This window comes from Streptococcus oralis (genome assembly GCF_019929345.1).
Lineage (GTDB): Bacteria > Bacillota > Bacilli > Lactobacillales > Streptococcaceae > Streptococcus.
Genome location: NZ_JAHZPJ010000009.1, coordinates 1 through 88,053, shown reverse-complemented (window position 1 = coordinate 88,053; position 88,053 = coordinate 1). Strand labels below are relative to the sequence as shown.

Here is an 88,053-nt window from a genome sequence, read left to right as displayed (position 1 = left end):
CCGAACACAGTAGTTAAGCCCTAGAACGCCGGAAGTAGTTGGGGGTTGCCCCCTGTGAGATATGGAAGTCGCTTAGCAGAATAGGAAGTTTAGAGACTTCCTTATTGGGAGTTTAGCTCAGCTGGGAGAGCATCTGCCTTACAAGCAGAGGGTCAGCGGTTCGATCCCGTTAACTCCCATAGGTCCCGTAGTGTAGCGGTTATCACGTCGCCCTGTCACGGCGAAGATCGCGGGTTCGATTCCCGTCGGGACCGTTTAAGATAACGGCAGTTATTTTAGACTCGTTAGCTCAGTTGGTAGAGCAATTGACTTTTAATCAATGGGTCACTGGTTCGAGCCCAGTACGGGTCATATTAGCGGGTTTGGCGGAATTGGCAGACGCACCAGATTTAGGATCTGGCGCTTAACGGCGTGGGGGTTCAAGTCCCTTAACCCGCATAATAGAAATAGGCCGGCTTAGCTCAGTTGGTAGAGCATCTGATTTGTAATCAGAGGGTCGCGTGTTCAAGTCATGTAGCCGGCATTTTTTTATATAGAATAAGAGGTCGATGCGAACGTAGTTCAGTGGTAGAACACCACCTTGCCAAGGTGGGGGTCGCGGGTTCGAATCCCGTCGTTCGCTTAGAGAGGCCGGGGTGGCGGAACTGGCAGACGCACAGGACTTAAAATCCTGCGATTGGTAACGATCGTACCGGTTCGATTCCGGTCCTCGGCATATAGTAATGAGCACCCTTAGCTCAACTGGATAGAGTACCTGACTACGAATCAGGCGGTTAGAGGTTCGACTCCTCTAGGGTGCATTTTTTATTTAATGCGGGAAGTAGCTCAGCTTGGTAGAGTACTTGGTTTGGGACCAAGGTGTCGCAGGTTCGAATCCTGTCTTCCCGATTATATTTATATGAGCTTTTATTAACTGTTATTTGTAAATCAAAGCTCTTTGTCAACTGTAGTGGGTTGAAGTCAGCTAAGATCGAGAAAGGACGAAATTCGTCCTTTCTTTTTTGATGTTGAGAGCGATGAAAATCCTTTTTTTGAAGTTTTCAAAGTTTCGAAAACCAAAAGCATTGCGTTTGATGAGTTTAATGAGATTATTAGTTGCTTCCAATTTGGCGTTGGAATAAGGTAATTGAAGGGCGTTGACGATTTTCTCTTTATCCTTGAGATGTGAAAACGATCTAGAACAATTTTAGCACTGGGATAAAGCTGTTTAGCTAAGTCATAGTAAGGGCTAAACATATCCATCGTAATGATTTTCACCTGACAGCAAACGGTTCGATCGTAGCGAAGAAAGTGATTTCGGATAACAGCTTGTGTTCTTCTCTCAAGGACGGTGATGATATTAAGCTTGTCAAAATCTTGTGCAATGAAACTCATCTTTCCCTTGGTGAAGGCGCATTCGTCCCAGAACATAATTTCTGGAAGCCAGGTGAAGTCATGATTTAAGTGAAAGTCATTGAGCTTATGAATAACAATTGAAGTTGGAATGGACAGCTGATGAGCAATATCGATCATAGACGTCTTTTCAATCAACTTTTGAGCAATTTTTTGGTTGATAATACGAGGAATTTAGTGATTTTTCTTGACGAGAGAGGTTTCGGCGACCGCTATTTTCGAACACTGATAACACTTAAAACGTCGCTTTCTAAGGAGGATTCTAGTAGGCATACCAGTCATTTCAAGGTAAGGGATCTTAGACGGTTTCTGGAAGTCATATTTCCTCATTTGACTTCCGCAATCAGGACAAGATGAGCCGTCATAGTCCAGTTTAGCGACTATTTCCTTTTCTACAACAAAATAGGCTCCATAAGATCCATAGGAGATTTGCCTACTACAAATATTATGGGGTCTGATAAATCAAGAAAACTTAAGCATATTACTTGATTTATTTTTTAGCATATATTATACTTGATAAGTCAAGTATTGATGAATCATATATGTTGGGAGGGAATGATGGTAGCAATCCATGATTTACTGTATCAACTACGGTTGGCAGATCAGTCTATGACACAATTATTCGAACGCCAATTAGGAATTAGTCTGACTCGTTATCAAATCTTATGTTTCTTAATCGATCAGTCACCGTGTAATCAAATAGCAGTTCAGGAGCGTTTGAAGATTGATCAGGCTGCCTTGACACGGCACTTTAAAATTTTGGAAAAGGAAGGTTTGGTTGATCGACGTCGGAATCCTGAAAATCAGAGGGAGGTTTTAGTGGAAGTGACAGACTTTGCGAGAGGGCAACTAGTAACCAACTCTCCCCAACAACATATAAAGGTAAAGAGTCAGATGGAAAGCGTACTTACAAAAGGAGAGCGAGAAGAGTTCAGTCGCTTGTTAGAAAAGTTGCAATCGGGCTTAGAAGAGATAGAAATTTAAGGAGAAGAATATGTCTATTTTTACAATTGTTTTAGCAACTATCGTTGCTTTGGAGCATTTTTACATTTTTTATCTGGAAAGTGTGACTACTCAATCAGACACTACTAGTCGAGTGTTTAATGTGGATAAGGAAGAACTGGCTCGTCCTTCAGTGAGTTCATTATTTAAAAATCAAGGAATTTATAATGCTTTGATAGGTGTGTTTCTTTTGTATGGGATTTATTTCTCACAAAGTTTGGAAATTGTGACCATCTTTGTTTTATTTGTGTTTGGTGCAGCGACCTACGGTTCTCTGACAGCAGACAAGAAGATTATTCTGAAGCAAGGTGGGCCTGCTATTCTAACTCTATTCAGTATTTTGATTTTGAAATAAGAAAGTCGCGTTTTTTGTTAGCTCTAAAAGCTAGATTTTCCTGCCTAGCTTTTGAGTTTTATATATTAATATTTCTTTTCTCTAGTTTAATCTGTTAATACCAGCTTGTCAGCTATTAGATGAAATCTTAATGACCTGTTTTCTAGAAAAACTATACCAATTTTTATTCTTGACAAGTGATAAAAACAAGTATATACTGTTTTTGCTGATTCTGTAAAAGGGAAATCAGACTATACCAATTTAAGGGGAAAGCACAGCTGGTCTGTGTCGTATATACTATGTGTGGAATTGTCGGTGTTGTTGGAAACACAAACGCAACTGATATTTTGATTCAAGGGCTTGAAAAGCTTGAATACCGTGGCTATGATTCTGCGGGGATTTTTGTCCTAGGTGGTGCTGAAAATCATCTAGTCAAGGCTGTTGGCCGTATCGCTGAATTGTCTGCTAAGACAGCTGGTGTTGAGGGAACAACTGGTATCGGACATACGCGTTGGGCGACTCACGGGAAACCAACTGAGGACAATGCTCACCCACACCGCTCTGAGACTGGACGTTTTGTCTTGGTGCACAATGGGGTGATTGAAAACTACCTTGAGATCAAGGAAGAATACCTTTCAGGTCACCACTTCAAGGGGCAAACAGATACAGAAATCGCCGTTCACTTGATTGGTAAATTTGTTGAAGAAGATGGTTTCTCAGTGCTTGAAGCCTTCAAAAAAGCCCTTCACATCATTCGTGGTTCTTATGCCTTTGCCTTGATTGACTCTGAAAATCCAGATGTCATCTATGTGGCGAAAAATAAATCACCACTTTTGATTGGTCTTGGAAATGGCTACAACATGGTCTGCTCAGATGCTATGGCTATGATTCGTGAGACTAACCAATACATGGAAATTCATGACCAAGAGTTGGTAATCGTCAAAGCTGATAGTGTCGAAGTTCAAGATTATGACGGCAACAGTCGTGAGCGTGCTAGCTATACTGCTGAGCTCGACTTGTCAGATATCGGTAAGGGAACTTATCCTTACTACATGCTCAAGGAAATCGACGAGCAACCAACGGTGATGCGTAAACTCATCCAAGCCTACACAGATGAGGCGGGTCAAGTAGTGGTTGATCCAGCTATCATCAAGGCTGTTCAAGACGCTGACCGCATCTACATCCTTGCGGCTGGAACGTCTTACCACGCAGGATTTGCTTCTAAGAAGATGTTGGAAGAATTGACGGATACGCCAGTTGAACTTGGAATTTCATCTGAGTGGGGCTACGGTATGCCACTTCTCAGCAAAAAACCACTCTTCATCTTTATCAGCCAGTCTGGTGAAACAGCTGATAGCCGTCAAGTTTTGGTCAAGGCCAATGAAATGGGGATTCCGAGCTTAACGGTTACAAACGTGCCAGGTTCGACTCTTTCACGTGAAGCCAACCATACCATGCTCCTTCACGCGGGTCCTGAAATCGCCGTGGCATCAACTAAGGCTTATACAGCGCAAATTGCAGCCCTTGCCTTCCTTGCAAAAGCAGTCGGTGAAGCAAATGGCAATGCTAAAGCACAAGCCTTTGATCTGATTCGTGAGTTGTCTATCGTGGCTCAGTCTATCGAATCAACTCTTTCTGAGAAAGAAACTATTGATGCCAAGGTTCGTGAGCTTCTTGAAACAACTCGCAACGCCTTTTACATCGGACGTGGTCAAGACTACTACGTAGCCATGGAAGCTAGTCTCAAACTCAAAGAGATTTCTTACATCCAGTGTGAAGGCTTTGCGGCAGGAGAACTCAAGCATGGAACGATTGCCTTGATTGAAGAAGGAACGCCTGTCTTGGCCCTCCTGTCAGATCCAGTCCTTGCCAACCACACTCGTGGAAATATCCAAGAGGTCGCAGCTCGTGGTGCCAAGGTTCTCACTATCGCAGAAGAAAATGTTGCTAAAGAGACCGATGATATCGTCCTTACGACCGTCCACCCTTACCTCTCACCAATCTCAATGGTCGTACCAACGCAATTAGTCGCTTACTTTGCAACACTCCACCGTGGCCTTGATGTGGACAAACCACGTAACCTTGCTAAGTCAGTAACTGTGGAATAAGACTGAGTATAAATAATTCTTATCAAGCTTATAAAAATTTCATATCGTAGAGAACATCATTTGAAAACAATGAGTATAAACACCTTAGAAAATCTGATTTAAAGGGATTTCTAAGGTGTTTTTCTTTATAGATATAAAAATTCCCAATCAAGTCGATAGTCAATATATATTGGGAAAAGGAAAAAAGGAATGGTAAGATAGTTTCAATCCAAATGGAAGGAGAAAGGTATGGCAAGTAAAAGAGATCTAGTCTTTAGAGCGATTCGAGGCGATGAAGTGGAAAGAGTTCCTGTGGGATTTTGGTTTCATTTTGTAACACTCGAAGAAAAGGGGCAGGGATTAAACAATCCACGTATCTTTCAAAAAAGTGTTGATGGGCATCGCAACTATGTGGAAAGGATTCATCCTGATTTTGTCAAAATTATGAGCGACGGTTTTTTCCTTTATCCAAGTAATGTCCATAGTCCTAAGATCGCAAGCATTCAGGAGTTGGCTTCTATTGAGTCGATTGGTGAGGAACACCCATGGATTCAGCAACAGGTGGAAGTGGTACAAGCGATTCGAGAGACCTTTACCGAAGAGATTGCTTCTTTCTACAATATCTTTTCGCCTATCTCCTACCTCAGGCGCTGGTTCCGTACAGAAACTTCTCGAGGAGATAGGGAAGTGGCTGATCTATTGCTAGAAAACCCTGAGCAATTCAGAGCGATTCTAGATGTGATTGCAGGAGATATTGCTATCCTAACTCAGAAAATCATCCAGCAAGGTGGGGTCGATGGGATTTATCTCAGTACCCAGGAAATTCAAGATGAGCGCATCACACCAGCACTATATCAAATCTACATCGAACCGAGCAATATAGCGATTTTGGAGGCAGCCAATCAGGTTGGTGGGACCAATATCCTCCATATCTGTGGTTTTGAAGGTGCGAGCAATGATGTGACGATATTTAAGGACTATCCAGCTCAAGTGGTCAACTGGGCGACTCATCATGAGGATGTTAGTTTGACACAGGGGCAAGAGTTATTTCCAGGCAAGGCCGTTTTAGGTGGATTTGAAAATGGCAAGAAAAGCTTGCTTTATCACGGTTCCAAGGCGGAATTGCAAAATGAAACAAGACGGTTGCTGGCTGAAGCGGGTAGTAAAGGCGTTCTTCTGGGAGCTGACTGTACTGTTCCAGATGACTTTGACTTAGAGAGGTTGGACTGGATTCGGCAGGCAGCTGTTCTCTAAAAGGAGGAGCTATGAAAAGTAAAAGATGGGGCATATTCATTGCAGTTGTCGGTTTGCTGGCTTTGGTTGCCATAAGCGTCGTAAAAAATGGGCACTGCAAAAATGGAGAGAGATGTCGTGGAGTTCAGGATTTTTCCAAGTCCAGTCTCCCCTTTTTACGCTCGAATGATATCGCAAGCAGTTTATTAGTTGAAAAAGTAAGAAATGGAGAATAAGAATGTCAGAAAAAAAAGAATGGGTTTTAAAAGCATTTAGAGGTGAAAAGGTTGATCGTGTGCCAGTTGGTTTTTGGCATCATTTCACATCCGAAGACGAATGGCTACACGGATTCTCAAATCCAGCCATTATCGAGAAGAATATTGAGGGCCATAAGCGCTTTATCCGAGAAGTTCAGCCAGACTTTATCAAACTCATGAGCGATGGGTACTTTGCTTATCCAAATCCAGCGATTGCCAAAGGAAAATCACTTCAAGAATTGGCGGCCATTCAACCACTCGGACCAGATCACGCTTGGATAAAAGAGCAGGTGGACTTGGTTAAGAAAATCAAGCAAGAATTTACAGAAGATATCGTTGCGATTTACAATATTTTTGCTCCTGTGACCTATCTCAAGTGGTTGCTTGGGGAAGTGTCTGGCGGGGATGACCTTATTGCGGACTTTCTGGTAGAAGATCCTGAAGCTCTGAAGAAAGTGTTGGATGTGATTGCAGAGGATATTGCGAGTCTCAGTCGAGCTGTCATCGAAGAGGCTGGTGCTGATGGAATCTACCTCAGCGTGCAGAGTATCCAAGATCAACGAGTGTCGGCAGCAGAGTATCAAGCTGTCATTGCACCTAACGAGATAACTGTTCTGGGAGCAGCTAGTTCTGTTGGTGGTGTTACTGTTCTTCATATCTGTGGCTACGAGGGGGCGCGAAATGATATTCACCTTTTTGCAGACTATCCAGCCCAAGTCTTTAACTGGGCTGTAGGACCAGAGGGAATCACTCTCAAGGAAGGTCGTGAGATTTTCAAGGGACGTACGGTTCTTGGAGGATTCGAAAATGGCAAGACAGGCTTGCTGTATACTGGTAGCAAGGATGCCATTCAGGCTGAGGCAAAGAAACTAGTTGCAGAAGCTGGGGAACAGGGCTTGGTACTTGGGGCAGATTGCACCATTCCAAGTGATATCGCAGTTGAACGTATCCAGTGGGTGAGAGAAGCGCTTGAAAACTAAAGGAGAAAAAGATGAGTAAAAAAGCATGGATTATCGGTGGTGTAGCAGTTGTTGCAGTAATTGGGGCAACGATTATCGGGAGAAGTTTAGCTGGCGCTCCATTCAAGGAGGGAGAAGCGGCTTCGTCTGCTGAAGTCATAACCTTGAAGGTTGCCCATACACAAAACTACGTACCTTATGACTTTGTCAATGAAAAAGGGGAATCAGATGGTTATGAAGTAGCTGTTTTGAAGGCTGTTGATGAGAAGTTGGCAAACTATCAATTTGAATATACGGGTACCAGTGATGACGACCTCTTGATTGGTCTGGAATCAGGCAAGTATGACATCGGAACTAAGGGAGCCTGGTACACAGATGAACGAGCTAAAAAGTTTGTCATTCCATCTGAACCAGTGGGAGCGAGCATTATCGGATTTACTGTCAGAAAAGAAGATGAACAGAAATACAAAACCATTGATGACTTTGCTAAGAATAAAGGGAAATTGGTTCCCATCTCTCCACAGAATGCTCAATGGAATGTCATCACCAGCTACAATGAAAAACATCAGGACGCACCGATTGAGCTAACAGCAGCTGAATCCTTTAAAGTGGCAGATGCCTATGCCTGGGTCTTAGAAGGACGTTATGATGCCTTCTTTGATATCAAACTGTCCTTTGAAAAAGCAGTTACCGCAGAAGATGGCCCTTACCACCAATATGCGGATAAACTCAGCTGGTTCCCATATAAAGGTATTCCAACTTATCCCTTGATTCACCGTGATGAAAAGGGTGAGAAATTCGCTAAAGAATACGAAAAAGCAATCAAAGAGTTGAAAGAAGATGGCACGCTTGCTAAGCTATCTCAGCAATACTTTAAAGAAGATGTCTTTAGTTACGTAGACAAAGACTAGACAAGAAATTCCAAGACTAGAAAGGGTTTTGCATGGTTTCTTATGATTTTTCCAAGGTCTTTCAGTTTTTACCGACCTTATGGCAGGCACTTCCTATGACCTTGTCCATTCTCTTTTTTACCACTCTTCTTGGTTCCCTTTTTGGAGGTCTCTTGGCCTGGGCACAAGTAGGAGAAGACAAGAGTTTTGCAGCGATTTCCAAAGGCTATATCTTTACCCTTCGTTGTACACCGCCGATTGTCTTGCTTTTTCTAGTCTTTTATGGCTTGCCAGAATTTCTGAAATGGTGGCTTGGTTTGGATATCAACAACTGGTCTAAAACTATTTTTGTTCTCTTGACGATGATTCTCTTGTTTGCGGCTATTGTTGCCGAGGTTTTCAAGGCGGCCTATCAAGCTATTCCAAAGGGGCAGACAGAGGCCGGGCTTAGTATTGGTTTGACTCCAAGTCAGACTTTTTGGAGAATCATTTTCCCCCAAGCTTTTCAAGTTGCTCTTCCCAATATAACGACTGCTATTCTCAATCTCATGCGGGATGCTGCTTTGGCTTATACGATTGGTTTCGTTGATGTTATGGGGGCGGGGAATCTCTTGATCAGTCGCAATTTAGGGAACTACTCTCTGGAAACCTATACGGCAGTTGCACTTCTTTATTGGGGGATTGCCCTGGTTATTTCTAGCTTGAGTCGTTTGCTTGAGAAGTCTTTGGAAACAAAAGGGAGGTAAGAAATGGATATAGACTATATTGTAAAGACTTTTCTAGAGACCTTGAAGGGTGTGCCAATCACCTTGATTATCATGATTGTGGCTATGGTCTTAAGCTTTTTACCGGCTCTATTTTTAGCCTTGGGGCAGATTTACAAGGTTCAAGGGGTGAGGAGTTTTTCTCTAGTCTATCTGGCCTTTATCCGAGCGACTCCTCCGATTTTATTGATTCTCTTCTTTTATAGTTTGTTTCCAAGTTTGCTGAATCAATTTTTCAAAAGCATAGGAAGCGACTTTGATATTTTCAAGCTTGATCCTCTCTATTATGCCTTTATCATTTATAGTTTGATGACAGTCGGGAGTTTATCGGAGATTTTGCGTTCAGCTATCTTGACGGTGGACAAGGGACAACTAGAGGCAGCGCATGCGATTGGGCTGACTACGACCCAGGCCTATTTAAGGATTGTATTTCCTCAAGCCTTGCGCTCAGCCTTGCCTAACTTGGCCAATCTGGTGATCAATATCGTCAAAGGGACCTCCCTGGTCTTTGTCATGACCATCAAGGACATCACCGCTATTGCTCGTGTGGAAGCGTCCTACGGCTACCAGTATTTTGAGTCTTATTTTGTGATCTTTTTGCAGTATATTTTGATCTGTGGTTTGATTCAGTGGGGCTTCTCCCTACTGGAGAAAGGCTATGTGAAAAAAGAAAAGAGAGCAAAAGCATCTAGCGCGCGTTTTGTATAGGAGGACAGAATGTTACAAGTAGAACATATCGCAAAAACATTTGGTGAGAGGCAAGTACTGGAGGATGTCAATCTCCAGGTCAACCAAGGGGATGTCGTTGTTATTTTAGGGCCATCAGGTTCGGGGAAAACAACCTTTCTCCGTTGTCTCAACCACTTAGAAAAAGCTGACAGTGGCCATTTAACCTTGGCAGGAAAGACCTATGATTTAGCCAAATTAAGCAAGAAAGACATTCTAGAAATTCGCCAAAAAACAGCCTTTGTTTTCCAACACTACAATCTCTTTGCAAATAAAACTGCTTTGGAAAATATTCTGGAAGGCCTAATCGTGGCTCGTAAAGTTCCCAAGGAAGAAGCGCTCAAACGTGCAGAATCTGCCTTAGAAAAAGTTGGTTTACTTGCTTATAAGGACTACTACCCTTCACAACTATCTGGAGGGCAACAACAACGAATAGGAATTGCGCGTGCCATTGCCGTCAAGCCCGAGGTCATTTTGCTAGATGAACCAACATCTGCACTAGACCCTGAGTTGGTTGGAGATGTTTTGGATGTTCTGAAACAGTTGGCGGGAGAAGGTGTGACCATGGTGGTCGTCACGCATGAGATGGGATTTGCTAGGGATGTCGCTAACCACGTTATTTTCATGGACGGAGGCCGTATCGTAGAGGAGAACAATCCCCACGATTTCTTTAGTCGTCCACAAGAAGAACGAACCAAACAGTTTCTGGCTCGTATCTTATCAGATGCCACCTATAGTGTAGAATATATGATTTGATAGATAAGTGTATCATAAAAACAACACCCCATGACTAGAAGATTCTTCTAATCATGGGGTGTTTTCTCTATAGGAGGGCTAGGATATACTCTTCGAAAATCTCATTAAGCCAGGTCAGCTGTGCCTTATCTACAACCTCAAAGCTGTGCTTTGAGCAGCCTGCAGCTAGCTTTCTAGTTTACTCTTTGATTTTCATTGAGTATTAGTTCTTTTTCCTGTTTTTCATCAACCATCCAAGTCCGAGAAGGGCAAGGATGCTGAATCCAGCAAGGGCAAGGAGGGATTTGCTCTCGGTTCCTGTGTTTGGAAGGAGGTTCTGAGAGTGAGCCTCTGAAGTAGTTTCTTGAGTTTCAGGATTGGCGGCTAGGTTTTGAGCTTGACCTTGTTCTGGTTCAACTTCCAAGCTAGAAAGATCAAATTCTGGTTTTTCTTCCACAGCTGGAGCGACAATGGCACCACCTTGAGACAAGCGGAGAACAACGGCAGTGAGAGCGTTCAATTTTAAGCCATTTTCAGTCCATTCGAGACCTTGAGGTTTAGCGATTCCTACTGGTCCGGCTTGATTTTCATCTGCCAGGACTTCAGCCTTTCTCAAGTGAGCAAAGGCAGTTCCTAGAGTAAATTCACGAGCCTTATCATCCGCATTGACAAAGACTGCGTAGACATCGCCGTTTGGAGCTGTGATTTGGTAGCCGATGACTACGTCTTCTTTTTCAACACCATTTTGGCCTGGGACAGTGATGAGTCGGACGCGCTCTTTGATATCTTGTAAACTCTTGAGTCGGAAGGCGTCCGTAGACTGACGAAGAGCGATCAATCCTTTCATGTAGTCACGGCTCTTGACATTTTCTGGATATGCTTTGCTATCTGTAGCCTTGGTCCAATCAAACTTGTTGACAGCATCACTAGAGTCGTAAGAGTCATGGATAAAGTAAGGATAGACAAATGGCTTGCCGTCTTTGTCACGTAACAAGTGAGACTTGTTTGGAACCTTATCTTCAGGAACAGGAGTCTTATAGGCTGGATCAAGGAATTGTTTGGTGCGTCCGTATTCCTGACCAGAGTGGATAAACGGAGTCCCTTGAGCAGTCAAAATCATGAGGTTTCCAAGTCGCAAACGGCGATGGATTTCAGCATAGTTCTCAGCCTTGCTTGGGTCTTTTTTGATAGACTGGGCGATGATATCAAAGAGGGTCAAGTTATCATGGGCTGCGATATACTGGATAACATCTCCAGGGCTGTCTGCTTCAAAGTTGGTTGGTTGGGCAATGAGATTTTTAAAGATAGTGTTGATATCGCGTTTTCCACCTGTGATAAAGGCCGGTTGCCCTTCGTTTGGATAGCCAGACTTGAGGTTGTTGCGGATGTCGTCTGAAAAGACAGCGACAGTATCCGTTTTCTTCATCCAAGACTGGTCAGCAGGTTGTACAGGCGTATTTTCATCACCAGTATAGGTTCTCCAGCCTTCACCTAGCATGATAAGATTTGGATTGAGGGCGCGTGCAGCCTTGTATGCTTCTTCGATTGAAGTCGCATCGTGGTCACCCATCATATCGAAGCGGAAACCATCCACTTTGTAGGTTTCAACCAGATACTTGATAGAGTCTACCAAGACACGTTTAGACATGTAGTGGGTAGTTCCCAAACGACCGCCTCCAAAGCTAGTCCGTGGAGTTCCATCAGCATCCATAAAGTGATAGTAGTTTGGCTCAATATCTTCAAAAATATCAACATTTGCAGTATGGTTGTAGACCACGTCCAGGATAGCCCCCATGCCACGTTTGTGGATTTCGTTGATGAGATTTTTGAATTCGGCAATACGTTTTTCTGGATCCTTAGGATCGCTTGAGTACATACCAGTCAAGGAGAAGTAGTTTTGAGGGTCATATCCCCAGTTGTAGTTGCTGTTGCTTGAAGCGTAGGCAGACAAACGCTCATGGTTTTTCAATTCATTGACAAAGTAGTAAGACAGGACTGGAAGGAGCTGGATATGAGTCACACCCAAGTCTTTGAGATAGTCTAGTTTTTCGATAAAGGCTTCAAAGGTACCAAATGGTTTGGTCAAGTCTTTTGCGATGGCAGGATCCGAAGTGAAGTCACGCACATGAGCTTCATAGATAACGGCATCTTCACGCGATTTGAAGTTACGAATCTTCCCATAGGTCAAGTCTTGCGGACCTAACTTCGCTGGATCGACAAAGGCAGCCTTAGCGACCTTATGAGCGGCATCTGTTTTTGCTAGGTCACTGTTCCAAGCTGCTAGTGATTTGGCATAAGGATCAAGAACGAAAACAGTTTTACCTTGGCGCTCGATTTGGTAGTGGTAGTAGTAGCCAGTGTAGTTGCTGATACCGAGACCTGAGTTTGCATCCAGAGTTTGTTTCCAGGTTCCTTTTTCTCCTTTTTCAAGGGCGACAGTTCCGACTACTTTTTCAGGGTCTTTCTTGTCGTAGACGACAACGGAAACCTTATCAGCACTTGGAGACCAGAGGGTGAGGTCAACACGCTTGCCATCTTCTTTCAGAGTTGCGCCGAGTGGACCATCGTAACTGTAGGACTCATCCTTGAGGCGCCAGCTTGAACGTGTGGTAAAGCGGTCTGAATTGTAGTTGACAGTGTAAGGGTGTTGAGTGTCAGAGAAGTCGCCGATATAGGTCACTTTTTTACCAGCTTCATCTACTTCCACGTCTGTGATAGTTACTTTATTCCCTTGGTAATCAGTGATGCTAGAGTGTTTGAGGATATCGTCTTTCTTAGCTCCAACAAGGGTAGAAAAACTGCTTTCGATACGAGATTTAGCCACGTGTTGGGCTCCAGTCATGCGGATATCGTGCACATAGTAGGGGTTAGTGTAGATGGTTTCGTCATCATCTTTGAGGAAAATCTGACTGTGATTTTTTAGATCAGTGAATTTATAATCTTCTTTTCTGATTTTCACATCATCGCCTTTCTTGCTTTCGTCTAGTAATAAAAATCCAAATTCTCTAGCAGCTTCATTGAGTGGGATATCAATGTAACGGCCATATTTTCCAGTTGCGGTAAAGTCAGTACCGTCAGGCCATTCTCCACTGCTTGGGTTTTTGACATCGCCCCAATACCAAAGAGATTTTTTGTCATAGTTGCCATCGGTGCGGTAGTAGTTGACACGAATAGTTCCTACTGGTTGAGGGCGGTAGTTGTATACCTTGTAGTTTTCATCTAGCCAGGCCTCGTTCATTTTCGGAGAGAGGCGCTCTACCGAACGGTCCCCAGTCAAGTTATCCCCTTTGGTATTGTTGATAAGGAAGCTGACTTTCTTGGCTTGCTCATTTTTGAGTTTGACATCTAGGTAATAGCCGTAGTCATCTTGCTTGGCATCCTTGAAGGACTTGGCTCCATTGGGCCAGTTTTCAGACGGTTTTTCAACATCGTCCCAAGTCCAAAGACCTTGAGAATCTTTGTTTTCTTCTGGGAGTTTTTTTACGTGGATGCGGAAGTGGTTGTCTGCGATGGGTTCTTCAGAAGATGTGTCAGCTTGTGGTTTTTGATCTGAAGTTGGCGCCGAAGTGCTGGCATCTACTTTCTCTTCCTTGCTATTAGCCTGGCTTGTAGTAGCATCTTCTGTTTTAGGTGTTTCTGGTACCGTAGTAGTTTCCACAGCTGGAGCTTCTTTTTTAGAAACAAGGGAAGCGTTTGCATTATTTTGTTCAGAAATAGGCGTTTCCTTTTGAGTTTGACTAGTTTCAGTCTCAGTAGGAGCCTTGGTCACAGCGCTGGTATTTTCCTGGGTTTGAGGAAGGTTTTCGTTAGCCGAAATAGTTGGCATTGCAGCAGAAAGTAGGACAATACTGGCACCAATAAGGACAGAACCAGTTCCGTTCTTCAAGGAACGAATACCGTAAATCATTTTTTTCTCAGTTTGAGATGGGATCTTTTTCATCACAATTCTCCTTGTGTAGTTGTTCTCTATCAGTATAGCACGAGGTAAACATTAGTGCAAGCGTTTTCCTGATTTTTAAGAGACAATATAATGCTTCATTCTCTTGAAATTTTAAAATAATATATAGGAAAAGATTGTTTAAAAAATAGTAAAAAAACCTTGAAAAATTTAGCTAAATAAGATATAATATAAGCAATCATTTGTCGTAGGTTTTGTCTGAAATATTGTCCAGACAAGGCTCACAGCAGTTAAATCTTCTGAAAAAGTCAGATTTAGCTGCTCTTTTTGTGCTTTTTTTCAGGTTTTCGAGTGTTTGTAACAAAGATTTAAAGATTCTGAAAATTCATCAAAGGGACACGGTGATAGGGGTTTTAAAAACCATATGAAGATTAGAAAAGCCTGATTGACAAGGCTTGGAACTTATTTACAAAGGAGAATCATCTTGGCAGGACATGACGTTCAATACGGGAAACATCGTACCCGTCGTAGTTTTTCAAGAATCAAAGAAGTTCTTGACTTACCAAATTTGATTGAAATTCAAACAGATTCATTCAAAGCTTTCCTAGACCATGGTCTTAAGGAAGTGTTTGAAGATGTATTGCCAATTTCAAACTTCATAGACACAATGGAGTTGGAATTTGTTGGCTATGAAATCAAGGAACCAAAATACACGCTCGAAGAAGCACGTATCCACGATGCTAGCTACTCAGCACCAATTTTTGTAACCTTCCGCTTGATCAATAAAGAAACTGGTGAAATCAAGACCCAAGAAGTCTTCTTTGGTGATTTCCCAATCATGACCGAAATGGGTACTTTCATCATCAATGGTGGTGAACGTATTATCGTATCTCAGTTGGTCCGCTCACCAGGTGTTTACTTTAATGACAAAGTAGACAAGAACGGTAAAGTGGGCTACGGTTCTACTGTTATCCCTAACCGTGGAGCTTGGTTGGAACTTGAAAGCGACTCAAAAGACATCGCTTATACTCGTATCGACCGTACTCGTAAGATTCCATTTACGACCTTGGTTCGTGCACTTGGTTTCTCAGGTGATGATGAAATCTTTGATATCTTTGGTGATAGCGAATTGGTTCGCAATACTGTTGAAAAAGATATCCACAAGAATCCAATGGACTCTCGTACAGACGAAGCCTTGAAAGAAATTTATGAACGCCTTCGTCCAGGTGAACCTAAGACGGCTGAAAGCTCACGTAGCTTGCTTGTGGCCCGTTTCTTTGACCCACGCCGCTACGATTTGGCAGCAGTCGGTCGTTACAAGATCAATAAAAAACTCAATGTTAAAACACGCTTGCTCAACCAAACCATCGCGGAGCCATTGGTAGATCCTGAAACTGGTGAAATCTTGGTAGAAGCTGGTACCATTATGACTCGTAGCGTGATTGAAAGTATCGAGAATCACTTGGATGGCGACTTGAACAAGATCGTTTATATTCCAAATGATGCAGCGGTTCTGACAGAACCAGTTGTGCTTCAAAAATTCAAGGTTGTTGCCCCAACGGACCCAGACCGCGTCGTAACCATCATTGGAAATGCCAACCCTGATGACAAGGTTCGTGTTGTAACTCCTGCGGATATCCTTGCAGAGATGAGCTACTTCCTCAACTTGGCAGAAGGTATCGGACGTGTGGATGATATCGACCACCTTGGAAACCGTCGTATCCGTGCAGTTGGTGAATTGCTTGCTAACCAAGTACGTCTTGGACTTTCTCGTATGGAACGTAACGTCCGTGAACGTATGTCTGTTCAGGACAATGAAGTTTTAACACCACAACAAATCATCAATATCCGTCCTGTAACAGCTGCGGTTAAAGAGTTCTTTGGTTCATCACAGTTGTCACAGTTCATGGACCAACACAATCCACTTTCTGAGTTGTCTCACAAACGTCGTTTGTCAGCCTTAGGACCTGGTGGTTTGACACGTGACCGTGCTGGATATGAAGTACGTGACGTGCATTACACTCACTATGGTCGTATGTGTCCAATTGAAACACCTGAAGGACCTAACATCGGTTTGATCAATAACTTGTCATCATACGGACACTTGAACAAGTATGGATTTGTTCAAACACCATACCGTAAGGTTGACCGTGAAACTGGTGTAGTCACAAACGAAATCGTTTGGTTGACAGCCGATGAAGAAGATGAATTTACTGTAGCACAGGCTAATTCAAAATTGAACGAAGATGGTACTTTTGCTGAGAAAGTTGTCATGGGACGTCACCAAGGGGTCAACCAAGAGTATCCAGCAGAAGTGGTTGACTACATGGACGTTTCACCAAAACAGGTAGTTGCCGTTGCGACTGCATGTATTCCTTTCTTGGAAAACGATGACTCCAACCGTGCCCTCATGGGTGCCAACATGCAACGTCAGGCTGTGCCTTTGATTGATCCAAAAGCACCTTACGTTGGTACTGGTATGGAATACCAAGCAGCTCACGACTCTGGAGCTGCGGTTATTGCTCAGCATGACGGTAAAGTTACCTACGCAGATGCGGACAAGGTAGAAGTTCGCCGTGAAGATGGTTCGCTAGATGTTTACCACATCCAAAAATTCCGTCGTTCAAACTCAGGTACTGCCTACAACCAACGCACTCTCGTTAAAGTTGGCGATGTCGTTGAAAAAGGTGACTTTATTGCTGACGGACCTTCTATGGAAAAAGGGGAAATGGCGCTTGGACAAAACCCAATCGTTGCCTACATGACTTGGGAAGGTTACAACTTCGAGGATGCCGTTATCATGAGCGAACGCTTGGTGAAAGACGATGTCTACACATCTGTCCACCTCGAAGAATACGAATCAGAAACACGCGATACAAAGCTTGGGCCTGAAGAAATTACTCGTGAAATTCCAAACGTTGGTGAAGATGCCCTTAAAGACCTTGACGAGATGGGTATTATCCGTATCGGTGCTGAGGTTAAAGAAGGCGATATCCTTGTAGGTAAAGTCACACCTAAGGGTGAGAAAGACCTTTCAGCTGAAGAACGTCTCTTGCACGCTATCTTCGGAGACAAGTCTCGTGAAGTGCGTGACACTTCTCTTCGTGTACCTCACGGTGCCGATGGTGTCGTTCGTGATGTTAAGATCTTTACACGTGCAAATGGAGATGAGTTGCAATCAGGTGTTAACATGCTGGTTCGTGTCTACATCGCTCAAAAACGTAAGATCAAGGTCGGAGATAAGATGGCCGGACGTCACGGAAACAAAGGGGTTGTCTCTCGTATCGTCCCTGTAGAAGACATGCCTTACCTTCCAGACGGAACTCCAGTCGATATCATGTTGAACCCACTTGGGGTGCCATCACGTATGAATATCGGTCAGGTTATGGAACTCCACCTTGGTATGGCAGCCCGTACTCTTGGTATCCACATCGCAACACCAGTCTTTGACGGAGCAAGTTCTGAAGACCTTTGGGATACTGTTAAAGAAGCAGGTATGGATAGCGATGCCAAAACAATCCTTTACGACGGACGTACAGGTGAGCCGTTTGATAACCGTGTATCAGTTGGTGTCATGTACATGATCAAACTCCACCACATGGTTGATGATAAATTGCACGCGCGTTCAGTCGGACCATACTCAACTGTTACCCAACAACCACTCGGAGGTAAAGCTCAGTTTGGTGGACAACGTTTCGGTGAGATGGAAGTTTGGGCTCTTGAAGCCTACGGTGCGTCAAATGTTCTCCAAGAAATCTTGACTTACAAGTCTGACGATATCAACGGACGTTTGAAAGCTTATGAAGCTATTACAAAAGGAAAACCAATTCCAAAACCAGGTGTTCCAGAATCCTTCCGAGTTCTTGTCAAAGAATTGCAATCTCTTGGTCTTGACATGCGTGTCCTTGACGAAGATGACCAAGAAGTGGAACTTCGCGACTTGGATGAAGGAATGGACGAAGATGTCATCCACGTAGATGACCTTGAAAAAGCCCGCGAAAAAGCAGCCCAAGAGGCTAAAGCAGCCTTTGAAGCAGAAGAAGCTGAGAAAGCAACAAAAGCGGAAGCAACAGAAGAAGCTGCTGAACAAGAATAAGCAGTTCACTTAGAATAGAAAGGGAAGAAATAGTGGTTGATGTAAATCGTTTTAAAAGTATGCAAATCACCCTAGCTTCTCCAAGCAAAGTCCGTTCATGGTCTTATGGAGAAGTCAAAAAACCTGAAACAATCAATTACCGTACCTTGAAACCAGAACGTGAAGGACTCTTTGACGAAGTCATCTTTGGTCCTACAAAGGACTGGGAATGTGCTTGTGGTAAGTACAAACGCATTCGTTACAGAGGGATTGTTTGTGACCGCTGTGGGGTTGAAGTAACGCGTACGAAAGTTCGTCGTGAGCGTATGGGGCACATCGAGTTGAAGGCTCCTGTATCTCACATCTGGTACTTCAAGGGGATTCCAAGCCGTATGGGCTTGACCCTTGATATGAGTCCTCGTGCCCTCGAGGAAGTTATCTACTTTGCGGCTTATGTGGTGATTGATCCTAAGGATACACCACTTGAGCACAAGTCTATCATGACAGAGCGTGAATACCGTGAGCGCTTGCGTGAATATGGTTATGGATCATTCGTTGCCAAGATGGGTGCCGAAGCCATCCAAGACCTTTTGAAACAAGTAGATCTTGAAAAAGAAATTGCTGAACTCAAAGAAGAGTTGAAAACAGCTACTGGACAAAAACGTGTTAAAGCTATCCGTCGTTTGGATGTTTTGGATGCCTTTTACAAGTCTGGAAACAAACCTGAATGGATGATTCTCAACATCCTTCCAGTTATTCCACCAGATCTTCGTCCAATGTTGCAGTTGGATGGTGGCCGCTTTGCCTCATCTGACTTGAATGACCTTTATCGCCGTGTTATCAACCGTAACAACCGTTTGGCTCGCTTGCTTGAGTTGAACGCACCAGGTATCATCGTTCAAAATGAGAAGCGTATGCTTCAAGAAGCGGTTGACGCTTTGATTGACAATGGTCGTCGTGGTCGCCCAATCACAGGACCAGGTAGCCGTCCACTTAAATCATTGAGCCATATGCTCAAAGGTAAACAAGGACGCTTCCGTCAAAACTTGCTCGGTAAACGTGTTGACTTCTCAGGACGTTCCGTTATCGCCGTTGGTCCAACTCTTAAGATGTACCAATGTGGTGTGCCACGTGAAATGGCGATCGAGCTCTTTAAACCATTCGTCATGCGTGAAATCGTTGCCCGTGACATCGTGCAAAACGTTAAGGCAGCAAAACGCTTGGTAGAACGCGGAGACGAACGTATCTGGGATATTCTTGAAGAAGTAATCAAAGAACACCCAGTACTTTTGAACCGCGCACCGACCCTTCACCGTTTGGGTATCCAAGCCTTCGAGCCAGTCTTGATTGATGGTAAGGCCCTTCGCTTGCACCCACTTGTCTGTGAAGCCTACAATGCTGACTTTGACGGGGACCAAATGGCCATCCATGTACCGCTTTCAGAAGAAGCTCAAGCAGAAGCTCGTATCTTGATGCTCGCTGCTGAGCACATCTTGAACCCGAAAGATGGTAAACCAGTTGTTACTCCATCTCAGGACATGGTTTTGGGTAACTACTACTTGACCATGGAAGAAGCTGGTCGTGAAGGTGAAGGAATGGTCTTCAAAGACCGTGACGAAGCTGTTATGGCTTATCGCAATGGTTATGTTCACCTCCACTCACGTGTTGGTATCGCGACAGATAGCCTCAACAAACCTTGGACTGAAGAACAAAAACACAAGGTCTTGCTGACAACAGTTGGTAAAATCCTCTTCAACGATATCATGCCAGAGGGTCTGCCTTACTTGCAAGAACCAACAAATGCCAACTTAACAGAAGGTGTTCCAGCTAAATACTTCTTGCCACTAGGTGGAGATATCAAGGAAGCGATTCGCAATCTTGAACTCAACCCTCCATTCAAGAAGAAAAATCTTGGAAATATCATCGCTGAAATCTTCAAACGTTTCCGTACGACAGAAACTTCTGCCCTACTTGACCGTATGAAGGATCTTGGCTACCACCACTCAACTCTTGCGGGTTTGACGGTGGGTATCGCCGATATCCCAGTCGTTGAAGACAAGTCTGAAATTATCGAAGAATCACACAAACGTGTGGAACAAATCACCAAACAATTCCGTCGTGGTATGATTACAGACGACGAGCGCTACAACGCTGTTACAGCTGAATGGCGTGCAGCCCGTGAAAAATTGGAGAAACGTTTGGTTGCCAACCAAGATCCTAAGAACCCAATCGTTATGATGATGGACTCTGGAGCCCGTGGTAACATCTCAAACTTCTCACAGCTTGCCGGTATGCGTGGTCTGATGGCCGCTCCGAACGGACGTATCATGGAATTGCCAATCCTTTCAAACTTCCGCGAAGGTTTGTCAGTACTCGAAATGTTCTTCTCAACTCACGGTGCTCGTAAAGGTATGACCGATACGGCCCTTAAGACAGCCGACTCAGGTTACTTGACTCGTCGTTTGGTTGATGTTGCCCAAGACGTTATCATCCGTGAGGACGACTGTGGAACAGACCGTGGTCTCTTGATCCGTTCTATCGCAGAAGGAAAAGAGATGATCGAGTCTCTCGAAGAACGTCTCAATGGTCGTTACACTAAGAAAACTGTTAAACATCCAGAAACTGGTGCAGTGATCATCGGTCCAAATGAATTGATTACAGAAGACAAGGCGCGTGAAATTGTTAATGCTGGTGTGGAAGAAGTTACTATCCGTTCCGTATTTACATGTAACACTCGTCATGGTGTCTGCCGTCACTGTTACGGTATCAACTTGGCGACTGGTGATGCGGTTGAAGTTGGTGAAGCAGTCGGAACAATCGCTGCCCAATCTATCGGGGAACCTGGTACACAGCTTACAATGCGTACCTTCCACACGGGTGGGGTTGCCTCAAATACCGATATCACTCAGGGTCTTCCTCGTGTCCAAGAAATCTTTGAAGCCCGCAATCCTAAAGGGGAAGCGGTCATCACTGAAGTCAAGGGTGAGGTCACAGCTATCGAAGAAGATGCTTCAACTCGTACTAAGAAAGTCTTCGTTAAGGGTGAAACTGGCGAAGGTGAGTACGTGGTACCATTTACAGCACGTATGCGTGTCGAAGTTGGAGACCAAGTCTCTCGCGGTGCAGCTCTTACAGAAGGTTCTATCCAACCAAAACGTCTCCTTGCTGTTCGTGATGTCTTGTCAGTTGAAACCTACCTTCTCGGTGAAGTGCAAAAAGTTTACCGTAGCCAAGGGGTAGAAATCGGTGACAAACACATCGAGGTAATGGTTCGTCAAATGATCCGTAAAGTTCGTGTCATGGATCCAGGTGATACAGACCTTCTCATGGGTACTCTCATGGATATCAACGACTTTACAGATGCTAACAAGGATGTTCTTATCGCAGGTGGAGTGCCAGCGACAGGTCGACCAGTCCTTATGGGAATCACCAAAGCCTCACTTGAAACCAACAGTTTCTTGTCAGCGGCTTCCTTCCAGGAAACAACTCGTGTCCTTACAGATGCGGCTATCCGTGGTAAGAAAGACCATCTCCTTGGACTCAAGGAAAATGTTATCATCGGTAAGATCATCCCAGCGGGTACTGGTATGGCTCGCTACCGTAACCTTGAACCACAAGCCATTAATGAAGCAGAATATCTGGCTCCAGAACAAGAAGAGGCAGAACTTGCACCTGTAGAGGAAGTTGTGGAAATCCAAGTTGAAGAAACAGTAGAATAAAAACTTTTTGTCAACTGTAGTAGATTGAAAAAGTCACATTTTGGAGAGGACCAGTTAGGTCTTCTCCTTTTTGTTGTCAAAAGGATGGAGAGCAGTCTCTCTTTTTCTGTAACAATCCAAAATTCTGAATTGGAGCTCTTTTACTTTATAACTATTCTCAGTTTAGAATAGTTATAAACATTATGGAATTGACGGACTCGCTAGCCAATCTTCTTGTTGGGGAGCCATAATACTATCGATAAAATTGTCTTAATTATGGTAAAATAGTAAGAGAATAATGTGAGGAAATTGAATGTCAAGTAAGTTTGAAATTTTAATGAATCAACTAGGAATCTCTGATCGGCTGAGACAGGATCCTACTCTTGTTGATGCAAGTATTGAGCGTGTTGTGGTTCATAAAATTAGTAAGGTCTGGGAATTTCATTTTGTATTTTCTAATATTTTACCGATTGAAATCTTTTTAGAGTTAAAGAAAGGGCTTAGTGAGGAATTCTCTAAGACAGGGAATCGAGCTGTTTTCGAAATCAAGGTTCTCTCTCAGGAATTTTCAAATGAACTTTTGCAGGCCTACTATAAGGAGGCTTTTTCTGAAGGTCCGTGTGCAAGTCAAGGGTTTAAATCTCTTTATCAGAATTTGCAAGTTCGTGCGGAGGGAAATCAACTCTTTATTGAAGGTTCAGAGGCGATTGATAAGGAACACTTTAAGAAGAATCATCTTCCTAATCTAGCAAAGCAACTTGAGAAATTTGGCTTTCCTGTTTTTGTTTGTCAGATAGAAAAGAATGATGCTCTTACACAAGAGCAGGAGGAAGCCTTCCATATGGAGAATAAGCAGATCGTTCAAGCTGCCAACGAAGAAGCTTTGCGTGCTATGGAACAACTAGAACAAATGGCTCCTCCTCCAGTAGAAGAGAAACCGACCTTTGACTTTCAGGCTAAAAAAGCTGCAGCTAAGCCAAAACTAGATAAGGCAGAAGTTACCCAGATGATTGATGTGACGACTGAGGAAAATCGTTTGGTCTTTGAAGGGGTAGTCTTTGACGTCGAGCATAAAGTGACCAGAACAGGTCGTGTCTTGATTAACTTTAAGATGACGGACTATAGTTCAAGCTTCTCTATGCAAAAATGGGTTAAGAATGAAGAAGAAGCTCAGAAGTTTGACATCATTAAGAAAAATTCTTGGCTTCGTGTTCGTGGAAATGTGGAGATGAATAACTTTACACGCGATTTGACCATGAACGTGCAGGATGTGCAGGAAGTTGTTCACTATGAGCGGAAGGATTTGATGCCAGAAGGTGAGCGTCGGGTTGAGTTTCATGCTCATACTAATATGTCGACTATGGATGCTCTGCCAGAAGTAGAGGAGATCGTTGCGACAGCTGCTAAGTGGGGACACAAGGCGGTTGCCATCACGGACCATGGGAATGTCCAGTCCTTCCCGCATGGCTACAAGGCAGCTAAGAAAGCTGGAATCCAGCTGATCTATGGAATGGAAGCCAATATTGTGGAAGACCGTGTCCCTATCGTCTATAACGAAGTGGAGATGGACTTGTCAGAAGCGACCTATGTGGTCTTTGACGTGGAAACGACAGGTCTTTCAGCTATCTATAATGACTTGATTCAGGTTGCGGCCTCTAAGATGTACAAGGGGAATGTTATTGCTGAATTTGATGAATTTATCAATCCAGGACATCCTTTGTCAGCCTTTACTACCGAGCTGACTGGTATTACAGATGATCATGTTAAAAATGCCAAACCACTGGAACAAGTTTTACAAGAATTCCAAGAATTTTGCAAGGATGCAGTTTTAGTTGCCCACAATGCAACCTTTGACGTTGGCTTTATGAATGCCAACTATGAGCGTCATGGTCTACCTAAGATTAGCCAGCCAGTCATCGATACGCTCGAGTTTGCTAGAAATCTCTATCCTGAGTATAAACGCCATGGTTTGGGACCTTTGACTAAGCGTTTTGGTGTAGCACTTGAACACCACCACATGGCTAATTACGATGCGGAAGCTACTGGTCGTCTGCTCTTCATCTTTATCAAAGAGGTAGCAGAAAAACATGGTGTGACCGATCTAGCTAGACTCAATATTGATCTAATCAGTCCAGATTCTTATAAAAAAGCTCGGATTAAACATGCGACCATTTATGTCAAGAATCAAGTTGGTTTAAAAAATATTTTTAAGTTGGTTTCTTTGTCTAACACCAAGTATTTTGAAGGGGTGCCACGGATTCCGAGAACGGTTCTAGACGCCCATCGGGAGGGCTTGATTTTGGGGTCGGCTTGCTCGGAAGGCGAAGTTTTTGACGCAGTCGTTTCCCAAGGTGTGGATGCGGCGGTTGAGGTGGCCAAGTATTATGACTTTATCGAGGTCATGCCACCAGCTATCTACGCTCCCTTGATTGCTAAGGAGCAGGTCAAGAATATGGAGGAGCTCCAGACTATTATCAAGAGTTTGATAGAGGTGGGAGACCGTCTTGGCAAACCTGTTCTGGCTACGGGTAATGTTCATTATATCGAACCAGAAGAAGAGATTTACCGTGAAATTATCGTCCGTAGTTTGGGACAAGGGGCTATGATTAACCGAACCATCGGTCATGGCGAACATGCCCAACCGGCTCCGCTACCTAAGGCTCATTTTCGAACAACTAATGAGATGTTGGATGAATTTGCTTTCTTAGGAGAGGAACTGGCTCGTAAACTGGTTATTGAGAACACCAATGCCTTGGCAGATATTTTTGAGCCTGTTGAGGTCGTTAAGGGTGACTTGTACACACCTTTTATCGATAAGGCTGAAGAAACGGTCGCTGAGCTGACCTATAAGAAGGCTTTTGAGATTTATGGAAATCCGCTGCCAGATATTGTTGATTTGCGAATTGAAAAAGAATTAACTTCTATTCTGGGGAATGGATTCGCTGTGATTTACCTGGCTTCCCAGATGCTGGTGCAACGTTCCAATGAACGGGGCTACTTGGTTGGTTCTCGTGGGTCTGTCGGTTCCAGTTTCGTTGCGACTATGATTGGGATTACAGAGGTTAATCCTCTCTCTCCTCACTATGTCTGTGGTCAGTGTCAGTACAGCGAGTTTATCACCGATGGTTCTTATGGTTCAGGATTTGATATGCCCAATAAGGATTGTCCAAAGTGTGGTCATAAACTCAGTAAAAATGGGCAGGATATTCCGTTTGAAACCTTTCTCGGTTTTGATGGGGACAAGGTTCCCGATATTGACTTGAACTTTTCGGGAGAAGACCAGCCTAGCGCTCACTTGGATGTTCGTGATATCTTTGGTGAGGAATATGCCTTCCGTGCAGGAACGGTTGGTACGGTAGCTGCTAAGACCGCTTATGGATTTGTAAAGGGATATGAGCGTGACTATGGCAAGTTTTATCGTGATGCAGAGGTGGAACGCCTTGCTCAAGGTGCTGCTGGTGTCAAGCGAACAACGGGACAACACCCAGGGGGAATCGTTGTTATTCCTAACTACATGGATGTCTATGATTTTACGCCTGTTCAGTATCCAGCAGATGACGTGACGGCTGAATGGCAGACGACTCACTTTAACTTCCACGATATCGATGAGAACGTCCTCAAACTCGATGTGCTGGGTCATGATGATCCGACCATGATTCGGAAATTGCAGGACTTGTCTGGTATTGACCCTAATGAAATTCCTATGGATGATGAAGGCGTGATGGCTCTCTTTTCTGGAACGGAAGTTTTAGGGGTGACGCCTGAGCAAATAGGAACGCCGACGGGTATGCTGGGGATTCCAGAATTTGGAACCAACTTTGTACGTGGGATGGTAGATGAGACGCATCCGACGACTTTTGCGGAATTGCTTCAGCTCTCAGGACTGTCCCACGGTACTGATGTCTGGTTGGGAAATGCCCAGGATTTGATCAAGCAAGGGATTGCGGACCTATCAACCGTTATCGGTTGTCGGGACGACATCATGGTTTACCTCATGCATGCGGGTCTCGAACCTAAGATGGCCTTTACCATCATGGAACGGGTGCGTAAAGGTTTGTGGCTGAAGATTTCCGAAGAGGAGCGAAATGGCTACATCGAGGCTATGAAGGCTAATAAGGTACCAGAGTGGTATATCGAATCCTGTGGAAAAATCAAGTATATGTTCCCTAAGGCCCATGCGGCAGCCTACGTTATGATGGCCTTGCGTGTAGCCTACTTCAAGGTTCACCATCCGATTTATTATTACTGTGCTTACTTCTCTATCCGTGCCAAGGCCTTTGATATCAAAATCATGGGTGCCGGCTTGGATGCCATCAAGCGTAGAATGGAAGAAATCGCTGAAAAACGGAAGAATAATGAAGCCTCTAATGTGGAAATTGACCTCTATACCACTCTTGAGATTGTTAATGAGATGTGGGAGCGTGGCTTTAAGTTTGGCAAGTTAGATCTCTATCGTAGTGATGCGACTGAATTCATCATTGACGGAGACACTCTTATCCCACCATTTGTAGCAATGGATGGTCTGGGAGAGAACGTTGCCAAGCAGTTGGTGCGTGCTCGACAAGAGGGAGAATTCCTCTCCAAAACAGAACTACGCAAACGCGGTGGACTCTCATCAACCTTGGTTGAGAAGATGGATGAAATGGGGATTCTCGGCAATATGCCAGAGGATAACCAGTTGAGTCTGTTTGATGAGTTGTTTTAAATAAAACTAGAAAAATAGCAATGCTTTTAAAAAGTTAAAGCTGGTAAGATTAACTATCTTGATTGAAGGGGCTTGAAAATGATAGGAATTGAGGACTTTGGAGTGTGTGATAGAATCAGAATTTGTTAACTAGCTTGATGACTTTAGGAATATTGATATATTTGTAGTGGTTGTTTTCTAGAGGCTATTATTTTAAAAGTGGAGTAAGATACAAGAGAAATTAATAGAGTTGAAGGATAAAGTAATGAATTATGATAGGCGAAATGCCACTTCAAGTTGGAGTGGGTATAACCATCAAGGAAAAGTTGGGATATTTTTGGCACTAACTGAACTTAGAAAACTTGTAGAAAAAGAGGAAGACTATAGCTCATATGAATTAATCCTTGAAAAAAATGGCGGTGAAGATGTTGAGATTTTTCAAGCTCAAACAGTAGTATCAAGACATCAAGTAAAAGCCAAAAAAGCTGGAAAGTATCCGAATGATTATGCTAATGTTAGAACAATAAATTCTAGACTTCATCCTACAGGATATCAAACCTCGGGTACGAACAGAAATAATAGATTTTTACATGTAATTTGTGAAGTTCGAGGCTGGGATATGGATAAGCAAACATTTCAGCAAACATATAAAAGAGCAGCTTATGTCCCTAATCAGAGTCAAGTTCAACTATATACCTATCCTGATGGTAAAAAATATTGTGATTTAGTAGTAGAGAATCAATCGCCTATTGATAATTTTTGCAAAAATGAAATTAAGGAGATTTTGAAATTTTCTAAAAGTTCTTTAGTAGATGATATTGAACATATAGAGGAGACACTGTCTGAGATTAAAGATTTAATTTCTAGACAGATTGTGCAAGCACATAGTAATGGGAATGGTGCCTATTCGGTAATATCTTTTCAAGAGATTTTCAACATTATTACTTCGCAAGCGAAGCGCCAGAGACAATCTATTAGGAGAGCAAAGTTAAGTCTTGAAATGTATTGGAATAACATTGTTGAAGATGATGTTGATACGACTGTTATAAATCAGATATTAAATTTACCTGATGACAAATTTGAACAATTGCTGATTGACTTGCATCCAGATGGCGATATTTCTGGTTCAAAAAGGCTGAACGATATTGGTAGATTAATTGATGAAATTAGCATTGAATATATTTTATATAATTTCCTTAAAACTTGTAAACAAGAAAGGCTTTCGTTAGACAGTTTACGGTATAATTTAAATCATGAGTCGCTCAGACTTAGCATGATTCATGCTCCTAAGGGCGCAGAGAGTAGAGTTCGAGATAAAATTATGACTAATGAAAGCTTTATAAGAGCTAGCTTTGATACTGACTATTTGATTAATCTGTGTATCAATGGACAAAAGTTTTTTGAAGAGAAGCCAATTCATGAAGATGGAAAAGAAAAGTTGCTTGCAGAAGCCCTTGGAGAGGAAAAAAATAGAATATTTTCAAATAATTTAGAATATATTGATTATGTGAATACTGTTGAAAAATTGAAAGAGGATTGAAATGAATAGTTTTTTGCAACAAATCTTAGGACAACATAATTTTCATAAATGTGATGAACATTTAGAATTGTGGGGAGGGGACGGAAATGAATTTTTCCTTATTCAAGAATATAATAGGGAGGATTTTAAATCTAGCAGCGAAGGAGGGGCAGTTTTTTTTACTTGTGAGCAAACAAATAAGTTGATATCTTGCTTTGAAGAACTTAATGATGAAAAAATTAAGAAAAATACCTCTTTATTTGTAACTATTAAAGTTGATGAACTGAAGCAATCATATGAAAGTCTTAGAAATATGATTATGAAAGTTGAGGAAGATGAATATTATTTTAGAAAATATGTCATCTTATATACCGAGGAAGGATTGAGTAGACTGAACTCGAATATTGAAGATTTACTAAATTATATTCAGTCTACATCTCCTGAGGGTGAGTCTTTATTTGATAAATTTGAGAGTGATATGTTTTTTGATACTTCTTACTTCATTGCTATACAACTAATTATTAAATTACCATTTGCTTCTCATCCTCATTCTGATAATCATTTTGAAATAGTTGAAAATAAAATCCAATCACGAATTGAAATGGAAGGTTTAAATGATCATAAAAAGCAGGTAGATGATATTTTAGAAATTTTTAATGGAGTTGATATTAGGAAACAACTTGAAAATGAAGCTAGTTTTTTGCTGGATAGTTTAAATCAAATTTTAGGAGACTGAACTTGTGAAGATTAGGAAAATTTTACTTTATAATTTCAAAAACTTTAGAAATGAAACAGTTATTGACTTTAGTGATGGGATAACATTTTTAGTGGGACCAAATGGTTATGGTAAAACAACGATTTTTGATGCAATTGAGTTAGGATTGACTGGTAATCTTTCTCGCATTAATAAAGTTACTGCTGAAAATATTGTATATAATAAGCCCTTCTTTCAGAATGAGATTGGTCAGCCGGTAATTATAAAATTGTGGCTAGAAAAAATGAATGGTGACCAACTTGTAATTGTAAGAAAATTAGTAAATAGTTGTACTGAAAGTAAAAACATATTTGCACCTTTAAAGTCTGCTAGTCAGTTTAAGTTATTTAGACAAGTGGAAGTGAGCGAGTCAAATTTTAGATATACAGATAATATTAAGCTTGAAGACATTACTCAAAGTTCTATTGATACATTTTTAGGTATTAATGGGAAATATGAGATAGAAAAAATTTTCAATCTATTTAATTATATTCAACAGGAAGAAACAACTTTCTTTCTAAAGCAAACGGAATATGAAAGAGGCGATAGTTTATCTTTTTTAGTAAAAACGGATAAAATAGAGAAGAAAATAGAAAAGATTAATACAGTAACAAACGTTATTAGAAAAAAGATTAGTGATTTCAAGGGGCAATTACAAAACTTAAAACAGCAAGAACTATCAGATGTCTCTTATCATAGATTATTTAATCATAGGGAATTTGTATTTGATCGTGAAACTCCTTTTTCTATTGCTAATCTTGACAAATTATTAACTTATCAAAATACTTTACAAAATATTATTGATTTTAAGAAGAATTTCTCAATAGGGGAGTATAATAGAAAGACGGAAAGAGATAAAAGAAAAAAAGATATTGCTGGTGATAGGGCTATTAAACAAGCATTATATTTTTCAATGTTATCTCCAAATATTCTTAAATCAAATTCTCAATGGCTGTGGGAAAAGTATTCATTAGACAATCCAAAATTATTTGAATATGTGCTTTTAGAGAATTACCTACAATCATATGAGAGAGTTGTTCATGATTGCAATCGAAGAAAGCAACTAAATATCTACTTGACTAATTTATCATCGGATATTACTGAGATGACAGAACAGTCCATTACTTATACTCAAAATGATAGATTGTCAGGTGATTTTGAATTGCTTAAAATACAAGTGGTTAAATTCCAAAGTCTGAGGAATAATGCTAGCCAGGTAGACAAAAATTTAAGTGAACTACGACAATTAAGGAGTAACTTAGGCAATAAGTTTGACGAGTTGAGACATCGACATATTGATGAAAACAAATGTCCATTCTGTAATTCACAGTTCCAAACATTTGAAGAATTGAAGCAAGCTTATGATAGTTATAAAAATTATCTAACTGAAATTTCGTCTCAAAGTAGTCTGCAATTGCAAGAAGCTCAATTATTGTTGAATGAACGGATCCAGCAACTGAAGCAGAAAATCATTGATGAAATAAATAGCCTTTCAATAGATGTAGATAAAAATTTATTAGATAGATTACAAAAATTAAAAAATTCGTATCAAAGTTATTCTCAAAATGTCGAAGGTTTTAAAACTTTTATTCAGTCGTACACAATTATGGTGCCATATGAGTTGGGAAGGTTAGAATTTAAAGACTATAACCAGCAGCACCAGTTAAACTGGCAAGAATTTCAATCTAAATTAGTAGTTGATGATGATGTTTACAGTTTGCTAGATAATAATAGTTTGGGAAATATAAAGGAAGAACTGGAGGTCTTAAGAGAAGAATTTCCTGAATTGCAGTTTGAAACATACCAATTAGAATCAAGTTCATATTCGAAGATAAATATTGCGATGATTGATAGTCGATTGCTTGAATTAAAAAATGCTATTCACTCGGCAGTTGATAATAAATATGCTATTAATGAGAATCTGATAGCAGACACTGAGAACATATTTCCTACATATTTTCAAAGTAAAGTGGAAGTATTAGAGGATATTCGTATTGGAGATTTAGAGAATAAGAAACTTTATCTTGATAGACAGCATAAACTAGTTCAAAATCAGCAACTTCAAGATTTATCAAGTCAGATAGAAACATTGAGAATAACTGTGGAACGATTAGAAGAAATTAATACTATATATAAAGAAGAGGTAAAACAGTTCAAAATAGATATTGTTAAAAAGCTACGTATCCCATTCTTTATATACTCAGCAAAAATGTTACAAAATTATCAACAAGGTTTGGGAATTTTTCTAACGTATAACAAAACAACAATTGATAAAGAAGAAACGACGACTGATGAGGCAACAGGTAATCAAGTAAAAACGATTAAAAAGATAACAAAGACAATTATTAGGTTCAAGTCGGATCCTAATAATGATCATGATGCGATTAATCAACTAAGCACTGGTCAGTTAGCGGTTGTTTCACTAGCATTTACTCTTTCACTGAATACGATGTTCAAGCTATCTGATAATTTGAATTTCTTAATGATAGATGATCCAGTTCAAGACATGGATGCTATGAATGTACTATCTTTTATTGAAATTTTACGTCATGGAATTATAGATAAGTATCAGATCATTTTATCAACTTATAGCGATTTAAATGCTTTGTTTATGGGTTATAAATTTGCAAATTCAAATTCGGAAGTAAATATAAAATATGAAAAGGTTAGTGACTTGCAAGTATAAAAGGAGTTCAAGATGAAACTTAGAGTCTTTGCGGAAGACAAACCAGCTGAAAAGGTTTTTGACTATCAGCTAGAGCTGGCAGATGAAACAATTATTCTATCGACAGCGCTCTTGTCTGGTGCCATTGCTTTAGCAGGATTATTTTCTGCTTTGAAAGAAAAATAGAAAAGGAAAAATAAAATGGTTTTACCAAATTTTAAAGAAAATCTAGAAAAATATGCGAAATTGTTGGTTGCGAACGGAATTAACGTGCAACCTGGTCACACTTTGGCTCTCTCTATCGATGTAGAGCAACGTGAGTTGGCGCATTTGATCGTGAAAGAAGCCTATGCACTTGGAGCACACGAAGTTATCGTTCAGTGGACAGATGATGTCATCAATCGTGAGAAATTCCTCCACGCCCCGATGGAGCGTCTGGACAATGTGCCAGAATACAAGATTGCTGAGATGAACTACCTCTTGGAAAACAAGGCTAGCCGTCTCGGTGTCCGTTCTTCTGACCCAGGTGCCTTGAACGGAGTGGACGCTGACAAGCTTTCAGCTTCTGCTAAAGCGATGGGACTCGCTATGAAGCCAATGCGCATCGCAACTCAATCCAACAAGGTTAGCTGGACAGTAGCGGCCGCTGCTGGACTTGAGTGGGCTAAGAAAGTCTTTCCAAATGCTGCGAGCGATGAAGAAGCAGTCGATCTCCTTTGGGACCAAATCTTTAAAACTTGTCGTGTCTATGAAGAAGATCCCGTTAAGGCTTGGGAAGAACATGCAGCCGTCCTCAAGAGCAAGGCAGAAATGCTCAATAAAGAACAATTCTCAGCCCTTCACTACACAGCACCAGGAACTGATTTGACACTTGGCTTGCCTAAGAACCACGTCTGGGAATCAGCTGGAGCCATCAATGCACAGGGCGAAGGATTTTTGCCAAATATGCCGACAGAGGAAGTCTTCACAGCGCCTGACTTCCGTCGTGCAGATGGCTATGTCACTTCTACAAAACCACTTAGCTATAACGGAAATATCATCGAAGGCATTAAAGTAACCTTTAAAGCCGGACAAATCGTTGACATTACTGCTGAAAAGGGTGATCAGGTCATGAAAGACCTTGTCTTTGAAAATGCGGGTGCGCGTGCCTTGGGCGAATGTGCCTTGGTACCAGATCCGAGTCCAATTTCTCAATCAGGCATTACCTTCTTCAACACCCTTTTCGATGAGAATGCTTCAAACCACTTGGCTATCGGTGCAGCCTATGCGACCAGCGTTGTTGGTGGTGCAGAGATGAGCGAAGAAGAGCTTGAAGCTGCAGGGCTGAACCGTTCAGATGTTCACGTGGATTTTATGATTGGTTCGAGTCAAATGGATATCGATGGTATCCGTGAGGATGGAACACGCGTACCCCTCTTCCGTAATGGAGACTGGGCTATTTAAGGAGTTACAATGCTTGGAAGTATGTTTGTTGGTCTCCTAGTGGGGCTCTTAGCAGGTGCTTTGACCAATCGTGGAGAGAGCATGGGATGCTTTGGAAAAATGTTTCTCGGCTGGATTGGTGCTTCTTTGGGTCACCTACTTTTTGGAACTTGGGGTCCAAACCTAGCGGGGATAGCTATTGTTCCAGCTGTTTTAGGTGCTATGGTTGTCTTAGCTATTTTCTGGAGACGAGGAAGTTAATTTCTTAAATCTGATACTCAATGAAAATCAAAGAGCAAACTAGGAAACTAGCCGCAGGCTGTACTTGAGTACGGCAAGGCGACGTTGACGTGGTTTGAATTTGATTTTTGAAGAGTATGAAAAGAAAAGGAGGTTGGTCATTGAACCAGCCTCCTTTTGAGTATGATATAATGGTTCTATGAGATTAGATAAATTTTTAGTTGCCTGTGCTGTGGGGAGTCGGACAGAAGTCAAAAACTTGCTCAAGGCTGGGCGCGTGACGGTAAATGGTAAAAAAGAAAAGTCGGCTAAATTGCAGATTAATGAAGAAAGAGATGAGATTCGCTTTGATGGCCAAGTGCTAGAGTATGAAGAGTTTGTCTACTACATGATGAACAAGCCCCAAGGAGTCATTTCAGCGACTGAGGATTCTAAACACAGAACAGTGTTGGACTTGTTGGATGATATTGCTCGGACCAAGGAAGTTTTTCCAGTAGGGCGCTTGGATATTGACACGCATGGCCTCCTGCTTTTGACCAATGACGGCCAGCTTGCCCATGCTCTTCTTTCACCAAAACGTCATGTGGATAAGACCTATCTGGCACACGTCGAGGGAATTATGACCCAAGAAGATGTGGAGACATTTGTCAAGGGCATTCCGCTCAAGGATTTTACCTGCCAGCCAGCTAAGCTGGAGATTGTGTCGGTAGATCCAGAAAAAAATCAAAGTTTGGTTCGTGTAACCATTGCAGAAGGGAAGTTCCACCAGGTCAAACGAATGGTGGCCTACTGTGGCAAAGAAGTGGTGGACCTACAACGTTTGACGATGGGAACTCTAGCCTTGGATGAGAACTTAGAACGAGGAGAATGGCGTCGCCTGACTAGGGAGGAGTTAGAGGAGCTCCTTGCTAGTATTGCTTAGTTTGGATTATGTTAGAAAAGGTGAGGAGAATGTCCTTGCCTTTTTAAGTTTTTCGGTTGCTTCATTTGTGAAAAGAGTTATAATAGACAGTAGAATAAAAGGAGGAATCTATGAACGCGATTCAAGAATCATTTACAGATAAACTATTTGCTAACTATGAAGCAAATGTCAAATACCAAGCGATTGAAAATGCTGCCAGCCATAATGGAATTTTTGCAGCTCTAGAACGTCGTCAAAGCCATGTAGACAACACGCCTGTTTTCTCATTGGATTTGACCAAGGACAAGGTTACTAACCAGAAAGCGTCTGGTCGTTGCTGGATGTTTGCAGCTCTCAACACCTTCCGCCACAAACTCATCTCTCAATACAAATTGGAAAACTTTGAATTATCACAAGCCCACACCTTCTTCTGGGACAAGTATGAAAAATCTAACTGGTTCTTGGAGCAAGTGATTGCTACTGCAGACCAAGAATTGACGAGTCGCAAGGTTAGCTTTCTACTCCAAACACCTCAACAAGACGGTGGACAATGGGATATGGTTGTGGCTCTCTTTGAGAAATACGGTGTCGTTCCTAAGTCTGTTTATCCTGAGTCAGTTTCATCTAGCAATAGCCGTGAGCTCAATGCAATCCTTAACAAATTGCTTCGTCAAGATGCCCAAATCTTGCGTGACTTGCTTGCTTCTGGTGCAGACCAAGCGACTGTTCAAGCTAAGAAAGAAGACCTCTTGCAAGAAATCTTTAACTTCCTTGCTATGTCTTTAGGACTTCCACCACGTAAGTTTAACTTTGCTTATCGTGACAAGGATGATAACTACCAAAGCGAAAAGGGTATCACACCACAAGAGTTTTACAAGAAATATGTCAATCTTCCTCTAGAAGACTATGTTTCTGTTATCAATGCCCCAACTGCTGACAAGCCTTACGGCAAATCTTACACAGTTGAGATGTTAGGAAATGTGGTTGGTAGCCGTGCAGTTCGCTACATCAACGTCCCAATGGAACGCTTGAAGGAATTGGCGATTGCCCAAATGCAAGCAGGTGAGACTGTTTGGTTTGGTTCAGATGTCGGCCAGCTCAGCAACCGCAAAGCTGGAATCCTTGCGACAGATGTTTATGATTTCGAATCAAGCATGGATATTCAACTCACTCAAGACAAGGCTGGACGTTTGGATTACAGCGAAAGCTTGATGACCCACGCCATGGTCTTGACAGGTGTTGATTTGGACGAAAATGGCAAGTCAACCAAGTGGAAGGTTGAAAACTCTTGGGGAGACAAGGTCGGTACAGATGGCTACTTTGTTGCCTCAGACGCTTGGATGGATGAATACACCTATCAAATAGTTGTCCGTAAGGAATTGCTGACAGCAGAAGAACAAGCTGCCTATGAAGCAGAACCAATCGTACTCGCACCATGGGATCCAATGGGTGCCTTGGCAGAATAAGCATGGAGAAAAGAGGTTAGGGGAATCCTATCCTCCTTTTTTTCAAGTAGCTTCTTAAAGTGGCGACAGATGATGCTTGTCAAGTAAGTCCTTCTTAGTTTGAGTCTTTAAGTGACAGAGAAAAGGATATGTGTTACTATAGTAGTACAAAAGGATATCGGAGTAGAAATGAAGTATTTAAGTAGCCAAGACATCAAGGATCGTCAACGAAACATCAGCGACATTAAACCTTACAAAACAACCAAGGAAATTGTCGTTTCAAATATCTTTACCTTCTTTAATGCCATGAACTTGGCTCTGGCAGTTCTGGTAGCCACAACCATGCGATTTGAGAATATGCTCTTTTTAGGTGTGATTGCTATCAATACCGCCATCGGTATCTTCCAAGAAGTGCGTTCAAAAAATGCCTTAGAAAAGCTAAGTTTACTTGGTAAAAGTAAGTACAAGGTCAATCGAGATGGTCAAACGATTGAGATTGATCCAGAAGACATCGTACTGGGGGAATATTTGCATCTCAATCTGGGAGATCAGGTACCTGTCGATGCAGAAGTGCTTGAAGGGAATATTGAAGTTGATGAGTCCTTGCTGACGGGTGAGAGTGATTCGGTCTTTAAAATGGTTGGTGACCAGCTGATGAGCGGAAGCAATGTTGTCAGCGGTACTTGTCTGGTTACGGCGACGGCTGTGGGTCCAGATAGTTATATCAATAAACTCGCAAAATCCAGCAAGGAATTCAAAAAATATCCTTCTCAACTGCGCGATTACATGGATAAGATTTTAAAAATTGTCTCTATCCTGCTGGTGCCAGTTGCCATTCTGCTCTATATCAGAGGTTTTAGTCTAGGACGGACTTATGTTGAGATTGTCTTGGGAAGTTCAGGTGCCTTGGTCGGCATGATACCAGAGGGATTGATTCTCCTGGTTAGCGTATCCCTAGCGGTAGCAGCCATGAAACTGGCTAAAAAGAAAGTCTTGGTGCAGGAACTATACTGTGTGGAGACCTTGGCGCGTGTAGATGTTCTTTGTTTTGATAAGACAGGAACCATCACAACTGGTAATATGAAGGTCCAAGAAATAGATGATAAGCTAGCAGAGAAACTGTCTTCTTATCTGTCTTATTTTGAGGATGAAAATGCGACGTCGCGGGCTCTGAAGACTTACTTAACCTGTGAGAAAAAGTGGGACGTTCAAGAGGTAGGTGCCTTTTCAAGTAAAAATAAGTATTCCTTTGTCCAAGTAAAAGAGGGTGGAACATATTTCTTCGGTGCTTATGAGTTTCTCGGCTTTACCAAAGCGATGGATCCTTACTATGAACATCTCAAACAGCAAGGTTATCGAATCTTATCGCTTGCTCATAGCAAGGACCAGATTACAAGCCCAGTCAATATGGAACTATTAGGGCATGTCGTTCTGTCAGATGAGATCAAGGATAATACCAAGGAAACCTTTGATTATTTCGAGTCACAAGGTGTTGAAGTGAAGATTATCAGTGGGGATAATCATGTGGCTGTATATGGGGTGGCTCGTAAAGCAGGATTTAAAGAATCAGCGCGAGCAATTGATATGACCAAGGTGAGTGATGAGGACTTTGAAAGAGTGGTCTTGGAACACGATATCTTTGGACGCGTGACTCCTGAGCAGAAAGAAAAGATGGTGACCGTTTTGCAAAATGCTGGTAAAACAGTTGCTATGAGTGGTGACGGGGTCAACGATGTTCTGGCTCTCAAGAAAGCAGATATTAGTTTTGCTATGAATGGTGCTACTAGTGCAGCCAAAAGCGTCTCCAACATTGTTTTTCTCACAGATGACTTTGTAGTATTCTATGATATCTTGATGGAAGGCCGCCGGGTCATCAATAACATCCAAAAGGTCGCCTCTCTCTTTCTAACAAAGACTTTCTTCTCCATTGTATTTGCGATTTTAAGTGTGATATTTGGTTTGGAATTTGCCTTTATCCCCATTCAGTTTACAATCATTTCAGCCATTACGATTGGGATTCCATCCTTCTTCCTAACCTTTGAGTCCAATAATGAAAAGGTCAGCACACATTTTATGAGAGATATCCTGACTAATGCTGCGATTGGTGGTGGAATTCTGGTTGTTAGTGTTCTCCTGACTAACTTCTTTATCACTGTCCCAGGTCAGGTCAAATTTATTTGCTTCCTCCTTGCCCTGATCAATGGTCTGTGTCTAGTTGCAAAGGTCAGCCTACCTTTTAATCGATACAAGATGCTCTTACTCACGTTTTTGAGCCTTGCAGCCCTTGTTGGCGTACTTGCCAATACTTTTATCCTGCAAGGAGCTTTTGTGCCTTTAGAAGCCCAACAGCTTCTCTATGTTGCCATCCTAGCAGTGGTGATTGGGTGCTTTCATTATCTTACTAGGAGAAAAAATTGAGGTACAAAAAGAGTTGGAACAAATCTCTCTTATTCTACACTTTTGGATAGACATTTTCGAGTTTTGGGAGTACTTAGAATTTAGAGTAAGCACTTGATTTTAAAGCGAGAAACTAGTCAATCTAAAGAATTTGTTTTAAAAATACTATTTTGATGAAATTGTTTTGACAGATAGTCTACAAGCCTTTATAATAGTATTATCATTAAAATTAGGGAGAAAATATTTATGTCAAACAATGAAAACGCTAAAGGTACGTTTCGTAAATTTTTAGATGGTTTTAAACGTCTCATAAAAAGAGGAAATCAAGAGGAAGAGTTGTCTGCTGCAAGAGAAAATGAGGGTGAGGATACAGAAGTAGTAGGAGAAAGTATATCTCCTGAAGAAAGTGAAACTTTTCTTATTGATAAGGCTTTAGAGTCTATTCAGTACTACGATCGTTTGGATGTGATGAATATAGGTGAGGAAAGCAGTTCCGAAGAATCTCTATTGCCAGAAAGTGACTCTAATCTTTCTCAAGAAAAAGAACCAGCTAAGAGTCAAACAGTTAGTGCATCACATTCTTTGGAAACTAGCCTCTCTAAAACTATAGATTCTCGAAAAACAAAAGGCTTGAAGAGTACAGCAGACTCCATTTCACTATCATTAAGCCTCGAAAACAAAAAAACATCAAGTAGTTTATCTGTTCTTGAGTCAGCCTCAGCCAGCCGTTCAACGGAGCAATCACTGAGCGCTAAGACTGCAACATCGCTAAGTGTTTCTATCTCAGAATCCGACTCGGCTAGTCTTTCTCGAGTAGAGTCACAGACTTTATCCCACGAGTCAGCCTTAGCCAGCCGTTTAGCAGAGCAATCACTGAGCGCTAAGACTGCAGCATCGTTAAGTGTTTCTATCTCAGAATCCGACTCGGCTAGTCTTTCTCGAGTAGAGTCACAGACTTTATCCCACGAGTCAGCCTTAGCCAGCCGTTTAGCAGAGCAATCACTGAGCGCTAAGACTGCAGCATCGTTAAGTGTTTCTATCTCAGAATCCGACTCAACCCGTCTCTCTCAAGTAGAGTCGCAGACTTTATCTCGCGAAACATCTCTTAGTTTTTCAGAGTCAGCCTCAGCTAGCCGTTCAGCGGGACAATCACTGAGCGCCGAGGCTGCAATCTCTCTAAGTGCATCCGTTTCAGAAACTGAATTAATCAGCCTTTCTCAAGTGGAACTACAGACTTCATCAGTTGAAGAATCTCTTAGTTTTGCTATTTCAGAGTTCGAATCACAAAGTGCCTTTCTTGAACAATCTCTAAGTCAGTATGGTTCTCACTTGCTTAGCCTTTCTGTTTCAGCCTCAGCCTCAGCTTCGCACAGTATTTATGTAGAGGAATCTCTAAGCCAAGAGGCTTCAGAGTCTCACAGTCTGTCCGTTTCGGAATCAGCCTCCTATAGTGCATCTGTTTCAGCCTCAGCTTCGCACAGTGTTTATGTAGAGGAATCTCTAAGCCAAGAGGCTTCAGAGTCTCACAGTCTGTCCGTTTCGGAATCAGAATCCTATAGAGCATCTGTTTCAGCCTCAGCTTCGTACAGTGTTTATGTAGAGGAATCTCTAAGTCAAGTAGCTTCAGAGTCTCACAGTCTGTCCGTTTCGGAATCAGAATCCTATAGTGCATCTGTTTCAGCCTCTACATCGTACAGTGTTTATGTAGAAGAGTCTCTGAGCCAAGCAGCTTCAGAGTCTCACAGTCTGTCCGTTTCAGCCTCAGCTTCGCACAGTGTTTATGTAGAGGAATCTCTAAGTCAAGCAGCTTCAGAGTCTCATAGTCTGTCCGTTTCGGAATCAGAATCCTATAGTGCATCTGTTTCAGCCTCAGCTTCGCACAGTATTTATGTAGAAGAGTCTCTGAGCCAAGCAGCTTCAGAGTCTCACAGTCTATCCGTTTTAGAGTCGGCATCCACTAGCTTGTCTGTTTCAGCTTCTACTTCGTACAGTGTTTATGTAGAGGAATCTCTAAGCCAAGCAGCTTCAGAGTCCCACAGTCTGTCTGTTTCGAAATCAGCCTCCTATAGTGCATCTGTTTCAGCCTCAGCTTCGCACAGTATTTATGTAGAGGAATCTCTAAGCCAAGAGGCTTCAGAGTCTCACAGTCTGTCCGTTTCGGAATCAGAATCCTATAGTGCATCTGTTTCAGCCTCAGCTTCGCACAGTGTTTATGTAGAGGAATCTCTAAGCCAAGCAGCTTCAGAGTCCCACAGTCTGTCCGTTTCGGAATCAGAATCCTATAGAGCATCCGTTTCAGCCTCAGCTTCGCACAGTGTTTATGTAGAGGAATCTCTAAGCCAAGCAGCTTCAGAGTCTCACAGTCTGTCCGTTTCGGAATCAGAATCCTATAGAGCATCTGTTTCAGCCTCAACTTCGCACAGTATTTATGTAGAAGAGTCTCTGAGCCAAGCGGCATCCTTATCGCATAGTTTCTCTGTATTGGAGTCGGTGTCCCAAAGTTTGTCGCTTGAGCACTCCCTTAGTCTATCTGCTTCTGAATCGTCTTCTCAAAGTTTGGTGATAGCAGAATCTCTCAGCGTTAGCCAAGAAGTTTCAACTGATTTAGTCGCTTCAGAGTCAGCAACTGATAAAACGACTTTTGACTTTAGTAGCACTACACAAGACTTATCAAAATTGACATTGATAAACAAAAGAAACAAGTAGGCGCTGAAGAGATAGATTTCGGTCCGTATCTGAATGAGGAGATTGTATATAATTCCTTGTCATTTATCCTTTCTTTTTATTTGAAAGGGAATGTTCGTATTTTCTATTAAAACCTTAGGGAAGACCAGTCTGATCTTCCCTTTTTGATGGTTTAGGAAAAGTAGGTTTACGAATCATAAACTTGTTAAAGTTACGAAAATGAGAGCGAATTTTAGAAAAATGAGAACATATAGCCTCTGAAAAGAGTTGATTGAACGGTTGCATCTTTATCGTAATTATTAACTAGAAAACCTAGTTTAATGACTTGCTTTTTCATATTTTTGTCAGTTGAGCGTCAAAATTGGACATTTGAGAAGAGAGGGGAATTTTTATCTTTCTCGCAGAGTATAATCATGTATACGAAGGGAGAACTGAAAATGATAAAATCAATTCGCATCTTATTGTTACTAGCTTTGATCCAGATTAGTTTGAGTAGCTGCTTGCTGTGGAAGGGAGCCATCTTAACCTTAAAGCAGTCAAGCGCCTATTTTCTAGTGTTTATCGTATTGGCATCAGGTCTGTGCGTGGGGATGAATTTCTTTTATACCCAAGATCAGGATGTCCATAGCATCTTAAACAGTCAGAAAAAAGTGAAACTATTTTATAGTATCTTGTTGGTCTTAAACCTAGCTGGTGTCTGTCTGGTATTGTCGGAGACTATTTTTACAAAGACAGCTTTTCAGCAAGAGTTAGTAGATCTTTTCTTGCCCTCCTTCTTTTTCTTGTTTGGGATTGATTTACTTGTCTTTTTACCATTTGAAAAGTACAGCCGAGATTTGGGAACTTCTCTCGATAAGAAAAAAACAGTTATCCTGACAGTTCTGGCAACCTTGCTATTCTTGAGAAATCCAATAACAGTCTTATCCATTGTTTTTTATGTCGGTTTGGGATTCATTTTTGCTCGTTTTCTGTTTCCAAAATCTATGAGAAGGGAATTTTCTTTTTACGGGCACGTAATCCGAGATATTTTACTTGTTAGCGCCATGTGTATATTCTTCTAAAAACGCTTTTCTATCAATAAAAATTCCCTATTTTCCCAAATTTATTATAGTAAGTTTGTAAAGAAAATTCACACAAAAGAAAACTTTTTGGTATAATAGTAGCATGTACACAAAAAATGAAGAAGAGCTGATCAATCTGGGAGAACGCCTAGGGACCTTACTCCAAAAAAACGATGTTTTGATCTTGTCTGGAGAACTGGGTGCTGGTAAAACAACCTTTACAAAGGGTCTTGCCAAGGGCTTGGGTATTCATCAGATGATCAAAAGTCCAACTTACACCATCGTGAGAGAGTATGAAGGTCGTTTGCCACTTTACCACTTGGATGTCTATCGGATTGAAGGGGATGCTGATTCTATTGACTTGGATGAGTTTCTCTTCGGTGGTGGTGTGACCGTTATTGAGTGGGGCCATCTTTTAGGTAAGGATTTACCAGATTCCTATTTGGAGTTGGAACTCTTGAAAGAAGCTGAGGGTCGTCGCCTCTATTTTACCGCTCAGGGTTCTCGTGCTGAACAACTGATTAAGGAGCTTCAAGATGGAGTATGAACTTTGTATTCGTGAGGCTGAATCTCATGATGCCGCTGCTTTGGTTGCATTCTTGGATCTAGTTGGTCAGGAGACAGATTTCACCAGTTTGGATGAAAATGGTATCCTGATGACAGAATCTGAAATGGCTCTTTTTATTGAAAAGCAAGCGACTTCAGATAACCAAATCACTCTCCTAGCCTTCCTGAATGATGAAATTGCAGGTGTTTTGAACATCACGGCAGAGCAGCGTATACGGATTCGCCACATCGGGGATATCTTTTTGGTCATCCAAAGGAAGTTTTGGAATCATGGCTTAGGAAGCATGCTCCTTGAAGAAGGTATTGAGTGGGCTAAAACTAGTGGAGTTTTGCATCGTTTGCAGCTCAGTGTACAAAAGCGCAACGAGGCAGCTATCCACCTCTATTCAAAATTTGGATTTGTTACAGAAGGCTTACAAGAAAGAGGAGCCTATTTAGAAGAAGGGATATTTTTAGACGTTTACCTGATGGGTAGACTGATAGATAAGTGATAAGATGGTAAAAAAAATAATCGGAATGCTATTAGCTTTTCTAGCAGTAACAGCTTTAGGTGTGGGTGCTTATGCCTATACTATTTATTATCAAGGAACTGAAACCTTAAGTAAAAAAACTTATAAGAAAATTGGTGAAGAAACCAACGTTATTGAAGCGACAGAACCTCTAACTATTCTCTTGATGGGGGTGGACACGGGAAATGAGGAACGTCTTGATCCTTGGGTAGGGAACAGCGATTCCATGATTCTCTTGACAGTCAATCCAAAAACCAAGAAAACCACTATGATGAGTTTGGAACGGGATATTTTGACTAAGATTGATCTTGGGAAAGGACAAGTTCAGGAAGCAAAACTCAATGCTGCCTATGCCAATGGTGGTGCAGAGTTGGCTATTTCAACTATTCAAAAAATGATGAATATCCATATCGATCGTTATGTCATGGTTAACATGAAGGGATTGCAACAGCTAGTTGATGCAGTTGGGGGAATCACAGTAAATAACACACTTGGTTTCCCAATTTCCATTACTGACCAAGAGGAGTTTAATAAAATCTCAATCGGAGTCGGTGAGCAGACTTTGAATGGTGAGGAAGCTTTGGTATACTCACGGATGCGTTATCAGGATCCTGAAGGGGATTATGGTCGTCAAAAACGTCAACGTGAAGTCATTCAAAAAATTGTGGAAAAAGTCTTGAGTTTGAATAGCATTAGTCATTATCAGGCAGTCCTAAAAGCGCTCAGTGAAAATATGCAGACCAACATAGACCTTTCAGCGAAAAGCGTACCTCAATTACTTGGTTATCAAGATTCTTTTAAAAATATTGAGACACTTCAACTTCGTGGTGAAGGCGAAGAATTACAGGGAATCTCTTACCAAATCGTAACGAGAGAGCATATGCTAGAAATGCAAAATCTCTTGCGCCGTTCCCTAGGGAGAGAAGATGTGACGGAGCTGGAGACCAACGCTGTTCTGTATGAAAATCTTTATGGTCGAACAGCACCTTCCACAAATGCTTCAAACGAAGAGATAGAATAAAACTAAGAATCAAATCGTGGGAAATTTCCTGCGATTTTTTCAAAAAAATTCGAATAGATAAGTAGGAGGAAACATGAAAGCAGAAATTATTGCTGTTGGAACAGAAATTTTAACAGGGCAGATCGTCAATACCAATGCTCAGTTTTTATCAGAGAAACTAGCCGAAATCGGGGTAGACGTCTACTTCCAAACAGCAGTGGGAGATAATGAAGCTCGTCTTTTGTCCTTGCTTGAGATTGCGAGTCAACGTAGTAATCTTGTGATTTTGACAGGGGGCTTGGGACCAACTGAGGATGATTTGACCAAACAAACTCTGGCAAAATTTTTAGGAAAAGATCTAGTGTTTGACCCTCAAGCACAAGAGAAATTGGATATCTTCTTTGCTCATAGACCTGACTATGCTCGGACACCGAATAATGAGCGCCAAGCCCAAATTGTAGAAGGGGCAACTCCACTGCCAAATGAGACAGGTTTAGCAGTAGGAGGGGTGTTGGAAGTGGATGGTGTGACCTACGTGGTTCTCCCAGGACCGCCAAGCGAGTTGAAACCCATGGTATTAAATCACCTCTTACCTAAGCTGATGACAGGTGCCAAGCTGTATTCACGAGTGCTCCGTTTCTTTGGGATTGGTGAAAGTCAGTTGGTGACCATTTTAGCGGATTTGATTGATAATCAAACCGACCCGACCTTGGCTCCGTATGCCAAAACGGGAGAGGTGACCTTGCGTTTGTCTACAAAAGCAGTCAGTCAAGAAAAGGCTGATCAAGCACTGGATATCCTAGAAAATCAAATATTGGATCGCCAAACTTTCGAGGGGATTTCTCTACGAGAGATCTGTTATGGATATGGGGAAGAAACCAGCCTCGCAAGTGTCGTAGTAGAAGGGCTAAAGAAGAGACAGAAAAGCATTACTGCGGCAGAAAGTTTGACGGCAGGTCTCTTTCAAGCGACATTAGCAGACTTTTCAGGCGTTTCTGCCATCTTTAATGGCGGTTTTGTCACTTACAGTTTAGAAGAAAAGTCTAAGATGCTGGAAATTGCTGAGCAAGAGCTGAAAGAACATGGGGTCGTTTCTGAGTTTACGGCTCGAAAAATGGCAGAGCAGGTACGGCTTAAGACTCAGTCTGACTATGGAGTCAGTTTGACGGGTGTGGCTGGGCCAGATAGCCTAGAGGGGCATCCAGCTGGCACAGTTTTTATTGGACTGGCACATGTAAAAGGGACAGAGGTTATCAAGGTTAATATCGCAGGACGTAGTCGAGCAGATGTTCGACATATCGCGGTCATGCATGCCTTTAACCTAGTTCGCAAGGCTTTATTAAGTGACTAACTTTTGATATAATAGTAGATAGGTCTTAGGACTATTAGAATACAGGAGAATAGAATGGCGAAAAAACCAACAAAAAAATTAGATGAAATTGGGAAAAAATTTGGGGCTGACCGTGAAAAAGCATTGAACGATGCCCTGAAATTGATTGAGAAAGACTTTGGTAAAGGATCAATCATGCGCTTGGGTGAGCGCGCGGAGCAAAAAGTTCAAGTGATGAGTTCAGGCTCATTGGCTCTGGACATTGCTCTTGGTTCAGGTGGTTATCCTAAAGGACGTATCATCGAAATCTATGGACCGGAGTCATCTGGTAAGACAACGGTTGCCCTTCATGCGGTGGCGCAGGCGCAAAAAGAAGGCGGTATTGCTGCCTTTATCGATGCGGAACATGCTCTTGACCCAGCCTATGCTGCGGCCCTTGGTGTGAATATTGATGAGCTGCTCTTGTCACAACCAGACTCAGGTGAGCAAGGTCTTGAAATTGCAGGAAAATTGATTGACTCAGGTGCAGTTGACCTCGTCGTTATTGACTCAGTTGCGGCCCTTGTACCTCGTGCAGAAATTGATGGGGATATTGGAGATAGCCACGTTGGTTTGCAGGCTCGTATGATGAGCCAGGCCATGCGTAAACTCGGAGCTTCTATCAATAAAACCAAAACAATTGCCATCTTTATCAACCAATTGCGTGAAAAAGTTGGAGTTATGTTTGGAAACCCAGAAACAACTCCTGGTGGACGTGCTCTGAAATTCTACGCTTCAGTCCGTTTGGATGTTCGTGGAAGCACACAAATCAAGGGAACTGGTGACCAAAAAGATACCAATGTCGGTAAGGAAACCAAGATCAAGGTCGTGAAAAACAAGGTGGCTCCACCGTTTAAGGAGGCCTTTGTTGAAATCATGTACGGAGAAGGAATTTCTAAGACTGGTGAGCTCTTGAAGATTGCAAGTGATCTCGATATCATCCAAAAAGCAGGAGCTTGGTACTCTTATAAGGGTGAAAAAATCGGGCAAGGATCTGAAAATGCTAAGAAATACTTGGCGGATCATCCAGAAATCTTTGATGCCATTGACCATCAAGTTCGTGTTCAATATGGTTTGATTGAAGATGAAGAAGGGACAACCCCTACTTCTGTAGTTGAAGATTTAGCACCTAACCAAGAAGTAACACTTGACCTAGGCGATGGACTTGAAATCGAAATTGAAGAATAACATAAAAAGTAGCAGATAGGAACTGCTACTTTTTATATTTGCTTCAGATGAAAGAGCTAATGATCGCTAAAACGACGATACTCGATATGAAAGTCAAAATAATGCTCATCCTGTAACTTTTGGAAGATGTCGCGATAGGCTTCTTCGTCAAAATGATCGCCACGATAGAGGATTTCAAAACTCAAACCTTCATACTCTAGAAAAGCATTGGCTGTTTTAAAGCCATTTTGGCGATAGAAGTCCATGCGGGCCTTTCTCTGCTCCAAGTTATCGCATTTTTCATCCAATCGCTCGACTTCTAGTAACATGGTTCGCTGGTAAAAATCAGTCAGCTTTTCGATGATTTCTTTTCCATATCCGTGGCTTCTCAAGTGGGGCATGATGGCAAAAAAACTGATATAGAAGGCCTTTGGATTGGAGATGGCAAAAGCAAAGCCGACAAACTCTTCTTGATTATAAAAGGCAAAAAAGTGAGCATCTTCTCGGTCCTGATAGCGTAAAAACTCTGACAGAGGAACTCGTTCTTCCTCTGGGAATGCTTCCTTGTTTAGCTTTTCAACCTTATCCAGATCGGGAAATACATCGGTAATTAATTGACTGGTCAAACTCATAAATGACCTCCTTTTCTTGATTATAGCAAATTGTTTCTCTGTAAGCAATTGATTGCAAACTTAGTTATAGAGCCTTGTCGCTCCTCTAGAAAGCTGATATAATAGCTTTATGAATAAGAAACGATCCGTGGACTTGATACATGGTCCTATTCTTCCTGCGCTGTTAAGCTTTGCCTTTCCAATCTTGCTGTCAAATATTTTCCAACAGCTTTATAATACAGCTGATGTCTTGATTGTTGGGCGTTTTCTTGGTCAAGATTCCTTGGCTGCAGTAGGGGCGACAACTGCCATTTTTGACTTGATTATAGGCTTTACGCTTGGTGTTGGAAATGGCATGGGGATTGTCATTGCCCGCTATTATGGGGCTCGTAATTTCACTAAAATCAAAGAAGCAGTTGCTGCAACCTGGATTTTAGGAGGACTTCTCAGTATTTTGGTTATGCTGATGGGCTTTGTCGGTCTGTATCCACTCTTGCAATATTTAGATACCCCTGCTGAAATCCTTCCTCAATCCTATCAATATATTTCTATGATTGTGACTTGTGTAGGTGTTAGCTTTGCTTATAACCTCTTTGCGGGATTGTTGCGGTCTATTGGTGATAGTCTAGCGGCTCTTGGATTTCTGATTTTTTCTGCCTTGGTCAATGTGGTTCTGGATTTGTATTTCATTACGCAACTGCATCTGGGAGTTCAATCTGCGGGGCTTGCTACCATTATCTCGCAAGGCTTATCAGCGGTTCTCTGCTTTTATTATATCCGCAAGAGTGTTCCAGAACTTCTCCCTAAACTCAAGCATTTCAAATGGGATAAGGCCTTGTACGCTGATCTCTTGGAGCAAGGTTTGGCTATGGGTTTGATGAGTTCTATTGTGTCTATCGGTAGTGTGATTTTACAATCTTCGGTCAATACCTTTGGAGCAGTGATTATTAGTGCCCAAACAGCAGCGCGCCGCATTATGGCCTTTGCTCTCCTTCCGATGACGGCTATTTCTTCTGCTATGACGACCTTTGCCTCTCAGAATCTCGGGGCCAAGCGACCAGACCGCATAGTTCAAGGTCTTGGTATTGGGAGTCGTTTGAGCATGTCCTGGGCAGGCTTTGTTTGTGTCATCCTCTTTTTTGCCAGTCCTACCTTAGTTTCCTTCTTGGTCAGTTCAACAGATACTTACTTGGTAGAAAATGGTAGCCTCTACCTGCAAATCAGTTCAGTCTTTTATCCGATTTTGAGCCTTTTGCTGATTTATCGGAATTGCTTGCAGGGCTTGGGGCAGAAAGTCCTTCCTCTAGTTTCCAGCTTTATAGAACTAATCGGGAAAATCATTTTTGTGGTTTTGATTATCCCTTGGGCAGGGTATAGGGGAGTCATCCTTTGCGAACCCCTTATCTGGGTTGCCATGACTACCCAACTGTACTTTTCACTTTTCCGCCATCCCCTGATAAAAGAAGGCAAGGCAATCTTGGCAACAAAAGTGTCATCATAGCTCGATTTGCTGAATAAAATCCATTTCCTCTAGTGAAAATCGAAAAAACTTGTGTTATAATAAGAAAGATTAAAATGTGAAAAAAGGAGATTCCTAATGGGACGTAAATGGGCCAATATCGTAGCCAAGAAAACGGCTAAAGATGGAGCTAACTCTAAAGTATATGCAAAATTTGGTGTAGAAATCTATGTAGCAGCTAAAAAAGGTGATCCAGACCCAGAATCAAACACTGCTTTGAAATTCGTTATCGATCGTGCTAAACAAGCCCAAGTGCCAAAACACGTTATCGATAAAGCGATTGATAAAGCAAAAGGAAACACAGACGAAACCTTTACAGAAGGACGTTACGAAGGATTTGGACCAAATGGTTCTATGCTGATTGTGGATACCTTGACTTCAAACGTCAACCGTACAGCTGCGAACGTTCGTGCTGCTTTTGGTAAAAATGGCGGAAATATGGGCACTTCAGGTTCGGTTTCATACCTCTTTGACAACAAGGGTGTTATCGTATTTGCAGGTGATGATGCGGATGCCATCTTTGAACTTTTGCTTGAAGCAGATATTGATGTGGATGATGTAGAAGCAGAAGATGGAACAATCACTGTTTACACAGCTCCAACAGACCTTCACAAGGCTATCGTTGCCCTTCGTGAGTCAGGTATCCAAGAATTTCAAGTTACTGAATTGGAAATGATTCCTCAGTCAGAAGTTGAGTTGTCAGGTGAAGATTTGGAAACATTTGAGAAACTTTACAGCGTTCTTGAGGACGACGAAGACGTGCAAAAGATCTACACAAACGTAGATGGATTCTAATTTGAAGAAATGAAAATCATCCTAAGCGAGAAAAGCTGGCTTAGGATATTTTTTATCAAGAGAATAGTTCTCTTGGAAACTTTTTTCTTGACATTTCTTCTGGAAGTGATAGAATAGTTCTCATAGAAACTTAATTAGTTCTCCAGAGAACTATATTTATCGTGAGAAAGGAGCAATCATGAACAAGCCGATGTTGATGTTTAAACGTTTTGGATACCAGGCTCATCTGATGATACAGAAAGAAGCCAAGCGATGTGGCCTTGAATTTATGGGTGGACCGCAGGGGCAGGTTCTGCGTTTTTTAGATTGCCAAGAACAGTCTGAAAATCTGGTCTTAATTAAGGATATCGAGCAGGAACTCAATATTACTAAATCTGTTGCGAGTAATCTAGTCAAGCGCATGGTACAAAATGGTTTGGTTGAACTAGAGGCCAGCCCGAGTGATAAGCGGGCAAAGTTTGTTCGCTTGACGGATAAATCGCGTTCGCAGATGCAAGAAGTTAAGGCCTTTTTTGATCGGATCGATCAGAGTCTGCTAGAGGGTGTTTCAAAGTCAGACTTGGCAATCTTTGAAAAGGTCCTCGGTCAGTTGCAAGAAAATGTTGAGAAGATAGGAGGAGAGAATGAAGAAACTCGCTAAACGTATTACAGGAAAAGAGTGGGGGATGATTGTCCTTACGATTCTTTTCACTTGTTTCTCGGTCTATCTCGAGTTAGAGGTACCGACCTACATTTCGCAAATTACAGAATTACTCGGAACGTCAGGGACACAGATGGACGCACTCTGGTCACCAGCTGCGAAGATGATTGGTTTGTCTTTATTGGCTTTCTTTTCATCTGTTATGGTTGGTTTCTTTGCTGCTCGCGTTGCAGCGTCTTACACAACTCATTTACGAAGCGATATTTTTAATCGTGTTCTAGATTTCTCGCAGACAGAGATCAAACGTTTTTCAATCCCAAGTCTCTTGACTCGGACGACTAATGATATCACACAGGTTCAGATGCTCTTTACCATGGGACTCCAGGTGGTTACTCGTGGGCCAATCATGGCAATCTGGGCTATTGGAAAAATCCTTGGGAAATCGGAATACTGGCTCTGGGCGGTCGTTGTGGCTGTTATTGTCAATGTCTTGATGACAACCGTTCTTATGACTCTGGCCTTTCCTAAACAATCGGTCATCCAAAAATTGACAGATAAACTCAATAGCATCACTCGTGAAAGTTTGACTGGGATTCGAGTTGTTCGCGCATACAATGCCGAGGATTACCAAGATAAGAAATTTGAAGCAGCCAACGATGAGGTAACACGTCTCAATCTCTTTGTCAATCGATTGATGGCCATTATGAATCCCATTATGATGGCGATTTCCAGTGGACTAAGTTTAGCTATTTACTGGATTGGTGCCTATATCATCAACGATGCAAGTTTGGCAGAACGTCTGCCACTCTTTAGTGATATGGTGGTCTTCATGTCCTATGCTATGCAGGTCGTGATGGGCTTCCTTCTCATGGGAGCACTCTTTATCGTTCTTCCTCGTACCTTGGTTTCGGCAGGACGTATCAATCAAGTATTGGATTTGCATTCTTCTATTGAAAATCCTAGTCATGCACAGACAGCGGATCCTTCAGTTCAAGGACAAGTGGAATTCCGTGATGTGACTTTCCGCTACTCTAAAAACTCAGAAGCAGTCGTGGAACATGTCACTTTCAAAGCAGAAGCGGGTCAAACCGTAGCCTTCATCGGATCGACTGGATCAGGAAAGTCCACCCTAGTCAACCTTTTGCCACGTTTTTACGACGTTTCAGATGGACAAATCCTAGTGGATGGTGTCAATGTACAAGATTACAATTTGGAAGATTTGCGCAATAAGGTCGGCTATATTCCACAAAAAGCTGTACTCTTTTCTGGAAATGTCAAGGGGAACTTGGACTTTGGTAAGAGCAAAGAAACTCCTCTAAGCGAGGCTGCTATGTGGCAAGCCCTTGAATTGGCCCAGTCTAAAAGCTTCATAGAGGATAAGGAAGCAGGACTTGCATCAGAAGTAGCCCAAGGTGGAACCAACTTCTCAGGAGGTCAAAGACAGCGTTTGGCCATTGCGCGTGCCTTGGCTCGTAAACCAGAGATTATCATCTTTGATGATTCCTTCTCAGCCTTGGACTACAAGACAGATCGTGTCCTACGCCAAGAACTAGCTGAGAAAACAAAATCCATGACCAAGCTCATCGTAGCGCAGCGGATTTCTACCATTATGGATGCAAACTTGATCTTAGTGTTGGATCAAGGAAAAGTTGTGGGACAAGGCACCCACAAGGAACTTCTAGCTACCAACGAAGTCTACCAAGAAATTGCCTACTCACAACTATCGAAGGAGGAATTGGAACATGGAAAATAAAAAAGTGTCGTTCTGGAAACAGTGCAAACCTTATATGACAGGCCTCCAACTCCCTCTCCTAATAGCAGTTGTGGCTGCAGTCATTTCAAGCATCATAACCGTATATGGTCCAACTAAGATTAAAGAAATTACTAACTTGATTTCAGATGGCTTGATGACAGAAATTGATTTAGAGGCTGTTTCAAGTATTGCTGGATTTTTGGTTGTCCTATATGTGTTTGGAGTCATCCTTAATTATACTCAGGCCTATATCTTTTCAACGAGTATCCAACATTTTTCAAAACGCTTGCGGACAGCAATCGCTGAAAAAATCAATCGTTTGCCACTTGGCTATTTTGACCGCCATTCACAAGGAGACACCCTTTCGCGCGTGACCAATGATGTGGATACGGCAGCGCAATCTCTCAACCAAAGTTTAGGGACAGTTCTTTCAGCTAGTTTCTTGTTGATTGCTGTCTTGGTGACCATGTTTGGAATGAACTGGATTTTGGCATTGGTAACAGTTGTATCAACCCTTGTTGGTTTTGCGGCGGTTTCCGTAATCATGGCCAAGTCACAGGGTTATTTTAAAGCCCAACAAAATAATCTAGCGGCCGTCAATGGTTATGTGGAAGAAATGTACTCTGGCCACAATGTGGTGACCAGCTATAACGCAGTGGACACCTCCAAAGCGAGATTTGCTGATTTAAACCAAGACTTGCATGATAGTATCTGGAAATCTCAGTTTATCTCTGGTATCATGATGCCAGCCATGTTCTTTGTTGGGAACTTTAGTTATGTCTTAGTCATCATCGTTGGGGCCGCGCTGGCGTTAGAAGGGCATATCACGATAGGGATTATTGTAGCCTTTATGGTTTACGTACGGACCTTCTCCCAACCTCTGTCACAGATTGCCCAAGGGATTACGAGCCTGCAACAAGCGAGTGCAGCCATGACTCGTGTATTAGAATTTTTGGCTGAAGCAGAGATGCAAGATGAATCTCATAAGGAAAGACAATTGACTGGCATGAGAGGTGAAGTAGTCTTTGATCAGGTTTCCTTTGGCTATACACCAGAGCGCACCATCATCCATGACTTCTCAGCTACAGCTCGAGCAGGGCAAAAGGTCGCTATTGTTGGACCGACTGGTGCTGGTAAGACAACCATTGTCAATCTTTTGATGAAGTTCTATGAGATAGATAAGGGAAGTATCCGAATCGATGGTGTGGATACCAAGGGTATGAAGCGTTCGGAAGTACACGATGCCTTTTCAATGGTCTTGCAGGATACTTGGCTCTTTGAAGGAACGATTCAAGAGAACCTGATATATAATCAGATAGACATCAGTGATGAACGAATGATGGAAGCCAGCAAGGCTGTGGGAATCCACCACTTTATCATGACTTTGCCAGACGGTTACGATACTATCTTGGACGATACAGTGACCCTGTCTGTCGGGCAAAAACAACTCTTAACCATTGCTCGTGCTTTGCTGAAGGATGCACCACTCTTGATTTTGGATGAGGCGACCTCTTCTGTTGACACACGGACAGAGGAATTGATCCAAAAAGCCATGGACCGTTTGATGGAAGGAAGAACTTCCTTTGTCATTGCCCACCGCTTGTCAACCATCCGTAATGCAGAGTTGATTCTTGTCATGAAAGATGGCAATATCATCGAACAAGGAAACCATGAGGAGCTGATGGCGCAAGGTGGCTTCTACGCTGACTTGTACAATAGTCAATTTACAGAAGACCAAGCAGAAGAATAAATCAAAAGAAGGCTTGACGGCCTTCTTTTTCTGCACTATACTAGAAGACAAACGTCTCACCTGTAGACGAAAACAAGGTAATGAATGAGAAATTTAATGAAAAATTATCAAGAATGGTATCGAAATATCAGCTCCAGGCTCACCAGCCATCCCACCCTTCTATTTCTGTTACGCAGTTTTAATCGTTTGATGACAGTAGCTATGCCCCTGGTCTATCTAACCTTGCTAGTTACCACTTACCTGCAGCTAGGATTGGGTCAGCAAGTTGGGGTTTATGTGCTTATTCCTGCATCAGGTTTTGTGATTTTGTCTCTTTTTCGTAAGAAAATCAACCACCCGCGGCCTTATGAAACTTGGGATATCTGTCCCCTGCTTGAAAAGGATAGTTCGGGACAGTCGATGCCCAGTCGCCATGTTTTTTCGGCAACCATCATCTCCATGGCCTGTCTGCATGCTAGTCTACCTGTTGGCTTAGCATGCTTGCTCTTCTCAGCTTTGCTGGGCTTGGTGAGGGTTTTAGGGGGTGTACATTATCCCAAGGATGTCATCGCTGGCTATGCTTGTGGTCTGGTGTGGGGATTCCTTTTCTTCCTATTCTGATATGTAAGTTAAGCTAGTCCTACAACCACTTACTGCTTCAAAATGACCACTTGCTTTTTTGCCCTTGTATTCCTAACTTAGCTTTGATATAGTAGAGTCAGAAAGGAGATGTGATGAAGTTACGAATTGAGATTGACGGCAATTTAGAGGAAACTGAAATTGTCATCAAGACACCTGCTTTGACAGATGAAATTGCAGATTTGCAACGACTTTTGCAAGAGTCAAAGGCTCCGAGGTTGACTTTTTACAAGGGGACAGGTGAATATTATCTAGACCTGTCAGAAATTCTCTTCTTTGAAACAGAAGGGAGCAAGATCTACGCTCATAACCAGAAGGAAGCCTATGAAGTTCGCCTCAAACTCTATGAGTTGGAGTCCATCTTACCTCGCTATTTTAGTCGAGTTTCCAAGTCAACGATCGCAAACATCCGTCAGATTTACTCAGTGGACAAGTCCTTTTCAGGAACGGGCACCATTTCCTTTTATCAGACCCACAAGGAGGTTCATGTCTCACGGCATTACCAATCCCTCCTAAAAGAAAATCTAAGAAACATGAGGTAAAAAACATGAAAAAGAAAGCATTTGGTATTGTTTTATTGGTTTTAGCAGCCTGGATCTTGCTGCAAGGAAATTTTGGAATTCCTTCTTTGGGTAATCGCATTTGGCCCTTGATCGGTATCGTCTTTTTTGCCTACCAATCAGTTGAGGCCTTGCTTCGTCGTCATCTAACATCGGCAGTTTTTACCGCTCTAGTAGCCTTAATGATTGCGAATCATTTTTATGCTATTCTACCTATTCCCAATCAGTCTTTGTTTTGGGCTAGTATCTTAGCAGTGCTAGGTGTCGGCTATCTCACTCACTCAAGTAAGTTTTGGTACGGAAAAAAATGGTGGTACAAGGGTGAACGAACAGTCATCACGGATAAGGAAGTCGCTTTTGGTAGCGGAACCTTCTATAAACAAGATCAAGATTTTGTAGATGACCAAGTGGAAGTCGCTTTTGGAGACGCAAAAATCTACTATGATAACGCAGAGATGTTAGGTGATTTTGCCACTCTGAATATCGAAGTGGCTTTCGGGAATGCAACCGTCTATGTTCCACAACACTGGCGTGTCGATTTGAAAGTGGAAACATCCTTTGGTGCAGCTAAGGCAGATGCTCCTGTAGCCCCAACCAGCAAAACCTTGATTATCCGTGGGGAAGTCGCCTTTGGTAAACTTGGCGTTGTCTACGTCAAATAAAAAAATCTTTTAATTCTCTTGATAAATTCAAGAAAGTGTGATAACATAGTACGGTATGTGGTGCTAGCACATCCGCTATATTAGATCTAATAGGAGGAAAACACAATGGCTAAAGTATGTTACTTTACAGGTCGTAAGACTGTATCTGGAAACAACCGTTCACACGCGATGAACCAAACAAAACGTGCCGTAAAACCAAACCTTCAAAAAGTTACTGTTCTTATCGATGGTAAACCTAAAAAAGTTTGGGCTTCAGCTCGTGCTTTGAAATCAGGTAAAGTTGAACGCGTTTAATAAAAATGAAAAGACCTAACTGGTCTTTTTCTTTTGCTCTAGAGATGAAATTATTTGAAAAATAGAGTAAATATCCGCCGATACAGCATTCTGCTTTTACACTTGAGCTGAAATATGATAAAATAGAGTATCAACAAGTTGAGGTAAAAAAAATGACTGTAAAAATGAATACAAAAGATGGTCAAATCGAACTGACAGATGAAGTGATTGCAACCGTTGTAGGTGGTGCAGCAACTGAGATTTTTGGTGTGGTCGGTATGGCTAGTAAAAATACCCTCAAAGATAATTTTCAAGCCCTTCTTGGTAAGGAAAATTATGCAAAAGGTGTTGTCGTAAAAGCATCCGAAGATGGCAGCATTGCAGTTGATGTTTACACTGTGTTGAGCTACGGAACAAAGATTAGTGAAGTCTCAAAAAACATCCAAGAGAGCGTTCGTTTTAGTTTGGAAAACCAACTTGGGATTACTGCTCAGACTGTAAATGTCTACATTCAAAATATCAAAGTTGTAGGAGAATAATCGTGTCAAAAATTACTACCAGCTTATTTCAAGAGATGGTGCAGGCTGCATCAACTCGTTTGAATAAGCAAGCAGAATATGTCAATTCATTGAACGTCTTTCCAGTTCCAGATGGAGATACTGGGACAAACATGGGAATGACCATCGAAAATGGTGCCAAAGAAGTAGCAGATAAGCCGGCTTCTACAGTAGGAGAAGTGGCGAGCATTCTTGCTAAGGGGCTCTTGATGGGTGCGCGTGGAAACTCAGGAGTTATCACGTCTCAACTTTTCCGTGGCTTCTCTCAAGCTATCAAAGATAAAGACGAGTTAACAGGAAAAGACCTAGCTCTTGCCTTCCAATCTGGTGTCGAGGTAGCCTACAAGGCTGTTATGAAACCTGTTGAAGGAACAATCCTTACTGTATCACGTGGAGCTGCGATCGGAGCTAAGAAAAAAGCGGAACAGACAGATGATGCTGTTGAGGTCATGCGTGCAGCCTTGGAAGGAGCTAAAACAGCTCTTGCCAAAACGCCAGACATGCTCCCAGTCTTGAAAGAGGTTGGTGTTGTGGACTCAGGTGGTCAAGGTTTGGTCTTCATCTACGAAGGCTTCCTATCAGCCCTTACTGGAGAATACAGTGCGTCTGAGGACTTTGTCGCAACTCCGGCTAATATGGGTGAAATGATCAATGCTGAACACCACAAGTCTGTAGCTGGACATGTCGCAACAGAAGACATTACATTTGGTTACTGTACGGAGATTATGGTTGCCCTTAAACAAGGTCCAACTTATGCCAAAGATTTTGACTATGATGAATTCCGCAGTTACTTAAATGACCTAGGCGATTCTCTACTTGTTGTCAATGATGATGAAATCGTCAAAGTCCACGTCCATACAGAAGATCCAGGTCTTGTTATGCAAGAAGGCCTTAAATATGGTAGCTTGGTCAAGGTTAAAGTAGATAACATGCGCAACCAACACGAAGCACAAGTAGAAAAAGAAGCTCAAGTCAGCAAGCCAGCTGAAGAAAAGGAATATGCCCTTATCGCAGTCGTAGCAGGTCAAGGCTTGGCAGATATCTTCCGTGCCCAAGGTGTGGACTATGTCATCGAAGGTGGACAAACCATGAACCCTTCGACAGAGGACTTTATCAAGGCTGTTGAGCAAGTCAACGCTCGTAACATCATCTTCTTGCCAAACAACAAAAATATCTTCATGGCAGCTCAATCTGCAGCAGAGGTATTGGATCAACCAGCTGTTGTGGTAGAAGCTCGTACCCTTCCTCAAGGATTGACTAGTCTTCTTGCCTTTGATCCAAGCAAGTCTATCGAAGAAAACAAAGAACGTATGACTGTAGCTCTTGGTGATGTAGTCAGCGGTAGTGTAACAACAGCCGTTCGTGACACGACAATCGATGGTTTAGAAATTCATGAAAATGACAATCTTGGTATGGTAGATGGCAAAATCCTCGTATCAAATCCTGATATGCATCAAACATTGACTGAAACTTTGAAACACATGTTGGACGAAGATAGTGAAATCGTGACTTTCTATGTCGGTGAAGATGGAAGTGAAGAATTGGCCAACCAAATCGCCCAAGAAATCGCAGAAGAATTCGAAGACGTTGAAGTCGAAATCCACCAAGGTCAACAACCTGTATATCCATATCTTTTCAGTGTGGAATAGGAGACTTTGAATGAAGAAAGTTTTAGGATTAGTTTTTGCAGCGTTACTTGTTCTTTCTGGCTGTGGTCAAACCAACACCGCAACAACAGAATCAAGTAGTACAGCAAGTTCGGTTGATTCATCCACAAAGTCAAGTCAGGTGAAAGAAGAAATCAAGGAAACAACCAAAGTTCTAAAAGGAAGAATTGATAACTCCGATGTTACTCTGACTTTAGTTTACACAGATGTTGTCAAACGATACAAGATGGATATGTTGGGAGAATATGGAGAGGAGATTCCTGCAGAAACTACTCTGGAGGAATTTCAAGCAGCCTTTCGCGAAGTTATGGAAAGCTCTCCAGAGTATCTTGAAATCAAGGACGAACCAGGTGTTAAGGTTGAATATTTTATCGCCGATAATAAAAAGATGAGAATAGTTATCGATCTTGACCTTGAAAAAGCAGATATGGATAGAGTTAAAAAGACTTATTTCTTTGAACCACTTGAGGATAGTATAGAAGACTTTAAGAAGCCGAATGCTCTGATTGCTGGTTTAAAATTACACGGATTTAAAGAAGAATAAACAAAAGAGGCTGGGATTGTAAATCCTGCCCTCTTTTTATTTGTAAGAATCCTTTGTGCGGGTAACAGATAGATTAAGTCTCTCTTAGACTTTAAACGATTTCTAATCATATTCACGTGACTAGAATTAGGAAATTGATACTTGGTATAGGGAAATCTATCCCACCGCCTCTTTGTATGACATTTGTCATATTTCCTAGTGACAGAAGCATCTAGCTCCGCTAACTTCAAAAGACTATAATTGAAGTATGAAATGGAGGAAGAAGAAATGAAAAATAAAATGATTGTCGCAGTGAGTTTAGTAGCAGCAGGAGTGATGACCTATCTCATGTTTTCAGGATTGGACGAGGGTTTCTATCATTTTCCTTGGGAGCTATTTGCTGGTTTTGGGATGATGTCTTGGCTTGTCAGAGAAGGTTTGAAATTAGTTAGAGATGTGAAAAAGGAGTTTGAGAAATGAAAAAAGCAATCATCTATCTCTTTATCGGTCTGTCACTCTTGGTATGGTTGGTGGAAATGTTTACTGGTTGGTTTGACCAAACCTTGCTGGGCCAATTCATTCGTGGTGCTTGGGGGGTGGATTTATGATTTTCGTCTTATTTCCTATGGGAATGGAGTGGTTGAAAGGAGAATCTCATGACTGTGATTAAAGTTGAGAAATTAAGTAAGAAAATAAAAGACAAGGAGATCTTGCGGAACATCTCTTTTGAAATCCATCATGGTGAATGTGTCGCCTTGATTGGTCCAAATGGAGCAGGTAAGACGACCTTGATTGATTGCCTCTTGGGCGATAAGTTCATGAGCTCAGGTCAGGTCGCCATTCAAGGCTTTGCGCCAACAGATCCTCGTTTAAAGCACCTTATTTCTATTTTGCCTCAAGAAAATACGGTGGTTCAAGACTTGAAAGTGAAAGAACTTTTATCCTTCTTTCAATCAATCTATTCAAACAGTCTCTCAGACAAAGAAATTGATGACTTGCTAAGATTTTCGGACAAACAGAAAAATCAGCTAGCGGGCAAGCTATCTGGTGGGCAAAAACGTTTGTTCTCTTTCGTGTTGGCTTTAATAGGTCGTCCGAAAATTCTATTCTTAGATGAACCAACTGCAGCAATGGATACCTCGACACGTCAGCATTTTTGGGAGATTGTCGATCAGTTGAAGAAAAATGGTGTGACCATTGTCTATTCTTCTCACTATATCGAAGAGGTGGAGCATACGGCTGATCGCATCTTGGTCCTCCACAAGGGTGAATTGATCCGTGATACGACACCTTATGCCATGCGTGGTGAAGAACAAGAAAAACACTTTACGGTACCTCTAACTTATCAGGATCTTGTCAGTACCCTGACTATGGTTCAAGAGCTTGAAATCAAGCAAAATGCTCTTTCCTTCACCACCAAAGAAGCCAGCCAGGTGTGGAAAGTCTTGCAAGAGCAGGGCTGCACGATCGAAGAAATTGAAGTTCGCAATCGAACTCTCTTAGATAGTATTTTCGAAACGACTCAAGACTAAAGGAGATTGACGATGAAAAATATGACAAGTCTCATGAAAGTGGAAATCATTTTGATGAAACGGCAAGCCGTCTACTACTTGCTATCCATCGGACTCCCAAGTGTGTTTTACCTTATTTTTTCTGGTATGATGTCAGGATCAGACATTCCAGAAATCGCTCTGCAAGCCTATCTCTTTGCCATGACGCTCTTTAGTATCATGTCAAGCGCCTTTTTCAGTATCCCTAGCACACTCGAATCCGACAAGACAAACAACTGGCAAAAATTGATTCAACATTCTCCTGTATCTATGGTAGAATATTATGTATCAAAACTGTTCAGCACTCTGCTAACTTTCTTGTTATCAATTATAGTTGTCTTTTCAGTTGGTCATTTTGTCCGCGGAGTGACTCTACCTTGGCTTGACTGGTTGGTAATCGGTGCTATTTTGCTGGTCGGAAGCGTGGTCTTTATCAGCATGGGTGTCTTGGTGAGCTTGCTTCCTAGTGCTCAACTGATGACGGTTGTTGGAAATATTGCCTATATTGCTTTGGCTGTCCTAGGTGGACTGTGGTTTCCTTTGAATTCCTTCCCAGAATGGCTCCAATCTATTGGAAAACTGACCCCAACCTATCAACTGATGCAGGTCGTTTCTGCTTATTTAGAGCGCCATGAGTTTAATATTCTTTCCGCCTTGGTTGTACTAGGCTATACAGTTTTCTTTGGTGTCCTAGTAATCCAGCTGAAAAAACGGATCGAGGTAAAATAAATCTATGTTGGAAAAATTTAAAAACACTCATTATATGTTTCATATTTCATTAGTGTTTACCATCTTTCCTATAGCGGGTGTCATCAGTGGAGAGTACCCGTCTTTGACCTTGTTCTGGACATTATTATTTGTCCTAGCCTTTTATTCGATTTTAATCAATCAGAATCGCACCGTGCAGTGGCTAGCATGGTGGTTCATGCTTGTCTACATTTTTTACACATCTGTTTGGCTAAATTCGGGTTTCAGCTGGTTTATCTTTTATTTATCCAACCTCCTTATTTATGAGCTGGATGAGATTTCTTTTCACTCTTGGCGTTTTGTCAGTTTTATTGTCCTGCAACCATTGATTCTGACCGGAATCTATATGGTCAATCATGTTAGTCCCTGGCAGCTACTCTTTTTCTTGGTGACCTTTGTCTTTTCGGATGCTTTTACCTTTGGCCTCTATCGGATTCGACTGTCGGAGGAAATAAAAGAAGAAAAGAGAAAGCAAAATGCCAAGCTTAATCTTTTCTTGGCTGAAAATGAACGCAATCGTATCGGTCAGGATCTCCATGACAGTCTAGGCCATACCTTTGCCATGCTGAGTGTCAAGACAGATTTAGCATTACAGTTATTACAGATGCAGGCTTATCCACAGGTGGAAAAGGAATTAAAAGAAATTCATCAGATTAGTAAAGAATCCATGAATGAAGTTCGTACAATTATCGAAAATCTTAAAACCAGAACACTTGCCTCCGAGTTTGTGACTGTTAAAAAAATGCTAGAAATTGCAGGAATTGAAACGGAAATCAACCACCAACTAGATACTGCTAGCCTAACTCAGGAATTGGAGTCAACGGCTTCCATGATTTTACTTGAGTTAGTGACCAATATCATCAAACATGCCAAAGCGTCGAAGGCTTACTTGAAATTAGAACGAACTGAGAAAGAACTCATTCTAACCGTGAGAGACGATGGCTGTGGCTTTGCTTCTCTAAAAGGAGATGACCTCCATACCGTTCGAGACCGTGTCCTTCCTTTTTCAGGAGAAGTAAAAGTGATTAGTCAGAAACATCCGACTGAAGTGCAGGTTCAGCTACCTTATAAGGAGAGAAACTAAGATGAAACTACTTGTTGCAGAAGATCAAAGTATGTTGCGAGATGCCATGTGCCAGTTGCTTACCTTTCAACCAGATGTAGAGATTGTCCTACAAGCCAAGGATGGCCAAGAAGCAATCCAACTCCTAGAAAAAGAGTCAGTAGATATCGCCATTCTTGACGTAGAAATGCCTGTTAAGACAGGCCTCGAAGTCTTGGAGTGGATTCGAGCAGAAAAGCCAGAAACAAAGGTGGTTGTGGTGACGACCTTCAAGCGCCCCGGCTATTTTGAACGTGCAATCAAGGCTGGAGTAGATGCTTATGTCTTAAAAGAAAGAAGCATTGCAGATCTCATGCAAACCTTGCACACTGTCCTTGAAGGGCGTAAAGAATATTCGCCTGAATTGATGGAAGTGGTGATGTCGCATCCCAATCCGTTAACAGAGCAAGAAATCGCTGTCTTAAAGGGAATCGCTCAGGGCTTATCCAACCAAGAAATCGCAGATCAGCTTTATCTATCAAATGGAACCGTCCGAAACTATGTCACCAATATTCTTTCGAAACTAGCTGCTGGTAATCGAACAGAGGCAGCCAACATCGCAAAAGAATCTGGTTGGCTTTGATAAGAAAGATAAAAAACAACTCAAATGATTGCTAAATCGAAGGAAATCCATACTAGAAAGGAGGAGGCAAATTGCCTCCTTTTCTGGTTTAGAAAAGCGGTGAAAGCTAGTGTCAAAGAGTTAAAAGATCAGAATAAAAATGAAAAATATCTTGACAATGAAGGAAAAATTGTGTTACAATAATAGACGGTACTTTTTACTTTTGGTCTCTCAAAAGTGTACAGGGACGTGCTGACAAATGTTGCAAAAGTACACACAGATGGTAGCTGTCACCAAGTGTATCATCACCAAAAATAAAAAAACACAGGAGAATGTAGATGCCTACAATTAACCAATTGGTTCGCAAACCGCGTAAATCAAAAGTAGAAAAATCTAAATCACCAGCTTTGAACGTTGGTTACAACAGTCATAAAAAAGTTCAAACAAACGTTTCTTCACCACAAAAACGTGGTGTTGCAACTCGTGTTGGAACAATGACACCTAAAAAACCTAACTCTGCCCTTCGTAAATTCGCTCGTGTACGTTTGAGCAACCTTATCGAAGTTACTGCCTACATCCCAGGTATCGGACACAACTTGCAAGAGCACAGCGTGGTGCTTCTTCGCGGTGGACGTGTAAAAGACCTTCCGGGGGTACGTTACCATATCGTCCGTGGTGCACTTGATACTGCAGGTGTTAACGATCGTAAACAAGGCCGTTCTAAATACGGTACTAAACGTCCAAAAGCATAAGGAAAGGGGATAAAGAGAAATGAGTCGTAAAAATAGAGCTCCAAAACGTGACGTATTGCCAGATCCGCTTTACAATTCACAACTAGTTACTCGTCTTATCAACCGCGTTATGCTTGATGGTAAACGTGGTACAGCTGCTTCAATCGTTTACGGTGCTTTTGAGCAAATCAAAGAAGCTACTGGTAACGATGCACTTGAAGTATTTGAAACAGCTATGGAAAACATCATGCCTGTACTTGAAGTACGTGCACGTCGTGTTGGTGGATCTAACTACCAAGTCCCAGTTGAAGTTCGTCCAGAACGTCGTACAACACTTGGACTTCGTTGGTTGGTAACCATCGCTCGCCTTCGTGGTGAACACACAATGCAAGACCGTCTTGCAAAAGAAATCTTGGACGCTGCGAACAACACTGGTGCAGCAGTTAAGAAACGTGAAGACACTCACCGTATGGCTGAAGCTAACCGTGCCTTCGCACACTTCCGTTGGTAATAAAATGATACCAAGAGCGGCAAAGGCCCAAGGCAAAAATAGGAAACTGATGCAGTGTTCCGTGAACACAAAGCAGTTTATCTTTTTTGCACCGGGCCTCGCTCGGGTTCAAATCAGTTAACTTAAGCTTCTAGCCCGAGTTCAATTCAACTTGTATACAAGTTGAAACCAACAAAAACAAGATAAACATTGAGAACGGGTAGGTCCTGCCTATCCGTTTTTTCTAAATAATGTTATAATAGATTGTAAAATAAAAAATAGGAGAAACTAACCTCATGGCACGCGAATTTTCACTTGAAAAAACTCGTAATATTGGTATCATGGCTCACGTCGATGCCGGTAAAACAACAACTACTGAGCGTATTCTTTACTACACTGGTAAAATCCACAAAATCGGTGAAACTCACGAAGGTGCGTCACAAATGGACTGGATGGAGCAAGAGCAAGAACGTGGTATCACTATCACATCTGCTGCGACAACAGCTCAATGGAACAACCACCGCGTAAACATCATCGACACACCAGGACACGTGGACTTCACAATCGAAGTACAACGTTCTCTTCGTGTATTGGACGGTGCGGTTACTGTTCTTGACTCACAATCTGGTGTTGAGCCTCAAACTGAAACAGTTTGGCGCCAAGCAACTGAGTACGGAGTTCCACGTATCGTATTTGCCAACAAAATGGACAAAATCGGTGCGGACTTCCTTTACTCAGTAAGCACACTTCACGACCGTCTTCAAGCAAACGCACACCCAATCCAATTGCCAATCGGTGCTGAAGATGACTTCCGTGGTATCATCGACTTGATCAAGATGAAAGCTGAAATCTATACTAACGACCTTGGTACAGATATCCTTGAAGAAGATATTCCAGCTGAATACCTTGACCAAGCTCAAGAATACCGTGAAAAATTGGTTGAAGCAGTTGCTGAAACTGATGAAGACTTGATGATGAAATACCTTGAAGGTGAAGAAATCACTAACGAAGAATTGAAAGCTGCTATCCGTAAAGCAACTATCAACGTTGAATTCTTCCCAGTATTGTGTGGATCTGCCTTCAAGAACAAAGGTGTTCAATTGATGCTTGATGCAGTTATCGACTACCTTCCAAGCCCACTTGATATCCCAGCGATCAAAGGTATCAACCCAGATACAGATGAAGAAGAAACTCGTCCAGCATCTGACGAAGAACCATTCGCAGCTCTTGCCTTCAAGATTGCAACAGACCCATTTGTAGGTCGTTTGACATTCTTCCGTGTATACTCAGGTGTTCTTCAATCAGGTTCTTACGTAATGAACACTTCTAAAGGTAAACGTGAACGTATCGGACGTCTTGTGCAATTGCATGCCAATAGTCGTCAAGAAATCGAAACCGTTTATGCTGGTGATATTGCAGCTGCTATTGGTTTGAAGGATACAACTACTGGTGATTCATTGACAGATGAAAAAGCTAAAATCATCCTTGAGTCAATCCACGTTCCAGAACCAGTTATCCAATTGATGGTTGAGCCAAAATCTAAAGCGGACCAAGACAAGATGGGTATTGCCCTTCAAAAATTGGCTGAAGAAGATCCAACATTCCGCGTTGAAACAAACGTTGAGACTGGTGAAACAGTTATCTCAGGTATGGGTGAACTTCACCTTGACGTCCTTGTTGACCGTATGCGTCGTGAGTTCAAAGTTGAAGCGAACGTAGGTGCTCCTCAAGTATCTTACCGTGAAACATTCCGCGCTTCTACTCAAGCACGTGGATTCTTCAAACGTCAGTCTGGTGGTAAAGGTCAATTCGGTGATGTATGGATTGAGTTTAGTCCAAACGAAGAAGGTAAAGGATTCGAATTCGAAAACGCAATCGTCGGTGGTGTGGTTCCTCGTGAATTTATCCCAGCGGTTGAAAAAGGTTTGGTAGAATCTATGGCTAACGGTGTTCTTGCAGGTTACCCAATGGTTGACGTTAAAGCTAAGCTTTACGATGGTTCATACCACGATGTCGACTCATCTGAAACTGCCTTCAAGATCGCGGCTTCACTTGCTCTTAAAGAAGCTGCTAAGACTGCACAACCAGCTATCCTTGAGCCAATGATGCTTGTAACCATCACTGTTCCTGAAGAGAACCTTGGTGATGTTATGGGTCACGTAACTGCTCGTCGTGGACGTGTAGATGGTATGGAAGCACACGGTAACAGCCAAATCGTTCGTGCTTACGTTCCACTTGCTGAAATGTTCGGTTACGCAACAGTTCTTCGTTCTGCATCGCAAGGACGTGGTACATTCATGATGGTATTTGACCACTACGAAGATGTACCTAAGTCAGTACAAGAAGAAATCATTAAGAAAAACAAAGGTGAAGACTAATCAGTCCTCACTCTAGAAGGAAGTCACTTAGTGGCTTCCTTTTTTCTATATTTGCCTTATACACGTAAGGTGTTGTTAGTATGTAGGTTCTGAAAATACTAATTCTATTCACAAAGAAAACACATTCATTTGATAAATTAAAGTAGTTAAAGATTCCTAAATTCGATAATGTATAAATAAAAATGAGGAAAATATTCATAAAAACACTTTTAGATAGAAAATTCAGAAAATTGATTCTTTTGTCTTGAAAATTTTTGAAAAAATGGTATGATAGTAACAAGCTATTTTTAAGAGAAGAGAAAGGGGAACAATGGAGAAAATCAGTTTAGACTCTCCTAAGACAGGGTCGGATCTAGTTTTGGAAACACTTCGTGATTTAGGAATTGATACCATATTTGGTTATCCTGGTGGTGCGGTCTTGCCTTTATATGATGCTATCTATAATTTCAAAGGCATACGCCACATCTTAGGCCGTCATGAACAGGGGTGTTTGCATGAAGCTGAAGGTTATGCCAAATCAACTGGAAAGTTGGGTGTTGCCGTCGTTACGAGTGGACCGGGAGCAACGAATGCCATTACAGGGATTGCGGATGCCATGAGCGATAGCGTTCCCCTTTTGGTCTTTACAGGTCAGGTTGCGCGAGCTGGGATTGGGAAAGATGCCTTTCAGGAGGCGGATATTGTCGGTATTACCATGCCTATTACCAAGTACAATTACCAAGTCCGTGAGACAGCGGACATTCCACGTATCATCACCGAAGCTGTCCATATCGCAACCACCGGTCGTCCAGGGCCAGTTGTGATCGACTTGCCAAAGGATGTATCAGCTCTAGAGACAGATTTCATCTATTCACCAGAGGTGAATTTACCAAGTTATCAACCGACGCTTGATCCGAATGACATGCAAATCAAGAAAATCTTGAAGCAATTGTCAAAAGCCAAGAAACCTGTTTTGTTGGCAGGTGGTGGGATTAGTTATGCAGAAGCAGCTGCCGAGCTCAATGAATTTGCTGAACGTTACCAAATTCCAGTGGTGACCAGTCTTTTAGGGCAAGGTACGATTGCGACTAGCCATCCGCTCTTCCTAGGAATGGGAGGTATGCACGGTTCTTTCGCGGCCAACATTGCAATGACCGAAGCGGACTTTATGATTAGTATTGGTTGCCGTTTCGATGACCGCCTGACTGGCAATCCTAAGACCTTTGCTAAGAATGCTAAGGTTGCTCATATTGACATTGACCCAGCTGAGATTGGTAAGATTATCAGTGCAGATATTCCAGTGGTTGGGGACGCTAAGAAAGCCTTGCAGATGCTTTTAGCAGAACCAACTGTTCATAACAATACTGAAAAGTGGATTGACAAAGTCACCAAGGACAAGAATCGCGTTCGTTCTTATGATAAGAAAGAACGTGTGGTTCAACCGCAGGCTGTTATTGAACGTATCGGTGAGTTGACGAATGGGGATGCCATTGTTGTCACAGACGTTGGCCAACACCAAATGTGGACGGCTCAGTATTATCCTTACCAAAATGAGCGTCAGTTAGTCACTTCAGGTGGTTTGGGTACCATGGGGTTCGGAGTTCCTGCGGCTATCGGAGCCAAGATTGCCAATCCAGAAAAAGAAGTTATCCTTTTTGTCGGTGATGGTGGCTTCCAAATGACCAACCAAGAGCTGGCTATCCTAAACATCTACAAGGTGCCGATTAAGGTTGTCATGTTGAATAACCACTCACTAGGAATGGTTCGTCAGTGGCAGGAATCCTTCTATGAGGGTAGAACTTCAGAGTCAGTCTTTGACACTCTCCCTGACTTCCAGCTGATGGCACAGGCCTACGGTATCAAAAACTATAAATTTGATAATCCAGAGACGATAGAGAAGGATTTAGAAGTCATTCTGGAGGATGTGCCGATGTTTATCGAGGTGGATATTTCTCGTAAGGAACAGGTTTTACCAATGGTACCAGCCGGTAAGAGTAATCATGAGATGTTGGGGGTGAAGTTCCATGCGTAGAATGTTAACAGCAAAACTACAAAATCGCTCAGGAGTTCTGAACCGTTTTACGGGTGTCCTTTCACGTCGTCAAGTCAATATTGAGAGTATCTCAGTTGGTGCGACGGAGAACCCCAATGTATCTCGCATTACCATCATTATCGATGTAGCTTCACACGATGAAGTAGAGCAAATTATCAAGCAACTCAATCGTCAGATTGATGTGATTCGCATTCGAGATATCACGGATAAGCCACACTTGGAAAGAGAAGTTATCTTGGTGAAGATTGCAGCACCAGCTGAAAAGCGTGCAGAAATCTTGGCTATTATCCAACCTTTCCGTGCAACGGTAGTAGATGTGGCTCCAAGCTCAATCACCATCCAGATGACGGGAAATGCTGAAAAGAGTGAAGCTTTATTACGAGTGATTCGACCATACGGTATTAAAAATATCGCTCGTACGGGTGCGACCGGATTTACCCGTGATTAAAAATCCAGCTTAAATTTGTTAAACCAGCCTCTAAGGCAATAAAAAATAGAAAAGAGAGAAAAACTATGGCAGTTCAAATGGAATACGAAAAAGATGTTAAAGTAGCAGCGCTTGACGGTAAAAAAATCGCCGTAATCGGTTATGGTTCACAAGGACATGCGCATGCGCAAAACTTGCGCGATTCAGGTCGTGATGTCATTATCGGTGTGCGTCCAGGTAAATCTTTTGACAAAGCAAAAGAAGACGGATTTGATACTTACACAGTAGCAGAAGCAACTAAATTGGCTGACGTTATCATGATCTTGGCACCAGACGAAATTCAACAAGAATTGTACGAAGCAGAAATCGCTCCAAACTTGGAAGCTGGAAATGCAGTTGGATTTGCTCATGGTTTCAACATTCACTTTGAATTTATCAAAGTTCCTGCAGATGTCGATGTCTTCATGTGTGCTCCTAAAGGACCAGGCCACTTGGTACGCCGTACTTACGAAGAAGGATTTGGTGTTCCGGCTCTTTATGCAGTATATCAAGACGCTACAGGAAATGCGAAAAATATTGCTATGGACTGGTGTAAAGGTGTTGGGGCAGCTCGTGTTGGTTTGCTTGAAACAACTTACAAAGAAGAAACTGAAGAAGATTTGTTTGGTGAACAAGCCGTACTTTGTGGTGGTTTGACTGCCCTTATCGAAGCAGGTTTTGAAGTCTTGACAGAAGCAGGCTATGCCCCAGAATTGGCTTACTTTGAAGTTCTTCATGAAATGAAACTCATCGTTGACTTGATCTATGAAGGTGGATTCAAGAAAATGCGTCAATCTATTTCAAACACTGCTGAATACGGTGACTATGTGTCAGGTCCACGTGTGATTACTGAGCAAGTCAAAGAAAACATGAAAGCAGTTCTTGCAGACATCCAAAATGGTAAATTTGCAAATGACTTTGTAAATGACTACAAGGCTGGACGTCCAAAACTCACTGCTTACCGTGAACAAGCAGCTAACCTTGAAATTGAAAAAGTTGGTGCAGAATTGCGTAAAGCAATGCCTTTCGTTGGTAAAAACGACGACGACGCATTCAAAATCTATAACTAATTCTTGATAATAAGAACAGAAGGCGAGTTGGGGGTACCTGACTCGCCTTTTATCTTGAAAAGTATTTGAGGAGGAGACAATGCTAAGTGCAAAAGACGTGGTGAAAGCCCACAAAGTTTTAAGTGGTGTAGTAGTTAATACACCGCTAGAATATGATCATTATTTATCAGAGAAATATGGAGCTAAAATCTATTTAAAAAAGGAGAATGCGCAACGAGTTCGCTCTTTTAAGATTCGCGGAGCTTATTATGCCATTTCTCAACTAACAAGAGAAGAACGTGAGCGTGGTGTAGTCTGTGCGTCTGCGGGGAATCACGCTCAAGGTGTTGCCTATACTTGTAATGAGATGAAGATTCCTGCAACAATCTTTATGCCTATCACTACACCACAACAAAAAATTGGGCAGGTTCGCTTTTTTGGTGGAGATTTCGTGACCATCAAGTTGGTTGGAGATACTTTTGACGCTTCGGCTAAGGCGGCTCAAGAATTCACCGTTTCAGAAAATAGAACCTTTATCGATCCTTTTGATGATGCGCATGTACAGGCCGGTCAAGGAACTGTAGCTTATGAAATTCTTGAAGAAGCCCGTAAAGAGTCTATCGATTTTGATACAGTACTCGTGCCAGTAGGAGGTGGCGGATTAATTGCAGGGGTTTCAACTTATATTAAGGAAACCAATCCCGCTATCGAAGTAATTGGTGTAGAAGCCAATGGTGCTCGCTCTATGAAAGCTGCCTTTGAAGCTGGGGGACCAGTTAAACTCAAAGAAATTGATAAGTTTGCTGATGGGATAGCTGTACAAAAAGTTGGACAATTAACTTATGAAGCGACTCGTAAGAATGTTGAAACGCTTATCGGAGTGGATGAGGGATTGATTTCTGAAACCTTGATTGATCTTTATTCCAAACAAGGTATTGTAGCAGAACCAGCCGGAGCTGCTAGCGTTGCAGCCTTGGAAGTTCTATCAGACTACATCAAAGGAAAGACGATTTGTTGTATCATTTCTGGAGGAAATAACGATATCAACCGTATGCCAGAGATGGAAGAACGTGCCTTGATTTACGATGGAATCAAGCATTACTTTGTAGTGAATTTCCCACAACGTCCAGGAGCTCTACGAGAGTTTGTAAATGACATTTTGGGGCCAAATGATGACATCACTCGTTTTGAATATATCAAACGAGCAAGCAAGGGGACAGGTCCTGTATTGATTGGGGTAGCTCTTGCCAATAAGCATGATTATGCTGGATTGATTCATCGAATGGAGAAGTTTGACCCGTCTTATATTAATTTAAATGGGAATGAGACTTTATATAATATGCTAGTCTAAAATAAATTTGCTAACATATTATTTGCATAATAAATATGATGATGCTATAATGAGGATGACGAAAGGGGGAGATTCCCATGGTTTTACATGTTTTATTTATTCTATTAATTCTAGTGCTGATTGCATCAGTGATTATTATCAGCTCTGTGTATGTTGTAAGGCAGCAGTCTGTCGCCATTATTGAGCGCTTTGGTAAATACCAAAAGTTGAGTAACAGTGGGATTCATGTGCGAGCTCCTTTTGGGATTGATAGAATTGCGGCCAGGGTGCAGTTGCGCCTATTGCAAAGTGAGATTGTCGTGGAAACAAAAACGCAGGATAACGTCTTTGTGACCATGAATGTGGCAACTCAGTATCGAGTGAATGAGAATAATGTCACAGATGCTTACTATAAACTAATGAGACCAGAAGCTCAAATCAAATCCTATATTGAGGATGCCTTGCGTTCGTCTGTACCTAAATTGACCTTGGATGAACTATTTGAGAAAAAAGATGAAATTGCATTAGAAGTTCAAAAGCAAGTAGCAGAAGAAATGTCTACATATGGTTACATCATTGTAAAAACATTGATTACGAAGGTTGAGCCTGACGCTGAAGTTAAACAATCAATGAATGAAATCAATGCTGCCCAACGTAAGAGAGTCGCTGCGCAAGAACTTGCAGAAGCAGATAAGATTAAGATTGTGACAGCGGCGGAAGCAGAGGCAGAAAAAGATCGTCTACACGGGGTAGGGATTGCAGAACAGCGTAAGGCTATTGTTGACGGACTTGCTGATTCTATTCAAGAATTAAAAGGAGCCAATGTTGAACTCACGGAAGCCCAGATTATGTCTATTCTATTAACAAATCAGTATTTGGATACTTTGAATAATTTCGCAGACAATAAGGGCAATAATACCATCTTCCTACCAGCAAATCCTGATGGAGTTGAAGATATACGAACAAGCATATTATCAGCTTTAAAAGCTAAGTAATAACAATTCATTATTTGTTTTCAATAAGTAGATGTTTTTTTAATGGATAGTCCTCAAAATGGCTATATTTCAACATCGTAAAGAATGAAATAGGAGAAGAACATGGCTAAGTCAAACTTTGAAAAAGTAGAATCAGTTGTTGGCTGGGTTCGTGATAAGAAAATCACAGGTTACCGTATCTCTAAGGAAACAAATGCACGTGAAATGTCAATTATTGCTTTGGCACAAGGTCGTGCAAAAGTGAAAAATATTTCATTTGAAACAGCCCTAGGCTTGATTGATTTTTATGACAAGAATCATGAAAAATTTGAAGATTAAACTAGGCTTACAGGCAGATTCTTAAAATGGATCTGCCTTTTGTTTTGCAAACAGTTATCAAACATGTCTCTTTATCAACTGAAATAGGTATTGGAAAGCTTAGAGTAAGGGGGTGAGATAAACTTATCTCTCCTCAAATTTGAGAAAATAGTTTTAAAAAGCGAATAATATAGGTTTATGAGTGTCAGATGAGTGAATATTAATCGGAAATACGCCTGAATCCCATTCTATCAAGCTTTAAAGGCTAGTCCAACTTGACAATTACCGAATTTTGGAGTAAACTAGTAATTAAATGTAGTCTCCTCTTGCTCTCATAAATGCCAAAAATGGTGGCCTTGAAAATCTGTATAAGGGAAATGTGAGCAGATTAACTAGTCACTCAAAGAATTTGAGAATATAAAAGTTGCAATCAATGCGAGGAGATGTAGGAGAAGGGGAGGAATGACTTAGCTTTATTTAGTATCAGATGTTCTACCGTGTAATGTTTTTTTAGCCCACCTTGGCTAGATTGCTCATCGTAAAAAAATGAAAAGTAAAAGTGAGGTTTATGTAAAATGATTAAATATAAAGGACATGGCTCTATTCGTAAAATGAAAAAAGGTGCTACGGGAGTCTTATTTGTAAGTGCAGCCCTTCTTTTTGGTGCAGTGAATGCGGTAACAGCTAGTGCAGATGAGGTTTCAACTCCTGCTCCAGCAACAGTAGCTACTGAATCAACTGCTCCTAAGGCAGAAGAGCCGAAAGTTGATGTAGAAAGTCCAAAAACAGATGTAGAAGCAGCTCCAAAAGCTGAAACTCCAGCCCCTAAGGTAGAGGCAGAGAGTCCTAAAACAGAGGAATCAAAATCTAAAGAAGCGGCACCTAAAGAAGAAGCTCCTAAGACAGAGGCAGATCTTTCTAAGTCTTATCAAGATTTGAAATCACTTCTTAATGAGAATAATCTAAGATATAAGGAAGAAAAAGCAGAGTACGATACGATTCAGGAAGCAACTGAAGCGATGGATAAGCAAGTTAAAACGGCTAAAGACTTGATTGCAAAACGTGACCAACTTGAAAAATCTATAGCTGATAAAGTAAAAGAAGCTGAAGCGCTCAGAATGATAGCTTATCGTGAGGATGAGGTGGTTTACAAGACAGTAGAAGAAGCTAAAAAAGCTACTGAAAAACAATTAGCAGATCTTCAAAATGATATTCAGTTAGTTGCAAAAACAAAGAAAATCGTAGAAAAATTGAGATTTGATTTAACGAATGCAGGTGTTACAATCGAACCACAAACGGAGTTTTGGAAGAATAGTGGAAAGTCTAAGGCAGAATTTAACTCTGAGGTAAAAGATTTTATTAAATATACCAATAGTGCCTTGAAGGCTCAACGTGAGGCCAAGCAAGCCTTTGAACAGGTCATAGCAGACTACCGTGCAAAAGGTCTGGATATCACAGTAGATGGTATAGAAGGTTATCGTTATAGCGCAGTCGAGGACGAGGTGCTAGACATCAAGATTAAGCTGGATAAAATTTATAATAAAAAGCTCATCAATGATCGCTACAATATGCCAACTGATCCAAGTTTTCTCAAAGTAACAGTAAAAAGACCTAATGTTGATTTATATGAACCCTATTTACCAAGATTGTTTGCAGTAGTTCCTAAAATCAACTTAGAGGCAAGCATTCAAGAGGTTTCGGTTAAGCATGCTGTGTCTGATATTACTAGTGATGTGAAAGATGTGAAGGGAGACGAACCAGTAGCTCCTCAAGCTCAAGAGTTAGCTTATTCAGCACCAGCCAAAACACTTCCGAATACAGGAGAAAAAGGTTCGGTTGCTTTAGCAAGCGCAGGTGTAGTGATGGCAGTAGCAGGTTTGCTAGGTCTATCTCAAAAGCGTAGACAAGAGGATTAATATATAAATTCTTTGTCAACTGTAGTGGGTTGGTATCGACTATAATCTGGAGAGGACAATCGCTACCCTCTCCATTTTTGCTGAGCTTATTAGTGGATTCAAGGTTTAGTTTGAATAAGATCACTCTAAAGCATGAATAATGTACTTCTTACTGACGCTAATGTTTCTCATACTAGTGAATATTTTCTTACTATTTTCCTTAAAGTCAATATTTGACGGGGTATGTTGAAAGCCGTATTTGATTATTTTGTTGACGAGGAAACAGGATAATCGAATTTTGCACAGCTCTGTATTGATTCCAAAATGCTAGATAAATAATGATTGAAAGGATTTAGTTCTGTATTGCACAGGGCTAAGTCCTTTTAGTTTGATTTTGATTCGTTTGTTGTTGTGGTAACCAATGTAGTTGACAATAGCTTGTTCAAGGCCTTCTAAAGACTTAAAGTTCTTCTCCTATCCGTAAAACATCTCATACTTAAGAATGCCAAAGAAAGATTCCATCATGCCATTGTCTGGATTGTTGCCCTTGCGTGATATGAATGACTGAATTCCCTTCTTGTCTAAGAAATATGTTGATATTGCTAGCCCGATTGCTGTGGGGATATAAATTGAATCATAAACTACGAAAATGTCTTAATAGGGAAACTCCTTATGAAGTATTTTATGATAAAATTGTGCTACTTAATTTGATTATTCAAAATAGAAAAAGAGAAGACCAAATGGTCTTCTCAACGGGGGAACTGAAATAATGGAAAAGAATCAATCAAAGATATTTGTTAGTCTTCGAAATTCTTTTGGAAGATGAGGAGAGACAAGACTGAAGTAATTGCCGCCAAGAAGAGGAAGGTGTTTCCTTCTTGTTCCCCAGTTTCTGGGAGTTGTTTTTCCTTTTCTTGTTTGACTGTAGTTGCAGAAGGAACTTTTTCATCTTTTGCTGGTAAATTGTCTGTTACGACCGGCGCTGGTTTCTCAGGCTCAGCTGGTTTCTCAGGTTCAGCTGGTTTCTCCGGTTCAGCTGGTTTTTCTGGTTCAGCTGGTTTTTCTGGTTCAGCTGGTTTTTCTGGTTCAGCTGGTTTTTCTGGTTCAGCTGGTTTCTCCGGTTCAGCTGGTTTCTCCGGTTGAGCTGGTTTCTCAGGCTCAGCTGGTTTCTCAGGTTCAGCCGGTTTCTCTGGTTCAGCCGGTTTCTCTGGTTCAGCCGGTTTCTCTGGTTCAGCCGGTTTCTCAGGCTCAGCTGGTTTCTCAGGCTCAGCTGGTTTCTCAGGCTCAGCTGGTTTCTCAGGCTCAGCTGGTTTCTCTGGTTCAGCTGGTTTCTCTGGTTCAGCCGGTTTCTCTGGTTCAGCTGGTTTCTCTGGTTCAGCTGGTTTCTCTGGTTCAGCTGGTTTCTCTGGTTCAGCCGATTTCTCAGGCTTAGCTGCTTCAAGCTTGTTAATTTGTTCAAGAGCGGATTCTAGCGCTTTATTAACTTCTTCTTGAGTCTTGGCCTCTTGAATTGCAGCGATTGCTTGGTTTGCAAGTTCAATTAATTTCTTCTTAGCTTCATTGTTAGTTCCAAGCTCACCGACTTTTTTCTCGATGGCTTCTGTCAAGCTAGCCATGGCCTTATTGTATTCGATTTCCGGCTGTTTCGGTTCAGCAGGCTGTTCTGGACTAGGTTCTTCGCCAGGTTTTTGGTAGTTTTCGTCCTTGCTGAGAATATCTTGCAAAGTACTTACTGTCAACATAACATCCTGAGCATCTACAGTTTCAGCGCTGAGTTGGTTTCTCAATTTGTCTAGATTTGCTTGGAAAGCTTGGCGTGCAGCAGGTGTATTTTTCAATCCTGTTGGGTCAAAGTTAGCCAAATCGTCCTTCCATTTAGTGATGGATTGGAGAAGCTCTTCTTTGCTGTAGAGTTCGCTTCCTTCACCACGAGTGATGAATTGATCCACCTGAATACCGATGTTTCGAGACAAATCGTTTCGATCAGGATCTAGTTGAAGGGTGACTGCGTGCAAGTTTTCATCAAGACCTTTTAGGCTAACCAGAGTTTGATTGCCTTGGCGTTGGGCAGCGTGACCGCTAAAGTATTTCTTGCCATCAATAGTCGAAGAATTTCCCATGCCATCTTGGTAAGGAACTTCTTTACCATCTAAGAAGACCTTGTAGATACCGTGACCTGGATCTACAAATCCCTTGATGTCAAGTCCAGTACCGTAGAAGTAAGCTGTTACAGTTGTCTTTTTCTTTTGCTCGTCAGTTAAGCGACCAAAGGAAGCCCAAGACTCCGTCTTTTGGTATTTGTCTGCGGAATTGGTTTCGTGGTTCCAGCCAGGACTGTAATCCAACTGACTAGCTTGGTCATCATAACTTGTTTGATCCTTAATTAGCAATTCAGCCTTCATCACCTGAATCGTTGCATCGGTAGCAAAACCGAGCAAGGCACCATCAGAAACAGAAGTGAGCTTGGCTTTGAAGTCAAAGACAGAGTCGGCTTGTTCTGTAAAGTCAATCGTTGGGATGGTAACAGTCTTTTCTGTTTCTCCATCTTCAAAAGTCACATCTTGAGTTGTATCTTGGTAAACCTTACCGTGAACTCCAGTTCCAGGTTCCGTGATAAAGCGAACAGTAGCAGTTCCCTTGCTTCCACCAACACGTTTAATTTTAACAGTGACTGGTTTTCCTTTTTCGACTTCATAGTTAGTAGACTCGAGTTCAAACATTCCCTTGCTATCATTGTTTAGGGTGTAGATTCCTTCTGTAGCAATTGGTTCACCTGTTTTATTAACGAGGGTAATAGTATGTTGGCCAGGTGCTAAATCGCCTGTTTCAAAGACTTTTTGACTACGTTTACGGCTAGCATTCTTGGTTTGCACATCCGCAACTTTTTGGCCATCAACGTAGACGGACATTTCTCCATGACCTGGGTCAACTGTAGAGACGACATAGGCCTTGGTTCCTGTGAAGGTATAGCTTACTTTGGCATCTTTTTGATTGGTCCACATAGAAGTGCCACGAACACCTTCAGATTCATTGTACCAAGTTGTACCGGCTGTATCTGCTGTTGTATTTGAGTGGTATTCAAGTCCAAGAGGGTAGCCGTCTGTCTTTTCGATACTACTTGGTGTTTTGTAGACAGAGAAGTTGTTCAAGATTGGTGTAGCTTGTGCTCCTGTGATGGTCACACGGATTTTTTGTGCCTCTACAGGCTTACCTTGAATCAAGCGACGGTAACCAACAGTTGAACCTTCTCCGTAAGTCACCCAGCGTCCGTTGATTTCAACTTCAATCTTGAAACCAGAGATACGTTGACCTTTGGCGATGTCTTCTTTGAGTTCAACAACATCAAAACGTCTCTTTTGCCCTAAATCGACTGTGAAACTACCAGTTGTGGCATCATTTGAGAGCGCCCAGCTCGTATCATCTTTACCGTCAGTCAGGTGACTTTCTTTGTAGAGGTGGTTCTGACGAGTAGAACTTGCTGTTACAGTGGCACCTTTGGCAAAGTCAGTCGCATACATTTGGTCTAGGGTTGCCTTGAATTCCTTCAAGCGAGCCACATCCGCATCTGCAAATTTTCCTTCTTTATTTGGTGGAATATTGAGAAGGAGTGGGGTTCCACGACCAACAGACTTGAAGTAGATGTCCATCAACTCTTTGAGTGATTTCGGCTGTTGATTGTCATGGTAGAACCAACCAGAACGGATCGAAACGTCAGCTTCCCCTACAGAGTACATATCACCATCTGGGTCACCGTGGTTGAGGTATTCGTTTTTCACATCGTCTGTGATATTGGCCTTTTTGACTTTATGCCATACAGGGTCACCTGCGATACCACGTTCATTTCCAATCCAGCGAACACTTGTCGGTTGAGCAGAGAAGATGGCGATATCTCCTTCAGCTTCTTTGATGTATTTGAACCATTCATCAAAGGTATAGGTTACTTTTTGGGCACCGCTACCACGCGCACCATCCATCCAAACTTCGATGAATTTGCCTTTATTTCCGTATTTCGGATTGCCAAGGATTTCTTTCAGTTGGTTGAGATAGTATTGGTTGTATTCTTTTTCGGTTGCAACATGGTATTTTGGATGGTTGGCATCCCATGGTGACAAGTAAACACCCATATTCATATCGTACTTACTAGCAGATTTGGAAACTTCTTCGAGAAGGTCACCCTTTCCATCTTTCCATGGACTAGCAGCTACGGTATGGTTGGTGTACTTAGATGGGTAAGCAACGAAACCGTCGTGGTGTTTAACCACCATAATGGTTCGTTTGAAGCCCGTTTCCTTCAGGGTACGGATCCACTGATCTGTATCCAAGTTGGTTGGATTGAAGTATCGAGGGTCTTCTTTTCCATTTCCCCACTCGGAATTAGTATAAGTGTTCATTCCGTAGTGAATGAAGGCCGCCAATTCTTCCTTGTGGTAATCGAGTTGGGCCTTGCTTGGAAGAGGTCCATGATTGCCAATCTCAGTTTCTTTATCTTCTGGATGAGCAACTGGAGGAGTCGCAGTCGTTGGATTGGATGTATCAGCGATTGGTTCGTATTCAAAGACGACTTCATTCACACCTTTATGCTGGATGGTTGCTTCCAAACTAGCCTTGACTGGACGGTATCCAGAAATGTCTTTTGCATGGAAAGTGTTGACAAAGGAAACGTCATACTCTTGACCTTCATTGTTATCAACTGTCGCTTCCGCTAGTTCAGTAGTGGTTCCTTTTTGACGGTAGTAAACCTTGAAGGAGCCTTTGTTAACTTTATAGACCACCTTGATGACACGGGTTCCAGGAGCTGTTTTACTAACGACATTGTGGTTCCACTCGTCTTTTAGTTGCTTCTGAATCTCGACCCCATCGATGGAAACAATCTGGTATTTCTCTAGGTTTTGCTTGTAGAATTCGGTTGGAGTGATTGCTTTCTTGAAATCATAGTCAAAGCCAGTTCCCACTTCTGTTTTGTCTAAGAAAGTATCGTTTTCTTTGACTGTATTGCCTGCTTCGTCCACGTGTTGGATAACCACACGTCCGTAATCAATTCCCTTGACTAGAGTAGCGATACCGCTCTCATCAAAGGAGTACTGATTTTCTCCGATGACAGCTGTCTTATTTCTAAGCATTTCACCTTCGGGTGTAAAGTAGTAGCGTTTGCCATTATCACCTTGATACCAGCCCTTGACACCATATTTGTCAATGATATCTTTGACCCATTTGAGTTGCTCAGGAGAGAGGACAAGTCCGCCACCGAAGCGGTCTTTCTCAGGCACACCGTTGTCAACCGTTCCGTGTTGGTGTACGCCGATGACTTTTCCATCACCATTGATAATTCCGCCACCAGACAAACCAGATACAGAAGTTGTTTGGTAAGTGATGCCAGTAGCTCCCTTGTCATCATAAGGATCAACAGATTTTACCTTGCCGTTAGCCTTATAGAGTTGTCCAGCTACGATAGGCTGTTTGAGTTCTTTTGAGCTTGAGTCAGTTGGGTAACCAATCGTGCTGACAGGATCCCCTGCTTTGTAAGTCTTATGCTCAGCGAGTGGTGCAAAAGTTGCTGCTTTATTTGGGCTTGCAATTTGTATAGGGACAGGTGATACAACTGCTGCCAAGTCATTTTGATATCCCTTGCTAAACTCTTCTTTGTTCCAGAAGTGGATATCTTTCTCTTGAAAGAGTGTGGTATTTCCTGAATTTGGCTGAGAATTTTTAACGGGAGTGTTGGAGCCTAGATTGTAATAGAAGCGCGCAGAATCTCCGCCACGAACATGGCCCTCTTTGTCTAAAAAGTTGTGCGCAACTGTCAAGAAGACGTTAGGAGATACGAAAATACCAGAGCCAGAAACGATGTATCGTTGAGCCCCACCATTATAAATGCTGTAGACCATAGTTGCAGCAGTTGCGGGTTGTCCCTCGTAGTTGATGTGCTTGAGGTCTTGTCCACCGTTAATAATAGCACGGTTTCCGTTCTCAGCTTCCTTTGTAGCTTTTTCCTTATCTTTTAGAATGCTCTCAGTTTCTACTTTAGGACTAGCTTTCTGGTCAACGATAGTCTTTGTGTCGAGTTCTTTGACAGGTGTGTCTGGATAGGCACGGTCCTGAATGTCTTCAGGGAGCAAATCAGCACTGCTGGTATCGGCAGCAGGCGTTTCTTGTTTTTCAGCTTCTACACGGCCTTCTTCTTTGACTGGTTCAGCCTTGGTCTCTTCTATATCTGCTACTTGTTTCATTTGCTGATCTAAATTGGATGTCGTGGCAGGAGATGTTTCGTCCGCACGCACGGTTCCAGAAGCAAAAAATGTCAGTCCAACGATGACAGAGGCTACACCTACAGTCAACTTTCGAATGCTAAACGTTTGCCCTTTTTCAAAAAGGTATCGATTCATAATATACTCCTAGTTTTTAGAAAGGCAGTCAGCTACTGCCCGAGCCCAAGTCTGACTTGGTTACAACTTGATTTAAAGATAAAAACTCTCTGATAATTTGTAAGCCACCTTACCTCCTGTTTATAAAGCGCTTTCATTTTAAGATAAAAAAATTTAAAAGGTCATTTCTCCCTTAAAATGACTGAAAACTTTTAATATAACAAATATACTAAATTAATGAAAGAATTGCAATAGCAAAAAGCAAAAAAATAAGCATAAATTAAAGAAAATCCGTTACTTTTTAAAGAAAAAACGCATCCTTTCATGTCTCAAACTAAATGAAAGAATACGTTTTAAAAAGAAATTAGAGTATTTTGGGGAGGAACTCTTGGATGGTTTGGGGGTCTGTTTTGGAAGAGAAGCGCTCAAGGACTTGTCCATCTCGGTCAATGAGAAACTTAGTAAAATTCCATTCTATTCGTTTTCCTAGCGGACCAGATTTCTGGTCTTTTATCCAAACATAAAGAGGAGCTGCTTCCTTGCCGTTGACCTTGATCTTGGCAAAGCGAGGGAAAGTTGTTTGATAGTGTAGGCTGCAGAAGCTATTGATTTCCTCTGCGCTACCGGGTGCTTGTCCCATAAATTGATTGCAAGGGAAATCTAAGATTTCAAAACCCTGATCTTGATAGCGTTCATAGAGTTCTTGAAGTCCTTGGTACTGGGGCGTTAAATCACATCCAGTAGCAGTGTTGACAATCAAGAGAACCTTGCCACGATAGCTCTCTAGGGAAGTTGATTGGTTGTTTTGGTTCAAAACGGAAAAATCATATATACTGGTCATTTTTCTATATTCTCCTTATGCATTCCTGATTCAGAGTGTTTCATCTCGTGTTCCGATAAAAAGACGTAGGTTATGGTTCCAAAGATGGCACCAATTCCCAATCCCAAGACTAGTAAAGGGAGCGTTTTATTGAACTGGGAGAGATTGTCCCAAAAGGTATCGAGGGGAAGATGCTGAACAAAGAGTTTGTGAAAGATTAGTAAGAGGAAGAGACCAAGCTGAATGCTGAGGAATACACCCCAACTACGAACTTTGATTTGACTTTTGCTGTAGCTTTTGTGATGGATTTCGGACGGGTCATCCTTGTCTAAACGTAAGTCGCGAACTGCTAGTCTCGCCCTAGATGAGAGGACGAAGATAAGTCCAAAATAGAGGTAGAGCATGGCATCTCGAACTAACTCTATGAAGCGTCCAAATAGGAGATAGAACAAGAAGAGTAGGAGGGAGGAGTAAACGATTTGGATCAAGGCACGGGCACAAGCCTTGTAAATCATCTCTTGACGGCATTCATCAAAAGGCCCTTGTATGTGAAAGAATAGTTTGAGTAAGCGAGTGGTGAAATCTTCTTTTTCATGGGAGTAACCTCCTAAATGAGCGATTTTTGATTGACTTCTTTAAAGAGTTGATAGAGAGTATAGAAGTAAACCAAACTAAAAATGATACAGATTATTAAAAATACCAGGTATCTCCAATCCATAGGATTTGTTAAAAGTTGTGGAAAGGATACGAGGATAAAACAGAGAGATGCGTTTAGAAGACGTATTTTTTTTGATTGGATTTTCTGGAATCTCTGTCCCTTGTTCAATACAGGAAGGAATAAAAGAAAGATAATCAAGAAAGGATGCTCAATATGTCCAGAAAGTAGGAAAAAGGTAATAAAGATACTGATAAAAACATGACTGATCAGTAGTCTAGCTAGTGATTTCATAAGGCACCTCCTAGTCGTCTTCTTGGTCTTTCTTTGCTTTTCGAATGCGAAGAGAGACGCTCATTTGCATTATTAATCCGAAGAAGAAGGCTGCTAGGATAGTTGACACAAAATGCCCTGTATTTAAAAGAGAGCTAAGATAATCCTTGCTATCATCGGTTAGGACATTCAGAAGCGGTATTCCAAAGAACATGCCCATGCCATAGATTAGGCCGGCTTTTAGACCAGGGAAATGTAGCTGTTTGCTTTCTTTTTGACTCAGCATTTCGGGATCAATAGCTGTGATGCCTGTTTTCTTGGTTTGAGAGATCACATAGAGAGCAACTATCATCGAAATGCCGAATACCACAAGAGGATAGCCGATAGCGACAATTTGCGGGTATTTATAGGCAAGAACGAGCGGGATAAGGTTGCCAAATGTCATCAGATAAAAGAGGACAATAAAGACCTGATTTCCGATACGATCGGCCTCGCGCCGTTTGTGTTCGTCAAGGGGACCAGAAATACCGTATATGCGTTTGATGAGTTTTTCAGTGAGAGTTTCTTTTTTCATGAGTTTGCTCCTTTTTTAAAAATCGTCTTCCCAAAAGAGACTGTTGAGGTCAGTTTGGAGGCTACGGGCAAGGTTGAGACAGAGTTCTAGGGTTGGATTGTACTTGTCGTTTTCAATCATGTTGATGGTCTGTCTCGAGACACCGATATCTTTGGCGAGCTCGAGTTGGGAAATGCCCAGTTCCTTGCGGAATTCTTTCACACGATTCATAGGGTCTCCTTTCCGATATGTCGTATATATTTGACTATATTATATTCTTTTAGGAGGAGGGTGTCAAGTATATGCGACATTTTTTTGAGAATTTTTTTCGAAGAAACTTAGCCTTGTCTGACAAGTGCAAGCTGGTCAGATTTGTGGTAAAATAGATAGGATATGACAAAAGAATTTCATCATGTAACGGTCTTGCTTCATGAAACGATTGATATGCTTGACGTAAAACCTGACGGTATCTACGTTGATGCGACTTTGGGCGGAGCAGGCCATAGCGAATATTTATTAAGTAAATTGAGCGAAAAAGGGCATCTCTATGCCTTTGACCAGGACCAGAATGCCATTGACAATGCGCAAAAACGGTTGGCACCCTATATCGAAAAGGGGATGGTAACCTTTATCAAGGATAACTTCCGTCATTTGCAGGCACGTTTGCAGGAGGCTGGTGTCCAGGAAATTGATGGAATTTGTTATGACTTGGGAGTGTCCAGTCCTCAGCTAGATCAGCGTGAGCGTGGCTTTTCTTATAAAAAGGATGCGCCACTGGATATGCGGATGAATCAGGAAGCTAGTCTGACGGCCTATGAGGTGGTCAATCATTATGACTATCATGACTTGGTTCGGATCTTTTTCAAGTATGGTGAGGATAAATTCTCTAAACAGATTGCCCGTAAGATTGAGCAAGCGCGTGAGGTGAAACCCATTGAGACGACGACGGAGTTGGCAGAGATTATCAAGTCAGCCAAGCCTGCCAAGGAACTCAAGAAAAAGGGGCACCCTGCCAAGCAGATTTTTCAGGCTATCCGAATCGAAGTCAATGATGAGCTGGGTGCAGCAGATGAATCCATCCAGCAGGCCATGAACATGCTGGCTCTGGATGGTAGAATCTCGGTCATTACCTTCCATTCGCTGGAAGACCGCTTGACCAAGCAATTATTCAAGGAAGCTTCAACAGTGGAAGTTCCCAAAGGCTTGCCCTTCATTCCAGATGACCTTAAGCCCAAGATGGAATTGGTATCCCGCAAGCCAATCTTGCCAAGTGCTGAAGAGCTAGCAGCCAACAATCGTTCGCATTCAGCCAAGTTGCGCGTGGCTAGAAAAATTCACAAGTAAGAGGAAAAACATGGCAGAAAGAATCGAAAAAACAAGCCAGTTATTGCAAACGAAGTTTAAAGGTTTTTCACGTGTAGAAAAGGCCTTCTATGTTTCGATTGCTGCAACAATGATTATCCTGGCAATTAGCGTTGTGTTTATGCAGACCAAGCTATTACAAGTTCAGAATGAATTGACCAAGGTCAATGCTCAAATCGAAGAAAAGAAAACCGAGCTAGACGATGCCAAGCAAGAGGTCAATGAATTGATTCGTTCAGAACGTTTGAAAGAAATTGCAAACTCTAAGGATTTGCAGCTGAATAACGAAAATATCCGAGCAGCGGAGTAAGAAATGAAACAGTGGAAAGAAAAAATCATCCGTTATGCCGTTCGTAACCGTAAATCTCCAGAAGAAAACCGCCGAAGAGTAGGGAAAAGCCTGAGTTTATTGGCTGTCATACTCTTCGCTGTCTTTTTGGTTAACTTTGCGGTCATTATCGGAACGGGTAGCAAATTTGGCAAGGACTTAGTCAAAGAGGCCAAAAAGGTTCACCAAACAACCAAGACGATTCCTGCAAAACGGGGAACCATCTATGATCGAAATGGTGTTCCTATCGCTGAAGATGCGACATCGTATAATATCTATGCCGTTATTGACAAGACCTACAAGTCAGCAACAGGAAAAATTCTCTATGTAGAAGACTCACAATATAGTACAGTAGCAGAGATTTTTCATAAGTACCTAGAGATGGATGAGTCCTATGTAAAAGAACAACTCTCTCAGCCAGACCTGAAACAAGTATCTTTTGGGACCAAGGGAAATGGGATTACCTATGCCAATATGATGGCCATTAAAAATGACCTCAAAACAGCTGGGGTTGAGGGGGTTGACTTTACAACTAGTCCAAACCGCAGTTATCCCAATGGACAGTTTGCTTCTTCCTTTATCGGACTCGCACAACTCCATGAAAATGAGGATGGCACCAAACGCTTAATTGGAACATCAGGGATGGAAAGCTCCTTGAATAATATCCTTGCAGGGACTGATGGAATCATTACTTATGAAAAGGATCCCTTGGGAAATATTGTTCCAGGAACAGAACAAGCCTCGCAACAAACGGTAGATGGAAAGGATGTCTACACAACTCTTTCCAGTCCTTTGCAATCCTTTATGGAAACCCAGATGGATCTCTTCCAAGAAAAGGTAAAAGGCAAGTACATGACGGCTACCTTGGTTAGCGCTAAGACAGGGGAAATCCTCGCTACGACTCAACGGCCGACCTTCAATGCAGATACCAAGGATGGCATTACAAAAGACTTTGTCTGGCGTGATATCCTTTATCAAAGCAACTATGAGCCAGGATCGACCATGAAGGTGATGATGTTGGCCTCAGCTATTGATAACAACACCTTCCCCGGTGGTGAATACTTTAACAGTAGTGAATTGAAAATAGCTGATGCGACCATTCGTGACTGGGACGTCAATGAAGGATTGACTAGTGGTGGAACCATGACCTTCTCCCAAGGTTTTGCCCACTCAAGTAATATCGGGATGACCTTGCTCGAGCAAAAGATGGGCGATGCAACCTGGCTGGACTATCTTAACCGCTTTAAGTTTGGGGTGCCGACCCGTTTTGGTCTGGCAGATGAGTACACAGGTCAATTACCTGCGGATAACATTGTCAATATCGCCATGAGTTCATTTGGACAAGGGATTTCTGTTACCCAGACCCAGATGCTTCGTGCTTTTACAGCCATTGCCAACGATGGGGTTATGTTGGAGCCGAAATTTATCAGTGCCCTCTATGACCCAAATGACCAGTCTGTCCGTAAGTCTCAAAAGGAAATCGTCGGAAATCCTGTATCAAAAGCGGCAGCGTCCTCTACTCGGGATCACATGGTCATGGTCGGAACAGATCCTGTCTATGGTACCATGTACAACCATAACACAGGAAAAGCAACTGTCAATGTTCCAGGTCAGAATGTCGCCCTGAAATCAGGGACTGCTCAGATTGCCGATGAGAAAAATGGGGGCTACCTGACAGGTGAAACCAACTATATCTTCTCTGTTGTGTCGATGCATCCTGCAGAAAATCCTGACTTTATCCTCTATGTAACGGTGCAACAGCCAGAGCATTATTCAGGTATTCAGCTTGGGGAGTTTGCCAATCCAATCCTTGAGCGAGCTTCTGCCATGAAAGAATCCCTCAATCTTCAGTCAACTGCCAAGAGCTTGGATCAGGTCAGCAAGACAACAAGCTATGCGATGCCAGCTACCAAGGACTTTACCCCAGGTGATCTAGCAGAGGAATTGCGTCGTAACCTTGTCCAACCAATCGTTATCGGAACAGGAACCAAGATCAAGGAACTCTCGGTTTCTGAAGGAGATAATTTGGAAGCCAATCAGCAGATCTTGATTCTGTCAGATAAGGTCGAAGAAATGCCTGATATGTACGGCTGGACAGATGAAAATGTGCAAACATTCGCCAAATGGCTGAATATAGAAGTCGAGTGGGAAGGTAGTGGCAAAACGGTTAAAAAACAAAGTGTCCGTGCCAATACGGCCCTCAAAGACATTAAAAAAATGAAAATAACTTTAGGAGATTAAGATGATTAGTTCCATTAGTGCTGGAATTCTGGCCTTTCTATTGACCTTGATAGGTATTCCAGCCTTTATCCGATTTTATCGAAAAGCACAGATTACGGGTCAGCAGATGCACGAGGATGTCAAACAACACCAAGCTAAAGCTGGGACTCCAACCATGGGAGGTATTGTCTTCCTTATTGTTGCAGTTGTTGTGAGCTTCCTTGTCGCTCTCTTTACCCAACAATTGACAAACAATGTAGGCATGATTTTGTTTATCTTGGTTTTATATGGTTTGGTAGGCTTTTTGGATGATTTTCTCAAGGTCTTTCGCAAGATCAACGAAGGCTTAAATCCCAAGCAAAAACTTGCTCTCCAGCTGCTTGGAGGAGTGATTTTCTACCTCTTTTATGAGCGTGGTGGCGACATGCTCTCAGTTTTTGGCTACCAAGTGCACCTGGGTATTTTCTATATTTTCTTTGCCCTTTTCTGGCTAGTTGGCTTTTCAAATGCGGTGAATCTGACTGATGGGATCGACGGCTTAGCAAGTATTTCAGTGGTGATTAGCTTATCGGCCTACGGTGTGATTGCTTATATGCAAAATCAACTGGATATCCTTCTTGTGATTATTGCCATGATTGGTGGTTTGCTAGGTTTCTTCGTCTTTAACCACAAGCCTGCTAAGGTCTTTATGGGTGATGTTGGAAGTTTGGCTCTAGGTGGGATGCTGGCAGCTATTTCTATGGCTCTCCACCAAGAATGGACTCTTTTACTGATTGGGATTATCTATGTTTTTGAGACAAGCTCTGTTATGATGCAGGTTACCTACTTCAAACTTAGTGGTGGAAAGCGTATTTTCCGTATGACACCTGTACATCATCATTTTGAGCTTGGAGGATTCTCAGGCAAGGGCAATCCTTGGAGCGAGTGGAAGGTTGACTTCTTCTTTTGGGGAGTTGGGCTTCTAGCAAGTCTCTTGACCTTAGCCTTTTTATACCTACTGTAAAAATAGAGAATGCGCTTCACGTTGAGTAAATTTTTCCATGATAAAACGCATAGTATCAAGGATTTGAATACTTGATGCTATGCGTTTTTAGTATTTCGAAAATGAAATCTCCCCTTATCGAAATATTTCGACATAAATGATACTTGAAATTCAATCGTTTCAGATATTCAGGAAAATCTTAAGAACTTGAGTTCAAAGTTTAAATATGGAAGTTCTTGGATTGTTGAAATGATAGATTTATTTTTCTCAAAGACCCATTACTAACACACAAAAGGCCCCCTTGTTGATAAGGGAGCCTTTCTGTATATCCTAGTGAAGCAGATGATTTTCCTCAATCTCTTCTTAAGAATAGATCTAAATAGTAATTGAAGTAGGTCTTGCGACCTGTGATCACGACCGCTCGCCCCTCAATACCATAACGCAATTTCTCAGCCTGCTCATCTGTTAAACTCGTTTCAGCCTCTACTTTAAAGAAGTTGCCTTTTTCGGT

The 88,053-nt window shown here is 41.9% G+C and carries 68 protein-coding genes, 9 tRNA genes and 4 pseudogenes; 70 read left to right on the top strand and 11 right to left on the bottom strand.

The window, feature by feature from the left end; genetic code table 11:
- Window positions 1–106: 106 nt before the first annotated feature.
- From K1I97_RS06990 to K1I97_RS06950, 9 genes are all read left to right on the top strand, one after another.
- Window positions 107–179 (top strand) — tRNA-Val (locus K1I97_RS06990).
- Between the two features lie 2 nt (window positions 180–181).
- Window positions 182–254: transfer RNA gene (locus tag K1I97_RS06985), tRNA-Asp, on the top strand.
- Window positions 255–278: 24 nt separating this feature from the next.
- Window positions 279–351, top strand: a tRNA-Lys gene (locus K1I97_RS06980).
- Between the two features lie 5 nt (window positions 352–356).
- Window positions 357–438: transfer RNA gene (locus K1I97_RS06975), tRNA-Leu, on the top strand.
- Between the two features lie 12 nt (window positions 439–450).
- Window positions 451–523: transfer RNA gene (locus K1I97_RS06970), tRNA-Thr, on the top strand.
- Window positions 524–550: 27 nt separating this feature from the next.
- Window positions 551–622: transfer RNA gene (locus K1I97_RS06965), tRNA-Gly, on the top strand.
- Between the two features lie 7 nt (window positions 623–629).
- A tRNA-Leu gene (locus K1I97_RS06960) sits at window positions 630–715 on the top strand.
- A gap of 11 nt (window positions 716–726) precedes the next feature.
- Window positions 727–800, top strand: a tRNA-Arg gene (locus tag K1I97_RS06955).
- Window positions 801–814: 14 nt separating this feature from the next.
- Window positions 815–888 (top strand) — tRNA-Pro (locus tag K1I97_RS06950).
- 76 nt (window positions 889–964) lie between these two features.
- Here K1I97_RS06950 and K1I97_RS06945 read toward each other — a convergent pair.
- Window positions 965–1,782: pseudogene (locus tag K1I97_RS06945) on the bottom strand (transposase); the annotation flags it as partial.
- Between the two features lie 168 nt (window positions 1,783–1,950).
- On the opposite strand from K1I97_RS06945, the gene K1I97_RS06940 reads away from it, so the two are divergent.
- The 10 genes from K1I97_RS06940 (at window position 1,951) to K1I97_RS06895 (ending at window position 10,400) form a co-directional block, all read left to right on the top strand.
- Window positions 1,951–2,376, top strand: a complete 426-nt coding sequence (locus tag K1I97_RS06940) for a MarR family winged helix-turn-helix transcriptional regulator (protein ID WP_223331945.1) — start codon at window positions 1,951–1,953, stop codon at window positions 2,374–2,376.
- Between the two features lie 10 nt (window positions 2,377–2,386).
- Window positions 2,387–2,749: a DUF1304 domain-containing protein gene (locus K1I97_RS06935; protein ID WP_223331944.1), complete on the top strand. Its 363-nt coding sequence runs from the start codon at window positions 2,387–2,389 to the stop codon at window positions 2,747–2,749.
- Between the two features lie 278 nt (window positions 2,750–3,027).
- Window positions 3,028–4,836 carry a glutamine--fructose-6-phosphate transaminase (isomerizing) gene (gene glmS / locus K1I97_RS06930; protein ID WP_223331943.1) on the top strand — a complete coding sequence of 603 codons (1,809 nt, stop codon included), beginning with the start codon at window positions 3,028–3,030 and terminating at the stop codon, window positions 4,834–4,836.
- A 228-nt stretch (window positions 4,837–5,064) separates the two neighbouring features.
- Window positions 5,065–6,069: a uroporphyrinogen decarboxylase family protein gene (locus K1I97_RS06925; RefSeq protein ID WP_223331942.1), complete on the top strand. Its 1,005-nt coding sequence runs from the start codon at window positions 5,065–5,067 to the stop codon at window positions 6,067–6,069.
- An 11-nt stretch (window positions 6,070–6,080) separates the two neighbouring features.
- Complete coding sequence (locus K1I97_RS06920) at window positions 6,081–6,284, top strand: hypothetical protein (RefSeq protein WP_000837737.1); 204 nt, start codon at window positions 6,081–6,083, stop codon at window positions 6,282–6,284.
- 2 nt (window positions 6,285–6,286) lie between these two features.
- Window positions 6,287–7,285: a uroporphyrinogen decarboxylase family protein gene (locus K1I97_RS06915; RefSeq protein WP_223331941.1), complete on the top strand. Its 999-nt coding sequence runs from the start codon at window positions 6,287–6,289 to the stop codon at window positions 7,283–7,285.
- Window positions 7,286–7,296: 11 nt separating this feature from the next.
- Window positions 7,297–8,175, top strand: a complete 879-nt coding sequence (locus K1I97_RS06910; protein ID WP_223331940.1) for a transporter substrate-binding domain-containing protein — start codon at window positions 7,297–7,299, stop codon at window positions 8,173–8,175.
- A gap of 32 nt (window positions 8,176–8,207) precedes the next feature.
- The gene (locus K1I97_RS06905) at window positions 8,208–8,900 is read left to right on the top strand and encodes an amino acid ABC transporter permease (protein WP_000255460.1); all 693 of its coding nucleotides are present in this window, start codon (window positions 8,208–8,210) and stop codon (window positions 8,898–8,900) included.
- Window positions 8,901–8,903: 3 nt separating this feature from the next.
- Window positions 8,904–9,626: an amino acid ABC transporter permease gene (locus tag K1I97_RS06900; protein WP_223331939.1), complete on the top strand. Its 723-nt coding sequence runs from the start codon at window positions 8,904–8,906 to the stop codon at window positions 9,624–9,626.
- A gap of 9 nt (window positions 9,627–9,635) precedes the next feature.
- Entirely contained in the window at window positions 9,636–10,400 is a 765-nt protein-coding gene (locus tag K1I97_RS06895; protein ID WP_223331938.1) for an amino acid ABC transporter ATP-binding protein, read from the top strand.
- 202 nt (window positions 10,401–10,602) lie between these two features.
- Here the strand turns inward: K1I97_RS06895 and K1I97_RS06890 are convergent, their stop codons facing one another.
- The gene (locus K1I97_RS06890; protein ID WP_223331937.1) at window positions 10,603–14,319 is read right to left on the bottom strand and encodes a pullulanase; all 3,717 of its coding nucleotides are present in this window, start codon (window positions 14,317–14,319) and stop codon (window positions 10,603–10,605) included.
- 442 nt (window positions 14,320–14,761) lie between these two features.
- Between K1I97_RS06890 and rpoB the strand changes: the two genes are divergently transcribed.
- The 19 genes from rpoB to recA all read left to right on the top strand — a co-directional run bounded on the left by rpoB (window position 14,762) and on the right by recA (window position 46,456).
- Complete coding sequence (gene rpoB, locus K1I97_RS06885) at window positions 14,762–18,373, top strand: DNA-directed RNA polymerase subunit beta (RefSeq protein ID WP_223331936.1); 3,612 nt, start codon at window positions 14,762–14,764, stop codon at window positions 18,371–18,373.
- Window positions 18,374–18,405: 32 nt separating this feature from the next.
- The gene (gene rpoC / locus K1I97_RS06880; protein ID WP_223331935.1) at window positions 18,406–22,071 is read left to right on the top strand and encodes a DNA-directed RNA polymerase subunit beta'; all 3,666 of its coding nucleotides are present in this window, start codon (window positions 18,406–18,408) and stop codon (window positions 22,069–22,071) included.
- A 292-nt stretch (window positions 22,072–22,363) separates the two neighbouring features.
- Window positions 22,364–26,755 (top strand): PolC-type DNA polymerase III, encoded by a 4,392-nt coding sequence (locus K1I97_RS06875; protein WP_223331934.1) that lies wholly within the window; start codon window positions 22,364–22,366, stop codon window positions 26,753–26,755.
- Between the two features lie 229 nt (window positions 26,756–26,984).
- Window positions 26,985–28,274, top strand: a complete 1,290-nt coding sequence (locus tag K1I97_RS06870) for an ABC-three component system protein (RefSeq protein WP_223331933.1) — start codon at window positions 26,985–26,987, stop codon at window positions 28,272–28,274.
- Window position 28,275: 1 nt separating this feature from the next.
- On the top strand, window positions 28,276–28,989 hold the full coding sequence (locus tag K1I97_RS06865) for an ABC-three component system middle component 1 (RefSeq protein ID WP_223331932.1): 714 nt from the start codon (window positions 28,276–28,278) through the stop codon (window positions 28,987–28,989).
- 4 nt (window positions 28,990–28,993) lie between these two features.
- Window positions 28,994–31,693 (top strand): AAA family ATPase, encoded by a 2,700-nt coding sequence (locus K1I97_RS06860; protein WP_223331931.1) that lies wholly within the window; start codon window positions 28,994–28,996, stop codon window positions 31,691–31,693.
- 12 nt (window positions 31,694–31,705) lie between these two features.
- Entirely contained in the window at window positions 31,706–31,858 is a 153-nt protein-coding gene (locus tag K1I97_RS06855; protein ID WP_223331930.1) for a hypothetical protein, read from the top strand.
- Between the two features lie 15 nt (window positions 31,859–31,873).
- The gene (locus K1I97_RS06850; protein WP_223331929.1) at window positions 31,874–33,115 is read left to right on the top strand and encodes an aminopeptidase; all 1,242 of its coding nucleotides are present in this window, start codon (window positions 31,874–31,876) and stop codon (window positions 33,113–33,115) included.
- Window positions 33,116–33,124: 9 nt separating this feature from the next.
- Window positions 33,125–33,355, top strand: coding sequence for a GlsB/YeaQ/YmgE family stress response membrane protein (locus K1I97_RS06845; protein ID WP_000901578.1), 231 nt, complete (start codon window positions 33,125–33,127; stop codon window positions 33,353–33,355).
- Between the two features lie 178 nt (window positions 33,356–33,533).
- Window positions 33,534–34,256, top strand: a complete 723-nt coding sequence (locus K1I97_RS06840; RefSeq protein WP_125398144.1) for a pseudouridine synthase — start codon at window positions 33,534–33,536, stop codon at window positions 34,254–34,256.
- Between the two features lie 110 nt (window positions 34,257–34,366).
- Window positions 34,367–35,701, top strand: coding sequence for an aminopeptidase C (gene pepC, locus K1I97_RS06835; protein ID WP_223331928.1), 1,335 nt, complete (start codon window positions 34,367–34,369; stop codon window positions 35,699–35,701).
- A gap of 168 nt (window positions 35,702–35,869) precedes the next feature.
- Entirely contained in the window at window positions 35,870–38,098 is a 2,229-nt protein-coding gene (locus K1I97_RS06830) for an HAD-IC family P-type ATPase (RefSeq protein ID WP_223331927.1), read from the top strand.
- Window positions 38,099–38,323: 225 nt separating this feature from the next.
- On the top strand, window positions 38,324–40,783 hold the full coding sequence (locus K1I97_RS06825) for a hypothetical protein (protein ID WP_223331926.1): 2,460 nt from the start codon (window positions 38,324–38,326) through the stop codon (window positions 40,781–40,783).
- Between the two features lie 419 nt (window positions 40,784–41,202).
- Entirely contained in the window at window positions 41,203–41,823 is a 621-nt protein-coding gene (locus tag K1I97_RS06820) for a hypothetical protein (RefSeq protein WP_223331948.1), read from the top strand.
- 103 nt (window positions 41,824–41,926) lie between these two features.
- On the top strand, window positions 41,927–42,370 hold the full coding sequence (gene tsaE / locus K1I97_RS06815) for a tRNA (adenosine(37)-N6)-threonylcarbamoyltransferase complex ATPase subunit type 1 TsaE (RefSeq protein WP_129325917.1): 444 nt from the start codon (window positions 41,927–41,929) through the stop codon (window positions 42,368–42,370).
- Window positions 42,360–42,881 carry a GNAT family N-acetyltransferase gene (locus tag K1I97_RS06810; RefSeq protein WP_129325918.1) on the top strand — a complete coding sequence of 174 codons (522 nt, stop codon included), beginning with the start codon at window positions 42,360–42,362 and terminating at the stop codon, window positions 42,879–42,881. Before tsaE ends, K1I97_RS06810 begins: the two co-directional genes overlap by 11 nt.
- Window positions 42,882–42,885: 4 nt before the next feature.
- Window positions 42,886–43,920, top strand: coding sequence for a glycopolymer--peptidoglycan transferase LytR (gene lytR, locus K1I97_RS06805; protein ID WP_129325919.1), 1,035 nt, complete (start codon window positions 42,886–42,888; stop codon window positions 43,918–43,920).
- 73 nt (window positions 43,921–43,993) lie between these two features.
- A complete protein-coding gene (locus K1I97_RS06800; RefSeq protein ID WP_223331925.1) occupies window positions 43,994–45,250 on the top strand; it encodes a competence/damage-inducible protein A in 1,257 nt (418 codons plus the stop codon).
- Window positions 45,251–45,304: 54 nt separating this feature from the next.
- On the top strand, window positions 45,305–46,456 hold the full coding sequence (gene recA, locus K1I97_RS06795; protein WP_129325921.1) for a recombinase RecA: 1,152 nt from the start codon (window positions 45,305–45,307) through the stop codon (window positions 46,454–46,456).
- A gap of 56 nt (window positions 46,457–46,512) precedes the next feature.
- Here the strand turns inward: recA and K1I97_RS06790 are convergent, their stop codons facing one another.
- Window positions 46,513–47,067 (bottom strand): GNAT family N-acetyltransferase, encoded by a 555-nt coding sequence (locus K1I97_RS06790; protein ID WP_223331924.1) that lies wholly within the window; start codon window positions 47,065–47,067, stop codon window positions 46,513–46,515.
- 109 nt (window positions 47,068–47,176) lie between these two features.
- On the opposite strand from K1I97_RS06790, the gene K1I97_RS06785 reads away from it, so the two are divergent.
- From K1I97_RS06785 to K1I97_RS06650, 28 genes and pseudogenes are all read left to right on the top strand, one after another.
- Window positions 47,177–48,547, top strand: coding sequence for an MATE family efflux transporter (locus K1I97_RS06785; protein WP_223331923.1), 1,371 nt, complete (start codon window positions 47,177–47,179; stop codon window positions 48,545–48,547).
- A gap of 96 nt (window positions 48,548–48,643) precedes the next feature.
- A complete protein-coding gene (locus tag K1I97_RS06780) occupies window positions 48,644–49,360 on the top strand; it encodes a YebC/PmpR family DNA-binding transcriptional regulator (protein WP_223331922.1) in 717 nt (238 codons plus the stop codon).
- A gap of 178 nt (window positions 49,361–49,538) precedes the next feature.
- On the top strand, window positions 49,539–50,000 hold the full coding sequence (locus K1I97_RS06775) for a MarR family winged helix-turn-helix transcriptional regulator (RefSeq protein WP_223331921.1): 462 nt from the start codon (window positions 49,539–49,541) through the stop codon (window positions 49,998–50,000).
- Window positions 49,984–51,753: an ABC transporter ATP-binding protein gene (locus tag K1I97_RS06770; protein ID WP_223331920.1), complete on the top strand. Its 1,770-nt coding sequence runs from the start codon at window positions 49,984–49,986 to the stop codon at window positions 51,751–51,753. Before K1I97_RS06775 ends, K1I97_RS06770 begins: the two co-directional genes overlap by 17 nt.
- On the top strand, window positions 51,743–53,503 hold the full coding sequence (locus K1I97_RS06765; RefSeq protein ID WP_223331919.1) for an ABC transporter ATP-binding protein: 1,761 nt from the start codon (window positions 51,743–51,745) through the stop codon (window positions 53,501–53,503). Before K1I97_RS06770 ends, K1I97_RS06765 begins: the two co-directional genes overlap by 11 nt.
- 96 nt (window positions 53,504–53,599) lie before the next feature.
- Window positions 53,600–54,103 carry a phosphatase PAP2 family protein gene (locus tag K1I97_RS06760; RefSeq protein WP_223331947.1) on the top strand — a complete coding sequence of 168 codons (504 nt, stop codon included), beginning with the start codon at window positions 53,600–53,602 and terminating at the stop codon, window positions 54,101–54,103.
- 113 nt (window positions 54,104–54,216) lie between these two features.
- Window positions 54,217–54,663, top strand: a complete 447-nt coding sequence (locus tag K1I97_RS06755; protein WP_000776582.1) for a LytTR family DNA-binding domain-containing protein — start codon at window positions 54,217–54,219, stop codon at window positions 54,661–54,663.
- 5 nt (window positions 54,664–54,668) lie between these two features.
- Complete coding sequence (locus tag K1I97_RS06750; RefSeq protein ID WP_223331918.1) at window positions 54,669–55,343, top strand: LiaF transmembrane domain-containing protein; 675 nt, start codon at window positions 54,669–54,671, stop codon at window positions 55,341–55,343.
- A 105-nt stretch (window positions 55,344–55,448) separates the two neighbouring features.
- A complete protein-coding gene (gene rpmB / locus K1I97_RS06745) occupies window positions 55,449–55,637 on the top strand; it encodes a 50S ribosomal protein L28 (RefSeq protein WP_001140948.1) in 189 nt (62 codons plus the stop codon).
- 152 nt (window positions 55,638–55,789) lie between these two features.
- On the top strand, window positions 55,790–56,155 hold the full coding sequence (locus tag K1I97_RS06740) for an Asp23/Gls24 family envelope stress response protein (protein ID WP_125838147.1): 366 nt from the start codon (window positions 55,790–55,792) through the stop codon (window positions 56,153–56,155).
- Between the two features lie 2 nt (window positions 56,156–56,157).
- Window positions 56,158–57,822, top strand: a complete 1,665-nt coding sequence (locus tag K1I97_RS06735; protein WP_223331917.1) for a DAK2 domain-containing protein — start codon at window positions 56,158–56,160, stop codon at window positions 57,820–57,822.
- Between the two features lie 10 nt (window positions 57,823–57,832).
- On the top strand, window positions 57,833–58,384 hold the full coding sequence (locus tag K1I97_RS06730; RefSeq protein WP_223331916.1) for an SP0191 family lipoprotein: 552 nt from the start codon (window positions 57,833–57,835) through the stop codon (window positions 58,382–58,384).
- A gap of 252 nt (window positions 58,385–58,636) precedes the next feature.
- Window positions 58,637–58,843: a hypothetical protein gene (locus K1I97_RS06725; protein WP_223331915.1), complete on the top strand. Its 207-nt coding sequence runs from the start codon at window positions 58,637–58,639 to the stop codon at window positions 58,841–58,843.
- Window positions 58,840–59,033, top strand: a pseudogene (locus tag K1I97_RS06720) (hypothetical protein). The gene K1I97_RS06725 and the pseudogene K1I97_RS06720 overlap by 4 nt, the downstream one beginning before the upstream one ends.
- Window positions 59,020–59,895, top strand: a complete 876-nt coding sequence (locus K1I97_RS06715) for an ABC transporter ATP-binding protein (RefSeq protein ID WP_223331914.1) — start codon at window positions 59,020–59,022, stop codon at window positions 59,893–59,895. The pseudogene K1I97_RS06720 and the gene K1I97_RS06715 overlap by 14 nt, the downstream one beginning before the upstream one ends.
- A gap of 12 nt (window positions 59,896–59,907) precedes the next feature.
- Complete coding sequence (locus K1I97_RS06710) at window positions 59,908–60,642, top strand: ABC transporter permease (RefSeq protein ID WP_223331913.1); 735 nt, start codon at window positions 59,908–59,910, stop codon at window positions 60,640–60,642.
- A 4-nt stretch (window positions 60,643–60,646) separates the two neighbouring features.
- Window positions 60,647–61,744: a sensor histidine kinase gene (locus K1I97_RS06705; protein WP_223331912.1), complete on the top strand. Its 1,098-nt coding sequence runs from the start codon at window positions 60,647–60,649 to the stop codon at window positions 61,742–61,744.
- Between the two features lies 1 nt (window position 61,745).
- Entirely contained in the window at window positions 61,746–62,345 is a 600-nt protein-coding gene (locus K1I97_RS06700) for a response regulator transcription factor (RefSeq protein ID WP_223331911.1), read from the top strand.
- A gap of 317 nt (window positions 62,346–62,662) precedes the next feature.
- Window positions 62,663–63,076, top strand: a complete 414-nt coding sequence (gene rpsL / locus K1I97_RS06695) for a 30S ribosomal protein S12 (RefSeq protein ID WP_001142332.1) — start codon at window positions 62,663–62,665, stop codon at window positions 63,074–63,076.
- Between the two features lie 19 nt (window positions 63,077–63,095).
- A complete protein-coding gene (gene rpsG / locus K1I97_RS06690) occupies window positions 63,096–63,566 on the top strand; it encodes a 30S ribosomal protein S7 (RefSeq protein ID WP_000087873.1) in 471 nt (156 codons plus the stop codon).
- 275 nt (window positions 63,567–63,841) lie between these two features.
- Window positions 63,842–65,923, top strand: a complete 2,082-nt coding sequence (gene fusA, locus K1I97_RS06685; RefSeq protein WP_000090337.1) for an elongation factor G — start codon at window positions 63,842–63,844, stop codon at window positions 65,921–65,923.
- A gap of 310 nt (window positions 65,924–66,233) precedes the next feature.
- Window positions 66,234–67,934 (top strand): acetolactate synthase large subunit, encoded by a 1,701-nt coding sequence (locus K1I97_RS06680; RefSeq protein ID WP_223331910.1) that lies wholly within the window; start codon window positions 66,234–66,236, stop codon window positions 67,932–67,934.
- Complete coding sequence (ilvN, locus tag K1I97_RS06675; protein WP_061415946.1) at window positions 67,927–68,403, top strand: acetolactate synthase small subunit; 477 nt, start codon at window positions 67,927–67,929, stop codon at window positions 68,401–68,403. The genes K1I97_RS06680 and ilvN overlap by 8 nt, the downstream gene beginning before the upstream one ends.
- Before the next feature lie 65 nt (window positions 68,404–68,468).
- Window positions 68,469–69,491, top strand: coding sequence for a ketol-acid reductoisomerase (ilvC, locus tag K1I97_RS06670; protein WP_000290683.1), 1,023 nt, complete (start codon window positions 68,469–68,471; stop codon window positions 69,489–69,491).
- Between the two features lie 79 nt (window positions 69,492–69,570).
- Window positions 69,571–70,821, top strand: a complete 1,251-nt coding sequence (gene ilvA, locus K1I97_RS06665) for a threonine ammonia-lyase IlvA (RefSeq protein ID WP_223331909.1) — start codon at window positions 69,571–69,573, stop codon at window positions 70,819–70,821.
- A gap of 77 nt (window positions 70,822–70,898) precedes the next feature.
- On the top strand, window positions 70,899–71,795 hold the full coding sequence (locus K1I97_RS06660) for an SPFH domain-containing protein (protein ID WP_129325938.1): 897 nt from the start codon (window positions 70,899–70,901) through the stop codon (window positions 71,793–71,795).
- A 102-nt stretch (window positions 71,796–71,897) separates the two neighbouring features.
- On the top strand, window positions 71,898–72,113 hold the full coding sequence (locus K1I97_RS06655) for a capsule biosynthesis transcriptional regulator (protein WP_001130035.1): 216 nt from the start codon (window positions 71,898–71,900) through the stop codon (window positions 72,111–72,113).
- 554 nt (window positions 72,114–72,667) lie between these two features.
- Entirely contained in the window at window positions 72,668–74,008 is a 1,341-nt protein-coding gene (locus K1I97_RS06650) for an LPXTG cell wall anchor domain-containing protein (protein WP_223331908.1), read from the top strand.
- A gap of 306 nt (window positions 74,009–74,314) precedes the next feature.
- Here the strand turns inward: K1I97_RS06650 and K1I97_RS06645 are convergent.
- From K1I97_RS06645 to K1I97_RS06615, 7 genes and pseudogenes are all read right to left on the bottom strand, one after another.
- A pseudogene (locus K1I97_RS06645) lies at window positions 74,315–74,575 on the bottom strand (IS3 family transposase); the annotation flags it as partial.
- Window positions 74,576–74,784: 209 nt separating this feature from the next.
- Complete coding sequence (locus K1I97_RS06640) at window positions 74,785–80,370, bottom strand: alpha-L-fucosidase (RefSeq protein ID WP_223331907.1); 5,586 nt, start codon at window positions 80,368–80,370, stop codon at window positions 74,785–74,787.
- A gap of 343 nt (window positions 80,371–80,713) precedes the next feature.
- Window positions 80,714–81,190, bottom strand: a complete 477-nt coding sequence (locus K1I97_RS06635; RefSeq protein WP_223331906.1) for a glutathione peroxidase — start codon at window positions 81,188–81,190, stop codon at window positions 80,714–80,716.
- On the bottom strand, window positions 81,187–81,789 hold the full coding sequence (locus K1I97_RS06630; RefSeq protein ID WP_223331946.1) for a DUF3278 domain-containing protein: 603 nt from the start codon (window positions 81,787–81,789) through the stop codon (window positions 81,187–81,189). The genes K1I97_RS06635 and K1I97_RS06630 overlap by 4 nt, the downstream gene beginning before the upstream one ends.
- The gene (locus tag K1I97_RS06625) at window positions 81,777–82,118 is read right to left on the bottom strand and encodes a hypothetical protein (RefSeq protein WP_084976023.1); all 342 of its coding nucleotides are present in this window, start codon (window positions 82,116–82,118) and stop codon (window positions 81,777–81,779) included. The genes K1I97_RS06630 and K1I97_RS06625 overlap by 13 nt, the downstream gene beginning before the upstream one ends.
- Before the next feature lie 10 nt (window positions 82,119–82,128).
- Window positions 82,129–82,671: a DUF3278 domain-containing protein gene (locus tag K1I97_RS06620; RefSeq protein WP_223331905.1), complete on the bottom strand. Its 543-nt coding sequence runs from the start codon at window positions 82,669–82,671 to the stop codon at window positions 82,129–82,131.
- 15 nt (window positions 82,672–82,686) lie between these two features.
- Window positions 82,687–82,881, bottom strand: a complete 195-nt coding sequence (locus tag K1I97_RS06615; protein WP_001082470.1) for a helix-turn-helix transcriptional regulator — start codon at window positions 82,879–82,881, stop codon at window positions 82,687–82,689.
- Window positions 82,882–83,043: 162 nt separating this feature from the next.
- On the opposite strand from K1I97_RS06615, the gene rsmH reads away from it, so the two are divergent.
- From rsmH to mraY, 4 genes are read left to right on the top strand one after another with little or no spacing between them, the layout of a single operon-like run.
- Window positions 83,044–83,994 (top strand): 16S rRNA (cytosine(1402)-N(4))-methyltransferase RsmH, encoded by a 951-nt coding sequence (gene rsmH / locus K1I97_RS06610; RefSeq protein WP_223331904.1) that lies wholly within the window; start codon window positions 83,044–83,046, stop codon window positions 83,992–83,994.
- 10 nt (window positions 83,995–84,004) lie between these two features.
- Complete coding sequence (ftsL, locus tag K1I97_RS06605) at window positions 84,005–84,322, top strand: cell division protein FtsL (protein WP_000840795.1); 318 nt, start codon at window positions 84,005–84,007, stop codon at window positions 84,320–84,322.
- 3 nt (window positions 84,323–84,325) lie between these two features.
- On the top strand, window positions 84,326–86,581 hold the full coding sequence (gene pbp2x, locus K1I97_RS06600) for a penicillin-binding protein PBP2X (protein WP_223331903.1): 2,256 nt from the start codon (window positions 84,326–84,328) through the stop codon (window positions 86,579–86,581).
- A gap of 1 nt (window position 86,582) precedes the next feature.
- The gene (gene mraY / locus K1I97_RS06595; RefSeq protein WP_223331902.1) at window positions 86,583–87,563 is read left to right on the top strand and encodes a phospho-N-acetylmuramoyl-pentapeptide-transferase; all 981 of its coding nucleotides are present in this window, start codon (window positions 86,583–86,585) and stop codon (window positions 87,561–87,563) included.
- A gap of 331 nt (window positions 87,564–87,894) precedes the next feature.
- Here the strand turns inward: mraY and K1I97_RS06590 are convergent.
- Window positions 87,895–88,053 (bottom strand): annotated as a pseudogene (locus K1I97_RS06590) (competence protein ComB); the annotation flags it as partial.

What these genes read in the sequence shown, in the direction of transcription:
- K1I97_RS06920 (WP_000837737.1), top strand. Translation starts at nt 6,081, where the DNA reads ATGAAAAGTAAAAGATGGGGCATATTCATTGCAGTTGTCGGTTTGCTG.
- K1I97_RS06830 (WP_223331927.1), top strand. Translation starts at nt 35,870, where the DNA reads ATGAAGTATTTAAGTAGCCAAGACATCAAGGATCGTCAACGAAACATC.
- K1I97_RS06730 (WP_223331916.1), top strand. Translation starts at nt 57,833, where the DNA reads ATGAAGAAAGTTTTAGGATTAGTTTTTGCAGCGTTACTTGTTCTTTCT.
- K1I97_RS06770 (WP_223331920.1), top strand. Translation starts at nt 49,984, where the DNA reads ATGAAGAAACTCGCTAAACGTATTACAGGAAAAGAGTGGGGGATGATT.
- tsaE (WP_129325917.1), top strand. Translation starts at nt 41,927, where the DNA reads ATGTACACAAAAAATGAAGAAGAGCTGATCAATCTGGGAGAACGCCTA.
- K1I97_RS06640 (WP_223331907.1), bottom strand. Translation starts at nt 80,370, where the DNA reads ATGAATCGATACCTTTTTGAAAAAGGGCAAACGTTTAGCATTCGAAAG.
- ilvC (WP_000290683.1), top strand. Translation starts at nt 68,469, where the DNA reads ATGGCAGTTCAAATGGAATACGAAAAAGATGTTAAAGTAGCAGCGCTT.
- pbp2x (WP_223331903.1), top strand. Translation starts at nt 84,326, where the DNA reads ATGAAACAGTGGAAAGAAAAAATCATCCGTTATGCCGTTCGTAACCGT.
- ftsL (WP_000840795.1), top strand. Translation starts at nt 84,005, where the DNA reads ATGGCAGAAAGAATCGAAAAAACAAGCCAGTTATTGCAAACGAAGTTT.
- K1I97_RS06755 (WP_000776582.1), top strand. Translation starts at nt 54,217, where the DNA reads ATGAAGTTACGAATTGAGATTGACGGCAATTTAGAGGAAACTGAAATT.
- K1I97_RS06680 (WP_223331910.1), top strand. Translation starts at nt 66,234, where the DNA reads ATGGAGAAAATCAGTTTAGACTCTCCTAAGACAGGGTCGGATCTAGTT.
- glmS (WP_223331943.1), top strand. Translation starts at nt 3,028, where the DNA reads ATGTGTGGAATTGTCGGTGTTGTTGGAAACACAAACGCAACTGATATT.
- K1I97_RS06800 (WP_223331925.1), top strand. Translation starts at nt 43,994, where the DNA reads ATGAAAGCAGAAATTATTGCTGTTGGAACAGAAATTTTAACAGGGCAG.
- K1I97_RS06855 (WP_223331930.1), top strand. Translation starts at nt 31,706, where the DNA reads ATGAAACTTAGAGTCTTTGCGGAAGACAAACCAGCTGAAAAGGTTTTT.
- rpmB (WP_001140948.1), top strand. Translation starts at nt 55,449, where the DNA reads ATGGCTAAAGTATGTTACTTTACAGGTCGTAAGACTGTATCTGGAAAC.
- K1I97_RS06765 (WP_223331919.1), top strand. Translation starts at nt 51,743, where the DNA reads ATGGAAAATAAAAAAGTGTCGTTCTGGAAACAGTGCAAACCTTATATG.
- rsmH (WP_223331904.1), top strand. Translation starts at nt 83,044, where the DNA reads ATGACAAAAGAATTTCATCATGTAACGGTCTTGCTTCATGAAACGATT.
- K1I97_RS06850 (WP_223331929.1), top strand. Translation starts at nt 31,874, where the DNA reads ATGGTTTTACCAAATTTTAAAGAAAATCTAGAAAAATATGCGAAATTG.
- K1I97_RS06910 (WP_223331940.1), top strand. Translation starts at nt 7,297, where the DNA reads ATGAGTAAAAAAGCATGGATTATCGGTGGTGTAGCAGTTGTTGCAGTA.
- K1I97_RS06655 (WP_001130035.1), top strand. Translation starts at nt 71,898, where the DNA reads ATGGCTAAGTCAAACTTTGAAAAAGTAGAATCAGTTGTTGGCTGGGTT.
- K1I97_RS06700 (WP_223331911.1), top strand. Translation starts at nt 61,746, where the DNA reads ATGAAACTACTTGTTGCAGAAGATCAAAGTATGTTGCGAGATGCCATG.
- K1I97_RS06890 (WP_223331937.1), bottom strand. Translation starts at nt 14,319, where the DNA reads ATGAAAAAGATCCCATCTCAAACTGAGAAAAAAATGATTTACGGTATT.
- K1I97_RS06865 (WP_223331932.1), top strand. Translation starts at nt 28,276, where the DNA reads ATGAATAGTTTTTTGCAACAAATCTTAGGACAACATAATTTTCATAAA.
- K1I97_RS06840 (WP_125398144.1), top strand. Translation starts at nt 33,534, where the DNA reads ATGAGATTAGATAAATTTTTAGTTGCCTGTGCTGTGGGGAGTCGGACA.
- K1I97_RS06650 (WP_223331908.1), top strand. Translation starts at nt 72,668, where the DNA reads ATGATTAAATATAAAGGACATGGCTCTATTCGTAAAATGAAAAAAGGT.
- K1I97_RS06710 (WP_223331913.1), top strand. Translation starts at nt 59,908, where the DNA reads ATGAAAAATATGACAAGTCTCATGAAAGTGGAAATCATTTTGATGAAA.
- rpsG (WP_000087873.1), top strand. Translation starts at nt 63,096, where the DNA reads ATGAGTCGTAAAAATAGAGCTCCAAAACGTGACGTATTGCCAGATCCG.
- K1I97_RS06925 (WP_223331942.1), top strand. Translation starts at nt 5,065, where the DNA reads ATGGCAAGTAAAAGAGATCTAGTCTTTAGAGCGATTCGAGGCGATGAA.
- K1I97_RS06740 (WP_125838147.1), top strand. Translation starts at nt 55,790, where the DNA reads ATGACTGTAAAAATGAATACAAAAGATGGTCAAATCGAACTGACAGAT.
- K1I97_RS06780 (WP_223331922.1), top strand. Translation starts at nt 48,644, where the DNA reads ATGGGACGTAAATGGGCCAATATCGTAGCCAAGAAAACGGCTAAAGAT.
- K1I97_RS06875 (WP_223331934.1), top strand. Translation starts at nt 22,364, where the DNA reads ATGTCAAGTAAGTTTGAAATTTTAATGAATCAACTAGGAATCTCTGAT.
- K1I97_RS06660 (WP_129325938.1), top strand. Translation starts at nt 70,899, where the DNA reads ATGGTTTTACATGTTTTATTTATTCTATTAATTCTAGTGCTGATTGCA.
- K1I97_RS06895 (WP_223331938.1), top strand. Translation starts at nt 9,636, where the DNA reads ATGTTACAAGTAGAACATATCGCAAAAACATTTGGTGAGAGGCAAGTA.
- K1I97_RS06900 (WP_223331939.1), top strand. Translation starts at nt 8,904, where the DNA reads ATGGATATAGACTATATTGTAAAGACTTTTCTAGAGACCTTGAAGGGT.
- ilvA (WP_223331909.1), top strand. Translation starts at nt 69,571, where the DNA reads ATGCTAAGTGCAAAAGACGTGGTGAAAGCCCACAAAGTTTTAAGTGGT.
- K1I97_RS06705 (WP_223331912.1), top strand. Translation starts at nt 60,647, where the DNA reads ATGTTGGAAAAATTTAAAAACACTCATTATATGTTTCATATTTCATTA.
- K1I97_RS06715 (WP_223331914.1), top strand. Translation starts at nt 59,020, where the DNA reads ATGACTGTGATTAAAGTTGAGAAATTAAGTAAGAAAATAAAAGACAAG.
- K1I97_RS06825 (WP_223331926.1), top strand. Translation starts at nt 38,324, where the DNA reads ATGTCAAACAATGAAAACGCTAAAGGTACGTTTCGTAAATTTTTAGAT.
- K1I97_RS06625 (WP_084976023.1), bottom strand. Translation starts at nt 82,118, where the DNA reads ATGAAATCACTAGCTAGACTACTGATCAGTCATGTTTTTATCAGTATC.
- K1I97_RS06785 (WP_223331923.1), top strand. Translation starts at nt 47,177, where the DNA reads ATGAATAAGAAACGATCCGTGGACTTGATACATGGTCCTATTCTTCCT.
- K1I97_RS06905 (WP_000255460.1), top strand. Translation starts at nt 8,208, where the DNA reads ATGGTTTCTTATGATTTTTCCAAGGTCTTTCAGTTTTTACCGACCTTA.
- mraY (WP_223331902.1), top strand. Translation starts at nt 86,583, where the DNA reads ATGATTAGTTCCATTAGTGCTGGAATTCTGGCCTTTCTATTGACCTTG.
- K1I97_RS06940 (WP_223331945.1), top strand. Translation starts at nt 1,951, where the DNA reads ATGGTAGCAATCCATGATTTACTGTATCAACTACGGTTGGCAGATCAG.
- K1I97_RS06810 (WP_129325918.1), top strand. Translation starts at nt 42,360, where the DNA reads ATGGAGTATGAACTTTGTATTCGTGAGGCTGAATCTCATGATGCCGCT.
- K1I97_RS06915 (WP_223331941.1), top strand. Translation starts at nt 6,287, where the DNA reads ATGTCAGAAAAAAAAGAATGGGTTTTAAAAGCATTTAGAGGTGAAAAG.
- K1I97_RS06775 (WP_223331921.1), top strand. Translation starts at nt 49,539, where the DNA reads ATGAACAAGCCGATGTTGATGTTTAAACGTTTTGGATACCAGGCTCAT.
- pepC (WP_223331928.1), top strand. Translation starts at nt 34,367, where the DNA reads ATGAACGCGATTCAAGAATCATTTACAGATAAACTATTTGCTAACTAT.
- K1I97_RS06845 (WP_000901578.1), top strand. Translation starts at nt 33,125, where the DNA reads ATGCTTGGAAGTATGTTTGTTGGTCTCCTAGTGGGGCTCTTAGCAGGT.
- K1I97_RS06935 (WP_223331944.1), top strand. Translation starts at nt 2,387, where the DNA reads ATGTCTATTTTTACAATTGTTTTAGCAACTATCGTTGCTTTGGAGCAT.
- K1I97_RS06620 (WP_223331905.1), bottom strand. Translation starts at nt 82,671, where the DNA reads ATGAAAAAAGAAACTCTCACTGAAAAACTCATCAAACGCATATACGGT.
- recA (WP_129325921.1), top strand. Translation starts at nt 45,305, where the DNA reads ATGGCGAAAAAACCAACAAAAAAATTAGATGAAATTGGGAAAAAATTT.
- K1I97_RS06635 (WP_223331906.1), bottom strand. Translation starts at nt 81,190, where the DNA reads ATGACCAGTATATATGATTTTTCCGTTTTGAACCAAAACAACCAATCA.
- lytR (WP_129325919.1), top strand. Translation starts at nt 42,886, where the DNA reads ATGGTAAAAAAAATAATCGGAATGCTATTAGCTTTTCTAGCAGTAACA.
- rpsL (WP_001142332.1), top strand. Translation starts at nt 62,663, where the DNA reads ATGCCTACAATTAACCAATTGGTTCGCAAACCGCGTAAATCAAAAGTA.
- ilvN (WP_061415946.1), top strand. Translation starts at nt 67,927, where the DNA reads ATGCGTAGAATGTTAACAGCAAAACTACAAAATCGCTCAGGAGTTCTG.
- K1I97_RS06725 (WP_223331915.1), top strand. Translation starts at nt 58,637, where the DNA reads ATGGAGGAAGAAGAAATGAAAAATAAAATGATTGTCGCAGTGAGTTTA.
- fusA (WP_000090337.1), top strand. Translation starts at nt 63,842, where the DNA reads ATGGCACGCGAATTTTCACTTGAAAAAACTCGTAATATTGGTATCATG.
- K1I97_RS06790 (WP_223331924.1), bottom strand. Translation starts at nt 47,067, where the DNA reads ATGAGTTTGACCAGTCAATTAATTACCGATGTATTTCCCGATCTGGAT.
- K1I97_RS06615 (WP_001082470.1), bottom strand. Translation starts at nt 82,881, where the DNA reads ATGAATCGTGTGAAAGAATTCCGCAAGGAACTGGGCATTTCCCAACTC.
- K1I97_RS06750 (WP_223331918.1), top strand. Translation starts at nt 54,669, where the DNA reads ATGAAAAAGAAAGCATTTGGTATTGTTTTATTGGTTTTAGCAGCCTGG.
- K1I97_RS06760 (WP_223331947.1), top strand. Translation starts at nt 53,600, where the DNA reads ATGAAAAATTATCAAGAATGGTATCGAAATATCAGCTCCAGGCTCACC.